The sequence below is a fragment of the Syntrophales bacterium genome, assembly GCA_035363115.1.
GTDB lineage: Bacteria > Desulfobacterota > Syntrophia > Syntrophales > PHBD01 > PHBD01.
In genome coordinates, this window is the sequence record DAOSEM010000001.1 from 746,220 (window position 1) to 861,562 (window position 115,343).

General features: G+C 61.4%; 96 protein-coding genes and 1 tRNA gene (2 of these 97 cut by a window edge). 54 read left to right on the top strand and 43 right to left on the bottom strand.

All coding sequences use genetic code 11. From position 1 onward, the window contains the following. Window positions 1-105, bottom strand: the 5' portion of a protein-coding gene (locus PLO63_03305) for an ATP-binding protein (protein HOI73154.1). Its footprint begins 1,419 nt before the window's first position; 105 of the gene's 1,524 nt are visible here — the first part of the coding sequence; its start codon is at window positions 103-105; the stop codon falls past the left edge of the window. 213 nt (window positions 106-318) lie between these two features. Then, on the bottom strand, window positions 319-681 hold the full coding sequence (locus PLO63_03310; protein ID HOI73155.1) for a hypothetical protein: 363 nt from the start codon (window positions 679-681) through the stop codon (window positions 319-321). Between the two features lie 480 nt (window positions 682-1,161). On the opposite strand from PLO63_03310, the gene PLO63_03315 reads away from it, so the two are divergent. From PLO63_03315 to PLO63_03410, 20 genes are all read left to right on the top strand, one after another. Next, complete coding sequence (locus PLO63_03315) at window positions 1,162-2,136, top strand: ACP S-malonyltransferase (GenBank protein ID HOI73156.1); 975 nt, start codon at window positions 1,162-1,164, stop codon at window positions 2,134-2,136. 39 nt (window positions 2,137-2,175) lie between these two features. Beyond that, window positions 2,176-3,372 (top strand): acyl-CoA dehydrogenase family protein, encoded by a 1,197-nt coding sequence (locus PLO63_03320; GenBank protein ID HOI73157.1) that lies wholly within the window; start codon window positions 2,176-2,178, stop codon window positions 3,370-3,372. Further along, entirely contained in the window at window positions 3,372-4,367 is a 996-nt protein-coding gene (locus PLO63_03325; GenBank protein HOI73158.1) for a ketoacyl-ACP synthase III, read from the top strand. Before PLO63_03320 ends, PLO63_03325 begins: the two co-directional genes overlap by 1 nt. Then, the gene (fabA, locus tag PLO63_03330) at window positions 4,364-4,963 is read left to right on the top strand and encodes a bifunctional 3-hydroxydecanoyl-ACP dehydratase/trans-2-decenoyl-ACP isomerase (protein HOI73159.1); all 600 of its coding nucleotides are present in this window, start codon (window positions 4,364-4,366) and stop codon (window positions 4,961-4,963) included. Before PLO63_03325 ends, fabA begins: the two co-directional genes overlap by 4 nt. Before the next feature lie 2 nt (window positions 4,964-4,965). Beyond that, complete coding sequence (locus PLO63_03335; GenBank protein HOI73160.1) at window positions 4,966-5,694, top strand: 3-oxoacyl-ACP reductase family protein; 729 nt, start codon at window positions 4,966-4,968, stop codon at window positions 5,692-5,694. Continuing rightward, window positions 5,684-6,154 carry a beta-hydroxyacyl-ACP dehydratase gene (locus PLO63_03340; protein HOI73161.1) on the top strand — a complete coding sequence of 157 codons (471 nt, stop codon included), beginning with the start codon at window positions 5,684-5,686 and terminating at the stop codon, window positions 6,152-6,154. The genes PLO63_03335 and PLO63_03340 overlap by 11 nt, the downstream gene beginning before the upstream one ends. Next, complete coding sequence (locus tag PLO63_03345) at window positions 6,144-7,436, top strand: beta-ketoacyl-[acyl-carrier-protein] synthase family protein (protein HOI73162.1); 1,293 nt, start codon at window positions 6,144-6,146, stop codon at window positions 7,434-7,436. Before PLO63_03340 ends, PLO63_03345 begins: the two co-directional genes overlap by 11 nt. Then, a complete protein-coding gene (locus PLO63_03350) occupies window positions 7,429-7,677 on the top strand; it encodes a phosphopantetheine-binding protein (protein ID HOI73163.1) in 249 nt (82 codons plus the stop codon). Before PLO63_03345 ends, PLO63_03350 begins: the two co-directional genes overlap by 8 nt. Continuing rightward, window positions 7,674-8,528, top strand: coding sequence for a lysophospholipid acyltransferase family protein (locus tag PLO63_03355; protein HOI73164.1), 855 nt, complete (start codon window positions 7,674-7,676; stop codon window positions 8,526-8,528). Before PLO63_03350 ends, PLO63_03355 begins: the two co-directional genes overlap by 4 nt. Next, a complete protein-coding gene (locus PLO63_03360; protein HOI73165.1) occupies window positions 8,410-9,177 on the top strand; it encodes a 4'-phosphopantetheinyl transferase superfamily protein in 768 nt (255 codons plus the stop codon). The genes PLO63_03355 and PLO63_03360 overlap by 119 nt, the downstream gene beginning before the upstream one ends. A 19-nt stretch (window positions 9,178-9,196) precedes the next feature. Beyond that, entirely contained in the window at window positions 9,197-9,763 is a 567-nt protein-coding gene (locus tag PLO63_03365; protein ID HOI73166.1) for a pilin, read from the top strand. A gap of 305 nt (window positions 9,764-10,068) precedes the next feature. Next, window positions 10,069-11,547 carry a 4-hydroxyphenylacetate 3-hydroxylase N-terminal domain-containing protein gene (locus PLO63_03370; GenBank protein HOI73167.1) on the top strand — a complete coding sequence of 493 codons (1,479 nt, stop codon included), beginning with the start codon at window positions 10,069-10,071 and terminating at the stop codon, window positions 11,545-11,547. A 117-nt stretch (window positions 11,548-11,664) separates the two neighbouring features. Continuing rightward, the gene (locus PLO63_03375; GenBank protein ID HOI73168.1) at window positions 11,665-12,804 is read left to right on the top strand and encodes an acyl-CoA dehydrogenase family protein; all 1,140 of its coding nucleotides are present in this window, start codon (window positions 11,665-11,667) and stop codon (window positions 12,802-12,804) included. A 244-nt stretch (window positions 12,805-13,048) separates the two neighbouring features. Next, complete coding sequence (locus tag PLO63_03380) at window positions 13,049-14,335, top strand: FAD-dependent oxidoreductase (protein ID HOI73169.1); 1,287 nt, start codon at window positions 13,049-13,051, stop codon at window positions 14,333-14,335. Continuing rightward, window positions 14,332-14,616, top strand: coding sequence for a ferredoxin family protein (locus PLO63_03385; protein ID HOI73170.1), 285 nt, complete (start codon window positions 14,332-14,334; stop codon window positions 14,614-14,616). The genes PLO63_03380 and PLO63_03385 overlap by 4 nt, the downstream gene beginning before the upstream one ends. A 102-nt stretch (window positions 14,617-14,718) precedes the next feature. Continuing rightward, entirely contained in the window at window positions 14,719-15,468 is a 750-nt protein-coding gene (locus PLO63_03390) for an electron transfer flavoprotein subunit beta/FixA family protein (protein HOI73171.1), read from the top strand. Then, window positions 15,465-16,406, top strand: a complete 942-nt coding sequence (locus tag PLO63_03395; protein HOI73172.1) for an electron transfer flavoprotein subunit alpha/FixB family protein — start codon at window positions 15,465-15,467, stop codon at window positions 16,404-16,406. The genes PLO63_03390 and PLO63_03395 overlap by 4 nt, the downstream gene beginning before the upstream one ends. Window positions 16,407-16,524: 118 nt before the next feature. Beyond that, the gene (locus PLO63_03400; protein ID HOI73173.1) at window positions 16,525-17,448 is read left to right on the top strand and encodes a 3-keto-5-aminohexanoate cleavage protein; all 924 of its coding nucleotides are present in this window, start codon (window positions 16,525-16,527) and stop codon (window positions 17,446-17,448) included. 550 nt (window positions 17,449-17,998) lie between these two features. Then, window positions 17,999-20,305, top strand: a complete 2,307-nt coding sequence (locus PLO63_03405; protein ID HOI73174.1) for a PAS domain S-box protein — start codon at window positions 17,999-18,001, stop codon at window positions 20,303-20,305. Between the two features lie 184 nt (window positions 20,306-20,489). Beyond that, window positions 20,490-22,199 (top strand): glutamine--tRNA ligase/YqeY domain fusion protein, encoded by a 1,710-nt coding sequence (locus PLO63_03410; protein HOI73175.1) that lies wholly within the window; start codon window positions 20,490-20,492, stop codon window positions 22,197-22,199. A 704-nt stretch (window positions 22,200-22,903) separates the two neighbouring features. Here the strand turns inward: PLO63_03410 and PLO63_03415 are convergent. Continuing rightward, complete coding sequence (locus tag PLO63_03415) at window positions 22,904-23,764, bottom strand: alpha/beta hydrolase (protein HOI73176.1); 861 nt, start codon at window positions 23,762-23,764, stop codon at window positions 22,904-22,906. 32 nt (window positions 23,765-23,796) lie between these two features. Next, a complete protein-coding gene (locus tag PLO63_03420) occupies window positions 23,797-24,732 on the bottom strand; it encodes a DMT family transporter (GenBank protein HOI73177.1) in 936 nt (311 codons plus the stop codon). A gap of 191 nt (window positions 24,733-24,923) precedes the next feature. Between PLO63_03420 and PLO63_03425 the strand changes: the two genes are divergently transcribed. Beyond that, window positions 24,924-25,463: a DUF2284 domain-containing protein gene (locus tag PLO63_03425; protein ID HOI73178.1), complete on the top strand. Its 540-nt coding sequence runs from the start codon at window positions 24,924-24,926 to the stop codon at window positions 25,461-25,463. Between the two features lie 162 nt (window positions 25,464-25,625). Here the strand turns inward: PLO63_03425 and PLO63_03430 are convergent, their stop codons facing one another. After that, window positions 25,626-27,245, bottom strand: a complete 1,620-nt coding sequence (locus tag PLO63_03430; GenBank protein ID HOI73179.1) for an NAD(P)-binding protein — start codon at window positions 27,243-27,245, stop codon at window positions 25,626-25,628. A 673-nt stretch (window positions 27,246-27,918) separates the two neighbouring features. On the opposite strand from PLO63_03430, the gene PLO63_03435 reads away from it, so the two are divergent. Next, window positions 27,919-30,558, top strand: a complete 2,640-nt coding sequence (locus PLO63_03435; GenBank protein ID HOI73180.1) for a CHAT domain-containing protein — start codon at window positions 27,919-27,921, stop codon at window positions 30,556-30,558. Between the two features lie 146 nt (window positions 30,559-30,704). Here PLO63_03435 and PLO63_03440 read toward each other — a convergent pair whose 3' ends face one another. From PLO63_03440 to PLO63_03485, 10 genes are all read right to left on the bottom strand, one after another. Continuing rightward, window positions 30,705-31,496 (bottom strand): lysophospholipid acyltransferase family protein, encoded by a 792-nt coding sequence (locus PLO63_03440; GenBank protein ID HOI73181.1) that lies wholly within the window; start codon window positions 31,494-31,496, stop codon window positions 30,705-30,707. Between the two features lie 59 nt (window positions 31,497-31,555). After that, on the bottom strand, window positions 31,556-32,044 hold the full coding sequence (locus PLO63_03445; protein HOI73182.1) for a hypothetical protein: 489 nt from the start codon (window positions 32,042-32,044) through the stop codon (window positions 31,556-31,558). Between the two features lie 302 nt (window positions 32,045-32,346). Then, window positions 32,347-32,979 (bottom strand): hypothetical protein, encoded by a 633-nt coding sequence (locus PLO63_03450; protein ID HOI73183.1) that lies wholly within the window; start codon window positions 32,977-32,979, stop codon window positions 32,347-32,349. Window positions 32,980-32,987: 8 nt separating this feature from the next. Continuing rightward, window positions 32,988-34,904: an adenylate/guanylate cyclase domain-containing protein gene (locus tag PLO63_03455; protein HOI73184.1), complete on the bottom strand. Its 1,917-nt coding sequence runs from the start codon at window positions 34,902-34,904 to the stop codon at window positions 32,988-32,990. Window positions 34,905-34,929: 25 nt separating this feature from the next. Further along, a complete protein-coding gene (locus PLO63_03460) occupies window positions 34,930-37,845 on the bottom strand; it encodes a caspase family protein (GenBank protein HOI73185.1) in 2,916 nt (971 codons plus the stop codon). A 64-nt stretch (window positions 37,846-37,909) separates the two neighbouring features. After that, entirely contained in the window at window positions 37,910-42,109 is a 4,200-nt protein-coding gene (locus PLO63_03465; protein ID HOI73186.1) for a filamentous hemagglutinin N-terminal domain-containing protein, read from the bottom strand. 40 nt (window positions 42,110-42,149) lie between these two features. Beyond that, window positions 42,150-44,036, bottom strand: coding sequence for a ShlB/FhaC/HecB family hemolysin secretion/activation protein (locus PLO63_03470; GenBank protein ID HOI73187.1), 1,887 nt, complete (start codon window positions 44,034-44,036; stop codon window positions 42,150-42,152). Window positions 44,037-44,445: 409 nt separating this feature from the next. Further along, window positions 44,446-44,519 (bottom strand) — tRNA-Gln (locus tag PLO63_03475). 121 nt (window positions 44,520-44,640) lie between these two features. Then, window positions 44,641-45,135: a PaaI family thioesterase gene (locus PLO63_03480; protein HOI73188.1), complete on the bottom strand. Its 495-nt coding sequence runs from the start codon at window positions 45,133-45,135 to the stop codon at window positions 44,641-44,643. A gap of 20 nt (window positions 45,136-45,155) precedes the next feature. Then, window positions 45,156-48,302, bottom strand: coding sequence for a sigma 54-interacting transcriptional regulator (locus PLO63_03485; GenBank protein ID HOI73189.1), 3,147 nt, complete (start codon window positions 48,300-48,302; stop codon window positions 45,156-45,158). A 297-nt stretch (window positions 48,303-48,599) separates the two neighbouring features. Between PLO63_03485 and PLO63_03490 the strand changes: the two genes are divergently transcribed. The 11 genes from PLO63_03490 to PLO63_03540 all read left to right on the top strand — a co-directional run bounded on the left by PLO63_03490 (window position 48,600) and on the right by PLO63_03540 (window position 61,764). Continuing rightward, window positions 48,600-49,760 carry an acyl-CoA dehydrogenase family protein gene (locus tag PLO63_03490; GenBank protein HOI73190.1) on the top strand — a complete coding sequence of 387 codons (1,161 nt, stop codon included), beginning with the start codon at window positions 48,600-48,602 and terminating at the stop codon, window positions 49,758-49,760. 36 nt (window positions 49,761-49,796) lie between these two features. Continuing rightward, the gene (locus PLO63_03495) at window positions 49,797-50,939 is read left to right on the top strand and encodes a thiolase family protein (protein ID HOI73191.1); all 1,143 of its coding nucleotides are present in this window, start codon (window positions 49,797-49,799) and stop codon (window positions 50,937-50,939) included. A 10-nt stretch (window positions 50,940-50,949) separates the two neighbouring features. Continuing rightward, the gene (locus tag PLO63_03500) at window positions 50,950-52,116 is read left to right on the top strand and encodes a hypothetical protein (GenBank protein ID HOI73192.1); all 1,167 of its coding nucleotides are present in this window, start codon (window positions 50,950-50,952) and stop codon (window positions 52,114-52,116) included. Window positions 52,117-52,139: 23 nt separating this feature from the next. Next, the gene (locus PLO63_03505; GenBank protein HOI73193.1) at window positions 52,140-52,601 is read left to right on the top strand and encodes a Zn-ribbon domain-containing OB-fold protein; all 462 of its coding nucleotides are present in this window, start codon (window positions 52,140-52,142) and stop codon (window positions 52,599-52,601) included. A 254-nt stretch (window positions 52,602-52,855) separates the two neighbouring features. Then, window positions 52,856-54,187 carry an acetyl-CoA hydrolase/transferase C-terminal domain-containing protein gene (locus PLO63_03510; protein HOI73194.1) on the top strand — a complete coding sequence of 444 codons (1,332 nt, stop codon included), beginning with the start codon at window positions 52,856-52,858 and terminating at the stop codon, window positions 54,185-54,187. A gap of 175 nt (window positions 54,188-54,362) precedes the next feature. Beyond that, window positions 54,363-55,517: an acyl-CoA dehydrogenase family protein gene (locus PLO63_03515; GenBank protein ID HOI73195.1), complete on the top strand. Its 1,155-nt coding sequence runs from the start codon at window positions 54,363-54,365 to the stop codon at window positions 55,515-55,517. A gap of 212 nt (window positions 55,518-55,729) precedes the next feature. Further along, the gene (locus tag PLO63_03520; GenBank protein HOI73196.1) at window positions 55,730-57,097 is read left to right on the top strand and encodes an acetyl-CoA hydrolase/transferase C-terminal domain-containing protein; all 1,368 of its coding nucleotides are present in this window, start codon (window positions 55,730-55,732) and stop codon (window positions 57,095-57,097) included. 436 nt (window positions 57,098-57,533) lie between these two features. After that, window positions 57,534-58,676 carry an acyl-CoA dehydrogenase family protein gene (locus tag PLO63_03525; protein HOI73197.1) on the top strand — a complete coding sequence of 381 codons (1,143 nt, stop codon included), beginning with the start codon at window positions 57,534-57,536 and terminating at the stop codon, window positions 58,674-58,676. Between the two features lie 173 nt (window positions 58,677-58,849). Further along, a complete protein-coding gene (locus tag PLO63_03530) occupies window positions 58,850-60,100 on the top strand; it encodes an acetyl-CoA C-acyltransferase (GenBank protein HOI73198.1) in 1,251 nt (416 codons plus the stop codon). Window positions 60,101-60,458: 358 nt separating this feature from the next. Next, a complete protein-coding gene (locus PLO63_03535) occupies window positions 60,459-60,956 on the top strand; it encodes a GNAT family N-acetyltransferase (protein ID HOI73199.1) in 498 nt (165 codons plus the stop codon). Between the two features lie 43 nt (window positions 60,957-60,999). Continuing rightward, on the top strand, window positions 61,000-61,764 hold the full coding sequence (locus tag PLO63_03540; GenBank protein HOI73200.1) for a glucose 1-dehydrogenase: 765 nt from the start codon (window positions 61,000-61,002) through the stop codon (window positions 61,762-61,764). A 54-nt stretch (window positions 61,765-61,818) separates the two neighbouring features. Here PLO63_03540 and PLO63_03545 read toward each other — a convergent pair whose 3' ends face one another. The 4 genes from PLO63_03545 to PLO63_03560 form a co-directional block, all read right to left on the bottom strand. Next, window positions 61,819-63,249, bottom strand: coding sequence for a sigma 54-interacting transcriptional regulator (locus tag PLO63_03545; GenBank protein ID HOI73201.1), 1,431 nt, complete (start codon window positions 63,247-63,249; stop codon window positions 61,819-61,821). A gap of 159 nt (window positions 63,250-63,408) precedes the next feature. Then, on the bottom strand, window positions 63,409-63,750 hold the full coding sequence (locus tag PLO63_03550) for a hypothetical protein (GenBank protein ID HOI73202.1): 342 nt from the start codon (window positions 63,748-63,750) through the stop codon (window positions 63,409-63,411). Beyond that, entirely contained in the window at window positions 63,747-64,631 is an 885-nt protein-coding gene (locus PLO63_03555) for a patatin family protein (protein ID HOI73203.1), read from the bottom strand. Before PLO63_03555 ends, PLO63_03550 begins: the two co-directional genes overlap by 4 nt. A gap of 51 nt (window positions 64,632-64,682) precedes the next feature. Continuing rightward, window positions 64,683-66,131: a 4-hydroxyphenylacetate 3-hydroxylase family protein gene (locus PLO63_03560; GenBank protein ID HOI73204.1), complete on the bottom strand. Its 1,449-nt coding sequence runs from the start codon at window positions 66,129-66,131 to the stop codon at window positions 64,683-64,685. Window positions 66,132-66,776: 645 nt separating this feature from the next. On the opposite strand from PLO63_03560, the gene PLO63_03565 reads away from it, so the two are divergent. From PLO63_03565 to PLO63_03605, 9 genes are all read left to right on the top strand, one after another. Beyond that, window positions 66,777-67,136 carry a hypothetical protein gene (locus PLO63_03565; GenBank protein HOI73205.1) on the top strand — a complete coding sequence of 120 codons (360 nt, stop codon included), beginning with the start codon at window positions 66,777-66,779 and terminating at the stop codon, window positions 67,134-67,136. A 571-nt stretch (window positions 67,137-67,707) separates the two neighbouring features. Continuing rightward, window positions 67,708-68,022, top strand: coding sequence for a hypothetical protein (locus tag PLO63_03570; GenBank protein HOI73206.1), 315 nt, complete (start codon window positions 67,708-67,710; stop codon window positions 68,020-68,022). Window positions 68,023-68,173: 151 nt separating this feature from the next. Next, window positions 68,174-68,527, top strand: a complete 354-nt coding sequence (locus PLO63_03575; GenBank protein HOI73207.1) for a hypothetical protein — start codon at window positions 68,174-68,176, stop codon at window positions 68,525-68,527. 878 nt (window positions 68,528-69,405) lie between these two features. After that, the gene (locus PLO63_03580) at window positions 69,406-69,819 is read left to right on the top strand and encodes a hypothetical protein (GenBank protein ID HOI73208.1); all 414 of its coding nucleotides are present in this window, start codon (window positions 69,406-69,408) and stop codon (window positions 69,817-69,819) included. 417 nt (window positions 69,820-70,236) lie between these two features. Further along, a complete protein-coding gene (locus PLO63_03585) occupies window positions 70,237-70,629 on the top strand; it encodes a hypothetical protein (protein HOI73209.1) in 393 nt (130 codons plus the stop codon). A gap of 1,462 nt (window positions 70,630-72,091) precedes the next feature. Continuing rightward, the gene (locus PLO63_03590; GenBank protein ID HOI73210.1) at window positions 72,092-73,573 is read left to right on the top strand and encodes a TolC family protein; all 1,482 of its coding nucleotides are present in this window, start codon (window positions 72,092-72,094) and stop codon (window positions 73,571-73,573) included. A 13-nt stretch (window positions 73,574-73,586) separates the two neighbouring features. Further along, window positions 73,587-75,371, top strand: a complete 1,785-nt coding sequence (locus PLO63_03595) for a PAS domain-containing protein (protein HOI73211.1) — start codon at window positions 73,587-73,589, stop codon at window positions 75,369-75,371. After that, window positions 75,340-76,035 (top strand): ABC transporter ATP-binding protein, encoded by a 696-nt coding sequence (locus PLO63_03600; GenBank protein HOI73212.1) that lies wholly within the window; start codon window positions 75,340-75,342, stop codon window positions 76,033-76,035. The genes PLO63_03595 and PLO63_03600 overlap by 32 nt, the downstream gene beginning before the upstream one ends. 39 nt (window positions 76,036-76,074) lie before the next feature. Beyond that, window positions 76,075-77,247 carry an ABC transporter permease gene (locus PLO63_03605; protein ID HOI73213.1) on the top strand — a complete coding sequence of 391 codons (1,173 nt, stop codon included), beginning with the start codon at window positions 76,075-76,077 and terminating at the stop codon, window positions 77,245-77,247. Between the two features lie 111 nt (window positions 77,248-77,358). On the opposite strand, the gene PLO63_03610 is transcribed toward PLO63_03605, so the two are convergent. The 11 genes from PLO63_03610 to PLO63_03660 form a co-directional block, all read right to left on the bottom strand. After that, window positions 77,359-78,516: an iron-sulfur cluster-binding domain-containing protein gene (locus tag PLO63_03610; protein HOI73214.1), complete on the bottom strand. Its 1,158-nt coding sequence runs from the start codon at window positions 78,514-78,516 to the stop codon at window positions 77,359-77,361. Next, window positions 78,513-80,021 (bottom strand): NAD(P)/FAD-dependent oxidoreductase, encoded by a 1,509-nt coding sequence (locus tag PLO63_03615; GenBank protein HOI73215.1) that lies wholly within the window; start codon window positions 80,019-80,021, stop codon window positions 78,513-78,515. The genes PLO63_03610 and PLO63_03615 overlap by 4 nt, the downstream gene beginning before the upstream one ends. A gap of 28 nt (window positions 80,022-80,049) precedes the next feature. Next, entirely contained in the window at window positions 80,050-83,016 is a 2,967-nt protein-coding gene (locus PLO63_03620; protein HOI73216.1) for a DUF748 domain-containing protein, read from the bottom strand. 76 nt (window positions 83,017-83,092) lie between these two features. After that, window positions 83,093-83,863: an acyl-CoA dehydratase activase gene (locus PLO63_03625; protein HOI73217.1), complete on the bottom strand. Its 771-nt coding sequence runs from the start codon at window positions 83,861-83,863 to the stop codon at window positions 83,093-83,095. A 2-nt stretch (window positions 83,864-83,865) separates the two neighbouring features. Then, window positions 83,866-84,630, bottom strand: coding sequence for an SDR family oxidoreductase (locus PLO63_03630; protein ID HOI73218.1), 765 nt, complete (start codon window positions 84,628-84,630; stop codon window positions 83,866-83,868). Window positions 84,631-84,649: 19 nt separating this feature from the next. Further along, window positions 84,650-85,879 (bottom strand): 2-hydroxyacyl-CoA dehydratase, encoded by a 1,230-nt coding sequence (locus tag PLO63_03635; protein ID HOI73219.1) that lies wholly within the window; start codon window positions 85,877-85,879, stop codon window positions 84,650-84,652. Window positions 85,880-86,048: 169 nt separating this feature from the next. Beyond that, entirely contained in the window at window positions 86,049-88,436 is a 2,388-nt protein-coding gene (locus PLO63_03640) for a Tex family protein (GenBank protein HOI73220.1), read from the bottom strand. Window positions 88,437-88,543: 107 nt separating this feature from the next. Beyond that, a complete protein-coding gene (locus tag PLO63_03645) occupies window positions 88,544-89,665 on the bottom strand; it encodes a 2-hydroxyacyl-CoA dehydratase family protein (GenBank protein HOI73221.1) in 1,122 nt (373 codons plus the stop codon). Between the two features lie 71 nt (window positions 89,666-89,736). Beyond that, complete coding sequence (locus tag PLO63_03650) at window positions 89,737-91,455, bottom strand: AMP-binding protein (GenBank protein ID HOI73222.1); 1,719 nt, start codon at window positions 91,453-91,455, stop codon at window positions 89,737-89,739. Window positions 91,456-91,471: 16 nt separating this feature from the next. Further along, entirely contained in the window at window positions 91,472-93,265 is a 1,794-nt protein-coding gene (gene ftsH, locus PLO63_03655) for an ATP-dependent zinc metalloprotease FtsH (protein ID HOI73223.1), read from the bottom strand. 85 nt (window positions 93,266-93,350) lie between these two features. After that, a complete protein-coding gene (locus PLO63_03660; protein ID HOI73224.1) occupies window positions 93,351-94,340 on the bottom strand; it encodes a KpsF/GutQ family sugar-phosphate isomerase in 990 nt (329 codons plus the stop codon). 215 nt (window positions 94,341-94,555) lie between these two features. Between PLO63_03660 and PLO63_03665 the strand changes: the two genes are divergently transcribed. From PLO63_03665 to PLO63_03690, 6 genes are all read left to right on the top strand, one after another. Continuing rightward, window positions 94,556-95,014, top strand: a complete 459-nt coding sequence (locus PLO63_03665) for a septal ring lytic transglycosylase RlpA family protein (GenBank protein HOI73225.1) — start codon at window positions 94,556-94,558, stop codon at window positions 95,012-95,014. A gap of 316 nt (window positions 95,015-95,330) precedes the next feature. Further along, window positions 95,331-96,248 (top strand): phosphate acyltransferase, encoded by a 918-nt coding sequence (locus tag PLO63_03670; GenBank protein ID HOI73226.1) that lies wholly within the window; start codon window positions 95,331-95,333, stop codon window positions 96,246-96,248. Between the two features lies 1 nt (window position 96,249). Continuing rightward, a complete protein-coding gene (locus tag PLO63_03675; GenBank protein ID HOI73227.1) occupies window positions 96,250-97,164 on the top strand; it encodes a phosphate acyltransferase in 915 nt (304 codons plus the stop codon). Then, complete coding sequence (gene buk, locus PLO63_03680) at window positions 97,157-98,230, top strand: butyrate kinase (GenBank protein ID HOI73228.1); 1,074 nt, start codon at window positions 97,157-97,159, stop codon at window positions 98,228-98,230. The genes PLO63_03675 and buk overlap by 8 nt, the downstream gene beginning before the upstream one ends. Window positions 98,231-98,266: 36 nt before the next feature. After that, window positions 98,267-98,461, top strand: a complete 195-nt coding sequence (locus tag PLO63_03685; GenBank protein HOI73229.1) for an acyl-CoA dehydrogenase family protein — start codon at window positions 98,267-98,269, stop codon at window positions 98,459-98,461. A gap of 159 nt (window positions 98,462-98,620) precedes the next feature. Continuing rightward, entirely contained in the window at window positions 98,621-99,535 is a 915-nt protein-coding gene (locus PLO63_03690) for a 2-dehydropantoate 2-reductase (GenBank protein ID HOI73230.1), read from the top strand. Between the two features lie 92 nt (window positions 99,536-99,627). Here the strand turns inward: PLO63_03690 and PLO63_03695 are convergent, their stop codons facing one another. Both PLO63_03695 and PLO63_03700 read right to left on the bottom strand, forming a co-directional pair. Continuing rightward, window positions 99,628-100,344: a response regulator transcription factor gene (locus PLO63_03695; GenBank protein ID HOI73231.1), complete on the bottom strand. Its 717-nt coding sequence runs from the start codon at window positions 100,342-100,344 to the stop codon at window positions 99,628-99,630. A gap of 2 nt (window positions 100,345-100,346) precedes the next feature. Beyond that, complete coding sequence (locus tag PLO63_03700; protein HOI73232.1) at window positions 100,347-101,315, bottom strand: HAMP domain-containing sensor histidine kinase; 969 nt, start codon at window positions 101,313-101,315, stop codon at window positions 100,347-100,349. Between the two features lie 291 nt (window positions 101,316-101,606). Here PLO63_03700 and PLO63_03705 point away from each other — a divergent pair, with 291 nt between their 5' ends. Further along, window positions 101,607-103,343 (top strand): cobalamin-dependent protein, encoded by a 1,737-nt coding sequence (locus tag PLO63_03705; protein HOI73233.1) that lies wholly within the window; start codon window positions 101,607-101,609, stop codon window positions 103,341-103,343. A 138-nt stretch (window positions 103,344-103,481) separates the two neighbouring features. On the opposite strand, the gene PLO63_03710 is transcribed toward PLO63_03705, so the two are convergent. From PLO63_03710 to PLO63_03755, 10 genes are all read right to left on the bottom strand, one after another. Further along, complete coding sequence (locus PLO63_03710; protein ID HOI73234.1) at window positions 103,482-105,017, bottom strand: hypothetical protein; 1,536 nt, start codon at window positions 105,015-105,017, stop codon at window positions 103,482-103,484. A gap of 1,031 nt (window positions 105,018-106,048) precedes the next feature. Further along, window positions 106,049-106,450, bottom strand: coding sequence for a hypothetical protein (locus PLO63_03715; protein HOI73235.1), 402 nt, complete (start codon window positions 106,448-106,450; stop codon window positions 106,049-106,051). Window positions 106,451-106,475: 25 nt separating this feature from the next. Next, window positions 106,476-106,901 carry a hypothetical protein gene (locus PLO63_03720; protein ID HOI73236.1) on the bottom strand — a complete coding sequence of 142 codons (426 nt, stop codon included), beginning with the start codon at window positions 106,899-106,901 and terminating at the stop codon, window positions 106,476-106,478. Next, window positions 106,898-107,170, bottom strand: coding sequence for a hypothetical protein (locus tag PLO63_03725; protein HOI73237.1), 273 nt, complete (start codon window positions 107,168-107,170; stop codon window positions 106,898-106,900). Before PLO63_03725 ends, PLO63_03720 begins: the two co-directional genes overlap by 4 nt. Window positions 107,171-107,216: 46 nt before the next feature. Further along, window positions 107,217-107,636, bottom strand: coding sequence for a hypothetical protein (locus tag PLO63_03730; protein ID HOI73238.1), 420 nt, complete (start codon window positions 107,634-107,636; stop codon window positions 107,217-107,219). Between the two features lie 126 nt (window positions 107,637-107,762). Beyond that, window positions 107,763-108,167: a hypothetical protein gene (locus PLO63_03735; GenBank protein ID HOI73239.1), complete on the bottom strand. Its 405-nt coding sequence runs from the start codon at window positions 108,165-108,167 to the stop codon at window positions 107,763-107,765. A gap of 134 nt (window positions 108,168-108,301) precedes the next feature. Continuing rightward, window positions 108,302-108,724: a hypothetical protein gene (locus PLO63_03740; GenBank protein ID HOI73240.1), complete on the bottom strand. Its 423-nt coding sequence runs from the start codon at window positions 108,722-108,724 to the stop codon at window positions 108,302-108,304. A 205-nt stretch (window positions 108,725-108,929) separates the two neighbouring features. After that, window positions 108,930-109,340 carry a hypothetical protein gene (locus tag PLO63_03745; protein ID HOI73241.1) on the bottom strand — a complete coding sequence of 137 codons (411 nt, stop codon included), beginning with the start codon at window positions 109,338-109,340 and terminating at the stop codon, window positions 108,930-108,932. A gap of 598 nt (window positions 109,341-109,938) precedes the next feature. Beyond that, the gene (locus PLO63_03750) at window positions 109,939-110,343 is read right to left on the bottom strand and encodes a hypothetical protein (protein ID HOI73242.1); all 405 of its coding nucleotides are present in this window, start codon (window positions 110,341-110,343) and stop codon (window positions 109,939-109,941) included. 249 nt (window positions 110,344-110,592) lie between these two features. Then, window positions 110,593-111,585 carry an EFR1 family ferrodoxin gene (locus PLO63_03755; GenBank protein HOI73243.1) on the bottom strand — a complete coding sequence of 331 codons (993 nt, stop codon included), beginning with the start codon at window positions 111,583-111,585 and terminating at the stop codon, window positions 110,593-110,595. A gap of 126 nt (window positions 111,586-111,711) precedes the next feature. Here PLO63_03755 and PLO63_03760 point away from each other — a divergent pair, with 126 nt between their 5' ends. The 5 genes from PLO63_03760 to PLO63_03780 all read left to right on the top strand — a co-directional run bounded on the left by PLO63_03760 (window position 111,712) and on the right by PLO63_03780 (window position 115,123). Further along, window positions 111,712-112,212 carry a cyclic nucleotide-binding domain-containing protein gene (locus PLO63_03760; protein HOI73244.1) on the top strand — a complete coding sequence of 167 codons (501 nt, stop codon included), beginning with the start codon at window positions 111,712-111,714 and terminating at the stop codon, window positions 112,210-112,212. Window positions 112,213-112,344: 132 nt separating this feature from the next. Further along, window positions 112,345-113,169, top strand: a complete 825-nt coding sequence (locus PLO63_03765; GenBank protein ID HOI73245.1) for a DUF2608 domain-containing protein — start codon at window positions 112,345-112,347, stop codon at window positions 113,167-113,169. Window positions 113,170-113,233: 64 nt separating this feature from the next. Beyond that, the gene (locus PLO63_03770) at window positions 113,234-113,842 is read left to right on the top strand and encodes a LysE family transporter (GenBank protein HOI73246.1); all 609 of its coding nucleotides are present in this window, start codon (window positions 113,234-113,236) and stop codon (window positions 113,840-113,842) included. Window positions 113,843-113,940: 98 nt separating this feature from the next. Further along, entirely contained in the window at window positions 113,941-114,552 is a 612-nt protein-coding gene (locus PLO63_03775) for a GrpB family protein (protein HOI73247.1), read from the top strand. 73 nt (window positions 114,553-114,625) lie between these two features. Continuing rightward, window positions 114,626-115,123, top strand: a complete 498-nt coding sequence (locus tag PLO63_03780; GenBank protein ID HOI73248.1) for an HXXEE domain-containing protein — start codon at window positions 114,626-114,628, stop codon at window positions 115,121-115,123. Here the strand turns inward: PLO63_03780 and PLO63_03785 are convergent. Next, window positions 115,120-115,343, bottom strand: the end of a protein-coding gene (locus tag PLO63_03785) for an AMP-binding protein (GenBank protein HOI73249.1). It continues 1,474 nt past the right edge of the window; the window shows 224 of its 1,698 coding nt (coding positions 1,475-1,698); its start codon lies off the right edge, out of view; it ends in the stop codon at window positions 115,120-115,122. The genes PLO63_03780 and PLO63_03785 overlap by 4 nt on opposite strands.

Below are 115,343 nucleotides of genomic sequence, written 5' to 3' on the forward strand. Positions count from 1 at the left end.
GAAGCAGAGGGCCGCGAAGGACAGGAGGATCGGCCCCCTGTCTCTCCGCAGGAGAATGGAGATGCTGATGATCAGCGAAACGGCTGCCAGAGTGAATATTTCCATGGTCGCAAGGATATCCGCCGGGGAACCCGGCATCCGGGAGCATGATAGGTGCAAATGGGGGATGACGTCAAGGCGGAGGACGGAACCGCCCGCGTTCGCGGGCTGCCGGGACGCCCCGACCGTGCGGATGGGAAACGATACCCCGCCGCTGCCGTGGGAAGGAGACGCCCGGGAGAGGCGTACAGTTCGGCGGCGGCGGGGTCGTGATTACCTTCAGGCCCTCTCGGCTCCCTCGCCCGGAATGGCGTACCGGAAGCAGCTGTCGGACTGGTAGAACAGGCTGAACCGCTCAATCTTCCTGGGTTCCGTGATTTTCTTAGCCCGGACCTTCACCTGGATCGGCATCATGCTGAGCTCCATGTCGCCGAAATAGAGGTTGTCCAGGCTGAACCAGCCGTACATGACCGGAGCCTCTCCTTCTTCCATCGCCTGGCTGTCGGTCCGCCACAGCTGCTCGATGCCGGTGTCGGGTTCCGCGTAGTAGAAGACGCCGTCATTCTCCACCCGGGTGGAGATCCGCTCCCGTCTCTCGACCGGTCTGGACACTGCGCTCCCGGCCACTCTTTTCTTTCTCATGACACCCTCCTTGGTTCGAAGCATGGTTTGGAGATGCAAAATTCCCTTTGCCTTTTCCCGTACAGGATCCATGCCAAGGCCGCCGATGCCGGTGCCATTTTGTAACTGTCCGGATTGCCGCCGCTATTCATGGGGCCGACGTTTGGAGCCGGACGATTTCCCGGCCCCCGGTGCGTAAATCATTACGCGGTGCGTACGGGAGTGCGCAGGATTGGCGCGGCCGGAGCCGCCTTTGCGGCGGCCCCGGAATCGTTCACTTCCCGCGGTGAAACCGGCCGGATATTCCGGATTCGTAGCGCCGCCGTCCGGGGGGAGAGGGACGGGCCGGCCAGGTCCGTGGTTCCCGTTTCTGCTGATGGGCCGCCCGATTATTCCCCTGTGAGAACGGTTTGTTCGCCGGCGCCGCCGCCCGTGTTGACCCGCGCTGGCATGGATGGTGCTTTGGGGGCGGTCAAATCCATCCCGATGGAGGTTGCCGAGATGCGGGATTCATGCATCGCCGTTGTATTTCCCGGACAGGGGTGCCAGCGGCCCGGAATGGGCCGGGACTTTCACGAGGCCTTTGCCGTCAGCCGTCAGGCTTTCGAAGAGGCGTCGGATGCCCTGGGGTGGGATGTGGCGGCCTTGTGCTTTGCCGATGATGAACGGATTCACCGCACGGAGTACACGCAGCCCTGCATCCTCGTGACGGAGACGGCCATGTGCCGGGCCTTCCGCGAAATGACCGGCCTGGACCCAGCCCTCTTCGCCGGCCACAGCCTCGGGGAATTCACCGCCCTGGTGGCGGCGGGCGTGCTCTCGTTGTCCGACGCCGTCCGGATCGTCCGGGAGCGGGGACGGCTGATGCAGAAGGCCGTTCCGGAGGGCGGAGCCATGGTGGCCGTCATCGCGGGCGCCCTGGATCCCGGGGCCGTCCGGCAGGTGCTGGAAGGGCTCCCGGTGGACGTGGCGAACGTGAACTCCCCGCGTCAGATCGTGCTCAGCGGGCTGAAGGAAGGAGTCGAGGAGGCCGTCGCCCGGCTTCGGGACACCCTGGACGGCGAGGGGTGCCGGTTCGTGCCCCTGACGGTGAGCGCCCCGTTTCACAGCCGCTTCATGAAATCCGCGGAGGCCCCCCTCGAATGCGCCCTGCAGGAGGTCCGGTCCCGGATGGTTCCGGAAGCGGCGCCGCGCGTGGCCTCGAATGCCGGAGGCGGCTTTCACGAGGCCTGCGGCGACACCGTGATCCGGAACCTGGTGCGGCAGGTGAGCGGCACGGTCCGGTGGGTGGACAACATGCAGGCCGTGGCGTCCCGGGCGGACTCGATTTTCGAGATCGGGCCGGGGAGGCCGCTCCGTGATTTTTTCCGGGCCCTGGACGTCGGATGCACGTCCGTTTCCACGCTGTCGGCTGTCCGCAGGCTGTGCGAAGCGGAAAACAGCGCCTCCCGCCTGCGGAACGCAACCATGTCATGAATAAGCCGGGCGACCGGAAGAATGGAAGCAAGGAGCGATATGGACTTCAACCTTGACGACAACCAGCAGATGCTCGTGGAATCGGTCCGCCGCTTCGTCCGGAGCGAGATCCTTCCGGGGATCCTCGAAAGGGAGCGGAAGGACGCCTTTCCCTGGGACATCATCCGCAAAATCTGGAACATGGGCATCATGAACCTGACCGTTCCCCCGTCCGTCGGAGGAAGCGGCGTGGACGTCCTCACGGGCGCCCTCATCATCCGAGAGCTCGCCTGCGGTGACGCGGGCATCGCCACGTCGGCCATGTGCAACGACCTGGCCAACGCCGTCATCGCCTTTCACGGGAGCCCACAGCAGCAGGAGCGTTTCCTCGGACCCTTTGTCGGAGCGCCCCTGCTCGCGTCCTTCTGCCTGACGGAGCCCGGTGCCGGGTCGGACAACTCGGCCATGTCGACATTCATCCGCAAGGAGGAAAACGGCGGCTATCGCCTCAACGGCACCAAGTGCTTCATCACCAACGCGTCCCATGCCTCCCAGTTCACGGTCTTCTGCAAACTGGAAAAGCCCGCCGGACGCTTCCTGTCCTGCGTGATCGTACCGCTCCCGGAGGCGCCGGGGGAGGGGGACGGCGGGACGCCTGAGCGGAGGGAGATCGACCTTCCGGGAGGGGGCCGCGTCACCGTCGGGAAGCCCGAGGACAAGCTGGGCATCCGGCTGTCGAACACGGCGTCCGTGACGTTCGAGGACGTGGTCGTCCGGGCGGACCAGGTGATCGGGGACCGGAGGCTCGGCTTTTCTTATATTGTCGATGTACTCGACTACGCCCGGCCGATGGTGGCGGCCATCGCCCTCGGCACGGCGCGCCGCGCCCTCGACCTGACCCTGGCCTACACGCGGGAGCGCAAGCAGTTCGGCAGCCGCATCTGCGACCTCCCGGTGGCCCGGGAGACCCTGGTGGCAATGTGGAAGAAGACGGAGCTGGCGGAGCTGGCCCTCCTGAAGGCCGCTGTAAAAGTCCAGGAGCGGGCGTCCGACCGTGGTCTCTACGCTTCCCTGGCGAAAAACGCCGCGGCGGAGGCGGCCCTGTACTGCTCCGCGGAGGGCCTGCATCTGCACGGCGGTTACGGGTTCACGAACGAGTACGAGATCGCCAAGCTCGCCCGGGACGCCCATATCCTCGACATCTACGAGGGCGTCCGGGAGGTTCAGCACATGATCATGGGCCGGGAGATCGTCTGATGCCTCTGTATCTGCACGGCCTGGGACACTTTCACCCGGAGAACGAAATCACCAACCGGTTCCTGGAGGAGCTGGACATCGGCACCACGGAGGATTGGATCCTGGAGCGGGTGGGAATCCTCTCCAGGCGGACGATCCTGCCGCTGGACTATATCCGTGAGACGAAGAACCGGGACATCCGGGAGGCCTACGACGCAGCGCCCTTCGGGAATGCCAGGACGGGAGCCCTGGCGGCCCGGATGGCCATCGAGCGGGCCGGGATCACGCCCGGGGACATAGGCCTGGTGATCTCCGGCGGCTCCGCCCCGGACTCCCTGACCCCGGCGGAGGCGGCGAGCATCGCCGGCATGCTGGGAATCGACGCCCCCTGCTTCGATCTCAACTCCGCCTGCACGAGCTTCGGCATGCAGGTGGCCTTCATCTCCCGCATGGATCCCGGGCAATTGCCGGATTACGTCCTCCTGGTCAACCCGGAGAACCTGACGCGCTCCGTCGACTACTCGGACCGGGCCACGGCCGTCCTGTTCGGGGACGGAAGCGCGGCGGCCGTTCTTTCCGCGACGGTTCCCTCGCGGACGGCCGTCGAGGGCTGCGAGTCCTGTTCAAAGCCCTCGGCCTGGGAAAAGGTGAGCATACCCCGGACGGGCCATTTCACCCAGGACGGGAACGCCGTCCAGGGGTTTGCCATTCGCCGGACCACGGAGTCCCTCCAGGGCATGCGCCGCGAGGGAGCGGAGAACGGCGGCCGCCTGCTCTTCGTCGGCCACCAGGCCAACCTGGGGATGCTGCAGACCGTCTGTACCCGGGCGGGAATCCGGGAAGACGACCACTGGCACAACGTGGAGCATTTCGGAAACACGGGTGCGGCGGGGGCACCTTCGGTCCTCAGCCAGCGCTGGGAAGACCTCCGGCCGGGGGACCGGGTTGCCGTGGCGCTGGTGGGCGCCGGCCTGACCTGGACCTCCATGGAGCTGCATGTGAGGGGGACCGCATGACCTATCGGGAATTCATGGAACGGAGCCGCTTCGACCTGGAGCACCTGCTGGCTTTCGCCCACGGCAACCTGGTGGAGGACCCGCCGGCGGGATTCGACGCCCGCCTGCCCGCCCCGCCGTTTCTCATGATGGACCGCATCCTCTCCATCACGGCCGGCGGTCGCGGGGGGCGCATCGTGGCGGAGCAGGACATCCGCCCGGATACCTGGTACTTCCAGTGCCACTTCCGGAATGACCCGGTGCAGCCGGGCTGCCTTGGCGTGGACGCGATCTGGCAGCTCCTGGGATTCTTCTGCGCCTGGCGCGGCGGCCTGGGATCGGGCCGGGCCCTGGGGTGCGGGGAGATCGACTTTGGCGGCCAGATCCGTCCCTACAGCCGCCTGGTCCGCTACGAGATTGACGTGAAACGCTTTTCCCGGCTCAAGGAGTCGGAGGCGAGCATCGTAATCGGGGACGGAACCGTCTTCGTGGACGGGGAGCCGGTGTACCGGGTCGCCGGTGCACGGACGGGACTGTTCCGGGACATCGCCTACCGGGACTATCCACACCGCTCTACCCGGTCGGCAGGGGGAACGGCAAAAGGAGGAACGGTATGAACATGAACGGAAAACCGGTGGCCATCGTGACCGGGGGCGGGACGGGCATCGGCGCGGCCTGCTGCCGCGCCCTGGCCGCCGACGGCTTCTGCGTGGGGGTCCACTACCGCAGCAGCATCACCCCGGCGATGCAGCTCATCGAGGAGATGGGCGATGGCTTTCTTCTCCACGCCGACCTGGCCGACCCGGAGCAGGTGGAGGCCATGGTCCGGAAAATCAAGGAGATCGCCGGGAAGGTGGACGTCCTGGTGAACAACGCCGGCGTTTCCATCAACGCGCCGATCCACGGGATGAACCTCGACCAGTTTGACGCCCAGCGGTCCCTGATGCGGGGGATCTGGTACTTCACCAAGCGGGTGATCCGCCTGTTCATGCTGCGAAACGGCGGCGGGCGCATCATCAACATCTCCAGCGTCGTCGGGTCCACGGGGAACGCCGGCCAGATCGCCTACTGCATGGAAAAGGCCGCCATGGACGCGTTCACGCGCTCCCTGGCGAAGGAGTGCTCCGGGAGAAACATCCTGGTCAACTCCGTGGCCCCCGGGTTCATCGAGACGGACATGACCGCGGGCCTCCCGGAGGAGGTCCGGACGAAGATCCTGGCGGACATTCCCCTGGAGCGGATGGGCCGTCCCGAGGAGGTCGCCGAGGTCATCTCGTTTTTGTCCCGCAGGGGCTCCTACGTGACCGGCTCGGTGATTCACGTCAACGGGGGGCTCTATGGCGGCTGATGCGCTTCTTCGGGCCCGGGTGCTGGAGGCCGTGCCGCAGCGCCCGCCGTTCCGCTTCATCGACAACATCCACGAGCTGGACGAGAACCGGATCGTGGGCTCGTACCGCTTCCGGGCGGACGAGTTCTTCTATGCCGGGCATTTCCCGGGCCGTCCGGTCACGCCCGGCGTGATCCTCGTGGAGGCCATGGCCCAGGTGGGAGTGGTCGCCCTGGGGCTGTCCCTGGCGATGACGGACGGCCGGGAGGGCACCGGGTCCCTGACGACCCTCTTCACCCTGGTGGAGGGGGTGGAATTCAAGGGAGTGGTGCATCCCGGGGAGCGGGTCGTGACGGTGGGGGAAAAGATCTACTTCCGCAGGGGGACCCTGAAGTCCAGGGTCGCCATGACGCGGGAGAACGGGGAGGAAGTCTGCTCCGGCATCCTGGCCGGAATGGGGGTGGTGCTACATGAAGCGTAGGGTGGTTGTCACGGGGATCGGGGTGGCCGCGCCCAACGGCCACGGGCTCCCCGCCTTTGAGAAGGCGCTCCGGGAGGGCGTCTCCGGCATCCGGTTCATCCCGGAGCTGAAAGACCTGAATTTCGCCTGCCAGGTCGGCGGGGTCCCGCAGGATTTCGACCAGATCCGGAAGCGTTATTTCGATTTCGAGAAGCTGATGTCCATGAACGACAACATCGGCTACGCCTCGGTGACGGCCGTGGACGCCTGGCGGGATGCCGGCTTCGATCTGCCCGAGTCGGGTGACGACCGGGTGGACTGGGACACCGGGGCGATCGTGGGCTGCGGGATCGGCGGCATGGACACCATCGCCCGGAGCGTGGTTCCCACGGTCAACGAGGGAAAGGTGCGGCGGCTGGGAAGCCGGATCGTGGAGCAGGTGATGAACAGCGGGACCAGCGCGCGAATCGCGGGCCTGCTGGCCCTGGGGAACCAGGTGACATCCAACTCGTCTGCCTGCAGCACGGGAAACGAGGCGATCATCGAGGCCGTCCAGCGCATCCGGGCCGGGCTCGCGAAGCGGATGCTGGCGGGCGGATCCGAAGGGGCATCGCCCTACATCTGGGCGGGTTTCGACGCCATGCGGGTCATCTGCCGGAAGTTCAACGAGACACCCGAGGCGGCGTCACGGCCCATGAGCGAGTCCGCGGCGGGCTTCGTTCCCGGCTCCGGGGGCGCGATCCTGGTCCTCGAGGACCTGGAGACCGCCCGGGAGCGGGGGGCGCGGATCTATGCGGAGATCCTGGGCGGCGCCGTCAACTGCGGGGGGCAGCGCATGGGGGGCAGCATGACCGCGCCCAATCCAGAGGGCGTCCGGAACTGTATCCGGATGGCCGTCCGGGACGCGGGCATCCGCCCGGAGGAGATCGACGCCGTCAACGGCCACCTGACGGCCACCTACGCGGACCCCGTGGAGGTGGCCAACTGGTCCGAGGCGCTCGGCCGGGGGCCGGGGGATTTCCCCTGGATCCAGTCCACCAAGTCCATGATCGGCCACTGCCTCGGGGCGGCGGGGGCCATCGAGTGCGCCGCTGTGGCGCTTCAGCTCAAAAGGGGGTTTCTGCACCCGTCCCTGAACTGCGAGGACGTCCATCCCGGCATCGAGGCCTACGGGCACCGGATTCCCCGGGAGTGCGTCGAGGACATGGATCTCAGGACCTTCGCCAAGGCCGGGTTTGGCTTCGGCGACGTCAACAGCTGTCTGATATTCAGAAAATGGGAGGAAAACGGAAGTCATGAGTGAACAGGAAATTTTCGCAAAAATGATTGAGATTTTAAGACCTTATGTGAAAGACGCGTCGCTCCTCGGCGGGGCGACCGCGGCCACGCATATTCTCGACGACCTGAAGGTCAACTCGGCCCGGCTCGTGGACGTCATCATCGGCTGCGAGGACGCCTTCGGGATCACCATCGAGGACGACGAGGCGGACGGCATCCGGACCATCGGCGACGCGGTAACGCTCATCCTGCGGAAAAAGGAATGAACGGCGGCGACGCCTGCGGGGCGTGCCTGAGAAGGCAGGAGGCCCGGGGGCGCCTGGCGTCCCTCGTCATTGGCCCCCTGTTCTTCCTCGCCATGCGCCTCCTCGGCTACCGGGTCCAGGGGCTCCCGGAGATCCGCCGCCGGTGGGCCGCGCTTCGGCAGGAGCACCCGGGGCCGTGGCTCGTCTGCGCCAACCACCTGACCCTGATCGACTCGCTGGTCGTGTCGTACGCCCTCTTCTCCCTGACGGATCACGTCCGCCGGTTCCGGGCGGTTCCCTGGAACCTGCCGGAGGAGAAAAACTTCGGCGGGTCGCGCCTCCTGGCCGCGATCTGCTACCTTGCCAAGTGCATCCCCGTGCAGCGCGGCGGGGACCGGGACAGCGTGCGGGCCGTGATGGAGAAGTGCCTTCGGCTCCTCAAGGGGGGACGGACGATCCTGATCTTCCCGGAAGGCGGGAGATCCCGGAGCGGGCGGGTGGATCCGGCGCAGGTCTCCTACGGTGTCGGCAGGCTTCTCGGCGAGTCGCCGGACGCCTGTGTCCTCTGCCTCTATGTGCGGGGCGACGGACAGGATTCCTGGAGCGATTATCCCCGCTTCGGGGAGCGCTTCACGGTGCGCATGGAAGTCCTGATTCCCCGGGCAGAGGGGGAAGGGCTCCGCCGCCAGCGGGCCTATGCCCGGCAGATCATAGAAACCCTTGCCGGGATGGAGGAGGAGACCCTTGGCCTTTGTGGGGAACGATGTCGTCGACCGGGGGGACCCGGCGAACCGGGGAAAGAGCCGGGACGCCAGGTTTCTGGACAAGGTCTTCCATCGGGAGGAGCAGGAATTCATTCGTTCGTCCGCTGACCCTGACGGCGCCCTGTGGGTGCTCTGGGCGGTCAAGGAGGCCGCCTGGAAGGCCGCCGTGAAGACGGCCCCGGAGAGTGAGCGGGGCTGGAAAGGGATCCGGATCCGCCTGGGTCGGGAATGCCCGGAGCCTCCCAGCGGGATGCCGGATTGCCGGATGCTTCCGGAAAAGGAAGGATCGCACGGCCCTCCCTGGGAGGCCGCACGGACCGGCGTTGCAGAGACATTCGCGGGACCGGTGTCTTTTGACGTCCGGCAGCGGGGCGACTGTATTCACGCCGTCGGCCTCTTCGGCCCGTCTGAACGGATCCTCTGGCAGGCCGGCCTGATGTCCGCCCGGGGCGGTCTCATTTACTGTTTGAACATTCTTCTGGACCTGGCAGACGGTGAGGCGGTCATCCATCGAGCACTGGGTCCGCAGGGGCTCCTGCCGCCCCGGCTGTTCATCCGGGGTGAGCCATCGGGCATCGATATCAGCCTGAGCCATGACGGGCGGTTTGCGGCCTGGGCGCTCCGGACGCCGCCGGTCATCCTTTGTTGCGGACGTGCCGGTGACCGAACGGGCTCTCGTGATCCGGTGGACAACCGAAACGTCCGGACGTTCCGCCCCATGATGGCCTCTTCCCCGCTGCCGCCGGTCGTGCTATAGAGGCGCCGGAGGTTCATCCATGATCATTTGGAGTATGTTTTCCCGCATCGCTCTCGCTTTGGCGTTGCTGATGCTTGTTGCGTCCCTGATTGTATCGTCTTTGTCCGTACGGTTCGTCCTGGCAGCGGTGATGGCGGCGGCGGCTGTCCTGCCCGTGGTCTGCGGGCCCATGCGCTACCGGCTTGTCGGGATCGTGGCCCTCGTGGCCGGAATCGGCCTGGCCTGGTCGCTGTACCCGGCGTTCAAGGGAGATCCCTCCTACGTGAAGGGCAAGGTCGTCCAGGCGGCGGCGTTCGGCATGGAGGTGGCGCGGGCGGCGGACAAGGTGGCCGTGGACTACAACCGCACCCCCTTGAGCCTGCGCGAGCTGGGGCTGGATCTGCCCAAGGGCGCCGTGGCGGATGTGAGCTTCCCGAAAGACGGAACCATCCTGCTTGTCCTCGAGGTTCCCACGCTGTCCGGCTCCGTCCTGCAGTACACTCCCACGGGAATGCCCGGCTCCAGGAAGTGGCGGTGCTCCGGTCCGTCCGTTCCTCCGGAGTTCCTCCCGCCTCAGTGCCGGGAGAGCGTGAGTCAAAAACCCTGAGCGGCCGCTCCGGGCGTCCCTGCCGCCATCCCCTTTTCCCTCAAAAAGGGGCGCAACGATTCCCCCGTCCTGCCTCTGAAGCTCTATCCCGCGAAAGACCGGCATGTCTGTCCTTATGGAAGCAAAAGTCCATATGCTGACACGATAAGCCGGTCCGGAATGACCCGAATCGGAAACAACCAAGCATAATCAATTCGTTATCAATTGGCGGGAGGGTGGCGGCCATTGGCACCAATCCTGCACCGTTTCCATCCGTATTGCCGTTGACAGTCAGATTTCCCGCATCAATTCGATTTCGGAAGGGGATGAGCGCCATGATGAGCGGGGCCGATTACGTAAAGTCACTCGAGGCCATGAACTCGACGGTGTTCATCTATGGCAAGCGCGTCGAGCGCTTCTGGGAGCATCCGGTCCTCAAGCCCGCCTTCCATTGCCTCCGCGAGACCTTCGATCTGGCCTCCGACCCGTCCAGGGATCCAGAACTCCATTCCCTGCTGGTGACGGAGAGCCCCCTCACGGGAGGGACGATCAGCCGGTTCCTCCACGTCGTCCAGTCCCGGGATGATCTGCTGGCCCGGATGAAGATGCAGCGCGCTCTGATGCGCCACACGGGGGGCTGCTTCGGCGGGCGCTGCGTCTCGGGCGCGGTGATCAACGCCCTCTGGTCCGTCACCTGGGACGTGGACCGCGAATCCGGAGGAAAGACGCAATACCACGACCGTTTCCGGGCCTTCATGAAGGAGGCCCAGGAGAAGGACCTGGTGGTCATGGGGAACATCACCGACGCCAAGGGCGACCGTTCCCTGCCTCCCCACCGCCAGGCCGATCCGGATCTGTATGTGCGGATCGTCGAACGCTACGCCGACGGGATCGTCGTCAACGGCGCCAAGCTTCAGCAGTCCGGCGCCCCACTGGCCCACGAGCGCCTCGTGGTGCCGACCACGGCCCTGGGACCCAACGACGAGGCCTACGCCGTGGCCTTCGCCGTCCCCGGCGACGCCAAGGGGGTCATTCACGTCAACGACTCGGCCTGCGCCAATGCCAAGTTCATGGCCATGCGGCCCGAGGACATCGGCAACGCCACCTTCGGCATGCACCAGAGCGCCCATGTCCTGTTCGACCATGTCTTCGTCCCGAACGACCGGGTCTTCCTGTGCGGCGAGGTCAAGGCCACCCGCGACCTGGTCCATCGCTTTTCCGACTTCCAGAGGTTCGCCTCGGCGACTTGCCGGTCGGGCTACATCGACCTCTGCATCGGAGCCGGGATGGCCCTGGCGGACTACAACGGCGCGGCCGGTTTCGGCCACATCCGGGACAAGCTGGTCGACATGAGCGTGGACAGCGAGACCCTCTACGGGCTCGTGGCCGGATCGGCTGCCCTGGCGACGGAACTGCCCTCGGGGGTTTTCCTGCCGGAGACCTTTTCCGTCAATGCCGCCAAGCTTTATATGAACGAGGCGATCCTGAAGGCCGGCCAGCGGCTGGCCGAGATCGGAGGTGGGATCCTGGTGACCCGGCCCTCCTCGGTGGACCTGGAGATCCCCGGAGTCGGGGAACTTCTGGCAAAGTATCACCAGGGGCGTGCGGGTGTCGCCGTGGAGGACCGCCTGAAAATGGCCCGTCTCTGCGAGTCCCTTTCGGGACTGGCCGCCCTGACGCCGATCCTGTCTGTCATTGCGGCGGGTCCGCCGGCGACGCAGAAGCTCAATTTCCGGCTCCTGACGGACTTCGCCCGGGACAGGAGGGCCGCGGAGCGCCTGGCCGGGATCGGCGGGGGATCATAATCAGCATGAACGTGCGACGGGGACCGCTTCCCGGCGCCGCAACCAACGGCCATCGCGTCCCCGGAGTTGGATCCGGGCCGGAAGACCCGGGGGGCCGGTGAGAAAGGAATCCCATCCATGCAGTTCAAGCTCACGAAGGAACAGGAACTGATCCAGCGGGCCGCCCGGGAATACGCCGAGAAGACGGTGGCACCCCAGGTGGAGACCGTCCTGGAGACCGGCAAGGTGCCCGATTCGATCTTGCGGGATCTCAAGGAACTCGACTTTTTCGCCATCCCCGTTCCCGAGGAATACGGTGGAGCCGGCGCGGGCTATTCCAGCTACACCCTGGTCCTGGAGCAGCTGGCACGGGTGCTGCCGGCCCTGTCGGTCATCATCTCGGTGAACAACGTCGGCCTGGCGGCCATCCAGAACTTCGGAACGGAGGAGCAGAAGAAACGATACCTTCCCCAGGGTGGACGGGGAGACGGTATCCTGTCCTTTGCATTCACGGAGCCGGGGACCGGCTCCGATCCCAAGCAGCTCACGACCACGGCGGAGCGGAAGGGCGACACCTTCGTGCTCAATGGAACGAAGCGCTTCATCACCAACGCCGGCTTCCCCGGACCCATCGTCGTCGTCGCGAAGGAGAGCGACACCGGGGCCGTCAGCGGCTTCCTCTTCGACAAGTTCATCGAGGGGTACACCGTCTCGGAGCCCTGGAAGAAAATGGGCGCTCCCGGGGGGCCCCTCTACGATGTGTACCTGAAGGACGTCGTCGTTCCCGCGGAGAGCATGCTCGGCGGGCCAAACATGGGGTTCTGGGTCCTGAAAGTGGCCCTGGCGCTGGGCAAGATCGGCATCAGCTCCATCTTCCTGGGCTGTATGCTGGCGGCCTACGAGGAGGCCCTCAAGTACGCCACCCAGAAGACCCACCGGGGCCAGCCCATCGTAAAGTTCCAGTCCATCCAGACGGCCATCTCCGACATGGCCATGAAGTACGAGGCGTCTCGCTGGATGACCTACCGGATCGGCTGGCTGGCGGATCAGGCGAAAGACAAGGGGGACATCCTGAAGGATTCGGCCATGACGAAGATTTTCGTCACCGAGGAGGCGGTGGACGTGGCCCGGATCGCCATGAACGTCCACGGCTCCTACGGATTGATGCAGGATTATAAGATGTCACAGATCTGGAAAGATGTTATCTTCGGACCCCAGGTGGAAGGCGTGTCCCCCCTCCTGAAAGTTCTCGTGGCGGGGGAGATCCTCCGGGGCTGAGCCGGGGTCCGGTCCCCTCCGGTTCCCCGGAGAGAACCGGAAGCGGTCAGATACGAAAAGCAGGCTTCGCCGGAATCCGGGAACAGGGCGCGCCGGCCGTGAACCCCGAGGGGGCGGCCATCCGCCGGACGCGGACGGATTTTGGATGAAGCCGTGAACGATTGCGGTTTCCTGCGACGCGGGTCCCCCTCCCTCCCCCGGGAGATGGGGGACCCATCCCAAACCAATCACTCGACGGAAAGGCATGGACAAATTCGACGTCATCATCGTCGGCGCGGGGCTGTCGGGCCTCGCGGCCGCCTATACCCTGGTCCGGGAGGGAGCCGAGGTGCTCGTCCTGGAGCGGGGGGACTACGCCGGGGCGAAAAACCTGACCGGCGGGCGCCTCTATCTCAATCCGGTGCGGTCCCTGCTTCCGGAACTGCTGGAAAAGGCGCCCCTGGAGCGGGGGATCGTCCGGGAGGACATCTGCCTGCTTGGAAAGACCGGCTCCTTCACCGGGAGCTATGACGCCCGGTCCGGCCCGGCCGGGCCGCCGCAGAGCGCGACCGTTCTCCGGGCCCGCTTCGACCGCTGGCTGGCGAAGGAAGTGGAGCAGCAAGGGGTTCCGGTGGTCACGAAGAGCGCCGTGGAGGACCTGATCCTCGAGAACGGCCGGGTCAAGGGCATCGTCGTGACGGGCGAGGAGATCGGTGCCGACGTGGTCCTCGCCTGCGACGGCGTCCTGTCCCTGACGGCGGAGAAGGCGGGCCTCCGAAGCCCCGGGCATCCGGAGCATTATGCCGTCGGCATCAAGGAGATCATCGAACTCGACGAAGGCGTCATCGACGACCGCTTCAACGTCTCCCCCGGCGAGGGGGCGGCGCGGCTTTTCCTCGGGGAGGCCACGCAGGGCCGGTTCGGGGGAGGGTTCCTCTATACGAACCGGACGAGCCTCAGCATCGGGATCGTCCTGGGTATCGACGTTCTGGGGGGCGCCCCCGGCGAGCCCACGGCGCCGGAGATCTTCGACGCCTTCAAGAACCGGCCGGAAATCCAGTCCCTCATCCGCGGCGGCCAGACCGTGGAGTACGGCGCCCACGTGATTCCGGAAGGCGGGATGGCGGGCGTCGGCAGGCTTTGCGGCGACGGCATCCTGGTGGCGGGGGACGCCGCGGGATTCGCCCTCAACACGGGGCTCATCGTCCGGGGCATGGATTACGCCCTGGCATCGGGCTACTGGGCCGCCCGGGCCGTCCTGGAGGCGAAGGGGCGGAACGATTTCAGCGCCGCCTCCCTGGCCTGCTACGAGGCGCTCCTTCGGGACAGTTTTGTACTCAAGGATTTTGAGACGGCCCGCCACGCCCCGGAGGCCCTCCGGAACCCGCGCTTCTACGGCCGCTACCCGGATCTCGCCATCGGCATCTTCGAAGACCTGTTTGCCGTTCCCGAAGGCCCCAAGGACAAGCTCTTCTCCACCGTCCGGCGGCATCTGCCCCTGCGGGAGATCCTGGCCGTCCTCCGGGACATGAAAGGCATGGTGAAGATATGAGCGACGCCCAGGGCCTCAAGGAAAAGCTGGGGAAAGACGTCTTCAAGCCCGGGGCGGACAGGCACATCGCCATCCGGCCGGGCCGGGAAAAGGATCCGAGGCTGCTGCGGGCCGTGGCGCTCTGTCCCTCGGGGCTCTATTCCCGGGGGGACGACGGGGCGGTGACCCTCACCCTGGAGGGATGCCTCGAGTGCGGAACCTGCCGGATCGCCTGCGGTCCGGAGGTCCTGGAGTGGTCCTATCCGCCCGGGGGGGCGGGTATCCAGTTCCGGTTCGGGTAGGACGGGACGAAGTCATTCCCCTCCGGCGGGGCTGTCAGGGGGATCCTTTTTCAACCATCGCCGCGTTTCCTCGCGGTCGATCCTTTCACAAAGCGAGTTGCCATGAATATTCTCATTGCCATGAAGCAGGTGCCGGACCTGCAGCAGGTCCGTATCCGGGACCGCAGGCCCGTTCTCGACGATGTACCCCTCCTGATGGGAGACATCGACCGCAGTGCCCTGGCGGCGGCGGTCGCCCTGCAGGAAGCCGCGGCGGGGAAGAAGATCGTTCTTTCCGCCGGGGACGGAAACCTGGAAGACACGGTCAAGGAAGCCCTGGCGGCTGGAGCCGACGAGGCGGTCCTGGTGATCGACGATCGTCTCCGGGATGCCGAGAGCGCGTTTTCGGCCTGTGCCCTGGCCGAGGCGATCCGGCGCACCGAAGACGTCGGCCTGGTCCTCTTCGGCGAGGGGAGTGCCGACAACTATTCCGGCCAGGTCATGTCCCGCGTCGCCGGGCTTCTGGGCTGGCCCCAGGCGGGGTATGTGCGGGAGATCCGCCTGGAGGACGGGAAGGCCGTCCTGACACGCTCCCTGGAAGACCGCGAGGAGATCCTGGAGGTGGACCTGCCGGCGGTGGTGAGCGTCGTGTCCGAGATCGCCCAGCCCCAGACGCCCTCCGTGACGGCGATCCTAAAGGCCGGCCGGAAGCCGAAGACGGTCTGGAGCCTTGCCGACCTGGGCCTGGACGGACCGCAGCGGGCGGCCGTGGAGACCCTGGACCAGCTGGCTCCCCAGAGCGAGCGGAAAAAAGTGATCCTGAAGTCCGTGGAGGAGCTGATGGACGTCCTCCGTTCAAAGGAGAAATCGTGAAAAACATTCTCGTATACAGCGACCGGCCGGCGACGGCGGCGGAACTGGTCTCGGCGGGACTGCTCATATGCGCCGCAACGGGGGGAACGCTCCGGGCCGTGTCCGTGAACGATGCGGACCTTTCCGCCTTCCTGGCGGCACGGGGGATCGACGTCCTGGAGATCCGTACGGAGGGAGATCCGGTGGCCGATGCGGCGCAAATGGCCGCGGCCTTGAAGGAGGCGGCGGATCAGAGCGGCGCGGGGATCATCCTCCTGTCATCGGGCCGCCGGGGGAAGGAGATCGCCGGCCGCCTTGCCCAGGAGATCGGGGCGGGCTGCCTGACCGACGTGGGCCGGTTGGACGTCGCCGCCGGCCGGATTACCGGCGTGCGGTACGCCCTGGGAGGGGCCACGGAGGTCTTTCAGGCGGTGGCGACGGAACGGCAGGTCCTGGCCCTCCGGCCGGGCGTCTTTCCCATGGCGCCGGAAGGAGCGCCCGGGGCCGTTCAATCCCTGGAGGTGCGGCTGCCGGCACCCCGGGTCCGCCTGCGCGGCGTGAACGCAAAAGCGGGTGACGGCGCCGACATTGAGAAGGCCGAGGTGCTCGTCATTGTCGGGCAGGGCCTGGCGGACCGGGAGGAACTGGTCCTGGCGGAGCGGATCGCCCGGGGACTCGGCGGAGAGGTGGCCTGCACGAAGCCCGTCGCCACGGACCGCCGCTGGCTTCCGGAGGACCGGATCGTAGGCCTCTCGGGCAAGGCATGCCGACCTTCCCTGGCTCTTCTCCTGGGCGTGTCCGGACAGGTCCAGTTCACCGTCGGGATCCGCGACGCCGGGACGATCGCCTCGATCAACCGCGACGACCAGGCACCCGTGACATCCCTGTCCGATTATTTCCTGCCGGCGGACCTGAAGACGGTCCTGCCGGAACTGGCCGGGAAGTTTTCGCCTCCCTGAGGCGGCGGGAAGACAAGAAAGGGGGGTAACGGATCCAGGCTCGAATGTCGCTTTCCATGCCGGCGGCTCAGGGGGGCCCCGGTTGAAACCACCGCATCGCGGAAAAGGAGGGGAAACCATGAGAGAGAAAGCGGTCATTACAGCGGCCATCACCGGGAGCATCCACACTCCCACCATGTCGGAATACCTGCCCGTCACGCCGAAGCAGATCGCCGACGACGCCGTCCGGGCCTACGAGGCAGGGGCGGCGGTCGTGCACGTCCACGCCCGGAACCCGGAAACCGGCATGCCGGTGCCGGACGTGAACCTCATGAAGGAGATCATCACCAGCATCAAGAGCCGCTGCCCCGTCGTGATCTGCATTACCACCGGCGGCGGGCTTGGGATGACGGTGGAGCAGCGGGTGGCGCCCGTCAGCCTCTACAAGCCCGAACTGGCCTCGTTCAATGCCGGCTCCGTCAACTTCGCCCTCTTCCCCGCGGTCGGGCGATTCAAGGACTGGAAGTATGACTGGGAGACGAAGTACCTCGCCATGTCGGAGGACTTCATTTTCCCCAACACCTTCAAGACCATGCGGGAATACTGCGGCCACTTCGCCGAGAACGGGACCAAGCCGGAGTTCGAGATCTACGACTCCGGGATGGTCGACAACGTGGCCTGGCTGATCCAGGCGGGGTATGTAAAGAAACCCGTCTACGTCCAGTTCGTCCTGGGCATCCTGGGCGGCCTGTCGCCGAGCCCGGAGAATCTGATGTTTCTCGTCGAGCACGCGAAGCGCCGCCTCCAGGAGTTCGAGTTCTCCGTCTGCGTCGCCGGCCGGGCCCAGTTCCCGATCTGCACCCAGTCGCTCCTCTTGGGCGGCAACTGCCGGGTGGGCCTGGAGGACAACCTCTGGCTGGAGAAGGGACGCATGGCGAAAAGCAGCGGCGAGCAGGTGGAAAAGATCGTCCGCATGGCCCGGGAACTCGGCATCGATGCCGCCTCCCCCGACGAGGCCAGAAAGATCCTGGGGCTGAAAGGGATCGACAAGGTTAATTACTGACGACCGCTGCCGAAGACGGTGCCGCTTTCGACATTTCCGTCTTTTTGCAGAGAATCAGGAGCGAGTGGGAGGCCAGGCATGTGGGAGCAGGGCTTCCCTCGCGCTCAGGAGCGTTTTTTCGACCCTGCATCGTCTCGCTCCGCTGCAAAGTCATAACTCGCGCCTGGGGGCGCTCAGACAGATGACTTTGCGGGCGCTGCGCTGCGACGGCAGGGTGCCCCGAAAAAGCCGCTATTCGCGCTCCGGGAAGCCCCCCCTCCCCGACCAAGGTTCGCGGGGGCGCGACCGGGGGTTTCCAGAGGAGGAATTGGAACATCCCTGCCGGAGGCATGGGACGGGCTGTTCAAAAATGCTCGGATGCAAGGCCCCCGAAATCCTGAGCCGTGAGTCGTACCCTGGTCGAGGGGAATCAGGCATCGGACTCCCCCCCCCCCCCCCCCCCCCCATTTGATTCCATCGGATTGTTGGACGACACCATCAGACGGTATGGCATCGACGGCTGTCTTGTGATATGAGCGGCAGAATTCCGGCCTGGGGGAGGGCGGATGCGATGCTCGAAAGATGGAAACGGTTCCTGCTGAACCTGGTAACCAGCGGCAGGCACGGAACGCATGAAGTCGAAGCCGCCCGGAAAACGACGCTCCTGTTCACAGGAACGACAGTCGGGATCGTTTTCCTCCTGGTCCAGGGAACCATCTCATATTTCAATTCCATCATCTCCCTCTGTCTCATCGATTACACCCTGGCCTTCCTTCTGCTGCTGATCCTGATTTATGTCCACCGGTCCCGGAACTATTCATTCGGTCTTCATGCAACGATCGGTTTCTACACCATCCTGTGCTGGTACCTGCTGTTCTACGGGGGCGCTTATGAAACGGGGTATGTCTGGTATTATACGTATCCCCTGATCGCCTGTTTCGGGCTGGGAGCCAGGAACGGGGCGATTGCCACGGCGGTTCTAACGCTTCCTGCCCTCATCTTCTTTTCCCTGGATGATCCCCCGGGCATCATCGGCGGCTATACCCTGAATTTCAAGATCCGGTTCCTGAGCTCTTTTCTTCTGGTATCGGCACTGGCTTATTTCGCAGAGAACGTGAGGGAGAAGACCCAGTTCCGCCTGGAGGACATGAACGACGAGCTTAAGCAGGTGGTCTCCGACCTGAAAGCGGCCAAGGAAAAGCTGCGGCAGGCCGGGGAGAATCTCGAAAGACGCGTCGAGGAGAGGACATGGCAGTTGTCCGATGCCAACCAAAAACTGATGCAGGAAATGCAGGAGCGAGCCGAGGTCGAGGAGGCGCTCCGGGTAAGCGAGGAGAAGTACCGTGTCATCGCTGAGAACACGGCGGACATTATATCGTTCCACGACATGAATCTACGCTATACCTACATCAGCCCCTCCGTCCTTCGGCTCCGCGGGTACACCCCCGAGGAGGCCCTGGAGCAGACCCTGGATCGGGTCATGACCCCCGAATCCTTCCGGGTCTGCATGGACGTCTTCGAAGAGGAGGTGGCCCGGGAAGCGGACCGGACTTCCGATCCGGGCAGAATCCGCATCCTGGAGCTCGAGCAGTACCGGAAGGACGGCTCGACGGTCTGGTTCGAGGTGAGTCTCTGCTTCGTTCGGGACGGGCATGGCCGGCCGGTCGGAGTTCTCGCGGTGACACGGGACATCAGCGAGCGAAGGCGGGCGGAATCCGAGAGGAGCCGCCTGGAAGAGCAGTTGCGGCAGGCCCAGAGGCTGGAGTCCATCGGGACATTGGCAGGTGGGATCGCCCATGAATTCAACAACCTGCTGATGGGCATCCAGGGGCAGGCATCGCTGATGCTGTTGGGCATGGAAGATGTTCATCCCCATCACCGGCGGCTGAAGAAGATCGAACAGCAGGTCGCCAGCGGTGCCGACTTGACGAAACAGCTTCTGGGTTTCGCCCGGGAGGGACGATACGAGGTCAAGCCCACCGACCTGAACGAAATCATCGAACAGGCATCCTCCATGTTCGGCCGGACAAGAAGGGACATCACCATTCTGAAAAGGCTCGAAAAGAGGCTATGGACGGTGCATGTGGACCGGGGTCAGATGGACCATATGCTGATGAATCTTTTCGTGAATGCCGGCCAGGCGATGAGCGGGGGAGGAACGCTCACCCTGGAGACGGAGAATCTGTATGCCGGCGGCGGCCATACCGCGCCCGTGGTGGCCGATGCCGGGAGATATGTGAAGATATCGATCGGCGACACGGGGACGGGGATGGATGAAAAGACGCGCAAGCGGGTCTTCGAGCCGTTCTTTACGACGAAAACCATGGGGCGGGGGGCCGGCCTGGGGCTGGCGATGGTTTATGGAATCGTCCGGGGGCACAAGGGGATGATCGATGTGAGCAGTGCACCCGCACAGGGAACGACCTTCGATATCTATCTGCCGGTCATGGAAACGGACGCTGTCGACGTGCGAACCGCCGCGTCAGGAAAGCGGGAGGCGAAAGGGAGAATTCTCCTGGTCGATGACGAGCCGACGGTCCTGGAGGTCAATCGCCGGCAGATTGAGGCGCTGGGATACGAGGTTTATACGGCGGTGGACGGCCGGCAAGCCCTGGACGTTTATGCGAAGAGACAGCAAGAGATCGCCCTGGTGATCCTGGACATGGTCATGCCGGGCCTGTCGGGCGGCGAGACCTTCGACCTGCTCCGGGAGATCAATCCGGAGGTCCGCGTCCTTCTCTCCAGTGGGTACGGCATCGAGGGGCAGGCGCAGCAGATCCTGAACCGCGGCTGCGATGGTTTTCTCCAGAAACCCATTGATTTCGAATGCCTGTCGAGAGAGATGGAGAGAATGCTCGGACGCCGGGAGAAGCATTGAGCACGCTGTTCCCGCGGGGCAGGGCGTTTTCTTCCTCGATGCATACCTCCGTTTTCTTCCCTCCCCGACGACGGATGCCCGCCCGCTCATTCTCTTGACGCAGGAGATCAAATTCCCTATAGTTCATCGGCCTTTCCGGAAGTCCGCGACGTCTCCCCGGGCGTCCGGCCAACCCGGAAGGGGAATGGAACATTCCGAAGGAGCCTTCACCATGAACGAGACAAGCACCCCTCCGCCCACCGACTTCATCCGCGACATCATCGACGAGGACAACCGGACCGATAAGCACGACGGCCGCGTCGCCACGAGATTTCCCCCGGAGCCGAACGGCTACATCCACATCGGCCATGCCAAGAGCGTGTGCCTCAACTTCGGCATTGCCGCCCAGTACGGCGGCACCTGCAACCTGCGGATGGACGACACGGACCCGGAGGGGGAGTCCCTCGAGTTCGTCGAGTCGATCAAGGACGACATCCGGTGGCTTGGGTTCGACTGGGAGGATCGCCTCTTCTTCGCTTCCGACTACTTCGAGGCCCTCTACGACTTCGCCTGGCGGCTGATCGAGGACGGCAAGGCCTATGTGTGCGACCTGACGCCGGATGAGATGCGGGAATACCGGGGCTCCTTCACCGAGCCCGGGCGCGAGAGCCCGGGCAGGAACCGCTCCGTCGAGGAAAACCTGGACCTGTTCTCGAGAATGCGGGCCGGCGAGTTCCCCGACGGGGCCTACACGCTCCGGGCGAAAATCGACATGGCCTCGCCGAACATCGTCATGCGGGACCCCATCATGTACCGGATCAAGCGGGCGCCCCACTACCGGACAGGGGACGAATGGGTGATCTATCCCATGTACGATTTCGCCCACGGCCTATCCGACGCCCTCGAGGGGATCACCCACTCCATCTGCACGCTGGAGTTCGAGAACAACCGTCCCCTTTACGACTGGTTCGTGGAGCAACTCATTCCCGGCGACCGGCCGCGGCAGATCGAGTTCGCCCGCCTGAACGTAAGCTATACCGTCTTGTCCAAGCGCCGCCTCATCGAGCTGGTCACACGGGGTTTCGTGAACGGTTGGGACGACCCCCGCATGCCCACCGTGGCGGGAATGCGGAGGAGGGGCTATACGCCGGCGGCGATCCGGAACTTCGCCGCCGCCATCGGTGTGGCCAAGAACGACAACCTCGTCGACATCGGGCTCCTGGAATCCTGTGTCCGCGACGACCTGAACGAGACGGCTCCCCGGGCAATGGCCGTTCTCCGGCCCCTGAAGGTCGTTCTCGACAACTACCCGGAGGGGGAGACGGAAGAGTTTGACTGTGCCAATCACCCCCAGAAGCCCGAGATGGGCTCCCGGAAAATCCCTTTCACCAGGGTCCTTTACATCGAGCGGGAGGACTTCGAGGAAATCCCCCCGAAGAAGTACAAGCGCCTGGCGCCCGGGAAGGAGGTTCGCCTCCGGAACGCCTACGTGATCCGCTTCGAGAGCATGGTGAAGGACGAGAAGACCGGCGAGATCCTGGAGCTTCACTGCACGTACGACCCGGATACCCGGAGCGGCCCGCCCGCCGACGGCCGCAAGATCGACGGCGTCATCCACTGGGTGTCGGCGGAGCACGCCGTGCCCGCGGAGGTGAGGCTGTACGACCGTCTGTTCACGATTGCCGATCCGGCGGGGGAGGATTACCTGGACCACCTCAATCCGGAGTCCCTCCAGGTCCTGACGGGTTGTTTCGTGGAGCGGTCCCTCGAGGAGGCGCCGGCGGGCGGCAGCCAGCAGTTCGAGCGGATCGGCTACTTCTGTGCGGACATGAAGGATTCCCGCCCCGGGAAACCCGTCTTCAACCGGATCGTGTCCCTCCGCGACACCTGGAGCAAGATCGCCGCCCGGAAATAGGAAGCGGCAAACAGATGGGAGACGGGCGGAAGCCCGGCCCCCGGCCTCTACAGAGGAGCGGATTTCAAATCCGCTCCTCCTACCTTTATTTTTCCCTTTTTACATATCATCAGGCGCGTATGGGAGGCCGGCATGTGGGAGGGGGGGCTTCCCTCGCGCTCAGAAGCGTTTTTTCGACTCTGCATCGTCTCGCTCCGCTGCAAAGTCATAACACGCGCCCAGGGGCGCTCAGACAGATGACTTTGCGGGCGCTTCGTTGCGACGGCAGGGTACCCCGAAAAAGCCGCTATTCGCCTTCCGGGAAGCCCCCCTCACGACCGACGTTCGCGGGGGCGCCACTAGGGTTTCCAGAAGAGCAATCTGAGTAATATCCCATTCTTTTTCTTCCTTGAAAGAGATGGTGTTCTTCGATGGAAGGCCGGCCCAGAGGAGAGAGGCATCCCTCGCCTTCCGGGAAGCCCCCCTCCCCGACCGACGTTCGCGGGGGCGCGACCGGGGGTTTCCAGAGGAGCGATCAGGACATTTTTCCCATCTCTCTTGCCTGACGGACCGTCGACGACGGATCGCGGGAAAAATGGCCGCGACAGCGGAAGCCCCCGTGGCAGCCCCCGCGCCCCGATGCTTGAAAGAGAAGAAATAGCGATCCGGCTTGGAGAGGGAGTGAAGAAAAAGGAAGAGGAACGGATTTGAAATCCGTCCCTCCTTTATCTGGCGCCTGACACGAATCGCTCGAAATCTCCCGCCAGGGCGGCGGAGTGCATGTACAGGTTCGATTCGCAGGGGATGATCGTCGCCTTTGGAAGCGCGGAGGTCAGGCGCCGGATCTTCTCTTCGGCGTGCAGCTTGTCCGTCGATGCCAGGGTGATCGCCACGGGGATGGCGACCGTTTCCAGGTCCTGCCAGATCGTGTAGCCGATGGCGGACTGGGCGGTCCGCTTCAGGCGGTGGGGATCGGCGGTCAGCAGGGTGTCACGGTAGCGCTGGAGCTGCTCCGGCTCCCGTGCCGCGTCGATCCGGAAGTTCTTCAGGTACCAGAGCACGACATGCTTGACGAGGTGGTAGGTACCGGCGGGAAGGAGCAGGAGCGCCTTGATGAGAAGGGGGGCCTTGAAGTCCGCGTTGGGGCCGATCATGAAGCCGGCCTTCGCCCGGAGCCGTCCTTGCTTGAGGGCCTCGATCAGGGCGGTCGCCCCGAGGGAGCTGCCGGCGACGATCTTCCCCGGGCCGTCGAGTCCGAGCCCCCTGCAGGCCTCCACAAGGTCCATCGCCATCCGCTCGACGCGGAAGTCCGCGGGAGAAAGGCTTTTCCGGCCGATCCGCGCCGACGTCTTTTCCCGCGACTCGATGTAGTACACCGGCCGGAGCGGGACCATCTCCCGGAGGAAGTCGATCCAGCCGTAGATCGCCGAGGCGAACCCCGGCACGAAAACCAACGGGTCCGCGGTGCGGTCACCCAGCGGCCGGAACTGCAGCACCCGCAGCGAAACGTCCGTTTCCACGGAAACCATCCGGACGGAGAACTCCGCCCCGGGGTGGCGGATCGGGTCGGTCATATCAGCGCTCATCGTCGACTCCTGCAAGACCGTCACGGTCATCGTCATTCCGGGACAACGGCGATTGGAAGCCGCCGGCTGTCCCTTCCCTTCATCCAGGTCAGGATGGAAAGGGCGGCCAGGATCAGGAAGATCCCCGCCGTTTCGCTGGTGTCCATGCGCTCCCCGATCTCCAGAATCGACGCGGTCATGCCGATCACCGGGACGGACATCGTTCCCATTCCCGCCACGCCGGCGGGGAGCTTGTTCATGATGTACGTCCAGAGCAGAAAAGCCAGAGCGCAGACAAGGACTGCATTGTAGGCGATTGCCATAACGAGATAGGGTGTCCATTTCACGGGCGGGGAGGGGACGACGACGGCGGCGATTACCAGGGGAACCGAGCCGTAGAGGAACTGCCAGGCCGTGGCGGAAACGAGATCGAAGTCCGGCATCCGCTGCATCCACTTGATGGTGATGGCGCCCAGCGCCCAGAAGATGCCCGCCAGGACGGCCAGAATCTCGCTCTCGAACGTGGCCTTCAGGGACCAGGGCTCCAGGAGCAGAACCAACCCGGCGAAGGCCAGCATGACGGGAATCCAGTCGCGGCCGCGGATCGTTTCGCCCAGGATCGGCCGGGCGAAGAGAAGGATCCAGAAGGGCATGGTGTAGACCAGGATGGACGTCTTTCCCGCCCCGCCGCTGGTAAGCGCCCAGATGATCAGTCCCGTTCCGGCGGCTGTCTGGAGCAGCCCCAGCAGGATCGTGAGGGGAATCTGTTTCGGCCGGAGGGACATGCCCCTGCCGGCCATGAGGGCGAGGAGTATCAGCCCACCCAGGAGCATCCGGATGGCGTTGAAGTCGAAGGGTCCCATGAACTGCAGGGACTTCTTCATGACGACCCAGTTGTAGCCCCAGATGAGCGCCAGCAGGACCAGCGCTGCAATGGAGCGCCCGTTGCCTGAAAGCCGGTTGATCACGATGCCGAAGGACCCTTCCACACGGTTTCGCTCCTGCCCCGTCCCGGTCCGTCCGGGACATGGGGAAATGCGCCGGGACAATATACGGAAGCGGGCCGGCTTTTCCCATTCATTTTTTGCCCCGGCGGGGTTTCCGGTGGTCGGTGAATTCCGTTGACAGCGGCGATTCGCCAACATTATGCTGCCTTCCATCATCCAGGGGAGGGAATGGAATGGACACATCCGATCTTCAGAAATACTGCGACAGGGCAATCCAGGCCGGCGGCACGCACGCTGTCGTCACGACGCCGCAGACGGTCGTGACGGCGCCATGGGTGCGGTTCAAGTGCCTGTACGGCTGCCCCTACCGGCACCGGTACAGCTGCCCGCCCCATACCCCCACGCCGGAGGAGACGCGGGCGGTCCTCGACTCGTACAGCCGGGTCATCCTGTTTCACCTCGATGCCCCATATGTGAAGGAGCGAGGGAGGAAAACCATGGCCTACTTCGACGAACTGGTGAAGCTGGAGGGGGAGCTGTTCAAGGACGGCTACTACAAGGCCTTCGTCATGCTGGCCGGTCCGTGTGTGCTGTGCAAGGAATGCGGCGAGCCGGAAGGGGTTCCGTGCCGCCTGCCCGCAAAGACCAGGCCTTCCATGGAGTCCTGCGGGATCGACGTCTTCCAGACCGCCCGCAACAACGGTTTCCCCATCACCACGCTGAAGGAAAAGTCGGAGACACAGAATCTCTACTGCCTGATGCTGGTGGATTGAAAAAAGGCTGGCCGGATCCGGTAACAAAAGGGGGACAGACGCGTGTCTGTCCCCCTTTTGTTGAAACTGCGGGCCGCCCGGTTCCTTCCGATCCTGTCGCAGGGAGTCGCCGGGAGAGGGCGGCCCGCATGCTGCTTCCGTCAAAGCCGCCCGGGAGGCCTCTTACCAGGTCTCTTTCGGGGCGGGTAAGGCCCGGTGGTAGAAGGGGAACACCTTCTCCTCGGTGTTGGAGTCCATCATCCGGTCGACGCACAGTGTCACGCTCAGCGCCGCCGCGTCGACGCCACAGCCCCACAGGCGCCTGCCGTACTGGTCGCCCGCGAAGAACAGGCCCTCGATCTCCGGGGACTTCACGTCGATCCGGTCCTGCCCGATGGGCTGGATCCAGGCGAAGGCGTGGTCGGTGCACATCCAGATCAGGTGGTCCATTTCTGACTCCCACTTGGCCCGGCCGAAGGTCTGTTTCCACCAGTTCTCGTTCCACTCGATCACCCGGGACACTTTCTTCGGTGTCCTCATCTCCTCGTGGGTCATTGCGGTGGAGAAGATCCACCCGTGCTTGCCCTCCGGCGCCGAGCCGGTTTCCTTGGTGAGCGAGGGGTTGGCGTTGCTTCCCTGGGCGCAGGAAGCCAGGTTCCAAAGGACCATGTCGATGCAGCCGCTGTATCCCTCTTCCGCGCCGATCACGTCGGGCATGTAGATGAAGCTTCGCTCTTCGATTCCGCGCTCCGCCCAGATGTCGGACTTCATGTTGCCGTACCCGGTGATCATGCCGGCACCCCAGTATTTCGTCTGGACCGTCTCTACGAGGTCCTGCGGGAAATACCGGGGGTGGATGACGTTCAGCATCTGCTTGGAGGGGACGGTGCAGATGACCCGGTCCGCCCAGGCCGTTTCGAAGCCGCCCGCGGTCTGGTAGGTGACGCCCTTCACGGCGCCCTTCTCGATGATGACCTCCGCAACGGGGGTGTTCCGGAGCACCTCTCCGCCGTTTTCCTTCAGGGCCTCTTCCATCAGGAGCGGGAAGGCCATGGTGCCGGGGTTGGCCACGGTCGCGCAGGAGCCGTCCACCAGGTTCATCCGGATGGGGCCGGCGGTGGCCATGTGGCCGAGGACGTCCGGCGCCGGCGTCAGGTTCAGGTCCGCCTGGCCCGTCTGGGAGGCCGCCAGGACCTTGATGTAGTCGTATGCCTCCTGGGGGACGTTCCGGGCGCGGATCCACTGCTCGAAGGACATGTGGGCCGTCTGGGCGATGTCGGCGAAGGTCATCATCGCCATGTCCCGGAGGGCGATCATGGTTGCCCGGAAGCCTTCCTTGCTCATCCACCCGTAGGGCTCGCCCTTCGCCACCTGGTAGGCCTTGTTGCCCTTCTTGTAGTCCACGAAGGCGAATCCGACGTTGCAGGGCATGTCAACGGGCTTTTGGATATAGTCCATGAGCATGCGGATCTTGCCCTTGTTTCCCCAGAACAGCCCGTGCCCGGTGTCGATGGTGTAGCCGTCGAACTTCTTTTCCCTGAAGCAGGTTTCCAGGTCCGGGGTGCACTTCGGGATCCAGCATCCGACCATGCCCAGGGCGCGCTTGAAGCCGTTGGCATCCAGTTCCATGCCGTCGATGTACACCTTGTCTCCCTTGCCGACGAAGGAAGCCACGCGGCCGCCGATGAAGGGATTCTTCTCCAGGACCAAGACCTTCTGCTTGAAATCCCGGGAAAGAATGGCCGCCGAACCCAGGCCGGCGATTCCGGCTCCGATTACGATGACATCATACTTTTTTGACATGCCGTATCCTCCTTGTTTGATTTTCAGAGTCGAGCTTCCTGCATTGCCGGGTACAACCGTCCGATTTCAGGGTATCAAAGCCTCGTTTTCTCGGGGCGGCGTCCCGTGGTGCTCTTTCCGCATCTTCCAAAAGACCGCCATGGGCGGACGGGCACTGGCCGCCGTTCGTGAAAAGAGACGCAAAGAAAGTGCCACCCCGTTTATTGAATAATGTGTCGTTAATACAATAAGTTGCCGGTGCCGCCCCCCTGGCGGGACCGAACAGGGGGCGGCATGTTGTTTCTGTGAGTCCATATGTTGTGCAGTTGGGAATCCCCGTCGGGGAATGAATTTGCCGGCCGTCGTTCCGTTTTCCCCTTCCCCGCGAGGCCCGGGACGGGAGCAGGCGACTTCGGGGTGGATGCCGCCGCTTACGAGCGCGCAAAGTATCCTTTGACAGGAATGCGCTTTCGGTTTTATACTCGAACCATCGGGAATAACAGCCGAAATCGGAAACCTGAAAACGGCGGGCGGATCCGCACCGGAACCCACAGGACGATTCCCATGAAGAAGCCTGACCCGTTCCTGTGCTTCTGGATCAATTCCGCCCGGACCGTGAAAGAGATCATCGGGCGCGATCAGGAGCCCGCCTTCTTACCACAAGACTCATGCATTTGCAGGGAGCCCTCAGGAAATGATCCGGATGATTTTCCTGTGCATGACCGTGCTGGTGTTAGGGGGGTGTGCGCTGCCCCTCCTTCCGATCCCCCTGGTCCCGTATGCACCGACTACCAAGGTCCTCCCCGAGCAGGAAGTACCATCCCTCGTACAGGCAACCATCTCATCCGGTACGCCCCGCAGCAGGCAAGTCCTTCTGGGAATGCGCAGCGGCAGCGCGAGAGGTCTTGCCCTGAGAAAAACCGAGGCGGAATTCCTCTCCAGTCTTCCTTCTGCAAAACTGAAGATGGAGCTTTCCAGCATGTACATCCCGCCATACAGGTATGCCCCCCCCAAGGCGGGTACGAGGCACTATTTCAACTTTATGGTAACCCCGGAGTTCGAGCAGGGACTGCTCGCGTTCCTTTCCGGAAAGGGAGAAGCGGCCCTGGGATCCCTGGACAAGGTCCTGGCCGATGAAAGGGGGGACCCCGCCCTTCTGTGGCAGGCGTCTTACCTTCGCGTCCTGACCCTTCTTATGACGGGACGCCCGGATCTGGCCGAGAAAGAGACGGCACGCACCCAGCACCATGAGATTGCGGCCATGGGAAAGAACCACGGGTCGCGTGCCCTGCGTGCCGAAGTGCGCTATTGGGCAGGCGATCTGGACGGGGCATCGGAAGATGCGGTGCAGGTCATCCGGGCGCTCGGCGATTGGCGCTTTCCTTCGACGTACGCGATCCCCCCGATCGACCAGGTGGAGCTGGCACGTGTCACGGCGGCGCAGGTGCGGTCCGATATTGTGCTCGGCCTCGCACTGATGGCCAAGGGTCGATACAGGGAGGCAATCCCCTGGCTGGAACTCGCCGACCAGACCATGAACAACGTGATGTTCGTCGGCCGGCATCCTTTATATGGGCTCTACTTCCAGCCCTGGGAGGAGGTGTTCTGGGCCCGCGGAATGAGCCTGGCCGCATTGGGCACGGCGTTGCTCGCAACCGACGTGACGTCTGAGCGGGCACAGACCATGTTTGCCCGGGCCGGGGAGTTCTTCGATGCCCTTGGTTCCCGCTCCGGCGGAGTTCTGATCGAAACATTCAAGACACATGCCTTGATTGCCGCCCGGAGACCCGACCTTGCGGAAACCCAGGCGGCCAAGGCCCTCCTGTTTGCAGAGAAAGGGGGGTTCTTGGACTATCAGTGGCGGCTGAGTGCGCTGCGGGGAGAGTCCCTTCTTGTCCTGGGCCGATGGGATGAAGCCGAGCAGGAGTTCCGGCGTTCACAGAATGTGATCGACCTTCTGGCCGGTACGCTGGTGTTTGACGGCGCCAAGGTCCAGTTCGGCGTCGGCAAGGAAGTGGTGACCACCGGCCTGGCGCGCATCAACCTGCGCAAGGGAGACATGCCCCGTCTGTTCGAAGACATGGAGCGCGGACGCGCCAGGGCGTTTGTCACATTGCTGGCGAGCCGAATGGTCGCTGCGGGCCGTCAGGAAGCGATCACCGGCAGCATTCGGGACCTCGACCGGGAAATTCTTGAGGAGCGAAGACGCAAGAACGCGATCTTTAGCCGCGATCCTGTCGATGCCCCGCGGGAGCGACGCCTGCTTGAAAAGCGTGCAGCCCTGGTTCTCGACCTTCGACGTCGCGACCCGGACCTGGCGGATGTCCTGTCCGTATCGGCGGTAAGTCTGGACTCGGCCCAATCGATGCTGCCGCCGGATACCGCTCTTGTGTATGCATTGCCCTGCCGGGGTGATGACCCGTTGAGGCTGCTTGTCGTCACCCGCAGAGGAGTCACGCTCAAAGAGCTGCCCGTGACGGCGGGGGAGCTCAAGAAACGGCTTGCGGGTTTCAACGCCGCCATCCCGGGCCGCAGCGCGGACGTGCAGCGGTCAAAGCTCAAGGATCTCTCGGATGCACTCGATCCGAACTCCTGGGGCTCCTTCCGCTCCGTCTACTTTGTGCCGAGCGGGGATTTCCATTTCATTCCCTGGGGAGCACTGGATCTTTCCTTTCCGGTGGCTGTGCTTCCCACCGGCGGATGGGTAGCCCGCGCATCGATCCCGCTGGCTGCGACACCCCGCGCCGTCGTGGTGGGAGATCCTGCTTTTGGCGGCATCCTGCCCCAGTTGCCGGGGGCGCGCGAAGAGGCGATCGAGGTGTCCCGCTGCTACGATGCCTCCCCACTGCTCGGCAGCGGGGCCACGGAGAAAGAGCTGCGCCACCGGGTCGGGAGGGGGGTGGACGTTCTGCACGTGGCATCCCATGCGCTCTACGACCCCTTTTATCCCCTTCAGTCCGCGCTTTTCCTCACCGACGGCAAGCGCGCTTCGCCGCTCACCGCCGAGAGATTGTTCGAACAGCCGCTGTCTGCCCGGATGGTGGTCCTTTCTGCCTGTGAGACCGGAATGGGGCAGGTCATCGAAGGAGACGAGATGCTGGGTCTGGCGCGCAGTTTCTATCTCGGTGGTGCATCCGCAATGCTGAGCACCCTCTGGCCCGTGGAAGACGAGGCCACCCGGAGTTTCATGGAGGTCTTCCACAGGAAGGCTCGAAGCGGAGACTTCGGTGCAGCGTGGATTGCCGCTCGCGACGCATTGAAGGCCAAGGGCTTCCCGCCATCGTCCTATGGTGCTTTCGTGCTTGCCGGCTCCCTCGGCAGCGGCAGCCCATGAATCCAACGCCGACCGCGAAAATCTGGATCAAGTGACCCGCCCCACGGAAACGGATCCCGTTTTGGGGAGAGAAGGTCCATCCCGCTGCGCGCGGATTCGCTTTTTGATGGGCATTGCCGGGGAGTTCCGTTGGAGAATCCGGTCGATTATGGCTGATTCATAACGCTCGTGATCGTGTTTCTGGCCCGCTCCATGAGAAGGGTGAGGTTTGCCTCCGAGTAGGGGGTGATGGAAATGGGGGGATGGATGATCATCTGTGCCAGTCCCGGACGGACATCGAGGCTTTTCGTGGGCAGAATCGCCCTGGTTCCCTTGATCGTGATGGGCAGAATGGGCAGGCCCAGGTCGAGCGCCATCTTGAAGGCGCCTTTCTTGAAGGTGCCCATCTCGCCGGTTCTGCTGCGGGTCCCTTCCGGGAAGAACAGGACGGACGTTCCATCGACGACCTTCTCCTTGGCCCGGTTGATCGCCTCGATGGCGGTCGCAGGGTCGGAACGGTCGATGTAGATATGGCCGATGGCCTCGCAGGCGGCACCAAGGAATGGGACCTTCCGGAGCTCCTTTTTCATGACCCATTTGAAATCGATGCCGAGCCAGCCGTAGAGGAGAAAGATGTCGTAGAGGCTCTGATGGTTGCAGACGATGACATAGGACTGCTTCGCGTCGATGTTCCGCCTGCCGGAGACCTCCACGAACATGGGGGTCGCCCAGGCATTGAGCTTCGCCCACAGGACGGCGGGAAACCGGCTCGCGAGTTTCGGGTCTGCGAACAGGGCGACGAGATAAGCGGAAGTGCCCAGCACAACCGTGGTGATGGCAATAAACGGTACCAGAAAAAGCCATTTGTAGAACCGGTACACAAACAGGCCGCCCTTCCTGAGGAATTCCGGTATCTGAATGAACTCGAAATGTTTGGGAATCTCGAATATCCCGGGCATAACTACCTCACTTTCTCTTCCGTTGATCCTGCCGGTCCTCCAGCGCCAGGCGGCTTGGATCAAATCTTGTCTTTGATGAGATTCCAGAAATCGGCAACGCCCATCTTCCATCCGGAAATGAAGGAATCGATGTTGTTTCTCACCGCTTTTTCCGAGGATTCGAAGAAGTCGGACAGATTTTCCTTCTTGAAATATTCCGCAAAGTAGGAACCGAGCATCTTGTTCTGAAGGGGATCCCGGTCTTCTTCAGGGTTCCAGGCGAGGGCGTAGCAGAGTTCTTCGTAATGGGCGATCCTGGCCCATCGGAGCCCCTCGCTCATTCCCCTGTCCATGATCCTTGCGACGGCCTCCTGCTTCTCTTTTCTCAGGCGCTTGACGATCTCGACAAGATTCGCGTCTTCTGCGATCCTCCGCTGCAGCTCCTCCTTTCGCTGGATCGCATCGGTCACCACGTCCTGAAACATCTGCGAGAGGTTGAAGGAGGCGCGCCAGTTCTCGATCTTCTGGTAAAGTGATTCGGGCACGCTCAAGGTGATCTTTTTGGCCATGACAGGAGTCCCTCCCTGGTGATGGGGAGCACGTATTTGCGAGAACAATACGTGCTATTTCCAGATGCACGTATCAGATTTCGGTGTACGTATCAATGAAAAATGTGCTTTTGGCTCCTGCGGCTTGCCCCAAGGTGAATGCTGGAAGATCTGGCATGCCGCCATGGCCGGAAAGAGTTACCGGTGATCGTGGGGAAGGCTGTTTCTCGGAAACTGCAGGGGAATAAAAAAGAAAAGGGTCACAGACCATAATCTGCAACCCATTATTTTCATTCTAACATCCAACTTTGGCAGGCTCGGGCTTACTGACCGGCGAGTGCCTCCTTGACCAAAGGCTCGAAGTGAAGAACCACCTTTTCCAGTTCCGGGATCGACGACGACTTTGCCTTCAGATCTTTCAGTACGGTCTGCGCCTGCTCATATTCTTTCATTTCCATAAGACCGGTCAGCAGGAATATCTCCGGTGTCGTGTCGCCTGCCGCCGCTGTACTGCGAAACTCTTTATATTGCTTTTCCAGGCTTTCAACGGTGTCCGAGGACAGGGATCGCACGGTTACCATACCGGTCTTCCCATGCTGGCCACTGGCCGGCGTCTTGACCAGTTGCCGCGCCACCAGGGGAGGGAGTTTTCTGGCCTCCGCCTTCAGACTGGAACTGCGCCCTTCTCCATTGCCGATCTCAATTTCGCCTGCCCCCGTCCATTTCTCCTGGCGACTGGTCTCGAAATAAACGATTTGTATGCTGGCACCCTTGCCCAATACCAGCCTGTCACCAAGTGCGACCTTCTGGTAAGCGGTTGCAGTACGCTTTTGCCCTTTCGCTGCTGCAACGGTCACCTTTCCGTCCACCTGCGTGAGCATCCCGACATCAACAGCCAGGCAAAATGCGGGATGCACCCATGCCATCAGAAGCATGACAACAATCCATCGATACATATGACCTCCTATTCTTCCAGTCCGGTCACCTCGAATATCTCGACCGGAGTCTCACGGCCCTTGACGTAAATCACATCGTGCACGCCTGTCTTGACTCCCATACCCGCTGCCTTCAAGGTTTCGCTGCTCGCCACGATCATGCACCCCAGGGTTTTGCTTGCATTCTCCAGCCGTGACGCGAGGTTGACCGTATCTCCGATCACCGTGTACTCCATTCGCCAGGATGAGCCCACGTTGCCCACGATCGCTTCTCCTGTGTGAATGCCCATGCCGATGTTGAACGGCGGCAGATTCCGGCCTGCAAACCGTTCCGACATCCAGGACACGAACTCCACGGCGACATCGCGCATGGCCAGGGCGGTACGAAGCGCCCGGGCTGCATGATCAGGGTAGACCACCGGTGCGCCGAACTGCACCATCACTGCATCCCCTATGAACTTGTCAATGGTGCCCCCCTGCGCCAGAATGATCCTGCATACGCTTTCAAAATATTTATTAAGGAACTCAACTACTTCGTGGGCGTCCAGCTTTTCACTGATGGTGGTGAAATTGCGGATATCGGAGAAGAGTACCGTGATCGTCTTCTTTTCCCCGCCCAGGTCCGGCATCTTCCCGGCAGCCAGCAGCGCATCGACAACATTCTCCGCGATGTAGCGCCTGAAGACGGACCGGATGAATTTCTTCTCGCGTTGCTCTCGGCTCAGCCTGCCACCAAAAGATACCATGAATGCCGCCAACAACCCAAGTTGAAGGTGCGCTACCGGAAAAATCTGGAACCACTGGAAAAACCCCCAAGCTACCAGCATCGTAACCATGCCTGCCGCAACAAGGACCGCCAGGCCCCACCAGGTCGACAGGTTTCGGTACAGGATGAGGGTCAGGACGATCAGTAACAAGCCTGTTCCCCATCGTATCCAGTCAGAAACCGGCGTTGTCACCCTGCCGGAAAGTACGGTTTCTGCAATGTTGGCCTGGATTTCGGGTCCGGTCATCAGGACGCCGCTCCCGCTGCTCATCGCACCGCCGTAAGGCGTGCTGTGAATGTCGTTCATGCCCAGGAAATCAGCGCCGATAATAACGACTTTGCCCCGCAGGGCCTGCACGGCGGGATCCTCTTCGGCATTTTCGGCCAGCAGCCTGGCAAAGGAGATTTTCTGGAAGGTGCCCGGCGGGCCCGCATAGCTGATGTTGGCCGCCTGCCTTGGAGAAACGGTCCGGCCGGAAATTCGCCACGCGTCTTCTTCCGCCCTCAATCCCAGCGCCCGGACCGCCAGGAGCGCACCCAGCGAAAGCCGCGGTGCTCCCTGGGCCAGATCGGGGTCCAAATTCGAGGCGGGGGCAATCTCATAGCGCCTTACGTGACCGTCCGCATCCAGCTTCAGATTTGCATAGCCGATATGGGACACCAGGTCCAGGTCCGGGAGGGAAAGCAGGTAGTCCTGGTGCGGAAGCAGCAGGGTGTCGGCGGCTCCCGCATGTCCCTTGATGAGCGACCCGACCAGGACGACCTTTCCCGTGCCCAGCAATTGTCGGAAGGCCTGGTCGTAGTTCTTCAGCATCCCGACTTCATCCAGCTTCAGCTTGGCAATCCATTTCTCCGGCGTGATGGTGAACAGGAAATCAATGCCGATGACGGTCACACCGACCTTCTGCATGGTTTCGCATGCCTGGGCGAACAGCGGTGTCCAGAAAACCAGCGGGTCTTCACTGAATTGAGCGAGGGACAGATCATCGACCGCCACCAGCATGACATGCTGCGGAGTATAACGCACGCCGCTCAGACGATGCCACAGGTCCGAATAGATATGCTCCGCCTTTTCCAGCGGTGCCAGGCGATATACGCCCTCGACCAACAGCATGGAGAGAACCAGCGCCAGCAAAAGCCACTTCGACGGTGAAACGATCTGACGCCATGTGGGCTTCATGCGATAGGAATTCCTCTATTTGTGCTCAGGGTTCGTTGCGAATCACCGGCATGTCCGCCAGGGTCGGCGGGGACACCATTTGCGGCGTTTGCGGCCCTGTCTGCTTGTGACGCAACTCCTCCACGATGGGCAGCGCGAACTCGAAAGCCTCCTTGAGGGAAACCTGGCCGTCCCTGTTCGCATCGGCATCCGGTTTCAGTGAGCTCAACAGGGAGTGCGTGAACAGTCCGTGCTTGGCGGGTGCGTATTCCTGAGACTCCTCGTTGCCTTTGGCGGCCACGATGATGGCGAACCGGGAGGAAGCGGAGCGCTTCATGAGCGAATGAACATCGAGCTTCCCCTCGATGTTGCGCGCCTGGCAGGTATCGACGATCAGCACGCGGCGGCCAGCCGCATCCCTCATGGCGTTGAAGAAGGTGGTCCAGGGGATGAGCGACGTAACGGGTTCCCCTTTCTGAACATTGGCTATGTCCTGGGGCACAACGTCGCGCGGCACGAAGTAGTAATTGCCTGCCTGGTCGCTCAAGCCGTGTGAGGCAAGGAAAATGAACACCGTGTCGTTCGGGCCGGCCCGCTCCACGAACTTCAGCGCGGACAGGATGGTTTTCTGGTCGGGCTTTTCACTGGTGTTGTCGGTGATGGTGTGAACGAACATCTGCTCGAAGTTCTTCGAACAGCATGCCTTTAGCGCCTGTCCCATTTCTTCCGCATCCCGCGCGGCATAGGCCAGGTGGTTCCGTCTGGGCAAGGCAGGAAATTTGTTGACGCCGACGGTCACCATGTAGAGGTTGCCTTTGACTCGTGCCGGGAGAACCTCTTTGGGGAGTCCGACATACGTTTCGGCAACCCCCATGGAAACGCCGTTGAAGGTTTCAACCCTGATTTCATTGGCCTGCGCGGGCAGGTCGATCTCCAGGGTGCGTTGGAAACGCTCGGTCTCTTTCCCGGAAAGCATGCGTTCGCGTGCCGACGTCTGGGGAATATGGTTTACGAAAACACTGTAATCCTTCATGGCAAGCGTGGTCTTTTCGCCCTGCAGTTTGAGGATCAGCCGGGAGTGTCCGCCCGGACCCGCCTGAAGTCTTGCGTCCTTTAACCTGATACTGGGAGGGGCGATGTTACGCATCTGGGCGATGTGAAAGCCGGCATCTTTCGGGGTCGACTCGATTGCTTGCTCAACGGGATCGAGAATGGTGTTAAACCATGAAGATACGATGTCCGGGCGATACAGGATGCGGTCGAACTGGACGGCGCGATAAAAATCCGGGGTGAGGTCTTTCCCGCGGTTGAGGTGCCAGCCGATATAGTTGTCCCCGTAAACGGAGGACATGTAATAACCTTGCGGAACCCAGGCGATCCAGTCTCGGCCGTTGTTGTGCGGGAAATATGCCAGTACCTCCTGTCCATCCTGCATGAGATACCAGCGGATGGTCCCGTCGGAGAGCGCAGCCACCGCGATCCTGCCGTTGGGGCTTACATTCACGCTCCAGGCCACGGCGGGCAGCTTGATGTTCCAGATTTCGGAGGCGTCCGGTCTCAGCAGGCGCAGGGCCCATTCGGTACCCAGGAGTACGCTCCCGCCGTCGGGAGCAATGGCATAAGAACGTGAGAATTCGTATTCCTCCAGAGCGGGTGTCCTGCCGTTGATCCTGGGCTTGAAGCTGTCTTTCCAGTCCTTCACGGTGATGCCTTCGGCCTGCAGGATCGGTGCGGACAGGGGTGTGTCCGGGGCCTTCGCGGTGTCCTGATCACCGCCGCCGGACACCACGAAAGTGCGCTGCACGCGGTTGTCCCTCTGTAGAGGGTAACGGACCGTCGAGGCATCCGTCGACAGGGCGATCTGCGTTCGGACTCCGCTATAGTTCGCAATATCCGGTCCCCGGAAGGACTTCAACTTCCCATCGGGTCCCATGACGCCCACGCCGGGATCCTCCGCCGCGAACGCGATATGGTTGTCCGGCATCTGCTGGATTTCCGTAATGCGGTTCTGCGTCAGGGGGATGGTTTCGGGAGCGTCCCGCCCCCGGCTCTTCCATCGGTATACCGGGTTCAGTCCGTCGCCGGCGTACTGGCCGCTGGCGTACAGCATCGTCCCATCGGATGACCAGACAATGCTGGTGAATCCGACCTGGTGCGCGATCTTGCCGGTTTCTGCATGGTACAGGAGCGACAGGTCCCTGGACGAGATGATCGAGATCACCGGCACGTCGATAAACCCGACCCCGATCAGGTCTGCATCCGGTGAGAAGCGAACCGAGACGGGCCGCTTTCCTCCCGGCACGCTCCGTCGGCCGATCAGTTTGAAGCTGCGGTCGTAGAGACGGACAAATCCATCCAGGGCCGTTGTCACAATGCGGCCCTTTCGACTGATGTCCATGTCCATCACGTCGTCCCGGTACTGGGCATCCACTGCAACCGTTTTGCCATCGGCAAGGCGCAGCACCCGGAAACCGGAATATCCCTGCAGCCCGACTGCCAGATGCCGGCCGTCGGGCATCCAGGCAAGCGCGTTGACGACGTTCTCAAACCCCCCGATCCGGCGAGTCATCTCACCGCTCAACACATCAAAGAAATAGATGGATGCTTTCCCATCCCAGTCCCAGCCTGTCCAGCCCCCCGTCGCAATGGTTTTGCCGTCCGGCGATACGGCGACGGCGTACAACTGGCCTTCATGGCCTGCGTCGATGGGAACCCGCAGCACGGATAGCAAATGCATCTCCGGCATTTGCCAGACACGGACCGTTTTGTCGTCCGAGCACGTGATGAGGCGGTTGCGCGGGAGATCGGCCACCACGCGCCTGATCAACGTCGTATGCATGCCCGTCTCGACCCGAAGCTGCGGCAGGGAGGCGGGTTCGGCCGCGCGAGCCACTCCTGGAGAAATCGCAGACATGATCAAAGACAGCGCCAGGATAACAATTCGAGGCAACACGGTTTCCATCCCATTGGTCTGTTTTCCGGCACGCTTACCCGGAAATTCTGTCTTGCCGGTTTCCGGAAGGACACTACCTCCACCCGAAGTCCGTCGACTGGCCGGCTCCGCGGCCGCCGGAAAGCTTGATTTGCGTCTTCCTTTTTTCCTCTTCCTGTTCTTCGTCCTCGGCAGCCCCCTCTTCTTCCCCGGGGATGATCTCGCTCAAGACGCCGCTGCCGGTCGCCTGCAAGGGATCGATCTTCTGCTCCGTCCCCTCCGCCGAACCGGACGAGCCGGGGGTGCCGCTCCCCGATACGTTGACCATGCCTGGCGGCTGCGCCGGAAGTGCCGTAAGGGCGCCGGGCAGGCCGGGCGGAGACACGGCAGGTCCCGGAGTGATGGCTGGCAGCACAGAGCCCGGCGGATTGAGCGGTTGTTGAACGTCCAGCACGATGTCACCGAACGAAGTGCCGTTGAAAGAGAAGGGAGCGGGCCACAGCACGTCTCCGGCAGTCCGTTTTTCCAGGGCGGTGCCTCCGGTGGAGATGGTGACCCCGTTCGCCGTGCCGGAGAAGATGCCTTTCGCGGGCGTCAATGACCCTCCCGCGGTGATGGTCACCGTGCCGGCGGCTTTGGCACCCTGCATGATGATGTTGCTGCCGGCGTCAAGCAGCAGCGATGCAACTCCGATCCCACCCGGATCGATGACCGGGATTGGCGGGCCGATGTCGTTCCGCAGCGTAATGTTGCCCGTCTGCGCGGTGATGCTGACGGGGCCGAACGTTTGCAGGATGCCCAGTTCGACGTCACCGTACGCGTCGAGGAGAAAGTTTTTCCCGTTTCCGATGTAGACAGACGAGTACAACGCGGCACTGCCGAAGTTGATGCTGCCCCCCGTCGACACGGCCTTGAGGTCTCCGCCATCGATCCACACCGTCGCACAGTTCGTACAGAAGGGGACGGTGACAGCACCAACGAAATGAATGTTGCCGACGGCGGCCACGTCCAGGCTGAACACTTCAAAGGTGTTCAGATTTGCATCGCGGCCCGCCGTCAATTTCAGGACGCCGGACGGAGATACATTGCTGAGGTTGATGTCCCGGCCGGCGTTGATAGTCACGTTCGCGCCGAGCCATCCGCCGGTGAACACGTCGCCCGCAGTCGGCGAAGGTGCGTTGATGATCAACTGACCCGGCTGATCCACGCCGAGATAAATGGCGCCGGAGGAGGAGGTGGCCGTGATCTTGGGCGAAAATCCTGCATAGAACGAGTTGATGCCCAGGTCGGCGATCAGTTCGATCTCGTTGGGCCGGTAATGCCAGTTCTGGAATACGGAGCCTCCCAGGAGCCTGCTGCGCGTGTCGATCGTGAGCTTTCCCATCGACACGATCCCTTTGCCTCCGGCGGAGATGTCGCCCTCCGCCCTCAGTGTCAGGGTTCCGCTGGTGGCGATTGCGGGGGTGTCTTCAACACCGAGCCCGTAGGAATCGTTTGTATTATAGACCGTGATGCCTCCCGGCCCGGCCGTCAGGGTGATCGGCTGTCCATTGTTGAACACCTTGTGCTTGACGAGGATTGCATTTCCGGCCGTGAGGGCAACCTCGCCGGTTGTGTCCGGAATCGGCGCGTCAACCGTTACGTTACCGCCTGTCGACGTCAGGCTGAGTTTCCCGGTTGTGCCAAACGCCACGTAGCGCTTGAGCTCGCCGACGACATTGTCCCACGCCGTCGGATACAGGACCGCATTCCGCGGGAACGTGGCGGGAGGCGCCGGCCCCGTGGACAGGTCTCCTCCCGTTGTCACCGTGATCGGGGCGTTACCGGCCTGTACACGGTTTGTCCGGTCATTCACAGCGTCCCAGCCGATGTTCAGGGTACCCGTCGTTGCCGTCATGTTGACCGGCCCGTTGTAGGTAACAAGATCCTTGCTCAGGTTGATGCTGTTCCCCGCTGTGAACGTGACGGCGCCGCCGGGAACGGGCACGATGGAGCGGGGATTGGTGTCGTCCAGCGCGTCGATCTGCCGGTTCAGGTTGACGTCGGCCCCGGCTGTAATCGCCAGATTGCTTCCCGACCGGATATTGGCGATCTCCTCCCCGACATTGACCGAGCCTACATCCGATCGGATCGTCACGTTCCCCAGGATTTCCGCAAGCTTGGTGTCTATGTTGACGTGGCCCCCGGTGGACCTGATGGACACGGGGCCGGTGGTCACGTAAATCCCGCTGGACAGATCGCTTCCTGCCGTCACCGAGATTGCCCCGTTTCCAGCGAAGAGGCCGTTCCCGATCGGAATCCCGTCGGCATCGAGTGTCACGTCGGTTTTCATCGTGGGGGCATAAATGGTGCCCAGGCCGGCGGTGAGGTTGATCGTCTGGGCCAGAATGCTTCGATACAGGTAAATGTCCTGCCCCGCGACCATCGTGACGGCTCCGTTGGGATTGCTGCCGAGGGCAGGGCGTCCGTCGATCTGGGCGTTCACCCGGATGACGCTGCCTGCGCTGATGTCGACGCTGTTCCCGTCGTTCATACTCACGATGGGCTGATTGACAACGACATCCCGTGCTGCCCGGATGAACAGGTTGCCGATGGAGGAATCGATGCCCTGGTTGATGTACACCGAACCCTGTGTGGAAATCAGCGTCAGCGGGCCGGCAGTGAGATAGGGTGCGTTGTAGAGATCGGCGCCGCTCTGCACGGTGATGGGCGCCCAGCCGGCGTACACGACCTTGCCGGGTGCCAGGTTGATTGACCCCGTCCCGGCATACAGGTTGATGGCACCGCTGTTGGTGACGATGTATTCGTTGATGTTGATGCTGTTGCCGGCGGACAGGGTCAGGCCGCCGCCCTGGTATCTACCCCGCCCGTCGATGGCGTAATTGACGTTGATGTTGTTGGACGCACTCACGAAGGTGCTGGTTCCCGTTCGCAGCACCCTGTCGATCAGGGTTGCCTCGGTTATGCCGATCGTGAAGTCGTAAGGATCCAGGAGAAGAGATCCGGCGTTGCCATAGGCGGCTCCCGCGTCAACCAGGCCGTTGAATGACAATCCCTGTCTGCCCGAAACCTCGACAAGGCCGCCATCGCCGGCCTGTGCCCCCCCGCGCGCCAGGATGCTGCCCGCATAGGAGGTGTCGCCGTCGGACCACACGATCACTTCGCCGCCGCTTCCCCGGCTCAGGGCGCTGGCATTGAGGGTTGCCCCGGCATCGATGAGTGTGGTCCGGGAACGATACGTATCCCCGTTCCCCCGATAGGCGCCGCCGATCTGAAGTGTACCGCCACCGTAGAGGCCGCTCGCATCGAGTTCAGCCGTGGGAAAAAGATGAACCTGGCTGCCCAGGACCTCGATCTGTCCGCCCGTGGTTCCCCTGGCGCTCATGCCTCCGCTTACATCCGCACTGCCGCCCCGGGCCAGCAGAAGAATACGGCCACCCTCCTGCACGGCACTGTCGGCAAGAATCGTTCCGCTCATGTTGATGAGGCTGTCCAGAACACCTTTGGCCGCATCGGCGGTCACCAGCACGGCCTGGCCGCTTCCGACATCGATGACGCCGGCTTGCGTGATCAGGCTCTTGATCGGCAGCCCCTGCATATCCTTCAGCTGGGTCAGGCTGGAATCCGTCAGTGCCAGGTTGATCAGTCCATCACCATAGAGGTCGATGGTAAAGGTGTCCGCCGCCCCCAGGATAACCTTGCCCAGCCGGGCCTGAATCACGCCGTCATTGCGCACGTGGGGGGCCACCAGCGCGACCAGTCCGCCCGCCGCGGCGGTGATGCTGCCGGAATTGACGATTCCCGCACCGGGACTGCCCGGCTGGTCGAACACGAGCCTGCCCTGCATAAAGTTGTCGTTGCTTATGTTCGCTGTGCTCGCGATGAGACTGCCGACGTTGATCTGGGCGCCCTGGCCGAAGATGATGCCGTTCGGGTTGATCAGGAGCACCTGGCCGTTGGCGTCCATGCGGCCGAAAATGAGTGAGACCTGGCCTCCCGTGACGCGATTGAGGATCGAGGAACTTGTGGAGGGCTGGGCGAACCGGACCTGTTCGTTCGGTTGGATTCCGAAACTGCGCCAGTCGATGATGGCCCGCGGACTGCTCTGCTGGATCAGGGTGGTGCTGCCCTGCCCGATGATCTGGGCACTTCCGGCACGAACGATACCGCCTTCCGGGGCGGCCTGGGAGACAGGGACGATCCCGGCAGTGGATAAGCATGCCAGCAGGGTAAAATACAGAAATGGAAAACGTCCCCGACCAATGGGTCCCCTCGAAGATCGATGCTTTTTCATCACAAATCCCTCTTGCCCGATCGGATGTCACCGACCCGCTTTAAAAACGTATGGATCCTCCCGCATAGACTCTCGCGTTCCGGTTCCCTTCTGCGGTAACATCACGCGTCAGCGGCTTGGCCAACTCGGCGAAGCAGGTTACATGCTTCCCCAGGTACATCCTCAGGCCCATCCCCGCGGAGGCGGCGGATTCCGAGCGATCAAGTTCCCCCGGCGATCGCTGAAAGACAATGCCGGCGTCGTAGAAGGCATATCCGCTATAGGTAAATGCAAAACCGACGGGCAGTGCGTTCGTGTAACGCAGCTCCACCTTTCCCGCGATGCCGTGATCTCCCACGAGTTCCGATGGATCATAACCGCGTCCGAAGTGTTCGCCGCCGAAACTGTAGAGCTCGGAAGACAGGAGATCGGTCCACGCATACTGGGCATTCACGGCGGCGAGAATGGACCAGTGCGATGACAGGGACTGCAGGCGTGCCGCATAGAGTGTTGTCTTGGTAAAATCGACGCGACCGTTGTAGCGGGAGAGCATCGGATCGCCATTGCCGGAAGAACCGAGCGCGTTGATTCCCTGGCTCAGTTCCACATCAAGGAGGCTGATTCCGTTCCAGGAGTCGGACCGGTCGTACGTTGCCCCGAGCCGGGCGGCCCGGATGCGGTCGCGCGTGTCTTCGACGTCGAAGATTTTGGTTTCCCCGTCATGGGCCGTCAGGCCGGCCCGCAGGAACAGGTTCTGGGACCGGCTTCGAATCAGCGGGTAGCTGTATGACAGCGCGGCGGTTCGTGAGGACGTCTCGAGATTCAGCGGGATGAACAACATCTCCTTCGGCTCGGCTTCGACGGCGGAAAACATCAGACTCAGCCGGCCTCCATCCAAACCGATCCTTTCTTCATGGGCAAGGGACGCAAATGTCAGCTTCTTGTCGCCGCTGCTGACCACCCTGAGAGTCGTGTTTTCCTGCAAGCCCAGCAGGGAGTTTATCACCGCGTCACCAGAGATTCTGATTGGTCCCAGTGATTCACCGCCCCGGTTGTCCACCGACAGTCCCCCCTGAATCTTCTGCTGTGTAAACTGAATCGTTAGTTCAGAGGCACCCGGTTCGTTTTGAGAAGGCTGAATGGTCGCGCTTGCGAAGGCTCCCGGGAGATCGTTCATCAGGAGCAGATAGCGTTCCAGCACTCTATTTCGCAGGGGCCGACAATTCCTGATCTCTTCGGCGTAACGATCCACAAGCTTCCGCCGGTCACCCTCCACCCCTTCGACGGTCACACGGGCGATGTAACCCTCGATGGCCCTCAAATGTACGACCCCTTGCTCGATCGACTGTGCCGGAACGACAACCTGAGACAGGATGTAGCCGTCATTGCGGTATTTTGCCGTCAGTTCCGCGGCGATTTGATAGATATCCGAGAGGGAGACCTCCTTACCCAGGTGCTGCCGGTGGGGGGACAAAAGCTTATGCTCAGGATAGACCGTCGAACCCTCGATCATCAGCTTTGTCAGTTCGAACCGAATGCCTTTGGCATTTACCGGCACCGGCTGGCCTGGTTCGGGGACAACGAGGGGGGCTGGCTGCTTCGCACGAAACTCTGGCTCCGGTTTGAACTGCTGCTCGATTTGCCCCGGCTGGACAGGCCCCGGCACCTCGGCTGCCTGCGCGGTTCTGCCGCAGAGGAGCACCAGTCCCCAAGCAGTGAGTATGCAGGCGATTACAGGAAGAACAGAATGGAGGCGATTGCCGTTCTTGTGCTTGCTCGCTGATACGGGTTTGACAGGACGCTGCGGATCCGTTCCGCTCTTCACGGGAAATACAGCAGGCAAAAGGGAGGCGAGGATGCGCGCGGTAATCAGGACAGGGCTGAAAACCCGAGTAGAGAAGGAAATGGAATGATGCACGATGAGAATTGAAGAAAATCCGGCAGACATGTGGAGATCCTTTTTCGTTCCATTGCGGCTTGCCCATCCGTCACAAGAATCCACGTAACGCCAGTTCTTGGCAACGCCTTGTGAAGATCTCTACACGCCTTTTCTAGGCTTCTATAGAGAGGCTTGGTATTTAAATATGAAATAGCGATTCGTCCTGTCAATCTGTCATGATTGGCATAGCCGCCGCTGCGCTTACACGGAGCACTCAGGCAGCTCCTGTGAGAGAGGCCCGGGTGCCGATTGAGCGATGATATATAGGGATGCAACACTACCGATGTTGCACCGGGCGTATCCGGAGAGAGCATCTGCCCATGTCATGAACGATTCAAAGGGATTTGGCGGGTGGCAATGCAATGCCGAAAAAGAAAAGGGTCGCAGACCGTAATCTGCAACCCCTTTTGATATTCTATGGCTGGGGGACGTGGATTCGAACCACGATTCACGGAGTCAGAGTCCGTTGTCCTGCCGTTGAACGATCCCCCATCTCTTGAAAGCGTCTGGTGATATAAAGCGGTCGTTTCCTCCTGTCAACAGATTTCTCCGCCGGCCGGGAGGCCCTGCGGATGCCGTCATTCATCATGCCGCCGTCGCGGGAGGCGGGGGCTCAGCCGCGGGGTCGCTTTCCATCTGCCTTCCCATCCAGGAACTTCGGCGGCAGTGGCGGCGCACCGGCCAGGCCGAATCCGGGAAGGACGATCAGGCCCGAGGTTCCGTGGGCGACGATCCGGCCCGCGGCGTCCTTCATGGCCGCCTCCGCGAGCCCAAGGGTCTTGCCCATCCGGATGCACCGTCCCTCGGCGGTGAGCTTTCCCGTCTGGACCGGGGCCAGGTAGTTGACCTTCAGGTCCACCGTCGTGATGCCCACCCCCTCCTCCAGTTCGCAGAAGGCGGACCAGTAGGTCGCCGTGTCGATGACGGAGGCGAAGACGCCGCCGTGGACGTACCCGAAGGCCTGGATGTGCTCCGGCTTGATCTCGATGTCCAGGACGGCGTACCCGATGCCGAGCTTCCGGATCGCCATGGAGAGATGCCGGAAATAGGGGCACCCGTTGGCGTGCCTGCGGACGGCCCGGACATAGGCCGGATTCAGCTTCTTCATGGGATTCCTCCCCGGGTTCATCACTCGCTCCTGGAGGGACTGCGCTCCAGGGTGATTCCCAGCTTCTTCATCCGGTTGATAAGGGTCGTCCTCTTCAGTCCCAGGAGGGCCGCGGCGCCGTCTGTTCCGCCGATCTTCCCCCGGGTCGCCTTCAGGGACTGGAGGATGTGGAGGCGCTCCATTTCCTGGAGGGGAAGGGGCTCATCGCCCGCCGTTGCCGGGATTGCACCCGCCGCCAGCTCGGGGAAGCGGATCCTCGATCCTCCGAGGATCACGGCCCGCTCCACCATGTTTGCCAGCTCCCGGATATTTCCGGGCCAGGGGTAGTCCTTCAGCGCCTGCATCTCCGCCTCGGGGATCCCGACATAGGGCCGGTTGTACTGGGTGGAAAAGAGTTTGAGGAAATGGCCCGCCAACAGGGGGATGTCCTCCTTGCGCTGCCTAAGCGGCGGTACCGGGATGGGGAAGACGTTCAGCCGGTAGAAGAGGTCGTCCCGGAAGCGTCCTTTCTCGACCTCCTTCTGCAGGTTCTTGTTGGTGGCGGTGATGAGCCGGAAGTCCGAGAAGAGAAGCCGGGTTCCTCCCACGCGCTGGAACTCCTTCTCCTGGAGGATCCGAAGCAGCCGGCTCTGGGTCGACGGGGGCAGCTCCGACACCTCGTCGAGAAAAATGGTGCCGTTGTGGGCGAGTTCGAAGCGGCCGGCCTTCATCTTGATGGCGCCGGTGAAGGCCCCTTTCTCGTGACCGAAGAGCTCGCTGTCGATGAGGCTCTCCGGCAGGGCGGCGCAGTTGACGCGGATAAATGGCCCATTCTGGCGGGGGCTTTCCCGGTGAATGGCCCGGGCGATCAGCTCCTTTCCCACACCGGTTTCACCGTGGATGAGAACGGTGGATACCGTGGGAGCGACCTTGGCAATGAGGCGATGGATCCGGACGATGACCTCGCTCGTGCCGATGATGTCGCCGAAGGGACGGAATTCCTCCGTCTCTTCACGATAGTACACGTTCTCCTGGAGCAGGCGGTCGTTGAGGCGGGCGATCTCGTCATAGGCCTGGGCCCGGTCGATGGAAACGGCGATCTGCGAGGCCAGGGCGGAGAGGAGCTTCAGGCGGCCGGCGCTGATGTCGAAGGAGAAGAAGCGGCTGTCCTGATAGAGGGCGCCGATGACGTTCTTGCCGAGGGTCAGCGGCGTGATGATGACCCGGCGGAAGTCGATGGCGTCGGGTCCGCTCACGTCGTACTGCATGATGTGTCCCCCGGAGTCCTCCGTGGCGATGCGGATCCGCTGGATCGTGTCGCCGAACCGCTCGTCCCGGAGGGTCTCCTGCGACAGGTTCCGGGAGGCCACCATGTTGAGATCCCGGGGATCCTTTCCCCGGATGAAGATGGCCGCCCGCTCCGCCCCGGTGAGCCGGGTGAGGGAGGTGATGACATTGGTAAGGAGCTGCTCGAGGCTCTTCTGGCTGGTCAGGGCCTCTCCCATCTCGACCACCAGGTCGAACAGGCGGTCCTTTTCACTGATGTCTTCCTGGGTGAGGAGAGGGAAGAGGTCCCGGGGAAAGACGTCCCGGGCGACTGCTTTCGCAACCTCCCAGGCCTTGGCGGCATACGTTTCGGCCATTCTCCAGTTGTTCGTCTGCAGGAAGAGCCGGGTCAGGGTGATGCGCAGCTTTGCCAGCTCCAGGACGGCCCCCAGCTCCCCGAGGGATTTTTCGATTTCCAGGAGCTCGCTGATTTTCTCCACCGGGGCCGTGCCCCGCTCGATCAGGAGGATCTGGCGATGCCGGATGATGCTGTACAGGAAGGGATTTACATGGTCCTTGCCGAGGGAATAGAGGAAATTGAACACCGGCTCCAGCGACACGGGCGACCGTCCCTTGCGGTGGAGCACGTAACCGGCCTCGAAGACGTGGGGGCTGTTGAGGGTATGGTACCAGCTCGATTTGCGGAGTTTCCAGAGGCTTGTGAAATGCTCCGCCGCCGCATCGAGGTCGCCTTCCAGGCAGGCGATGTTCGACAGGCCGATACCGGCCATCACCTCCGCCATGGGGATGCCCTCGCGGCCGGCGACCTCCAGGGCCATGTCGAAATAGGTCCGGCTGTTCTTGAGCTGGCGGATCTCCAGGAAGATCACTCCCGTCGTGGCAAGCGCCACGGACAGGAGAGGCCCGTTCTCCGATTTTTTGGACAGCTGCTGAATGGCCTCGGTGATCCCCAGCCCCCGCTGGGGCATGCCCACCTGGGTATAGCAGAGGGCCAGGTGGAGGGCGATCAGTTGGGAGAAGTCGTCCGCCGCCACCGTGTCCAGTTCTCCCAGGGAATCCTCGTAAGCCTGCACGGCCCCGTTCAGGTCGCCCCGGATCCAGGACGACAGGGCCTGGAGCTGTAGTCCCCGGCGGTACAGGGCGTTCTTTTCCCCCTTGTCGATCATGCTCCAGCCGGTATCGAAGTGTTCCACCGCCCGCTCATGCTGGAAGGCCATCCAGAAGTTTTGGCCGATGAGCAGATGCAGGGAGGCCAGGGCCTGAAGATCCCCCTGTTTCGTGGCTGCATCCATGGCCGTGGACAAGAACATGTTGATTTTCTTCAGATTGGGGTGAAACAGGGACAGCGAGGCCCGCCGCTCGATGGCCTGAACCAGGATCCGGCTCAGCTCCGGGGGGAGATCTCCTCCCGCTTCCCTGGCGCTGGACTCGACATATTCAAGAATGCAGTCGTAGAGTTCGACGGCGGAGGAGATCTTGTGGTTCTCCTCCTCGTGAAGCGCCGCCAGGAAGATGCCCTCCAGGTCGTCATTCCGGATGCCGGCCTGAATACAGAGCCTGGCCGTCCCGAGGAGGCTTTCGGTGGTTCCGGGCAGGTTCCGCCGGAGCATGTCGGCCGCGGAGCGGCAATACTGATGCCAGAGGGAAGGGGTCACCCGGGATGCCAGCTCTTCCCTGGGAAGCTTCCGGGTCCAGCCGTAAATCCCCGGCTGACCGTCCTGCTCGGCGATCCATTGCTGGCTTTCGAGAAACCGGATGGTGGACAGGAGTTTCGAGGGCGGTATGTCCTCCAGGCCCGAGAACCAGTCAATCGAAAAGCTGTCGGTGAATGGCAGGAAGCGGAAGAGCAGATCCTGCTGCTCTGTGGAGATCTTCTGAAAAAGTGGATCATTGCGAGACATGGCCGGTTCTCCTGATTTTGAGGGGAAGCATGAATACCCGGAAAGGGGGTCATGCGGCCGACGCCCGAAGCCGGCGGCATCGTAGCGGAAGACCGCCGGGCTGTCAACCTTTGTGTCCACATGCGAGCAACTGACCGAATAGCGACTGTCAAGGCTGTGCCGATATTTGTTGCGACAAACACAACATTTCAATATCACTGGAATATCTGTCGAAATGTGCGTGGCATCCTTTGTGCAAATCAAAAATAGGATGAACGGATACCCTCATAACAAGGAGGGCCGTGAAAGGAGGGGTCGATGGATTTCGAGTTGAAAGACGAGCATCGTATGCTCAGGGAGAGTGTGGCCCAGTTTGCTGCCAGGGAGCTGAAGCCCATCGCGGAAGAGACGGATCTCGAGGACAAGTGGCCGGAGGGCATGTGGAAAAAGCTTGGAGATCTGGGGGTTCTGGGGATCACGATTCCGCCGGAGTACGGCGGCGCCGGATCGGATGTCCTCGCGGGTGCACTGGTCGTGGAAGAACTGGCAAAGGTGATCCCGGCCGTATCCCTGTCCTACGGAGCCCATGCCAACCTCTGCATGCACAACCTGTATCACAACGGAAACGAGGCCCAGCGGAAAAAGTACCTGCCCCCGCTCTGTACCGGGGAGCATGTTGGTGCCCTCGGTCTCACGGAGCCCAATGCCGGTTCCGACGCCGTCAGCATCCAGACGGCGGCCCGGCGCGACGGCGACGCCTACGTTGTCAACGGACGCAAAACCTTCATCACCAACGGGCCAGACGCCCGGACCATCATCCTGTACACCAAGACGGACAAGGCAGCCGGTCCGAAAGGGATCACCGCCTTCATCCTGGACACGACCCTGCCCGGATTCTCCGTGTCCCGGGCCCTGCACAAGGTCGGCAACCGCGGCTCCCGGACCGGTGAGCTGCTGCTGGAAGACTGCCGCATCCCCGTGGAAAACGTCCTGGGGGTCGAGAACGGGGGGATCGCCGTCATGATGCGCGGCCTCGACGTGGAACGGGCGTTCCTCTCCACCTTCGCCCTGGGCATCGCGGAAGGGGCGTTCGCCGAGGCTTTCAAGTATGCCAAGGAGCGTGTCCAGTTCGGCAAGCCCATTGCCTCGTTCCAGTTGATCCAGGCGAAACTGGCGGACATGTATACGCTCATCGAGGCGTCGAGGCTCATGTGCTACAAGGCCTGCATCCTCGCCGGCCAGGCGGATAAGGGCGGCAAGGGCACCGAGGTCCACAAGCTGGCGGCGGCGGCGATCCTCTTCACCGCCGAGGCCGCCGACAAGGTGTGTACCGAGGCGGTCCAGGTCCACGGCGGTTACGGGTACTGCCTCGAATACCCCGTCCAGCGTTTCTGGCGGGATTCGAAACTCGGCACCCTGGGGGCGGGCACGTCGGAAATGAGAAGGATGATCATTGCCCGGGAACTGCTGATGGGTTGATCGGATTCATCCACTGGATGGAAAGGAAGGAAGCCTATGTCGAAAAAGGTAGCGATTGTGTCCGTGGCACAAAGTGCCGGGCCTGCGTCAAAGGATAATTTCTATGACCAGGCCTATCGGGTGACGCGGGAGTGCCTGGACAAGGCCGGAATGACCCGGGACGACCTGGGGACGGTCGTATCGGCGTCGTCGGACATCTTCCACGGCGGCATCTCCTGCGCGAACGCGTATTACTGGGAAACGACGGGGGCCTTTCTGAAGAATGCCTCCCGGCAGGACGGCGAATCCCTGTTCGCCTTCATGTACGGAGCCATGCGGATCATGTCCGGCCAGTACGACAACTGCCTGATCCTGGCCCTGTGCAAGGGATCGGAGAATCCGGAGAACGACACCTGCACGCTGATGTTCGGCGACCCCTTCTATCACCGGAACCTGGGGCTGACGGAAACCACGTCCGCGGCTTTCCAGATGCAGGCGTACATGGAGAAATACGGGATTACGAAAGAACAGTGCGCGAAGGTGGCCGTGAAGAATCTCGGCAATGCCCTCCGCAATCCCTACGCGGACCGTCGTGGCAAGTACACCGTAGCGGATATTCTGAATTCCGCCCCCGCCGCGGCCCCGTTGACGGACCTCCAGATCGCGCCCAAGTCGGAAGGCTTCGTGGCGATGCTCCTGGCCTCGGAGAAGAAGGCGAAGAAGCTGACGGACAAGCCCGTCTGGTTCAAGGGCTACGGGTCCTCCCTGGACACGTACTTCCTCGGCGACCGGGACCTCCTGGACACGCAGCTGAAAACCGCCGCCGCCCGGGCCTACAAGATGGCGGGCATCAAGGACCCGAAGAAGGAAATCGATGTGGCGGAAATCACCGAACCCTACGCATTCCAGGAACTGCTCTGGTGCGAGGAGCTGGGGCTCTGCAAGCCCGGCGGTGCCGGCAAGATGATCGACAAGGGAGCCATGGAAATCGACGGTGCCCTGCCGGTCAATCCCTCCGGAGGAGTCCTGGCGAACAACCCGTACGTGTCCCGGGGGCTGCAGAGGCTTGCGGAGGGATTCCTGCAGGTCCGCGGCGAGGCGGGGGAGCACCAGGTGGACAAGAAGGTGAAGACGGCCCTGGCCCATGGGACCCATGGATTCGCCGGGCAGTGCCACGCCGTCGCCATCATTGGCGTATAGGAGGAGGGTTATGGGAAGACCGGTAGGAATCATCGGAGTCGGGCAGACGAAGCACGGCCGGCGCATGGATGTGGCATATCCGGAACTTGTCCGCGAGGCGGTGCTGCGCGTATTTGAGGACAGCGGGCTGGAACCTTCCGATATTGACGGGGTGGTCTCGGGTACGATGCCGTCCATGATGGAAGGAGTGGCCCTGACGCATTTCTATTTTGCCGACGCCATGCAGGCCGTCGGAAAGCCGATCCTGAAGACGGAGACCTGCGGATCCACGGGGGTCTCCATCGCCCACACCGCCTATTACTGGGTCTCCTCGGGGATGGCCGACGTCGTGCTGGCGGTGGGTCACGAAAAGATGAACGAAGGGGACGCCCAGGCCACCATGACGACGGTTGCCGAACCCTTCTACCAGAGGTATTTCATTGCCGGCGCGCCGGGGGTGTTTTCCATGCAGTCCCAGATGTGGGCGGATCGCTACGGGATTCCCGAAGCAAAGATCCGCGACGCGGCGGCGCACATCTCCGTCGAGCACCACAACGCGGCCTTCGAAAATCCCTATGCCCACGTAAAGATCCGGGTGACCATGGACGACGTGAAGAACGCCCGGGTCATCACCTATCCCGTGCGGCTTCTCGACGTCTGTCCCACCTCGGACGGGGCCTGCGCCATGATCTTCGTATCCAAAAACATGGCGAAGAAGCTCGGTCGCAAGACCGCCTGGGTCAAGGGAGTGGGGTACCGGGGTGAGGAGTACTACTTCGGCGACAGCGACAAGGGGCTCTGGCAGGGAGCCGTCCAGGCGGCGAAGCAGGCCTACGATCAGGCCGGGATCAAGAATCCACGCAAGGACCTGGACGTGGCGGAAGTCTACAACCCCTTCACCTTCCAGGAGATGCTCTTCTACGAGTGCTTCGGTTTCTGCGAGCCTGGCGGGGCTCCCGATATGGTCCTGAAGGGGACCTTCGACAAGAAAGGCGAACTGCCCTGCGATCCCTCAGGGGGTGTGCTCTGCACGAATCCCATCGGCGCTACCGGCCTGATCCGGGTTGCCGAGACGGTGCTCCAGGTGACGGGCAAGGCGGGGGAACACCAGATCCCCAAGGCGAAGACGGCCCTGAGCCATGCCATGGGCGGCGTGGACCAGTTCAACGGGATCATGATTGTCGGATCCGAACTTTAAGAATACGGACGGAGGAGAATACCATGTCGAAGGAATATAAGACGTTGATGACGGAAATCCGGCTTCCCTACGAACTGGCATACGGCCCTGTCTGGACCCGGTTTTTCGAGGGAATGGCGGAGAAGAAGATCCTGGGGACCAAGTGCACCAAGTGCAACCGGATCCTGGTACCGGCACGGAGCTTCTGTCCCCGCTGCTTCGTCGACACCGACGAGTGGGTTGAAGTGGCCCAGACAGGAACGCTGACGGCATGGAGCTACGTGAACTACCGTTATTTCGGCATGCCGACGGAGCCGCCGTTCATCAGCGCACTGCTCCGGCTGGACGGAACGGACGTCGATTTCCTGCATATTCTTGGTGGCTTCGATGTCTCGGATTTTGAAAAAACACGAAAAATAGTCAAAAACGGCATGCGCCTCAAAGCGGTCTGGAGCAACGACCGGAAAGCGCATATCATGGACCTGAAGTATTTCAAGCCGCTGTAATTTGGATCTACGCCGCATCCCTTCTTGATTCCGACCCGGGGCAGGGGAGTGTCGCCTCTCCCCGGGCGGTTCAAGCGGGAGGGAACCCTGCATGGGATGCGGATGATATTCTCTCCAGGGGGAACCGGAGGCCGGAGTCGGCCACGGAAGGTCTTTACTTTTCTTTGCGAGCCAAACGGAAGCGTCTTCGGCGGGTGAGTTGTACCCGCTGCAGGGCGGGGCCGTGCGCAATAAAATCAACAGGAGGGATATTCATGAGTTGGAAGGAAGTCTACACAAGCAGGCTGATGTCAGCGCAGGAAGCGGCGAAGATCGTCAAATCGGGTGATCGTTTCTGGACCCCCCTTCTCCTGGGGCAGCCCGCCATGCCGATCATGGACGCCATCGCGGACCGGAAGGACGAGCTGAAGGACGTGGAGTACTGTTTTGCCCTTGTCCTCCGGCCCTACAAGATCTTCAAGCCGGAGTACCGCGACACCTTCAAGCTGGTCTGCGGCTTCTACAGCACGCCGCACCTGCAGGAGCTGGCCAAGAGCGAATGGTCCAATTTCTGGCCGGCCCAGAGCTCCGACATCGCCATCAAGAACGCCCATCGGAACAGGGTCTTCCCGCGCCGCACCGGCATCGTCCTGCAGGTTACACCGCCGGACGAACACGGCTTCGTGAGCCTCGGTCTCGACACGTTCTACACCGAGCACATCATGGACCAGTGCGAATGGATCATCGCGGAAGTGAACAGCAACATGCCGCGCACGTATGGCCAGACGAACTTCCATGTGAGCCGCTTCACGGCCTTCGTGGAGAATCCCAACCCGGTCATTGCCGTTCCCACCCCGGATGCCAACGAGCAGGAGCGAAAGATGGCCGAAAACGTCGTCGGCCTGCTTCGCGACCGCGATTGTATCCAGGTAGGCATCGGCGCCGTGCCGGCGGCCATCAGCAAGCTGCTGGAGCATTCGGGCCTGAAGGACCTGGGGATCCACACGGAGATGGCCCCCGCGGGGACTCATCGGCTGGTTGAGAAGGGAGTCGTCAGCTGCAAGTACAAGAAGATCAACCCCGGCAAGATCGTCCTGGCCTTCACGATGGGCGACAAGGAACTCTATGAATTCCTGGGGAACAACCCCATGGTGGAGTTCCGTCCCACCATCTATGCCAACCATATCGGCATCATTTCCCAGGAAGAAAACGTGGTGGCCATCAACGGATCCATCGAGGTGGACCTGACGGGCCAGATCTGCTCCGAATCCGTAGGAAACCTGATGCGGACGGGCTCAGGCGGCCAGTTGGACTTCGTGGTCGGCTCCTTCTGGTCCAAGGGCGGCCGGGCCATCAACCTGGTTCCATCGACGACCCTGAACGATACGGTATCCAGGATCGTTCCATACACCACCTGGGGCTCGCGGGTCACGGTGCCCCGCCACTATGCCGGATTCATCGTGACGGAATGGGGCGTTGCGGACCTCTACGGCCGTTCCGAGCCGGAGCGGGCGGAAGCGCTGATCGCCATCGCCCACCCGAAATTCCGCGAGGAGCTGGAAAAGGCAGGCCGCGAACGGGGCCTGATTAAAAAGAAGACGTTCTGACAAAGACTGGATTCCGTGCCCGTCCCGGGTTTCCCCCGTCCGGGGCGGGCTCGGGCGAAACGTCCGGTCCGGCGCGGAGGCTGCCGGGACGTGATCCTGAAGTTCCTGTAACTGGACAGAGGAAGGGCCATGCCCCGGAGCATGTCCCTTCCTTTTTTCTGCGGGAGGTTACGGAATGATTCCTTTTACCGACGAGCAGAAGATGTTGCGGGAGACGATCCGCAGCTTTGCCGAGAGGGAAGTGGCTCCTCTGGCGTATGAAATCGATGAACGGGAGCGTTTTCCCGAAGAGAGCTTCCGAAAACTCGCCGCCATGGGACTGGCGGGTCTGACGGCGCCGGTCGAGTATGGCGGCGCCGGAGCAGGGTACACGGAACTGTGCATCATTACGGAGGAGCTGTCTGCCGTCTGCCTCTCCACCGCCGCTTCCTGGGGAACCCATGTCTGCCTGTGCATGGACAACATCCGCCGGAACGGGACACCGGCACAGTTGGAAAAATACCTTCCACCCCTCTGCCGGGGCGAGAAGATCGGCGGCTTGGCCATGACGGAGCCCTCCGCCGGTTCCGATGTCATGTCCATGAAGCTCCGGGCCGAGGACAGGGGCGATCATTATCTCTTCAACGGGTCCAAGATTTTCATCTCCAACGGTCCTGTTGGAGACGTCTTTGTGGTTTATGCCAAGACGGCTCCTGAAAAGAAGGCCCACGGCGTATCGGCCTTCATCATCGAGAAGGATTTCCCGGGCTTTTCCCGGGGGAAGAAATTCGAGAAGATGGGGTGGCGGGGCTCGCCGACGGGAGAGCTGATCTTCGAAGACTGCCGGGTTCCCAAGGAGAACCTCCTGGGAAAAGAAAATAAGGGATTCCTGGTCCTGATGGGCGGCCTCAACACGGAGCGGGTCTGCCTGGGGGCCATGTCCCTGGGGCTCGCCCGGGGGGCCTACGAGGTGGCCCTGAAGTACGCGAAGGAAAGGGTCCAGTTCGGGAAGCCCATTGCCGCCTTCCAGCTCATCCAGGCCAAGCTGGCCGACATGGCCATGGAGATCGAGCTGGGACGCCTCATCACCTACAAGGGAGCCCTCCTGGCCGACCAGGGAAAACACCGGGAGATGAACCTGACAGCTGCCTATGCAAAGCTCTACACCTCCGAGGCGGCCATGCGGATCACCACGGAGGCCGTCCAGATCCTCGGCGGTTACGGGTACATGAAGGAGTTCCCCGTGGAGCGGATGATGCGCGATGCCAAGCTCCAGACCATCGGAGGCGGTACATCGGAGGTCCAGCGCATGATCATCGCCCGGGAGATCCTGGGCGGCATTGCGGAATGACGGGGAGATCGCGGATATGCAGAAATGCCCGATTGTGCACTTGTGCACAGGGCGGAAATGCCCCTGCCGGTTATCTGGCCTACGAAACAGATGAATATGAATAACAATTTTTCTCCTTCCGCAGATGGTTTGCCTTTTGCAAATGTGCAAAGCGCTGCCCCCGCATGGCCGGGTCGGCGCAGGGGGTAAGTAAACAGGAGGGAGGTTTCGCAATGTCGAAGTACGGCAACAAACTGGCAACTCCGGAACAAGCGGCGGCTCTGGTGAAAGACGGCATGTGGGTAGACTACGGGACGGTCCAGATGCCCCGTGCCTTTGACAGAGCTCTGGCTGCGCGGGCGGGCGACGTGAAGGGTGTCAAGGTGCGCATGCTGGGCCACCTGACTCCCCTGGAGATCATGGAGAAGGATCCGGAAGGAAAGAGTTTCTGGACAGCCAACTGGCATATCCTGGGGCACACCCGACGCTACATCGCCGAGAACCGGGGTACCCACATCCCCTACAATTTCGGGGAGAGTGGCCGGATCTACCGGGAGGACATCGAAGTGGACATGGCGGTCCAGACGGTGACCCCCATGGACAAGCACGGGTATTTCAACTTCGGACCCCTGAACAACTTCAAGAAAGCCGTCTTCGAGAAGGCGAAGATCCGGGTCGTGGAAGTGATCGAGGACATGCCCTGGTGCTACGGGGGGTACGACGAGTGCATCCACATTTCCCAGGTTGACCGGGTCATCGAGAACAAGACGGACAAGATCATCACCATTCCCTCCGCGCCGGCCTCGGACACGGACCGGGCCATCGCCGGGCACATCGCCGAACTGATCCCCAAGGACGGACCCTGCCTCCAGATCGGCATCGGCGGCCTTCCCGACACGGTGCTCCGCCTCCTGGCGGACAGCGGCGCCCGGGACATCGGGATCCACACGGAGATGGTGACGGAAGCCATCATGGAGCTTCACGAGGCAGGCCTCATCACGGGCCGCAAGAAGACCTTCCTGCCGGAGAAGATCGTCTGGGCCTTCTCCATCGGCAGCCGCAAGCTCTATGACTGGATCGACCACAACCCGGCCCTGGCCATGTATCCCGTCGATTTCACGAATGATCCCAACGTGATCGCCCTGAACAGGGACCTGATCTCCATCAATGCCATTCTCGGCGTGGATCTTCAGGGACAAGTCAGTTCCGAGTCCATCGGCTTCCATGAGTATTCGGGGACGGGCGGCCAGCTGGCCTTCGTCCGGGGCGCCTACTATCGATCGACGAAAGGCCTGCCGCCGATCGGATACTCCGGGAACAAGTCCATCCTGGCTTTCCACTCCACCTACAAGGACAAGGACGGAAACCTGAAATCCAAGATCAATCCCACGCTTCCCCCCGGCGAGATCGTGACGGTGCCGCGGACGGACGTCTCCTTCCTGGTGACGGAGCAAGGTGTGGCCTACCTGAAAGGCCTCTCGATTCCGGAGCGTGTTCTGGCGATCGTGAAACTGGCCCACCCGGACTTCCGGGACGGTCTCCTGGAGGAGGCGAAGAAGATGCACTGGCTGAATAAACAATGGTCCCTGGGCGGATTCTGATGGGCGGGCCGTTGAAAAACGCCCGCTTGCGGCGTTGCCCTCGCCCCGAGCCATTCGACGTACGAAAAAGTACGCCTCACGACTCGGGGCTTCGGGCGCCTTGCATTCGGGCATTTTTGAACGGCCCTTGAGGGAGGTCATGAACGGGCCGCTGAAAAACGCCCGCCTGCGGCGTTGCCCTCATTCCGTGCCGCTCAACGTACAAAGAAGTACGCCTCGCGGCACGGAATTTCGGGCGCCTTGCATCCAGCCCCTTTTGAACAGCCTTAAATGGGCTGATGAAAAACGCCCGCCTGCGGTGTTAGCCCTCGCCCCGATCGATTCAACGTACGGAAAGGCTGACGGAGAGCCGCCGCGGGCAGGAAAGTGAGTCAACATTCCACCATCGGTGGATGAGGGCCCTGACGGGCCTTCCAATTGAAGAAGGAGGATGGCAATGGATTACGAGCTGTCGGAAGAACTGAAGATGTTGAAGGAGATGGCGTACAAGTTCGCGGTGGCGGAGTTCACGCCGATTTCGAAAGAGTGTGACGAGCACGAGAAGTACACCCCGGAGATCCGGAAGAAGGCGGCGGAGAACGGCCTGGTGGGGGCCTGGATCCCGGAGGAGTATGGCGGGGCGAACGCGGGAAGCCTGGGGAACGCGATCATCACGGAGGAGCTGTCGAAGGTGGACATGGGGATCGGCCTGAATGTGGTGGCGGCGTGCTTCGGCTGTGAGTCGATCTTCCAGTACGGCAGCGAGGAGCTGAAGAAGAAGTATCTGCCGCCGGTATGTGCGGGCGACTGGGTGAGCTCGGGCGGATACACGGAGCCGAACGCGGGGACGGACGCGTCGGGGTACAAGACGCGGGCCGTGAAGGACGGGTCGGACTACGTGATCAACGGGAACAAGATGTTCATCACGAACGGAACGGTTGCGGACTTCATGGTGACGGCGTGCATCACGAACCCCGATGAAAAGAAACACAACAGCTTCAGCCTGATCATCGTCCCGATGGATACCCCGGGGATCACGCGGAACAAGATCAAGGGGAAGCTGGGGATCCGGGCGAGCGACACGGCGGAGATCGCGCTGGAGGACGTCCGTGTTCCGCAGGCGAACCTGATCGGGAAGGAAGGGAAGGGGTTCATCCAGCTGATGCACTTCTTCGACACGACCCGAGTCATGGTCTCGGCGCAGGGGCTCGGGCTTTCGGAGGCGTGCCTGGAGACGTCGGTGAAATACGTGAAGGAGCGGACGGCCTTCGGCCAGCCGATCGGGAACTACCAGCTTTCGCAGAAGAAGCTGACGGAGATGGTGATTCAGATTGAGGCGTTGCGCGGATTGGTGTACAAGTCGGCGTGGCTGATCGACCAGGGCAAGCCGGACTACACGCTGGCGGCGATGGCGAAGTTCTACAGCGGCCAGACGGCGGTGTTCTGTGCGAATGCAGGCGTCGAACTTCACGGAGGATATGGGTACATCGATGAGTACTCGGTCCAGAAGTGGTACCGGGACGCGAAGATCCTGGAGCTGTACGAGGGGACGAAGGAAGCGGAGATCATGACCATCGGTCGGTATCTCCAGGCGAGATAAGGACGGGCCGGTTCCCGCAACGGGGACACATCATTCCATTTCACTCCAATCCCTGTATGGGGTGGAGAGAACCGGCCGTCGAAAGGGGACGCACCGTTTCTCTCCGCCCCTTGATCAGGGAGGAGGGTTCGGGAAGAGATGCGGGCAATCGCGGAAAGGGAGGAATGCGAGAAATGAAGGATGTTGTCATTGTATCGGCATGCCGGACGGCCATCGGCGAGTTCGGAGGATCGCTCCGGGACATGCAGCTTCCGGCGATCGGAAGCGTGGTCATCAAGGAAGCCGTCAAGCGGGCGGGAATCGACCCGGCCACGATCGGAGACGTGCGGTTTGGCTGCTGCATGGAGCCGGCGGAGGCGATGAACGTGGCGCGAGTGGCGGCCCTGATGGCAGGCATCCCGGATACGGTCACGGCCTGCACGGTGAACCGGGTGTGCATCTCCGGCATGGAGGCGGTCGTTTCCGGTATGGCCATGATCCAGGCGGGGATGGTGGACATTGTCCTGGCCGGAGGCATGGAGCACATGTCCGGGGTTCCCTACATCGTTCCGGCGGCTCGCTGGGGCTGCCGTTTCCAGGACCAGATCTTCATGGACGCCCTCGTCCACGGCCTCCACGCCGGATCTCACGTCCTGCCCGGCCCGGAGCTGGGGCCCATCAAGGACGGACCGATCATCGAAAAGTTCCGGGGTAAGCCCTACATCATGGGCATCACGGCGGAGCTGATCGCCCAGAAGCACAACCTGACCCGTCAGGAGATCGACGAGGTGGCCCTGCGGAGCCACAACAACACCGAGCGGGCCACCAACGAGGGCGACTTCAAGGAGGAGATTGTCCCCATCGAAGTTCCGACCAAGAAGGGCAAACCACCGAAAATCTTCGACAAGGACGAGCACTTCCGTCCGGGCCTCACCATGGAGGACCTGGCGAAGCTGCCGGCAGCCTTCGTTCCGAAGATCGGTCTGGTCACGGCTGGGAACGCCTCGGGCATCAACGACGGAGCAGCCGCCATGGTCATCATGTCGGCCGAGAAGGCGAAGGAACTGGGCCTGAAGCCCCTCGCGAAGATCAAGGCCGTCGGCCGCGGCGGCTGCCATCCGTCCGTCATGGGACTCAGTCCCGTTCCGGCGGTGAACGACCTGATGGCCAGGTCGGGCATCAAGCTGTCCGATTTCGATCTCATCGAGCTGAACGAGGCCTTCGCTGCCCAGTACCTGGGCTGCGAGCGGGAGCTGGGGCTGAACCGGGAGATCACGAACGTCAACGGGTCCGGCTGCGGCCTCGGCCACCCGGTCGGCGCCACGGGCTGCCGGCTCATGGTGTCGCTGATCCACGCCATGAAGAAACGGGGCAAGACCCTCGGCATGGCAACGCTCTGCGGCGGCGGCGGTGTTTCCCTCGCCACGGCGATCGAGATGTTCTAAAAGCCCGAAACACGTGCCCGGAGAAGGCCTTCGGGCCGTTCCGGGAGTGAATCCAAAGGGGAAGAGCCACCCGGTTCTTCCCCTTTGCCTTGTCCGGGGCGCGGGGGCTGCCACGGTGGTTTCCGCCAGTGATGTATTCGGATCGATACGCCGGCAGGATGGAAAAGCTTCCCAATGCTTCCTCTGGCCCCCCCCGTCGGGCCTCCGCGAACATTGGGCGATGCTGAGGTGCCGGACTGTCGTGGGTTGCGGAACCGGTCTGTTTCCGTTACAAGGGGTGTGGCCGCGAATTGCCTTTTTCGCAGGATGAACCGGAAAGGGAAAAGATTTCCAGACGATCAGGTATCGGAGATCAACCGTGAGCGATTGGACGATCATAAAGGTCTCCGCGTATTCCCCGGGCCTCCTCGGCCGGGTGACGGAGTTGCACGGCCGATATTACCACCACCATTGGGGGTTCGACCTCTTCTTTGAGGCCAAGGTGGCGATGGAGATGGTCCCTTTCCTGGAGCGCTTCGATCCGGTCAGGGACGGCCTCTGGGTGTCGATGAAGCATGACCGGGTCATCGGGAGCGTTGCCATATGCGGGCAGGACGCAGGGACCGTTGGGGCTCGGCTGCGCTGGCTGATCGTCGAACCGGAGCACCAGGGGATGGGAATCGGAAAAGCCCTGGTGGAGAAGGCCGTTGATTTCTGCCGGAGATCCGGTTTCCGGCGCGTCTGGCTGACGACGTTTGCCGGGCTCGATGCGGCTCGTCACATCTATGAAAAGGAAGGGTTTCAACTGCAGGAGGAGCAGGAAGACGCCCACTGGGGCAGGACCGTGCGGGAGCAGCTGTTCGAACTGCTGATGTAGACAGGGCCGGCACACGTCGGCATTGCGCGAGAGGAAAACGGATATGGGTGTACTGAATCAGTTCGGACTGTGCGGCCGGGTCGCCATTGTGACCGGCGGCAGCAAGGGACTGGGTCGGGCCATGGCGCTCGGCCTGGCGGAAGCGGGGGCCAAGTTGGTCGTCGTCAGCCGGACGCAGAGTCTCATTGAAGAAACCGCCGACGAGATCATCAAAAAAGGCGGTGAGGCACTTGCAGTTCCGACGGACGTGAGGAGTGAGGAGGACGTCGAGCGGATGGTCGCCCTGGTGGCGGAAAAATACGGCCGCATCGACATCCTGATCAACAACGCGGGGATCGGGGGCTCCAGGAAGGTCGTCACCATGACGGCGGACGAGTGGAGCAACATGATGGATACCAACGTGAAATCCATTTTCCTTGCGGTCCGGGCCGTGGGGAAGGTGATGATCCGGCAGCGGTCCGGCAAGGTGATCAACGTCAGCTCCGTCCTGGGGAAGGGAGCCCTTCCCCGCTCCATGCACTACGGGGCCTCCAAGGCGGCGATCATCCACATGACGAAGACCCTGGCCCTGGAATGGGCTCCCTTCAATATTCATGTGAACGGCATTGCTCCGGGATGGTTTCTGACGGAGATGACGAAAGACCAGCAGGAGGGAGAGAACCGGGAATTCCTCGTCCGGAGAATCCCCTTCGGACGCTTCGGCAATCCGGAGGAGATGGTCGGATTGGCTGTCTTTCTGGCCTCGGACGCCTCCAACTACATCACCGGGGACACGGTCTTCATTGACGGCGGATATTCCCTCTGGTAGAACCGCTTCCGCAGTCGAAGGGCCTTCGTGAACCCGCGCCTGCGCTGTTCCCGCTCATCCTGCATCCTTGACTATTCCCGTCAAACCGTATTTCCGGTTCTTACGGGTCAGGGTAGACAGGTCGATCTGCAGTTCTTTAGCCGCTTCGTTCAGATTTCTGAACTTCCGAAGGGTTCGCCGGATCAGGGCTCTCTCGAACTCCTCCACCTGCTTGCGGAGAGGGCCCGTCTGCAGGGCCTGCCGCATACCGTCCATTCTCGGGTGCGGGTTATGTCCATAGGCCGCCCGGATGTCCCGGGGCAGGTCTTCCATGGTGATCACCTCCCCCTCACTGGTCACGACGATCCGCTCGACGGTGTTCCGGACCTCCCGTACGTTTCCGGGCCACTCGTGCTGGATCAGGGCGTTGAGGGCGTCAATGGACAGTGCCTTATCCGTCTGGTAGCGCTGGTTGTAAATCTTCAAAAAGTGCTTGATCAGGGGCAGAACATCCTCCCGCCGTTCCCGGAGCGGGCTGACGTGCATGGGGATCACGTTCAGCCGGTAGTAGAGATCCTTCCGGAATTTCCGTTCCTTGACCATTCGTTCCAGGTCCATGTTCGTGGCGGCGATGATGCGCACGTCGATGGGCAGGGTGGCCAGTCCTCCGAGGCGCTTGATGGCCCGGTCCTGCAGCACGTTGAGAAGCTTGGGTTGCAGCTCCAGGGGAAACTCGCCGATTTCGTCGAGGAACAGGGTTCCATTGTGGGCCAGCTCGAAGAGCCCCTGCTTGCCCTGGCTCCGGGCGTCCGTGAAGGCACCCTTTTCATAGCCGAAAAGCTCCGATTCAAGAAGCGTCGGAGGCAGAGCGGCGCAGTCCACCTTCACGAAGGATCCCAGGCGGTGACGCGTGCTGTGGTAATGGATGAACTGGGCCAGGACGTCCTTCCCGACTCCCGAGTCGCCGGTAATGAGGACTGTCGCGTCCGACGAGGCCACTTTCTTGGCCACTGCGAGGATGTGCCGGAACTCAGTGCTTCGGGCGACGAAGAACTTGTTCGTATTCCCAAGCTGCTCTTCCAGGTAGTCGATCCGCTTCTTGAACTGCTCGATCAGGACCTGGGATTGCTCGAGTTCTCGGCTGATGGTGTTCAGCTCCGTCACGTCCCGGAGGGAGCTGATGACCGCCAGGGGATGACTGTCCCTGTCCCAGACGATGGCCGCCGTTACCAGGAGGTCTCGCCCGCTGGGATAGCGGACCAGGCGGCTGCGGCTCTTATGATCTCTCAGGACTTCGAGATTTACGGCTCGTGGGACCCAGTTCTTCTCGATGGCGAAATTCGTATGCCTGCCGATCAGCTCCTTGCGGTTGATGCCGCTGATGCGCTCGAAGGCCGCGTTGGCCATCAGGTAATAGCCGTTGAGATCGGCGATGTAGATCCCGTCGGAGACGGACTCGATGACGGACCTCATAACGCTCAGGACATGATCGGAAAATCCGGACACGGTAAAGACTCCTTCCCGGTGGTCGCGGTCCGGCATGCCAGCAGGCCGCCGGCGCTGAACGGACACTAATCCAGCACGGCACGGATGTCAATGGATGGAGGGAGCGGGGCGGAAAGGCTGTGCAACCCCCTGCCGCCGGGAGTGAATTGTCGTCAGAAATCAAGTGGATGGTTGGCTATCCGGATGGGAATTATCCTCCATGCCGGCCCGATCGATGATTTCTATCACCCGGGCCGCCAGCTCCACCGGCGGCAGGGACTCGCAGTCGATCGTATTGCCGGCCACCCGGATCCATCGGCGAGCCATGCCCCGGATGTCCGGGCGGTCCGCGCATGCAGTCGGGCAACCGCAGATCATAACGGCGACCCCGTAGGCATGGGACGGCTTCACCGTTTCCAGCCGGCAGTCGGGAGGCAAGAGCGATCCAATCTCCACCACCAGGGCCGTCCGGTCGATCTGCGGATTGCAGCCGCCGCAGTATTTCAGGCCGATGCGCTTCATCCTGTTCTCCAGCGCCGGATCGCCCCCCTGGCCTCCCGGCGCCCCTGTTCGTATCCCTCGTCGAGGACCCGGCGGTCCCGGCTGAGCCGGGAGACGCGGAAATCGCCGGGCGGGCAGACTTCCACGATTTCAATGCCGGCCGGCGGCTTCCGGATCAGGGCCACCGATTCGTTGTAGCGCCGGGCGCGCCGTTTCATTGCCTCTCCAAGCAGAGGACAACTCCTTGCGTGGCGGACAAGCAGCCTGTCGGAGATCCCGGAGCGCTTGACGTAGCTCATGGGGCGCGAGCGGACGACCATGACCCGGCGGGCTCCCCGCCGGATCGCTTCGCCGACCGGAATGGCATCGGCGATGCCGCCGTCCGTGGAGGCACGTCCGTCCACTTCCGGGTAACTCCTGTAAAGCAACGGGATGGCGCTGGAGGCCTTGAGGGTGTGCTCCAGGTCCTCGGCCGCCGTCTGCCGGTAAACGGCCTGTCCCGTCCGGACGTCCGTCAGGACCACGACAAAAGGCTTTTGCCGGGCGTAGATGGCCGCCAGGTCGAGCCGGATTTCCCGGATGGTGATCTCCCAGAGCCAGTCCAGATCCAGCAGGTGGCCGCCGCGGAGGAACCGGACGAAGTCGATGAACTCCGGCCGGAGAGAGTAGTCCCGGTAGATGCGCCCGTTGCGGCCCTTCATACCGGCCAGGTAGGCCGCTAGGTTGGAGGCGCCTGCGGAGACACCGATATAGAGGTCGAAAGGATTGAAATCCGCCTCCAGAAACCCGTCCAGGAGGCCCGTGGAGAAGACACCGCGCAAGGCACCCCCCTCAACGACGAGCGCCGACATCCCGTTCCCGGAGGCCATATCTCTTATGACCGTTATGCTGTCCGTGGTCATGGATCTATTCGGTCCCGCATTCGTCGCCGTTTGATCGGACACCGATCGAATCTATTTTATCCTGGCGATTTCCCGGGCCAGCTTCTTCTTGTAGTCCAGGTTGCCCTGCCGGGAGATCATGATCCGCTGCGCCTGGGGCGATCCGGCGCCGTGCATGGACTCCGTGCGGTAGCCCACGGCCGCCGTTCCGAGGGTGATGTTCTCGATGAGGCGCAGGACCCGGCAGCGCGACTCCGTCCGCACCGAGGCGATCCCCTTGAAGTACTTCTCCACGACCGGGCCGATCTCGGGGTGCTTCAGGTCCCGCTCCGAGGCCATGGTGACCATCAGCCCTCCGGCAATGTCCTCGGCGAGCCGGGCGATCTCATAGGGGAAGCGCGTCACGTTCTGCTTGCAGACGTTCGCCAGGAGAAGGTCGATCAGGTAGTTCCCCGATGCCGTCGGATGCCCCTCCGCCGAGCAGGCGATCCCGCAGGCGTACAGCGTCTCGTTGAGATGCATCATCTCGATGAGCTTGTCCTTCACGTGGGAGGCCTTCGCCGCGCCGTTAAAGTCCGCCGCCAGGGCCGCCGCGCCGATCAGGACGTCGCCGACGCCGACCTTGCAGCCGCCGTAACTCTGGCGGTGGTAGCCGGCGAACCGCTCTACCAGGGCGCCGCTGAATTCGTACTCGCCGCACATGAAGACATTCTCCCAGGGGACGAACAGGTCGTCGAACACCATCAGGGCCTCGTGGCCGCCGTACAGGAGGTTGCCCACGTCGATCTCGCCGCCTTCGAGTTTTCGCGTGTCGCAGGACTGGCGCCCATAGATGTAGAAGATCCCCTCGGCGTCGGCCGGAGCGACGAAAGACAGGGCGTAGTCGGCGTCCTCCTTTGTCATGGTCATGGTCGGCATCACCAGGATCCAGTGGGAATTGATCGCCCCCGTCTGGTGGGCCTTGGCACCCCGGACGACGATGCCGTCCTTCCGCCGCTCCACCACGCGCGTGAAGAGGTCCGGATCGGCCTGCTTCGACGGCGGAAGCCCCCGGTCGCCCTTGGGGTCCGTCATGGCTCCGTCGACCGTCCAGTCCTCCTCCTGCATCCTCCGCAGGAATTTCAGGAAGCGCGGGTGGTAGGACGTGCCGAGCTTCCGGTCCATCTCAAAGGTGACGCTGTCCACGGCGTTGATGGCGTCCATGCCGACGCAGCGCTGGAAGCATGCCCCGGTCTTCTGGCCCAACAGGCGCTGCATTTTCACTTTCTTGACGAGGTCGTCAGTGCTCCGGTGGAGGTGGCAGAACCGGTTGATCCGCTCCCCCGTCAGGTGGGAGACGGCAGTCATCAGGTCCTCGTGGGCCGGGTCCTGTGCCAGGGTGTAGGTCATCTTCACAGAGTTCATGGAGGGCCGGATGATCGGGTGATCCACGGGGGTTTCCACCTTCTCGCCCATCAGCCAGACCTTCAGGTTCATCCGGCGCAGGCTTTCTTCATACTGCTCGGGGGTCATGAGGGCCATGTCGTTTCCTCCTTTTGGCGGGCCGGGGCCAGAACGGCCTGTGGCTTTGTACTGTCCTGCCGGCCGCGGAATGTGCCGGCGATCGATCATTGCCACAGGCTGGGCAGTTCAATCCGCCGGGTCAGGGAGCCATGTGCCGGCAGGATCTTCATCTGTCTTCCCGGAGCATCGGTTATCCTTGGGGATGCACAACGATCCCTGGTAACGGTTACCCGACGCCCCATGAAATCTACCGTTGAAGACGGTTTGATATTCACTCCAGGCTATGTCGATGTACGTTAAATATACCGTTCGCTATATTGACGGCAAGGAGTGTTTTACTTTAGAAAAACGCGTCATCCTGTCGATGCAAGGCGTCGCTTGTCATTCCGAGTGCTCAATCTTCCTGCTACTGAGTGAGACTGCGAATTGAACTACGGAACCGTCATGACGCGACACTCTGTCCATGTCACTATGAAATTCTTCCAATCCCCTATACCGCTTACAAGATTAACAAGCATTGTAATTCAACGGGATTCATCTACCCTGCAATTGCAAGCGGAAAATCTGGTTTGCGGATCTTCGAATCGTCGATCTCCGGAAAGATCGGCCCCCGTTGTACCTGAAGGATGTCATGCCGGTGAAACCGGGAAAGGAGGAAAGGTCATGAAACGAACAACCCTGGTAATCGGATTGGCGGTCATGTTTCTCCTGATTGCAGGCATTGCGGCAAACTCATCCTTTGCCGTCAGTTGTTCCGATCAGGAGGTGTCCTGCTGGGTCAACGCGGATAAATCACAGAGCGTGGCCAAGACGAAATTCAGCAGGTGCTGGAGCTGGAAACATTTAGGATGCATGCCGTGCGGCGGAGAGAAGGAGTGGAGTTACGCCGCCAGGTGGTGCGACAAGAACTATAAAGATCAATGCAAAGACAGATGCTGGGCGTGTTTTCGAAATCCAATCGACTCCTGTGTGAATGGAACGGCCTGCTGGAACACGGTCAATGATAAGCTGTGCATTCACTAGAGCCTGAAAAATGAAGACACCGATCCGAATCGTCAGCCTGGCGGTCATGTTGCTCCTGAGTGCGGGCGCATCCGTGAACTTGGCCTGTGCTTGCGGCTGTCCGGATTGGGAAGTCTCCTGCTGCATTGATGGAGACAAGTCGCAGACCCTGGCGAAGACTTCCTTCACGATGTGCTGGAGCTGGAAAAGAGTCGGATGCGTACCGTGTCACGGAGGGGGGAAGTGGAGCTGGTTTGCCGGCTGGTGCAATGACAACAATAGCGAGTGTCAAGGGAAATGCCAGGGGTGTATTGAGAACGAGACTCCATACTGGACACCCCTGGCTTCCAGCATCAAAGGCAAATTCAGCTGCGTGGACAGCAACGGCCATTGGCATTCTCCCTGAGTTCAACTCCATCACGGGAGTGTGTTTTGTCGGCGCGGATGCTGCTGCCTCTGGAGGAGCGCAATCAGGATCAACATTCATCTCAAGGAGGAGCGATTCATGAGAGAGCTGTCACGGGTATGCATTGCATTGGTCATCGTATGTTTCTTTCTTGCCGGTCAGGCCTTTGCTGGTGAGGCAAATGATGTGGCATCCGGAAAACAGAGGACCGTTGTCCACAGTTTTCTGGGTACGGTTGCGAAGACGGATGCAGGGAAGAAGACGATCACCATCCATGCCGTTGCAGACAAGGAAGAATATCTCAGGGAAGGCGACATGCCGTTCCGGGAGTTCAGTGCCGATGGGAAAGAGATCACCTTTGATGTCTCGAGAGCGGTGTTCCTGGGGGCAAACGACATCAGCAACATCAAGAGACTCCAGCTTATCCGGGTTGGTTATGACAAAGAGGGAGGAGCGTATGTCGCTCACACGGTATTGGTTCTGTCGAAGAGGCAGCCGTGAAGAGGGGTTCGGTCTTTGTCCGGTCGGACGACGCTGCCAAATCAAACTGTCCGTGAACAAAGGTGACGTTGCGGGGGCCTGGCGGTGTAGCGCTCTTTTTCGCCGGGAGACTGTTTATTCGTGAAATAGGAGAAAATGAGGAGGAAGTAACATGAAAAAAGCGGGCTGCATCGTGGCAATGGCGGTTTTCTTTCTCCTGCTTGCCGGCATATCCGCAAACACGGCCTGGGCAATCGGCTGTTCGGATCGGGAAGTCTCCTGCTGCATCGACGGCAAGCAATCGGAGACGGTGGCCAAAACGAAATTCACCAGGTGCTGGAGCTGGAAAGACTTTGGATGCGTGCCGTGTCATGGAGGGGGAAAATGGAGTTACGCAGCCGAGTGGTGCAACGACAACTATGGTCAGTGCCAGGGGAAGTGCAAGGCGTGTTTTCATGATCCCGGTGATCGGTGTGTGCTGAAACTGACCTGCTGGGACAAGGACGGCCGGCAAACATGTGAATGATCCGAGGAAAGGAGGATGAGCCATGAGGAAAACGGGTTGCATTGTGGCGATGGCTGTTTTTTTCATCATGGTTGCGGGCATATCCGTGAACTCAGCGTATGCCGTCGGCTGTAAGGACAGGGAAGTAAGCTGTTGCCTTTACGCCGATGAATCGCTGACCGTGGCAAAGACGAAATTCAGTATGTGCTGGAGCTGGAGAAAGGCTGAATGTGTGCCATGTCACGGAGGGGGGAAATGGAGTTATATGGCTCAATGGTGCAACGACAACGTGGAAAAATGCGGACATGGGAATTGTTGGGCATGTTATATTGATAAATGGGACCCATTTTGCGCGAATACACATTGCTATAGCAAGGATGGCGAGAAAATCTGTTACTGATAACAGGGAAAGAGGGTGAGCCATGAAAAATACAATCTGTATCGTCGCAATGGCGGTTTTCTTTTTCTTGTTTGCCGACGCATCCGTAAACTCAACGTATGCTGTCGGATGTCAGGATAAGACAGTCTCCTGCTGCATCGACGGCAAGGAATCGAAGACAGTGGCCAAGACCAAATTCACCATGTGCTGGAGCTGGAGAAAGGCTGACTGTGTGCCATGTAATAATGACGGGCAATGGTCTTATTTAGCTCTATGGTGCAATGTCAACTATATCAACGAATGCCAGGGAACATGCCAGGGGTGCTTCAAAGTTCGCAATCCTTTTTTTATGACACCGAAGGCTTCAGAGGGAGGTGACGGCGTCTGCTGCTTTGATAATGATGGCCATAAGCATTGTCGATGATTCGGGCGTCAACCACGGGAGGCAATGGAGTCGGGAGGGAAACCGTCACCGAAAAGGGTGATGAGGATCAACATTCATTTCGAGGAGGAGCGATTCATGAGAGAGCTATCACGGGTATGCATTGCATTGATCATCGTATGTGCCTTTCTGGCCGGCCAGGCCTTTGCGGGGGAGGCGAAAGATGCGGCATCCGGAAACAAGCGGACCGTTATTTACAGTTTTCTGGGCACGGTGGTGAAGGCGGATGCAGTGAAGAAGACGATCACGATCAAGGCCGTAGCGGACAAGGAGAATTACCTGTTGGGAGACGACATGCCGTTCCGGGAGTTCAATGCCGAGGGGAAAGAGATCACCTTTGATGTTTCGAAGGCGAAGTTTCTGGGGGCAAAGGACGTCGGCGGCATAACGGGACATCCGCTTGTCAGGGTTGGTTATGACAAAGAGGGCGGAGCGTATGTCGCCCACACGGTGCTGGTTCTGTCGAAGCGGGAGCTTTCCATGGCCCGATAAGATGGGGGAAGACAGGGAGGGCGAGCCATGAAAAAAGCGGGCTGCATGGTGGCCATGGTGGTTCTGCTTTTCCTGTCTGTCTTTATGCTGAACGATTCAGTCTATGCGGTGGGCTGTAATGACTTGAATGTTTCCTGCTGCATTGATGGAAATAATTCGCAGACCGTGGCGAAGACTTCCTTCAGCATGTGCTGGAGCTGGAAAGACTTTTGTTGCATGCCGTGTAATGGGGGGCACAAACTAGCCTATCTCGCTAAATGGTGTAATGAGAACCATGGCCAATGCGAAGGAAAATGCAAAGCGTGTTACGGTAGCCGTTCAACTTTTTGTGCTACCCAGCGATTCTGTGTTGACCGGGAAGGCGACGAAACTTGTCAATAGGATGAAGGACAGAGCAAAAAAAAGGAGGGGCGATTCATGAAAATGTCACGTGTATGCATTGGATTGGTCATCATATGTGCCTTTCTCGCCGGACAGGCATTTGCGGGGGAGGCGAAAGATGCTGCGCCCGGGGGCAAGAGAACCGTTGTCTACAGTTTTCTGGGCGCAGTGACGGGGATGGATGCGGGGGAAAAGACGATCACCATCCATGCCGTTGCGGACAGGGAAGATTACCTGACGGAGGGGGACATGCCGTTCCGGGAGTTCAGTGCCGACGGGAAAGAGATCACGTTTAATGTCTCGAAGGCGATGTTTCTGGGGGCGGAAGATATCAAAGGAATCAAGGCTCTCCAGCTTGTAAGGGTTGGTTATGACAAAGAGGGTGGGGCATATGTTGCTCACACGGTGTTGGTTCTGTCGAAGCGGTAGCCGTGAAGCCGGGCTCGGGCATTCCGGGGTCTGTACACGCTGTGAATCAAGCCGTTCATGATCCGAAGTTATGCCTCAGCTATGCCTCCAGCGAGGTGGTGCACCTTTCTGTGGGTGGAATTCCTGTTGGTGAAATCGCTGATGACAAGGAGGATGAGATATGAAGAAAACCGGCTGCATTGTAGCGATAGCTGTTTTCTTTGTCCTGTTGGCCGGCATATCGGCAAGCCCTGCCTACGCAGTCGGCTGCAAGGACCACTATATCGCCTGCTGCATTGACGGCAAGTCAAAGAAGATGGTGGCGGATACTCACTTCACCATGTGCTGGAGTTGGAAGTCGGCTAAGTGCAAACCCTGTCACGGGGGAGGAAACTGGAGTTGGTTTGCCAAGTGGTGCAACGAAAACTATGCCCAATGCGAGGGAAAGTGCAAGGGGTGCTGGTGGGATCAAGACGTTGATTGTTTGCGAGGGTTTCGATGCTATGACAAAAAAGGGGATTATACGTGTGATTGGCCTTGATGGATGAAAAGCGGCATCCCCTGGAGCAATACACAAGGGCGGCTTGATTCATCAGCGGTGGTTGTGACAGGAAGGCACCTGTTCGGCCAGGAAGGTCCTTGTTCTCTTGAAGAGACGATCATGAAGCGGGGTTCGGGATTTTTTTAGTGGGACGACACGAAAAAGGCAGGCTGTTCATGATCCAAGATGATGTTACGGTACCCTTGACGGAGAAACGCTCCTTTTCACCGGGAGACTTTTGGGTGGTGAAATTCGAAAAACAAGGAGAAAGCAGCATGAAAAAAACGGGCTGCATCGTGGTCTTGGCGGCTTTCTTTCTCCTGATTGCGGGTATATCCGCAAACCCAGCCTGTGCCCTCGACTGTGGGGAGTTGAAAGTCTTATGCTGCATCGATGGAAAATTATCGCAAACTGTGGCCAAGACTACATTCAGCATGTGCTGGAGCTGGAGTAAGTTTGAATGTGTGCCGTGTCACGGGGGGCATAAGTTTTCGTATCTTGCGAAGTGGTGTAACGAGAACAACGACCAATGCGAAGGGAAATGCAGAGGGTGTTATTCGCATTTTCGTTATTGCTATGGACGAATCTGTGTGGACAAAGACGGAAAAGAATATTGTCAATGAGAGGAATGAAGGAGCATGGATGCGACGCAAACCAATTGCCCGTTACCCATGAAACTCTATTCATCTTTCTATGGTTTGGTTGATATTACGAACGAATTTATTTATATGAACACGGGGTTTTCCAGTCATATCCCGAAAAAAAGGAAAAGGTCAGTCTTCTCGTGGGCTCAGGCTTTTTTTATAAACATGAGACATGGGTAGGAAACATGGCCTTCAAGCGAGGATAATGGAATCAGGCCTGTCGTTATCGACATCTTCGCGAATCAGTATCCTGTGCCTTGTCATTTTTCTCTTCGTATTTTTTGCCTCTTCGGTTCCGGTGCGGAGTGAAGAGAAACAGGAGATTCCGGGCGTTCAACGGGAAGCGAAGAAACTGACCCTGTCCGATTGCATTCTTCTTGCCCTGCAGAACAACGTTTCCATTCAAACGGCTTACCTGGACAGAATCTCCCAGCGGATGGAGCTCCGTGTCGCTGAGGACAAGTTTGTTCCCCAACCGAGCCTGAGCTTTTCGACCCGCGCCTCATCCACCTACAATACGGATGGCACCCGGACCCGGGGATCCACTCAGGACGGTCTGTTCGCCACGACCCTGAACCTTCCCACGGGCGGATCCGTAACCTTCAGCTGGGACAACCCGGCGACGAAAGCGGACATCGGCCAGGATTACAGCTACAGTTCCGGCTGGAGCGTCCAGTTTATTCAACCGCTTCTGAAAAGTGCCGGCCTGGATGTTGCCATGCAGTCCATCCGGCAGGCCAGGGTGGCCGAGGAGCAGTACATCCTCGACCTGAAGGACACGCTGGCCACCACGATCGCAACGACCATCACAGACTACCGGGCCTATGTGTCGGCCCTGCGCAGCTACGACATTCAAGCCAAGGGGCTGGAGACGGCCCGCCGAACCCTGGAGACGAACCAGGCGCTCATCGATGCCGGGCGCATGGCCCAGACGGAAATCCTCCAGGCGGAGAACGACGTGGCCAATCGTGAGTTGAGCGTCATAACCGCCAGGAATGACGTCGACTCGGCGCGGCTTACCCTTCTCCAGGTCCTCAACCTGGACAAGAACACGGACTTCCTGCCCGTTGAAGAAGGGGAGAAGTTTGTTCCTCCTCCCTCCCTGGAAGAAGCCATCGCCGTGGCCCTGAAAAACCGTTCCGATTACATCAAGGCCCTGCAAAACCTGGAGCTGGCCAAACTGGACCTGGCCGTCAACAAGCGAAACCTCCTCTGGGATCTCTCGCTCGTGACAAATGTCGGACGGACCGGGGCGGGCGATACCTACCGGACGGCCCTGGCGGACCAGCAGATTCGGAAAAGCGACTGGGACGTCTGGCTTCAGCTCAACATTCCCCTGAGGGACCTGCAATCGGAAAGCAGTTATGTCACAGCGAAAGTAGCCCTCGAAAAGGCGGGCATCAACCTGAAGAAGCTGGTGAGCGACATTGAAATCGACGTCCAGAATAGAATCAGGAATATCGACGTCAATTACAGGAGTTATTTGCTCGCAAAAAAGGGACGGGAGCTTTCGGAGCGGAAACTGGAAATCGAACGGGAAAAACTGCGACTGGGACGATCGACCAACTTCCAACTGGTGTCCTTCCAGAACGACGTCCTCGATCAGCAGACGATGGAACTGCAAGCCCTGATCACGTACCTCAACTCCCTGACGGATCTGGATCAGTCGCTGGGAGTTACGCTCGATCGATGGAGCATCAGCGTCAAGCGCGAGGATGAAGGTGTCAAACTGCCGGAGGACCGGAAGAAGGAAGTCAACGAGAAGCTGACGGTGAAATAATCAAGGGACAGCCATGAACCAGGATCCGATCATCTACAGAAGCATTCTGGAAAACATGACCGACGGGGTCATGACCGTTTCGCTCGACGGCCGCATCATGACGTTCAATGAGGCGGCGGAACGGATTCTGGGCCTCCGTGCCGAGGATGTTCTCGGCCGGTCGCTGAGTGAAGTGTTTCTCGGAAGGGAAGGGAGCGATGCCTTCAACCAGGCCATCCTGGACGCCGTTTACAACGAGGCGGTGACTCAGAACGGCATCGTCCTGTATTCAGCCGGGGAAAAGCGCATCGTTCTTTCTGTTACGACTTCTTTTCTTCGGTCCGACAAGACGGGACAGAAAAAGAAGGCCGCCGTCATTGCGGTCTTCAGCGACCGGACGGAAGTGGAGGCTCTTCGGGAGACAGAGCAAGACCTCACGGAGGAGATCAAGGCGAAGCACAGGGAGCTGCAGACGTCCTACTCTGAACTGGAGGAGTCCAACACAAGCCTCAAGGCCGCCCTGAAAAAAGTTCAGATGATCCGCATTGCCGCAACGGCACTGGTGCTTCTACTCTTTCTGTCCATCGGGATCCTGACGTGGATAAAAGGCACGCCGGGAAGGTCCGGGCCGTCTCCGACCGCAGATTCGCAGGCGGGTGCAGTGAAGACGTACAAGGTGGCACTGCAGCCCCTTGTCGACAAAATCTCTCTCCGGGGTACTCTCAAGCCGATCCAGGTTGTGAACGTGACGAGTCCCTTCGCGGGCACAGTCACGGAAAAGCTTTTCGAATACGGCCAGTCCGTCACCAAGGGACAGCTTCTCATGCGCCTCGATACCAGGGAAATCGAATCGAAATGCCGCGAAGCGGAATCGGCTTTCATCAAGGCAAATGAAAAAAGAAAGGAAATGAAGGATTGGAAGAACACGGATGAAATGGTCAAGGCGATGCGATCCCTGGACAAGGCGAAGAGATCCTATGAAGAAACGGAAACCCTTTTCAAGAAAGGCATTGTGTCGGCCGACGAATACAACAATGAAAAGAACAATTACGAGAACGAGCTCCTGACATACAAGACCACAAAGGCCAAAGGCGAGGGCGATAACGTGACCCTGGCAAAGCTCGACTATTACAATGCAAGGGCGAAACTTGCCGATCTCGAGAAACAGCTCAAGAAGGCCAATGTCCTTGCCCCGGTATCCGGAACGGTCATCCTCATGGACGCCGCGGGGGATAAGGACAGGAAAGGAAAAGCCGTCGAAAAGGGTACTTCTTTCGGCGAGGGGGAGATCATGCTGGCCGTCGGTGACACGACCGGCCTTTCGGTTTCCACCGAAGTGGACGAGATCGAGGTGACGAAGATCAAGAAGGGTCAGCAGGCGATCATCACGGGAGACGCATTCCCGGATGTGATCCTCAAGGGAAGGGTCGATCACATTTCGTCCCAGGCGAGCGTCAAGGGAGGGGAAGGGGGGGCGAAGAAAGCGGCTTCCTTCGAGATCCTGATCCAGGTGGAAAGGCTTACCCAGGAAACGGCCGACAAGATCCGTCTCGGCATGTCGGCCAATCTATCCATCGAGATCCTGAACAAGCCTGACGGCATCCTGGTGCCCATCGGGGCCGTGCAGACGGATGGGGCGGATCGCTATGTCATGCTGAAGGAGGCGGGAAAGCGGGAGGCGAAGAGGGTGAACGTGAAGACGGGCATTACGACTCTCGATTCCGTGGAGATCCTGCAGGGATTGAAAATCGGCGATGAAGTCCTGGTAAAGGAGGAAGCGGTCCGGAATGTCCATGCTGAGGACAGTGAACATCCATAAGACGTATCCGGTTGGCCCCACAGAAGTAAATGTTCTCAAGGGCATTTCCCTGGAAGTCGAGAAGGGGGAGTTCCTGTCTATCGTTGGAGCGTCAGGCAGCGGAAAATCTACGCTGATGCATATTCTCGGTCTTCTCGAACAGCCGACATTGGGAGAGTATTATTTCGAGGAAACCCGGATCCGGTACGAGGACGACCGCGAGATCTCCAATCTCCGCAACCGGAAGATCGGATTCGTATTCCAGCAGTATTGCCTTCTGCAGCGGCTGACGGCCCTGGATAACGTGGGGATTCCCCTCATCTACCGGGGGATGGGCAAACCGGAGATCCGAGAGCGCTCCATGGCATACCTGCAGAAGGTCGAAGTGACGGATCGGGCGTATCACCGGCCGAACGAGATGTCCGGTGGACAGCAGCAGCGGGTGGCCATCGCCCGGGCCCTGGTGGGCAATCCGGCACTGATCCTCGCCGACGAGCCCACGGGTGCCCTGGACAGCAGGACCGGCCAGGAGATCATGGACCTCTTCCGAAAGCTCAACGAAGAGGAAGGAATCACCATCATCGTCATTACTCACGATCCCAAGATCGCCGCTCAATGCCGCCGCCGCATAGAGATCACCGACGGGCTCGTCACCCCTCTGGCGGTCGACGGGAATCCTCATTGAATATCCGGGCGCCGCGGGGTGTCCGGAATCAAGGACAACATGATCCTGAAAGCAAACATTTCCGAAGCGTTTACAAGCCTTGCAAACGCCCGACAGCGGACGATCCTTGCCATTATCGGCATCGTCATCGGCATCGGATCCGTCATCGGCATGGTCTCCATCGGCTCCATAGCGGAAAATGAGGCCCTCAAGCAGTTCAAGGACATGGGAGTGGACGTCGTCATGGTGAGGCTGACGGAGGGCAGTCCATCGGCAAACGTGACCCTGCGGGACATCACGGCCCTGAAAGAAAAGGAGAGCTCGATCCTCGATGTCGCGCCTTACCTGCGGTCCAGCGGCACATTCAGCATCGGCAAGAAGAGCATCTACCTGGAGGAGATGGGTGTGACCGCCAGCTTCTTCGACATGAACAAGATCCGGCTGGCGGAGGGGCGATTCATCTCGGATCTCGACGAGAACCGCTATTTCTGTGTCATCGGGAAGGAAACGGCGGCTTTCCTCCGGGGGATCGGATTGAATCCTCTCCTCGGCAGTCAGTTTCCTCTCGGAAACAGGATTTTCACGATTGTCGGCGTTCTCGACAGCGTCTCGGATGGAGGGATGAGGCCTTACGGAATCAACAGCTCCGTGATCATGCCCATTAGCACGGCCGGGCGGTTCTTCGAGAAAAGCGACATCGACAGCTTTCTTGCCCTGGTCGGGAACACCGTCTCCCCGGCCCAGGCCAAGGCGGATATCCAGAATTACTTCCGGACAAAATCTCGGGACCTCAAAGTCCGGGTCACCACGGCGGAAGAGCTGATCGCCAACATGAAGAAGCAGATGCAGATCTTCTCGCTGCTTCTCGGCGCCATCGGGAGCATCTCCCTGATCGTGGGAGGCATCGGCGTCATGAACGTCATGCTCATCTCGGTTACGGAGCGCCGGATGGAGATCGGTCTCCGGCGGGCGCTGGGGGCTCAGCAGGGCGACATCCAGAGCCAGTTCATCATGGAGGCATTGGTCCTGTGCCTCGTCGGTGGCGTGATCGGGATCGTTCTCGGAGTCATCGTCTCCTTCGTTTTTGCGAAGGTCTCCCACTGGGAATTCCTGATCTCGTACGGATCCATTATTCTCGGTTTCGGCGTGGCCGCTGCCGTGGGCGTTTTTTTCGGCTATTATCCGGCGCGCTCCGCCGCGAGGCTGGACCCCATCAAGGCCCTGCGTTCCTGATCGCCGGAGGCGCGTTTGTTGTCCCGACGACCCGACGGGCCCGACCGGGGATGTCCCGAATCGTTTCGGGCGCCCCGGCCGGGCCGTTCTTGCGTCAGGGAGAAAGGAAACCTACAGGAGAATCTCCAGGTCCTCCAGGGGATAAGCGGCACAGGAGTGGATGTAGCCGTACTGCCGGTCGGACCGCCGGACCAGGGTTCCCTCTGGCTGGTAGACCCGTCCGGACAGCAGCTTCACCCGGCATTGGCTGCACTCCCCCGAGCGGCACAGGGAGGGAATCACGATGCCGCTTCGCTCCAGGGCGACCAGCAGCGGCTCTCCGGCCATTGCCGGAAAGCTTTTCCCGCCTTTGAGCGAGACGTTGAAGCGGTCATCTTCCCGCACCTCCGCCGGCCAGCCGGGGGAACGGGAAATCGATTTCGGCGGTCCGAAGACCTCCCGGCGGATCTTTCCGGAAGGCACGTCCAGGGAGAGAATCTCGGGGATGCAGAACCGGTACATCTCGCCGGGTCCGCAGAGGAAGAAGGTCTTTCCCGCGGCATCTCCTGCCTCCCGGCGGATCAGGTCCGCCGTGATGTAGCCGCAGGCCCCGCCATATCCGGGCGAGGGATTCTCGATCACCGGGATGTATCGCAGATTCGTGAAGCGGGCCGCCAGGCGCTCCAGCTCCTCCCGGAAAATCGCCTCTCCGGACTCCCGGTCTCCGTGAAAAAGCCAGAACGTGCGGTCGAGCCCGCTTTCGAGGGCTTCCCGGATCATGCTCATGAAGGGTGTAATCCCGCTCCCTCCGGCCAGGAGCACCAGCTCGCGGTCGTGGAGGATCGGGTTGAAATGGAAATGCCCCTCCGGTCCGGAGGTCTCGAGGATGTCGCCCCGCCGGACGCCGCTCAGCAGAAAGGACGAGACGAATCCGTCTTCCACGGCCTTGACGGTGATGTCGTAATAACCCCGGTGCCCGGGCGGAGAGGAGATGCTGTAGGGGCGGCCGGTGCGGACGTTTCCGATATCGCAGTAGATGCAGACGTACTGGCCCGCCTGGAAGGGGGGCAGGGGACCGTCGGTTGAGACGAGGCGAAGTGTTTTCGCCGAAGGCGTCTCGTCGAAGATCTCCGACACCTTCAGGCGCATCCGGTCGGGGTGGAGACGCCGGACGTATTCCTCTACGGCGCCGCGTTCGACGCTGAAGTCGGTCCCGTATTTCCGGCAGATCTCCCGTTCCCGGACGACCCGGTCGTATCCTTCGATTTTCGTCAGAATGTCAGGCCTCATTGCGCGTTCTCCTTTCTGCTCATCTCCCGCAGGATCGCCCGCGCCGCCGCGGCCCCCGAGGTGAGGGTCGGCTGGTAGCCCGGCATCCCGTACCACGCCCCGGTGCCGTAAAGCCCCTTGACGGGCGGCTTGGGGTTCCGGAACAGGGTCGAGTCCTTGACGTGCTGCTCGAAGCCGTAGGGGCTCCCGCCGGGATGGCCCAGGTAGCGCATGTGCGTGATCGGCGTGGCGACCTCCATCTCTTCGATGTTCGCCGTGAAGCCCGGGAAGTGCGGCTCGATCCGCCGGAGGATCGTCTCGGCGGCCCGGTACTTCTCGGCGGCGTATTCCTCCGGAGGAACCCGGAGCCACGGCTCTGCGTACTTCATGGTTACAATGGCGGCCTGGCAGGCTCCCTCCGGCGAGAACGTTGGATCCGAGACGTCGTAACAGCTCATGATGAGCGGTGGACCGCTCACGTCGAGGGTCCGGCAGAGGGCGAAGTCCCGGTCCATGTCGGTGGAGGTGCAGACGAAGTTGGTCGTCTCCGAGATGGACACCGCCTCGGGGGGGCAGCGGAGGCCCGCGTAAACGGTGAGGAACGAGGTGCCCACCACGGCCCCCCGGACTTCCCGGAGGGCGTCTTTCCGTTCTTCCCCGCCGTCGAGGAGACCGGCGAAGGTGGCCACCGCGGAGGCGTTGGAAACGACGTATCGCGCCGTGATCTCCTCCCCCCGGTCGGTCACGACGGCCTGCACGGTACTATCGCGCGTGACGATGCGCGCCGCCCCGCAGGAGAACCGGATTTCACCACCGGCTTCCAGGACGACCGCGGCCAGCGCGTTGGAAAGGGCCTGGGAACCGCCCCGGATGTGCCAGGGCTTGAACTCGATGTAGGCGAAGAGGAGGGCGGCCAGGTCGCTGAAGGCGAGCAGCCGAGGCGGCAGCCCCATGTAGCCCCAGTAGCCGGCGATGACGAGCTTCAGGTAGGGGTCCCGGAAATACTCGTCCAGGACGCTCTGGGAGTCCCGAAAGGCATACTGGAAATAGAGGGGGTACTTCTCCGGCGTCACCTCGGGGTCCCGAAGGTAGAAGGCGCTGATGACCTCCTGGAAGAAGCGGTACACCAGGTCGAAGAAGCGGTCGATTCCTTCCTTTTCTTCGGGGAACCGCTCCTGGAGAACCCGGACGATGCCGGCCCGGTTCGCCGGCAGGACCACGTCGACCCGGTCCGGGACGATGAAACGGAACAGATTTTCCATCTCCACGAACTCAAGTTTGCCGAGAACCCCGAGGTTCTGCAGGAGTCCCCGGAGGGGACCCGGGAAGTCGGGGCGTCCGAGGCCGGAGAGCTGGTGAAGCGATACTTCGAACTCGAACCGGCCCCGGCAGAAACTCGTGGCGCATCCGCCGGGGATGTTGTGGCGTTCCAGGACCAGCACCCGGGCGCCTCCCCGGGCCAGCGCGGCCGCGGCGGCGAGCCCGCCGTTTCCGGCACCGATCACAATGGCATCATAGTCGGTCATCCGTTGCTCCTTTCTTTCCCATGCTTCCTTATTTCAGGCGGAAATCCACCCGGCTGTCCTTCAGCTTTTCCTTCTTCTGCGGGGTCAGGGACTTCGGCTCCACGATGAAGACTCGGTCCGGCGTCACGTCCCCGGACTTCAGGAGGACGTCCCGGACCGCATTCGCCCTCCTGGATGCCAGCAGGCGGAGGTCTTCGTCCCGGACCTCGATGTTGGTCAGCATCAGCTTCTCCATCTCCGCCGGCGGCAGGCTCTTGGCCATGCCGATGATGTTCCTCGGCTTCGGAAACGTTTCGGCGTCGTAGGCCATTTTCAGGTAGCGGTCGCGCTCTGCCGGGTCGATCTTCACGTCATCCACGGGGATCGGGGCGCCGCCCTTCTTCAGGCTCTCGTTCAGCTTCTGCACCTTCAGTTTTCTCAGGAACAGGGTTGTCCGGAGGCCTTCCCGGTCCTGTTCGCGGTCCACGAACCCCTCGATGTCCATTTTCAGGGAAGGCCGTTCTTTCAGGGCCTTCCCGAGGGTCGCGAGCTTCTTTACGTTTGCTTCGCCCACGGCGGCGCTGCCGGCGCTGAACTCCACGTAGCTCATCTCCTCCCCGCCGCCCATCAGGGAACCCAGGAGGGCGAAGGGCGCCGTGGCGGCCTTCGTCAGGATGTTCACCAGGACCTGGATGACGATCCGCCAGACGCTGAATTTCGGGTCGTCCAGGGTTCCCGCCACAGGAATGTCGAGCTTGATCTGGCCGTGGCGGTCCTTCAGGAGGGAGATCGCCAGGGAGACCGGGAGCTTCGTGGCCTGGGGGCTCTCGACTTTTTCTCCCAGGGTGAGCTGGTCGATGAAGACGACGTTCTGCGATTCCAGCTTTTTCTTCTCGATCAGGTACTTCAGGTCGAAGGACAGCTTGCCCTTCTCGATGGCGTAGCCGGCGTATCTGCCCGAGTAGGGCGTTACCGGACTCAGGTCCATGTCCTTGAAGGAGGCCTTCAGGTCCACGAAGAGGTCCCTGCTCAGGGGGTTGATCCTGCCGGTGATCTCCAGCGGGGCGTACCCGTCGAGTTTGCCCCTCAGGTCCACGTCTCCCTGGATTTCCTCCCGGGAGGATATCCTGCCGATGCGTCCCCCGATCTCGACGAGCCGGCCGGAGAAGGTGGGCTTGATGTGGTTGTCCAGGAAGTCGATCTCGCCGCCCTGGAGGGTGATGGCGCCGATGGTGATGTCCGGCCCCGCCGGAGGTTTCCCCTTCTCGTCTTTCGCCAGCCCTTTCTGCGGCGGCCCGGCCGCTTCACTCTTTGCCGGAGGCTTTCCCGCTTCTTCCTTCTTCTTCTCCGCGGCGATTTTCTGGACGTTCAGGGTGGCGTCCGGATAGACCATGACCCGGCTGTAGAAATCCGTCAGCGCCACCTGGCGGATCTGCACCTTCAGGGGAAACACCACGGCGTCGAGGTCGTTCAGGTACAGGGATTTCCACTTCAGGAAATCCGCCGCCTGGACCTTGTCGATGGAGGCGAAGCGGGTGACCATGAGCCGGCCGGCATAGCGGATCCGGGGCGGCTTTTCCGCCGGGGCGAGATCGAGCTTTCCCCTGGCGCCGATCTTGCCGCCCGTCACATGGAGATTCACCGCTTCCGCCCAGTAGGGCTGGAAGCCCGGCAGGTCGATGTCCTTCACGTCGACGGCCAGGCTGGTTGAGACCGGCGTAATGGTAAACGGCCCCTTCAGGGAGAGGACGCCCCGTTTCGGGAAGCCGACGGAGAGATCGACGGTCCCCTCCTTGCCGGAGGCCGTGGAGAGGTTGCGCACCTCCAGGCGGATGTCCCGGAGCGGGAGCGAAAATGGCACCGGCGTCGTCTCATCCCGGAAGGAGACGGCGCCCTTTTCGAGGAGCAGCTCGTCGATCTCCACGATCGTGCCCGCCTTGGCCGGAGGTGGGGCGGCTTTCGCGGCGGGTGTTTCCTTTTTCCCCTCCGTCTTCGGCTCTTCCTTTGTTTTTCCCGGAACCAGGGCCAGCAGGTTGATTTCTCCTGCCGCGTTCCGGCGGACGTTCACCTCCGGGGCCTCCAGGGCCACCTTCGCCAGGTGGATCCTGCCGGCCAGCGGCTCCAGATCGGCCGTGTCCACGGTGAGGGACGGGAACCTCAGGAGGGGGGCCTTCCGGAGGTCCTGGAGGACAACCTCACGGAGCACCGTCTTTCCCTTCAGGATCAGAACCGGCGAATTCCCCTTCTCCTGCCGGTAGGTGAGGGTTGAGTCCACGTCCAGTTTCGCCGAGGAGAGGATGAAATTCCGCTTCATCGGAATGTAGGCGAGGTAATACGGGATATCCAGGTCCTTGATCGAGATCTTGAACTCCGTCTCCCGGGAGTCCTTGAAGGGTTTCGTGACTCCCGAAAGGGTGTAGGGATCGCCGTTGATCACGGCGGAAAAGGAGGGTTCCACCTTCGTCTCCAGGGCGTATTCCATGTTGGAGATGAAGGGGATTCCCGCCTGGACGTTCTCGGCGGTGTGCTTCGTGTCCTTCGGGCCGTCGATGAACTCAAGGCGGCCGTCGATGAGCCGGATGTTGTTCAGGGAGAAGAGGAACGGTTTCCCGGGCTCCTTCTTTTCTCCCTCCGGCGCCTTCACCAGGAGATCGGAGAAGTTGTAGCTCCCGTCGGGATTGCGGACGATTCGGATGGAGGGCTTTACCAGCTTTACCTCGCTGAGGATGAGAGCCCGCCTGGCCACCGACAGCATCTGCAGGTCCACGAGCAGTTCCTGGAAGGAAACGAAGGACTCGGCGCCGCCCCGCTCCCGGATGCCGAATCCATGGACCGAAAGGGCGAGGGTGAGGGGGTTGAACTGGATCCGCTCCAGGGTCACCTCGCGATGCAGGGTCTCGGAGAGCTTCTTCGTCAGGACCGACTTGAGGATCGGCGGGACCAGAAGGTAGGAGGAAACGATCAGGACAGCCAGAAACAAAACCAGCCCGATGGCGATTTTCTTGAAGCGGCTCATCGTGTCACCTCCCGTTGTGGCTTGCGCGTATCGGCCCGCGATCCGGCGGCGACAATCCTTCGTCACGCCGTGCGGTCTATTCCTTCCGGGCGGCCAGGACTGCAGCGCCGATGGCTCCGGTGAGCTGGGCCTGTGGGGAGACCCTGAGGGTCAGGTCGAGGGCCTTCCCCAGGGCCTGCACGACGCCGGTGTTCCGGGCCACGCCGCCGGTCATCATCACCGGAGGGACCATCCCGAGCCGCCTGGCCATGGCGGAGACGCGGGACCCGATGGATTCGTGGATCCCGGCGACGATGTTTTCCCGCTGTTCCCCCCGGGCGATGAGGGAGATCACCTCCGACTCGGCAAAGACGGTGCAGAGGCTGCTGATCCTGGCGGGCGACTCCGCCTGGAGGGAGAGGGCGCCGAAACGCTCCAGGTCCACCTCCAGGGCCCGGGCCATGACCTCCAGGAAGCGCCCCGTTCCGGCGGCGCACTTGTCGTTCATGGCGAAGGTCTTGACCCGCCCGTCCGCCTCCAGGACGATAGCCTTGCTGTCCTGGCCGCCGATGTCCACGACGGAGCGGGTTTCCGGATCCAGGAAACGGGCCCCCGCGGCATGGCAGAGGATCTCCGTGACGGCGCGCCCGGCGAAGGAAACGCTCTTCCGGCCGTAGCCGGTGGCGACGATCCCGCCGACGGCGTCTTCCGCCAGTCCCGACTCCCGGAGGATCTCCTCGTAGATCCGCCGTCCCGCCGCCTCGGCATTGTAGCCGGTGAAGGCGATCCTCCCCCGGATGAACCGGCCGTCCTCGAGGAGGGCCGCCTTGGTGCTGATGGAACCGACGTCGATGCCGACCGTGAGCATGGTCAGACGATCGAGGCCCCGCCGTCGACGGCGATGGTCTGGCCGGTGATGAAATCGGAGCAGCCCGAGCAGAGGAACAGGACCGCGTGGACCAGGTCCGACGGCTCGGAGATCCGTCCGGCGGGGGTTTTCTGGGTGATCAGCGCGGCCAGTTCCGGCGAGGACCAGAAAAGTTTGCTGAAGTTGGTTTTCACGAGGCCCGGGGCGATGGCGTTGGCCTGGATGTTGAACGGGGCCAGCTCCGAGGCCAGGACCTTCGTCATCATCTCCAGGGCGGCCTTGGCGATGCCGTAGACGCTCATGCCCGGTGTCGCCCGCGTGCCCGCCAGGGAGGAGATGCTGACGATCTTGCCCCGCTTCTTCTCCCGCATGATCGCTCCGGCCCGGCGGGCGCAGAGGAAGGCCCCCGTGAGGTTCCCGTCCATGATCCGCTGCCAGACGGCGAGCTCCGTGTCGATCAGGGAGGCGCTCATCAGGTTCATCCCCACGTTGTTGACGAGGATGTCGACGGTTCCGAACCGGGCCACAACGTCGTTGAAGAGCCTCTCCACGTCCGCTTCCTGGGCTACGTGGGCCTGAACGGCCAGCAGGCTGTCGCCGCCGTTGAGGATGGCCTTTGCCGAGTCCAGGCCGTCCGACTTCCGTCCGCAGATGGCCACCTTCGCCCCCTGCTGGAGCAGGCTGTCCGCGATCTCCAGCCCGATTCCCCGGCTGCCGCCGGTTACCACCGCCACCTTGCCGCTCAAGTCATAGGTGATGCCGTTCATTCGCATCCTCCTTGCGGGATCAATTCTTCCGGTTCCGGATCACTTCCATGAAGGCGTCGATCCGTGTGTCGATCTGGCTCTCCGAGAAGGCCCGCTCGTCCACCATGTCCGCCTCGATCATGAGGGACGGGACGCCTTTCCTCTTCTCGATGATCCGCTGGATATCGTACTGGCCCAGGGAATAGGGCTTGCAGCTCCGGTTGGAGTGCAGGACCACGCCGTCGACGCCGTACTTGTCCACCATGGCGGCGACCGTGTCGGCCATCTCGTCGACCCCGATGTTGAGGTAGATGCGGCTGTACCCTTCGGCCATGCTGCCCAGGAAGTCGCTCTCGTCCATGTACTTCAGGGATCCGCACCAGGCGGACGTGTAGGTGTCCGCCACGAGGCAGGCCCCGTGGGAAGCGAATTTCTCCGACAGCCACTTCGTGCGGTACCAGACCGGGAGGTTGTCCCACAGGAGGCGGTACCGCTCGTTTTCGATGGAGCCGATTCCCTCGGCGGCCCGCTCCCGCATCTCCGCCAGGAGATCCCGGTAGTAGTCCACGGCGATCTGCGTTCCCCGGAGGGTCACGATCAGGGCCAGGTGAAAGAAGGCGTCGAAGGCGCTGATGGGGGCGGGCCTGTTCATGGCCGTGTCGAGGACCTCCTGCCAGAGCCGTTGCCCCTCGACGGAGAGGCGGCCCACCTCCTTCATGCGGTCGAAGTCAAAGGGCCGGCCGCAGGCCTCCGCCAGGAAGGCCGTGTATTCGTCCACCTGCCGGCGGACGTACCGCCGCATGTCTTCCGTGAATTCGGTGTGGCAGAAGGGGGTGTCGAAGATGAAGAGGGGGCAGCCGAAATACCGGGCCTGGACCTCGTACCACTTGAGGACGGTTCCGCAGATGTTGTTCCCGCAGATGAGCATGTCCGGCCTCGGCAGCCCGCCGATGGGGCCGCCGTTGACGGTGGCGCAGGCGATGTCCGACCGGGCGTAGGAGCACAGGTCGCTGGCGTAGCCCATGGCCTCCGCCTTCTCGCACAGGTCGACCCCCATCTTGCTGGCCCCGATCATGGCCCCGTGGTTTTCCGGATACACGGGGATGACGTCCATGGCCAGAAGCGGCTCCACGGGTCCGCCGCTGGTGATCCAGGCGACCTTCTTCCCCGTCTGGGCCGCCGTCTTGGCCTCGATGTAGTACGTCGTCATAATGTCCTTCATCTTCTTGACGGCCTTCACCTTCCGCTTGTCTTCACCGGTCGCTGCCATGATTCCTTCCTTGCCCCGTTTTGACGAAATCTCCGGAGTTGCAGGTTGTCCAGCCCACGGTTGAATATCAGCCATCTGATGGTTGAATTTCAACCCCAAAAAGCTTCCCGTATGCCGCCGGCGCTCTTTTCTCCGCCTGAGCCCTTCGATGCGGTTCGGCAGGCGCGGATCATTTCTTCCCGAAGACCGCGGCGAAGGGGTTGTTGAAGGGGACGTTTTCCGCCGGCCCTTTCCCCTGCTTCTTCCCGTCTCCCCGCCGGTCCCGCCTCGGTCCGCCCGGACCCGGCCGGCCGCGTCCATCCGTTCCGGCGCCGGGCTTCCCGGGGCCGGGGCCTTCTCCGCCCGCACCCCGCTCCGGCCGGCTCGCGGAAGCGCCGACCGCAAGGTCCGGGTTCTTCTTCAGCGACAGGGAGATCCGCCTTCTCTCCAGATCCACCGCCAGGACCGTCACCTCGACAGCCTGGCGGACCTTCAGGACCTCCCCGGGGTCCTTCACGAAACGGTCCGCCAGCTGGCTCAGGTGGACGAGGCCGTCCTGGTGGACGCCTACATCCACGAACGCCCCGAAGGCGGTCAGGTTCGTCACGATCCCCGGAAGCTTCATGCCCGGGTGCAGATCCTCGATCTTTTCGACCCCTTCGGCGAATTGAAAGATCTCGAAGCGCTCGCGCGGATCACGTCCGGGCTTGGCCAGTTCGGCCAGAATGTCGTTCAGGGTGGGGAGGCCCACATCCTGGGTGATGTAGCTGGAGAGGTCGATTCGCTTCCGCAGCCCTGCATCCGCCAGCAGGTCCGCCACGGTGCACCCCAGGTCCGAGGCCATCCGGTCCACGATGCCGTAGCGCTCGGGGTGGACGGCGGATGCGTCGAGGGGATTCGCCCCGTCCCGGATCCGAAGGAAACCCGCGGCCTGTTCGAAAGCCTTGGCCCCGAGCCGAGGCACCTGCTTCAGCTCCTCCCGGGAGGAAAAGGGCCCGTGCTCGTCACGCCGGGCGACGATCCGGCCCGCCAGGGCGGGCCCGAGGCCGGAGACATAGGTCAAAAGTGCCGCGCTGGCCGTGTTGACCTCCACACCGACGGCGTTCACGCAGCTCATGACGGTGTCGTCCAGGCCCTGCTTGAGGGCGGTCTGATCGACGTCGTGCTGGTACTGGCCGACGCCGATCGCCTTGGGATCGATCTTGACCAGCTCCGCCAGGGGGTCCTGGAGGCGGCGGCCGATGGACACGGCGCCGCGGACGGTGACGTCGTGGTCGGGGAATTCCTCCCGGGCGGTCTTCGAGGCCGAGTAGACCGAGGCGCCGCTCTCGTTGACCATGACGACGGAAACCGCCTCCGGCAGGCCGATCTCCCGTAGGAAGGCCTCGGTCTCCCGCCCCGCCGTACCGTTCCCGACGGCGACGGCCTCGACCTGATGTTTCGCGCAGAGTTCCCGCACCAGCTCCGCCGCCTCGCCCCGGGCCCGCTCGGAGAGGTGGGGAAAGATCGTGTCGTGGTGGAGGAGCTTTCCCTGGGCGTCGAGACAGACAAGCTTACACCCCGTCCGGAAGCCCGGATCCAGGGCGAGGAGCCGCTTCTGCCCGAGGGGCGGGGCCAGGAGGAGTTGCCGGAGATTCTCGGCAAAGACCCGGATCGCCTCTGTGTCGGCACGCTTCTTCGTGGCCAGGCGGATCTCCGTCTCCATGGCCGGGCACAACAGGCGCCGGTAGCCGTCCTCGACGGCCAGCCGGACCTGCTCCGACGACGAACCGCCGCTCTTCACAAACATCTCCACGAGGAGCGCCAGCGCCTCCGCTTCCGGCGGAACGACCCGGAGGAACAGGAACTCCTCCTTTTCGCCCCGCCGCATGGCCAGGATCCGGTGGGACGGCGCCCGGACGGCGGGTTCTTCCCAGTCGAACCAGTCGCGGAAGCGGTTGCCCTCCGTCTCCTTGCCCGGAACGACCCGGGACTGGAAGACGGCCTTCTCCGCGAAGAAGGCCCGCATACGGGACCGGGCCTCCTCGCTCTCGTTGATCCGCTCGGCGAGGATGTCCCGCGCCCCGGCGAGGGCCTCCGCCACGGAGGCCACGCCCTTTTCGGCATCGACGAAGGCGGCCGCCGCGGTCTCGGGATCGAGGTCCGCCTCCTGGGCGAAGATCCTGTCCGCCAGGGGCTCCAGACCCTTTTCCCGGGCGATCATGGCCCGGGTCCGCCGCTTGGGCCGGAAGGGGAGATAGACGTCCTCCAGAACGGAGAGTGTCTCGGCGGCGGCGATCTTTGCCGCCAGCTCGTCCGTCAGGAGCTCCCGCTCCGCCAGGGACTTCAGGATCGCCTCGCGACGCCTGTCCAGCTCGGCAAGCTGTGCAAGGCGGTCCCGGATCTCCGCGATCTGGACCTCGTCGAGGGTTCCCGTCGCCTCTTTCCGGTAGCGGGCGATGAAGGGCACCGTCGCCCCTTCGCCGAGGAGGCGCGCCGTCGCCTCGACCTGCCCCGGCGCGATGCCGAGCTCCCCGGCGATCCGCTGAATATGTGCTTCCGTGGCCTCCGCCGCGGCGTTTGCCGTCAGTTCCGTCATGTCCGATTCCTTTGAGGATTGGATTCCGGGGATCCCCCGGTCTTCGGGGTCCGCCGGCCTTCGGGTCCGCTGTGCTGTCACGGCGGGACGGGGCCGGCAGTCCGGGTTTACAGCATCTCCAGGAACGCCTCGATGCGGGTCCGGAGCTGTCCTTCCGGCGGCAGCGGGTCCTCCACTTCCATCAGGAGGCTGGGGATGCCCTCCCGGTCGAGGGCCGCCTTCAGGTACGGATAATCGAAGGCGTGGGGATCACAGAACTTCAGGAGCAGGAAGATGACGCCCCGGGCGTTCTTCTCCTTTACGAGGCCCACCAGGTGGTCCGCCCGGTTCGTGAGACCCCCGTGCTTCGCCGGGCAGACGACCCGCTTCACGAGGCGGTCCGCCATCCCCTCGATCGGGTCTCCGTCCAGGGGAATCGGCTCCTCGAAGGCCCTGCCGCCGGTGCAGAGATCATCCCAGACGACGGCCCCGCCGGCGTCGGCGATCATGCCGTAGACGTCCGGGGCGTTGCAGACGCCGCCGGAGAGGATCAGCCGGTGGGGCCGCTTCGCCGCGGCCGGCGTGTCCTTTCCGGCCGCATCCGCCAGAAATACCTCCAGGAGGGCCAGGAAGCGCCGGCGATCCGTGATCATGGAGGCCCGGATGACCCGGTGGACGTCGCTGCCGGAGACCAGGGCGGGATTCGCCGTCCTGAGCTCGTATAGTCGCCTCAGGGCCGCCCGGACGCCGTTGGTAAGGCCGATGGCCTCCTTGAGGGCCTCGTCTGTGATTGAAACCGAGAGGGATTTTTCAAGGTCCCCACGGAACTTCCGGAGAACGTCCGCCATGTAGTCCCGGGCGCTCGTCGTCGTCAGCTTCACCGGCAGGACCACGTCGGCGTGGAAGCCGAAGGGGATGTTGAGGCGCCAGATGTCCGAGAGGCGCTGGATCGAGTCGCAGGTATGGGGGAAGACCATCCCGTCCAGGAAGTCCAGGTTTCCCGACAGGGCCTCCTCGAGGATGCCCCGCACCAGGGAGCAGCAGTAGGTCTGGAGATGGGCGTCGGCCCGGTGGATGGCCTGGGCCGTTCCGAGGAGGCGGAGCGGGTGAGCCCCCGCCGCCAGGATCAGCTCCTCCGGCGTGTAGGAGCAGACGTAGCCCACCGTCCTTCCGTTTGTCCGTTTCTTGAGGTCTCTTGCGTATCCGCCGGCGTCCGCCAGGGCCGCCGTGATTTCAGCCATCGGATTCATCGATGTCGATCTCCTGTTGTGGTTTCCGGTCCGTATGTCGCAGCAGGCGATCTTTCAAGCCCGCGCGGCGGCTATTCTCCGGAGAACTTGCCGCAGGCCTTCAGCTTCTCGATCTCCTCCTGCTCCAGGGCGTTGTAGGCGATCTTGCCCACCAGGGTGCAGGGGAGGGTGCTCCGGAATTCGATCTCCCGGGGGCAGCTCCACTTGATCAGGTGGTCCTGGCAGTGGCGGATCAGCTTCTGCTCCATTTCCGGGGTCTCGTTCGCCCGGTCCTTCAGGACCACGAAGGCCTTTACCCGCTGGACCTGGGCCTCGTCGGGGACGCCGATGACGCAGGCGTCCTTCACGTCCGGGTGGGCGTAGAGGATGTCCTCCACCTGGGCTGGATAGACGTTCATCCCCGAGGACTTGATCATCCTCTTGAGGCGGAGCTTGAAGTAGAAGAAGCCGTCGGCGTCCATGGAGGCGATGTCACCGGTGTGGAGCCAAACCCTGCCGTCGGCATGAGTCTTCAGCGTCCGGGCCGTCTCCTCCGGGGAGTCCAGGTATCCCATCATGACCGCCGGCCCGGAGACGCAGAGCTCGCCCTCCTCTCCCAGGGGCGCCTCCTCCGTCGTATCGACGATCACGACCTTGGCCAGCATGTCCGGAAAGGGCACGCCGACGCTCCCCTCGCGGTATTCCTGGATCGGCGTGGCCATGATGGCCGTCACCGCCTCGGTGAGGCCGTAGCCCTCCAGGAGTTTCACATTGCCCCCCCGCTCCTTCACGAGCGCTTCGAAGCGCTCCTTCACCGGCCGGGGCAGGGTGTCGGCGCCGCTGAAGGTGGCCATCAGGCAGGACAGGTCGGCGCTCTGGAAGACGGGATTCCGGCAGAGGGCCTCGAAGAGCGTGGGGACCCCCACCACGAAGGAGGGGCGCTTCTTCTTGATCAGGCCGGCCACGATCTCCGGGGTGAACTGGGGGACCAGGATGCTCTTGGCCCCGCCCATGAAGGCGGCGTTGATGCAGACCCCCAGGCCGAAGCCGTGGAAGATGGGCAGGATGGCCAGGATGCCGTCGTTCTTCCCCAGGTTGCCCCAGGCGGAGACCATCATGCCTTCGCTGATGAAGTTGTAGTTGGAGAGCATGATCCCCTTGGGGGTGCCCGTCGTGCCGCCGCTGTAGAGGATCACCGCCAGGTCGTCCGTGTCCATGCCGGCCTTCGGCGTTTTCGGCCAGGAGGCGGCCATCATGTCCTTCCACCAGGTCACCATCGGATCCGCCGGCACCGGCGGGATCTTCCGGCCCTTTGTCAGGTTGAAGCCGATCTTCTTGACGAGACCCAGGTAGTCGGGGATTCGCGCCAGGATCAGCCGCTCCAGCGGGGTCTCGTTTTTCACTTCCTTGAATTTCCCGTAGAAGGCGTCCAGGGTCAGTGCAAAGCGGCTCTGGCTGACGTTCAGGTAGAAGGCGATCTCCTTGGCGGTGGAGAGGGGATGGATCATGCTGGCCACGGCTCCCAGCCGGTTGGCGGCATAGAAGGCGATGACCCCCTGGGGGCTCGTGGGCATGGAGATGGTGATCCGGTCGCCTTTTTTCAGGCCGAGGCCCGCCAGGGCGTCGGCGCACCGGTCGATCTCCCGGGCGAACTCGCGGTAGGTGGCGGTGGTGTCCAGGAAGTCCCAGGCCACGGTATCGGGGGACTTCTCCGCCGTCTGCATGAGGGCCTCGTACATGGTCACCCGCGGATAGTCGAGGGACTCCGGGACGTGGCCGTAGAATTTCACCCATGGTTTGCTGCCGCCCATAAGACAGGACCTCCTTTCACAGCAGTGCCTTGATCTCCTCGCCGTCGAGCTTCTCCTTCTCCAGGAGCAGCGTTGCCCCCCGGACGAGGGATTCCTTCTTCTTCTGCAGGATGTCCTTCGCCACGGCGTACTGGGCGTCGATGATCCCCATGACCTCCCGGTCGATGGTCCGGGCGGTCTCGTCGCTGTAGTCGCCGCCCTCCCTGGCCCCCGGATCCAGGAACAGGGAGCGCCGCTCCCGGGAGAGGTAGACCTGGCCCAGTACGCTGCTCATACCGTACTCCTTGATCATGCTCTTGGCGATCTCTGTCGCCCGAGACAGGTCGTTGTGGGCACCCGTGGAGATGTCGCCGAAGACGATCTCCTCCGCCGCCCGGCCACCCAGAAACGTGGCGATCTTATTGAGAAGCTCGGTCCTCGTCATGAGGAACCGGTCCTCCGTGGGGACCTGCATGGTATAGCCCAGTGCGGCGATGCCGCGGGGGATGATGGAGATCTTCTGCACCGGGTCCGTCCCGGGCAGGGACAGGGCCACCAGGGCGTGGCCCATTTCATGGTAGGCCACCGTCTCCCGCTCCTTGGGGTTGATGAGGCGGTTCTTTTTCTCCAGGCCGCCGACGATGCGCTCCACCGCCTCCGAGAACTCGGCCATGCTCACGTCCTTCCGGTCTCTCCGGACCGCCAGCAGGGCCGCCTCGTTCACAAGGTTGGCGAGATCCGCTCCCACCATTCCCGGCGTCATCGCGGCCAGGCGCTCCACGTCCACATCCGGGGCCGTCTTGATTTTCTTCAGGTGGACCTTCAGGATGTCCTCCCGCCCCTTCCTGTCCGGCCGGTCCACCAGGACGTGGCGGTCGAACCGCCCGGCCCGGAGGAGCGCCGGGTCGAGGATCTCCGGCCGGTTCGTGGCGGCCATGAGGATGACGCCGACCTTCGGGTCGAAGCCGTCCATCTCCACGAGGAGCTGGTTGAGGGTCTGCTCCCGCTCGTCGTGGCCGCCCATGGCGCCGAATCCCCGGGCCTTCCCCAGGGCGTCCAGCTCGTCGATGAAAATGATGCAGGGGGCCTTCTCCTTGGCCTGGACGAAGAGGTCCCGGACGCGGGCGGCGCCCATGCCGACGAACATCTCGACGAACTCGGAGCCGCTGATGCTGAAGAAGGGGACGCCGCTCTCCCCCGCAACGGCCTTGGCCAGGAGGGTCTTTCCCGTCCCCGGGGGGCCCACAAGCAGGATTCCCTTGGGGATCTTGCCTCCCAGGATCCCGAATTTCCCGGGGTTCTTGAGGAAGTCGATAACCTCCACCAGCTCCTGCTTCGCCTCGTCCACGCCCGCCACGTCATCGAAGGTGACGTTCAGCTCGTTCTCCACGTAGATCTTCGCCTTGTTTTTCCCCAGCGTCATGAAGCCCGCCTGCTGGCTCCCCATGCGCTTCATGAGCCAGTACCAGATGCCCACGAAGATCAGGACCGGCAGGACCCAGGACAGGAGGTCCCTGACAAAGGTGGATTCAATCTCCCCCTTGAAGACCACCGGATACTGGGCGAGCATGTTGGACAGCTCCGAGTCGACGCGGATCGTCTTGAAGGCCTTGGTGTCTTCCGGCTTGCCGCCCTCGACCTTCATCTTGCCCTGGATCTGGTTGGCCGTGACGGCGATCTCGGTGATCTTTCCGCTTTTCAGGAGGGTGAGGAACTGGCTGTAGGGGATCACCTGGACGGCGAAGAGCGAGGAGATGTAGCTCTGGATGAGCAGAACCGCCCAGATCGCCAGGAAGACGTACCAGATGGAGAAACGGTGCTTCTTGTCCATGTTCGATCTCCTCGCGGGAACGCCCGCTTTTCGGTATTGAATGAACGGAACTCGCGTGGGGACGCCCGGGGGAGGGTCGGGAATCCTACGGAATGACGGTCATCTTCAGGGTGCCGCCCCGTCCGAGGATGTCGTGGAGGTGGACGTATCCCATTAGCCGGTTTTTCCCGTTGACGACCACCAGGGTGGTGATCTCCCGCTGCTGCATCGCCTCGATGGTCTCCCCGAGGGTGGTGTCCTCCCCGATGGTGCGGGGATTCGGGGTCATGAATGCGTCGATGGGCCCCTGGAGCGTTCGTCCCTTCCGGATGTGGCGGCGGACGTCGCCGTCCGTCAGGATTCCCAGGAGCCGGTCCTTCTTGTCCGTAACGAGAACGAAGCCCATGTTCTTCTCGTCCATGACTTCGATGGCCCGGAGGGCAGGGGTGCCGGCGAAGACGCGGGGGATCCGCTCCCCGCTGATCATGATGTCGCGCACCTTTTCCCGGAGCCGGAGCCCCAGGGTTCCGCCGGGGTGCAGCTTGTAGAAGTCCTTCTCCCGGAACTTGCGCTTCCCGATGAGGGCCACTGCCAGGGCGTCGCCCATGGCGAGGGCGGCGGTGGTGCTGGAGGTCGGGGCCAGCCCGAAGGGACAGGCCTCCCGCTCGACCCCCACGTCGATGACGACCTCACCGGCCCGGGCGAGACTGGAGGCGGGATTGCCCGTCATGGTGATGAGCGGCGTCCCGATGGCCTGGATGCTGCCGACCAGCATGAGAAGCTCCTGGGTCTCACCGCTGTTGGAGATGGCCAGGAGGATGTCGTCCTTCGTGACGATGCCCAGGTCCCCGTGGAGCCCCTCGACGGGATGGAGGAAGAGGGCCTGGGTGCCCGTGCTGGTCAGGGTGGCGACGATCTTCTTGCCGATGAGGCCGGATTTCCCGATGCCGCTGACGATGACCCGGCCCTTGGACTTCCAGATGAGATCCACGGCCTTTGAGAAATTCCGGTCCAGCCGGTCCATCAGGCCGAGAATGCTTTCCGCTTCGATTTTGAGGACTTCCTTTGCCTTGGCGATGGTCTGATCGGTTGCCATGAAACGTCGGTTCCTTTGCGCACCGCCGGAGGAGTGGCCCGGCAGGTAGTGAATATCGCTTGGAAAATCATCAGAAACTGTCGGAACGCTACCAGAAATCCGGCGTGCTGGCAAGAGGCGGTTTCGGGGCGATCCGGATCGGCGATTTGATTCCGCCGGTGAGTATGGTATGGAATGGTCCGCCTGCATGGAAATTCATCGCCGGGGAGTCGTTCATGCATCCAGTGAATCGGATCGGCAAGATTGCATGGTTTGCCGCCGCCTGCCTGCTTGTTTTCTTCGCCGCCGTCCTGCCCCTCCGGGCGGAAGAGCCGTCCGGAAGTGAAACCGCCGTGGCGGAGAAGGCGGATGCCTCCGCCGGGAACGAGCAGGATGGGACGCTCGGTAAGGCCTATTATTACCACAAGCGCTACAACTTCCGGAAAACCAGCTCGGGGGCGGTCTACGACCCCCGGAAAATGACGGCGGCCCACCCGACACTGCCCCTGGGTACGAGGGTGAAGGTGATCAACCTTGCCAACGACCGGTCGGTCGTCGTGACCGTCAACGACCGTTGCCGCCATCACAGCTTCGAATTCATCGACCTGTCACGGGCGGCAGCGCGGGAACTCGGCTTCTTCGGCCGGGGGATGGCGCAGGTGCGGATCATCCCGCTTCAGGAAGAGCCGGAGTGATGCAGGTCACGGTTTGATCCTGCCAAGGGCCGTTTTAACCGCCGCCGGTTGGATGAGAAGAACATCGCCCGCTTACGGGCACAGTGATACAGAGTAGCTTTCCCGATCCACCCGAACGCTTGCTGGAAAGAAAGCAATGCCGGATCTCAAGCGTTTCAAATCCATTTCTGACAACGTTTCCCCGGGGCCGATCCAAGGAGGCATGAGGTCTCGCATTCACGCGCCTTGACCACCCGTTCGGAGCGTACCGTTATCGAAGCCGGGCGTCGATGTCGGCCTGTGAAGGTTATTTCATCCGGGCAGAAAGGGGTATGTCATGATCCGATCGTTGGCGGACTTTACGAGGATTGCGAAAGAAAAGGGACCGAAGAAGCTCGCCGTGCTTGCGCCGGAGGACGAGGACTTCATGCGGGCGGTCAAGACGAGCTGGGAGATGGGCTACATCGAGCCCGTTCTCATCGGCAACAGCGAGAAAATGGAGCGGGTGGCGGGCCGGGTCGGCTTCGACATCGGGAGCTTCGACAAGATTCCGGGCGTCGAGCAGCAGGCCATCTCCGACCTGGGGATCCGCATGCTCTTCTCGGGAGAGCTGCCCATCGCGAGCAAGGGCCAGATCCCGACCTCCTACATTTACCGCTCCATCATCCGCGAGGAGGCGAAGGCGGCCTCCGGCATGACTGTAAGCGTCGTCACCTTCTGGGAGATTCCCGGCATCGACCACCTGGTGGTCTTCACGGACACGGGCGTCAACATCAAACCCGACGCCAGGGCCAAGGCGGAGATCATCAAGAACGCCGTTTTTGTCTATCACCTCATGGGCGTTCCGAGGCCGCGGATCTCCGTTCTTTCGGGAAAGCGGGAGGTGGGCGGCGATCTGGCCTCCTACCGGGACTACCGGTTTCTCAGGAAAGCGGCGGCCGTCGGAGAACTGGGGGAGTGCGAAATCGTCGATGCCACCTCCTTCACGGAGATCTTCCGGGGCTCCAGGCGGCCCGGGGCTCCGGCCCGGGATGTCAGGCGGGAGATGCCCCACATCCTGGTGGTGCCCTGCCTCGACACGGGCAACGTCATCTGCAAGCTCGACTTCTTCCTCGATGTAACCCGCAGCTCGCTGGTCGCCGCGTCCCGGGGACCCGTTTGCATCCCCGCCCGCTCGGATTTCAGCGACAACATCGTGCAGCAGCTGGCCATGTGTGTCGTCCTGGCCGACCGCATGGGAAAGGAGGTGCACTGAGATGATCCGGTCCTTCAAAGACATCCTGGAAGCGGCCATGCAGGCGGGACCGAAGCGGATCGCCGTTCCTTTTCCCACGGTCGAAGACGTCCGGATCCTCTCCCGGGCGGCGGCGTCGGGACTTGCCGTCCCCTGCCTGATCGGCAGGGCGGAATCGCTGAAGGCAGCCGTGGGACGGACTCCCCTGGCATCCCGGGAGCACGAGATCGTGGACGGGAGCGACCGGAAGGAGGCCCTGCGGCACGCGGTGGCCCGGGTCCGGGATGGCCGGGCGGACATCCTGATGCAGGGCGGCCTGTCGCACCGGACCCTGATGAAGGCCGTGCTGGACCCCGCCGGCGGCCTGAAGAAAAAGGGCGGCACGGCGAGCTACATCTCCGTCTTTCCGCTCCTGAAACGGGAGAAGCTGATCCTCATTACGGACACGTTCCTCAACGACTTCCCGGGCCTGGTCGAGAAGCAGGGGATCCTGAACAACGCCCTCCGGCTTGCGCGCCGGCTCGGCATCGAGACGCCGAACGTGGCCGTCCTGGCGGCAATCGAGCAGGTCAATCCGGGCATCCCTTCGACGCTGGACGCGGCGATCCTCTCCAAAATGGGGGAGAGGAGGCAGTTCGGCAAGGCCGTCGTCGAGGGGCCCATAGACATCGACTGCGCCCTGAGCAAGGTCGCGGCGGACCGGAAGGGACTGCAGAGCGCCGTCACCGGCAATGTCGACATCTACCTGGTTCCCGAGATCGATACGGGCCACCTGCTGGCGGAATCCCTTGTCTTCTTCGGGGGCATGCAGACCGTGGGCATTGTTGCGGGAACGGCCGGGCCGGTGCTCCTGAAGCTTCCCTTCGTGGCTGCGGAAAACCGGGTCGTGGAGATCGCCCTGGCCGGTCTGCTCTCGGGAGGAGCGAACCATGGATAAGGATTACCGCCTCCTCGCCATCAATGTCGGCTCGACCTCGACGAAGGTCGCCTTCTTCCGGGGAGAGCAGGCCGTCGCCCAGGACAACATCGTCTACCGGGGAGAGGACCTGTCCCGTTTTTCCTCCCTGGCGGAGCAGCTTCCCCTGCGCGAGGAAGGCGTCCTGAAGTTCCTGGAGAAAAACGGGATCGGCCTGGAGGAGATCGACATCGTGGTCAGCCGCGGCGGCCTGGGACGGCCGGCACCCGCCGGGGCCTACCGGATCGACGACGCCATGCGCCGCGACCTCCTGGAGGGGGTCTACGGGACGCATCCCTCCGCCCTGGGGCCGTCCATGGCCCTCGACTTTTCAAAAAAATGCGGCATGCCCGCCATCGTCATCGATCCGCCCAGCACCGACGAGTTCGAGCCCCTGGCTCGGATCTCCGGGATTCCCGAGATCGAGCGCAAGAGCGGGCTCCACGCCCTGAACCAGAAGATGGCGGCGCGCCGGTGCGCCGCCGGGCTGGGGAAGAAGTACGAGGAGATCGACGTCGTCGTGGCCCACCTGGGAGGAGGCATCACCATCGGCGCCCACCGGAAGGGCCGGGTGGTCGACTGCACCCACGGGCTCGCGGAAGGCCCCTTCACGCCGGAGCGGGCCGGGGCGCTGCCGACAATGGACCTCCTGGACCTCGCCCTTTCCGGGACGATGGACAGGAAGCAGCTCCAGGGGCGCCTGGTGGGAAAGGGCGGACTGGCGGCGTATCTCGGCACGACGGATGCCCGGGTCGTAGAGGAGCGGATCCGGGGAGGGGACGAACAGGCCGGGCTCGTCTTCGAGGCCATGGCCTACCAGGCCGCCAAGGACATCGGCGCCATGAGCACGGTCCTGGCGGGGCGGATCGACGGGATCGTCCTGACGGGCGGTCTGGCCCACTCGGAGATGCTCACCGGCCGGATTGGGGAGCGGGTCCGCTTCATCGCCCCCGTCTTCGTGTATCCCGGCGAGGACGAGATGACGGCCCTGGCGGAGGGAGGGCTCCGGGTCCTCCGGAACGAAGAGGACGTGAAGCCGTACTCGTAGCCGAGCCGGCAGGAAGCGGAATCACCGGGGGACGCCATGTTTTTCCCATGGACGGAGGCGGCGATGCGGCACACCGTCAAGGCAGTCCAGATCCACGGCGGATACGGGTATGTCAAGGGAGCGAAGGTGGAGCGCCTGATGCGGGACGCCAAGATTGCCGAGATTTACGAAGGCACGTCGGAGGCGCAGCGGATGGTGATCTCCGGAAATACAATGCGTCGGGGTGGCTGAAGGGCGGGCATCCGCCCCGATCCGGTCATCCCTTCGGGACACCGGGATCGGGGTTTTTGGCTCCTCCGGGGCGGATCCCGTCACGGCCATCCGGTTCCTTTTGCAGACCGGTCCTCATGCAAAACGGACCATTCGACCATGTCCAGGGAGGCGAGTGTCATGACGGCCATCCACAAGGTTTCCATCATCGGGGCGGGCGCGCTGGGGGCGGCGTACGGGGCGCTCTTGTACGACATGGATCCGGGATGCGTGTCCTTCGTCGCCGCCGGCGAGCGCTTCGAGCGGCTCGGGAGGGAAGGCGTGACCGTCAACGGCAGGCGCTACGCCATCCCCGTTCTTTCGCCGGAAGACGCATCGGCGCCGGCGGATCTCGTGATCGTCGCCGTCAAGAACCACCACCTGGACGCGGCGATCGGAGAGATGAAAAACCGGGTCGGCGGGGACACGATCATCCTGTCCCTCATGAACGGGATCGACAGCGAGGAGCGCATCGGCGCCGTCTACGGCATGGACAAGGTCCTGTACGCCCTGACCATGGGGATCGACGCCCTCCGGGAGAGCAACCGGGTTATCTACACGACGCAGGGAAGGATCTTTTTCGGGGAGGCGAAGAATCCCGCCGTGACGGAGCGGGTGGCCCGGGTGCAGGCGCTGTTCGACCGGGCCGGGATCGCCTGGGAGACGCCGCCCGACATGATCCGCACCCTATGGTGGAAGTTCATGGCCAATGTGGGCATCAACCAGGCTTCGGCGGTCCTGCGGGCGCCCTATTCCGCCTTCCAGGTTCCGTCGGAGGCGAGGGACCTGATGCTGTCGTCCATGCGGGAGGTGATCGCCGTCGCCGAGAAGGCCGGGGTCAGCCTGACGCAAGAGGACATCGAGGCCTTCGACCCGATCCTGGCCCGCCTGAGCCCCGAGGGCAAGACGTCCATGCTGCAGGACGTGGAGGCCCGCCGGAAGACCGAGGTGGAGATGTTCGCCGGGACGATGATCGCCCTGGGGGAGAAATACGGCGTGGACGTGCCGGTGAACCGGAGGCTCTTCGAGGCCATCCGGAACATTGAAAAAGCCTGATTAGGGGCAGGAGACATGGCCGTCGGCCGCCGGTCCATGCTCAGGGACGGCAGAACCCAGCCGGGATGTTCCAAGGGACCGCATGCTCCCGGTCAAGGGTGATCGAACAGGTATCCCACCGAGCGGAGGCTCTTGAAGTAGACAGGGTGCTCCGGATCCCGCTCGAAGTATTTCCGCAGGCGGACCATGAAACTGTCCACCGTCCGCGTCGCCGTCACTCCCGAGTACCCCCAGCCCACCTCCAGGAGCACCTTGCGGGAGAGGGGCTTCCCCCGGTTCGTGATGAACACCCGGAGCAGCTTGATTTCCTGGTCCGTCAGCTGAACGGTTCCCTGCCGGCACTGCGCCGTCTTGGTCTCGAAGTCGATGGTGTTCTCGCCGAAGGAATAGGTCTTCGTCGCCCCGGCCCCGGATGCGGCACCTCGGCTCCAGGAAGATCTCGTGAGGAGCCGTTCGACCCGGAGCAGGAATTCGTCCAGGTTGAAAGGCTTGGCGAGGTAGTCGTCGACACCGCAGGAAAACCCGCGAATCCGGTCGTCGGGCTCCCCTTTGGCGGATAGAATCAAAACGGGGAGCCTCTCGTCCTCCAGCCGGATGTGACGAAGGACCGACAGGCCGTCGAGCCCGGGCAGCATGATGTCGAGGACGATCAGGTGGGGATTCCACTCTTTCCAAAGGTCCAGCCCCCGTGTTCCGCTGCCGGCGATCGCCGTTTCGTACCCTTGAAGTGTCAGGTTCAGTTTCAGGCCCTCGGCGATGTGCTCGTCGTCCTCGATGATGAGGACGCGCCTGGTCGGAGTCTCTTTCATGGTCATCCTTTTTTCTTTGCGGGGCGCCGAAGGGACAGGGTGAAGACGGATCCCTGCCCGATTCCCTCGCTTTCGGCCGTCATGTTCCCCTGGTGAAGCCTGGCGATGTGCTGGGCGAGGTACAGTCCGATGCCGCTCCCCCCGGCGGGCGCCTGTTCGCTGCGGTGGCGTCCCTGGTAGAATTTCCTGAATATTTTCTTGAGATCCTTCCCGTCGATGCCGATACCGTTGTCCCGAAAGCGAATCAGGATCCGGTCCCTGTCCTCTTCAAAGGCAATGTCCACCCGGGGTTGTCCCGAGTCATTGTACTTCACGGCATTGCTCAGGGTGTTCATGAGCAGCATCTCAAACAGGGGGACGACGACGGGATACAGGAATGCCTTGCCCGGGGGGTTTCCCACGCTGATTTCACAGCCCCGGAAGAGATGGCGGTTGCCGGCCAGGAACTCCCGCACCAGCTCCACCAGGTCCACCGTCGTGAAGTCTCCTCTGTAAACCCTGCTTTCGATCCGGGCCAGATTCAGGATGCTGTTGATGTTGCCGGCCAGCCGCTCCACGTCCCGGAGCATGAAGCCGATGTACCGGAGCTGGTCTTCCCTCGGGATCTCGTGCCTCGCGAAGGTTTCCAGGTAGAGCTTCAGCGACGTCACCGGCGTTTTGAGCTCGTGGGTGAAGTTGTTGATGAACGTGTTCTGGAGTCGGTAGAGGTGCATCGTCTTGACGTTGTAGATGAAGATCATGAGGACGCCGACCAGGATGACGCCGACCAGGAGCGACAGGATGACGATGACGACCCAGGTCCTCGCTTCGAAAAACTGGTTCGGATCGAGGTTGTAGCGAAGGCTGAGCGCCTTGAGCCCTTCGCTGACGCCGACATACCAGTAGATGTAGAGAAAGAGCGAGATGGCCAGCGCGATCACGGAAAGGACGAAGGTGAATACGGGGCGGAAAAACCATTTTGCCTGTTCCATGATCCCTTCCTGCCGCTGCGGACTTTTCTCCACCGTCCTCATCCTGGCGACGATCACGTCGACGGGAGCCCCTGCTGCGGGAAATTTGCCGGCCGAGTCTGTGGGGCGGGACGGCATGTGAGGGAACCTATATGACACGGTGTTTCCTGTCAATCTTTCGAGGGGAGCGCTCCTCCCGGCTGCGCATTGTAAAAGTATTGTAAAACAGCAACCTGGGCCTTTTCGTGGACCTGTTTTCGTACTAAAGACGGCCTGACCCCGCACGAAAATTCCTCAAAACAGGAGAAAAGGATGAACGCCCAGCCCCGACACCCGCTTGGTACCCGCGCCCGTGTTCTTCTGACCAGCGTCTTCGGACCCTATGCTCAGGACGATGAATACGGCAGCCGCCGGATCAACCCGATGGAGCTTTACCACAACCAGGTGACGCGCGTTCAGGGGGGATTCTCCCTGAGGATGTTTCACCGCTCCTTCGGGCTCATGATGATCCAGGCCAACCTGGAGGCACCCTGCACCCTCCTCGATTTTCCAGACCGGGAGCGCTTCATCGAGGAAATCCGGGATCACTCCTATGACGTCATCGGCATCAGCGGGATCCTTCCCAACGTGGGCAAGGTCCGTGAGATGTGCCGGCTGATCAGGCAGTATCGGCCCGCGGCCACGATTGTCGTCGGAGGTCACGTCACCGGAAAAGAGGGGCTGGAGGAGATGATCGATGCGGACATCATCGTCCGAGGGGAGGGAATCCGGTGGTTTCAGCGCTACCTGGGCCAGGACGACAAGGCACCGATCCGTCACCCCATGGCGATATCCGGCTTCGGCAGCAGAATGCTGGGCATCAATATCGGCAGCAGGCCCGGAGGCACGGCGGCGATCCTGATCCCCTCCGTCGGCTGCCCCGTCGGATGCAACTTCTGCTCGACCTCCGCCCTGTTCGGCGGCAAGGGCAACAGCGTCCATTTCTTTGAAACGGGGGATGAGCTCTTTTCCGTCATGTGCGAGATCGAGAAGAACCTCGGGGTGAAATCTTTTTTTACGCTGGACGAGAATTTTCTCCTCCACAAGAAAAGAGCACTTCGACTCCTCGAGCTGATGGAGGCCAGCAACAAGAGCTGGGCCATCTATGTCTTCAGCTCCGCCCGGGTCCTGAAATCCTACAGCATCGACCAGCTGCTGCGGCTGGGCATCAGCTGGGTCTGGATGGGGCTGGAAGGGGAAGAGAGCGCCTATGACAAGCTGAAGGGCGTGGACACCCGTGAGCTGGTCAAAACCCTGCAGTCCCGCGGCATCCGGGTCCTGGGCTCCTCCATCATCGGGCTCGAAGAGCACCGGCCCGAGACCATGGATGCCGTGATCGACTACGCGATCAGCCATGAAACGGTTTTTCACCAGTTCATGCTCTATTCCCCGGTTCCGGGGACGCCGCTCTATGAAAAGCACAAACAGGACGGAACGCTGCTCTCCGACTCGGAGTTCCCCGTTGCCGACGCCCACGGGCAGTATCGCTTCAACTACCGTCATCGACATATCCGGAACGGCGAGGAAGAGGAATTCCTCCTGGAGGCCTTCCGGCGTGACTTCGACGTGAACGGACCCAGCCTGTTGCGCATGATCCGGGTGATGCTGGACGGGTGGAAGGCGAACCGGGACCAGTTGCCGCGGGTGCGGGAGCGTCTCGCCCGGGAGGTGTTTCCCCTGAGATCGAGCTATGCGGGTGCCGTGTGGGCAATCCGGAAGTGGTACCGCCGCAGCAATCCGCGGATCGCCGGGAAAGCAGACCAACTCCTGGGGGATCTCTATGAGATGTTCGGCTGGGCGACGAGGCTGATTGCGCCGGTGGTGGGCCGGTATGCCCACTTCATGCTGAAAAAGGAGGAAGCGCGGCTGGCGGTGGGATGGACCTGCGAGCCCCGCTGCTTCTGCGAGAAAAATCCTGCGGCGCTGCTGCTGGACAAGGAAGGAACGGCCACGGCAAAGGCGGTCACGGGAAAGATTCACCCGGTCGTCCGCGAGCCCAGGCCTGCCTGATCTTTATTCACCGGTCGCCTGGAGGGATCTCGCTATGCCTCCAGGCGCCGTTGATCCTGCTCTTCCCCGTTTGCCTGCATCCCATATCCTCTCGAAACGGACACCTCCATGTCCGTCGTGCGTCCTTGTGCCCGACGGTCAGATCTTATCCTCCGCCTTCAGGCTAAGGAAGATCGCGGACAGGATGGCGTAGGCCAGGGCGATCATGAATGGCTCATTCGAGCCGGTATCCCAGGGAAGGTAAATCTCGCCGGTGGGCAGGATCGAGTGGATGAAGCCGAAGAGACTGAAAACGGCGCATAGAAAGGCGCACAGGGCGGCCAGGCGCGGTTTCCGATCGATGAGAAACGCCACGACGCTTCCCCAGAGCAGGCCGGTCAGGATGAAGCCGTTGCTGAGGACGGTCAGCGTCTGGAACATCGTCTGAAGGCGCGCTGGGAGCGCGTTCGGGTTGACCTCCAGGGCGCTCAGGAACTGGCCCAGGATGATGATCACAAGGTTGGCGACGACGGGCAGGAAGCTCATGCTGACGGCTGGCGAATGGGCGGCAGGGGCCTCCCGGTAGGCCTGGCGGATGATCTCCAGGCCGATGAAGATGAAGATCGGGGCCAGGACGGCCCGCGGGATGAGGCCCACGATCAGGGACAGGAGGCCGACGACGGAGCCGATGCCGATGAGGAGACCTGTCAGGAGCGTGTACCAGTGGGTTGCGCCCATCTTTTTATAGGCCGGGTGGCCGATGTATGGCGTCGTCTGGGCCACGCCGCCGAAAAACGAGGCGATGAGGGAGGTGAAGGCCTCCGTCAGCAGGATGTCCCGGGTTCGGTAATCGTCCCCCGCCAGGCGGGCGCTTTCCGTGTTGTTTATACCGCCGATGATGGTCAGGATCGCGAAGGGAACGGCGATGGGCAGATACTGGATGCTCTGAGGCAGGCTCTTTAGAAAGGAAAGCGAGAAGACAGGGATACAAAGAGACATCTCGAAGCTCGGGGCCTTGAACTCCGGGATGTATCCGCCGTAGCCGAGGGCGAAATGGAGGGCCGATCCCAGAACAACGGCGAGCAGGATGCCGGGGATCCGCCCGGGCAGCTCCATCCGGCCCAGGAGGGTGGCGAAGATCAGCCCCAGGGCCACCATGCCCACCACGACCTCGTTGAATATCTCCAGAAGCGGCAGAAAGCCCAGGAGGAGAAGCCCGATGCCGGCAAGGGAACCCAGGATGCCGGCGGTGGGGACGATGCGCTGCACCCAGGCGCCGAAGAACGACAGGACGACCTTGGCCAGCCCGATCATGAAGAGGGTGGCCATGCCGATCTGCCAGGTCAGCTCCGCGTTTTTCGTGGCGATAAAGGCGGGCCCCAGGACGGCGTAGACGAGGCCGATGCTGGAGGGGGTGTCGAGGCCCAGGGGCATGGCCGTGACGTCGGTCCGGCCCGTTTTTCTCCTCAGGCGGACGGCCAGCCATGTGTAGACGAGATCTCCGAAAAAGACGCCGATGGCCGTACCGGGGATCATCCGCTTCAGGATGATCTCCGCGGGGTAATTGAAGGTGAACATCAGGATGGCGCTCATGAAGACGAGAACGCCGACGTTGTCGAGGAACAGGGCCAGGAAGGCCGTGGTCTCGCCCCAGAAACGGCTCCTGTGGTTTGCTCCGTTTTCGTGATGGGTCATGCATCAACCTCGCATTCGCGGCCGGGCCAGATCTCAGGAGAATTTTTCCGGAACTGCTTTTAACCTGTCCCGGAACGATTTGTCATCCCCAAAGTAGGCGCCCGGTCCTCCCTCGGACCTGTCCCGCAAGGCCGTTCCGGAGCCCTGATCTCTCTGCCGGAGTCATCCATCTTTTTCCACAGTCGTTCACGTTACCAGTAAAAAATGTCTGGCCTTTGCATGAAGTCACCAAGCGGCAGACGTGCGGCTGCAGAGCAAAGAGCACCGTAACTGGTTGGTGGAGTTTCTTCGAAGAAAAATGAAATGAGGGTTGTTTTCTGAAAAGAATTTTACAGATTCGGGACGCGACATCCATCCCGGTGGAGAAGAAAAAACGACGGTCACGACCCCCCTTCTATTCGTGACCGTCTTAACAGAACCTGCTTTGTAATAATATCAGATTGTTGTTAATTCATTTCCACTCAAACATGCAGGCCTGGGTAGTGTTCCCATTTTCGTCTTTGCTTTCCACAACACCCTTATTCATGCCCTGATTCTGAGATGAAACATGATGAATCTCAACCCAGCCGTGTCTTGCCACTTTGATGTCAAATCATACCTCCTTGCCCTTGCGGTTATGTCTATTGATCTGTTCCGCGTACCCTGCTTTTCCCGGCCGGCAGGCATGATCTCCGGGTTTGAGATCCCAGACGCTATCGTTGCAGAACGACTCGGTGCAGACAAATCTGACAAGGATGTTGTCGTCTGTCTTGTTGTAAAAAACAACATGCCTCGGAGTCCTTGGGAAAAATCATGGTTCCCGTCATCAGGGAGAAGGTGATGACAGCCGCCCACATCGATCCTTTCATTCGCAACCATCGACAGACAGATTTTAACAATCATTTGTCATGGCTCAAATCTCCTCTTTGCTGCCTTTGTTCCGAGTCGGACAGATTCAGTCTGTGCAACCGAACACTGACATTTTGAAAACCAGCATCAATAAGAGGGAACATCTTTTGCCCGCATGGATGTGATTTTACAGGTATTCAAGACTACCAGTCCAATACGCATGTCTGAGTCGTGTTTCCGTTTTCGTCTTTGCTTTCAATAACGGCTTTACTCGAAGCATCATGGACCTCGACCCAGCCGTGTTTCGCAACATCGACTTGACAATACCCCTTACTGCTGGGGGTGAAGACGTGCACGTACCCTCCCTTTCCCGGTCGGCATTCGTGTCCCCCTGCATGGATCTTCCAGTCATTATGGCAGAACCAGCCGCAGTAAAAGTTAAACGTTACATCCTTGTTGTCTGTTTTGTTGTAAAAGCAGGATGCCTCGGTGTCCTTGGGGATCATCATGATTCCTGTTATCAGGGTGATGACGAAGACCGCCGTCCACATGGTTCCTGTCCTTGGCAATCCGTCGCAGACTGTTTTCGGCAAGATGTTTTTCATGGCTCGATCCTCCTGATGCTGAATCTCAAGGTGTCGGGGTCGGCTTATCTTTATGCCAGTCAAATGTGCACGTTCGGGTTATGTTTCCATTTTCGTCTTTGCTTTCTACAATGCCCTTGTCGGCAACATGAGTGACTTCGACCCAGCCGTGTTTTGCAACCTCGATGTCGCAACTGTGCATTTTTTCAGCAGGCCTGATGGTTGCTACTCCTCCCTTTCCCGGCCTGCACTTGTGCTGATTGGGGTTGATCGTCCATTTGTTCCCGCAGAACCAGCCACAGTTAAATGATACTGCGATATCGCCGTCCGCTTTGTTGTAGAAGCAGCATGCCTCAGCGTCTTTGGGGATCATCATAATGCCTGTTATCAGGGAGATGGTGATGACAGCCGCCCACATCGTTCCTTTCGTTCGAAACCCTCGACAGACTGCTTTCAATAAAATGTTCTTCATGGCTCAATCCTCTTCTTTCGCTCTGCGTCAGCCAAATCCACTTCAACCGGTCTTTCAGTGATACTCTCCTGAACCGGCATCAACGTTGATGGGTATTGATTGCCCGCTTTGTCGAGATGACCGGCAATTGTTAACCGTTCTTCGAAAAGAGGTTCTGGCTTTGAATCGATCTTGAATGAAAAGGTCAAATATCTTGCCCGCCGGACGCTCAATGGCGGTTTTGATTGCAGGGAAATTGGAGACGGCCGCGGCCCCGCCTTATGCCTCATGGCCGTCTCCACATAATCAGTGTACTCGGGACGTCGGGCAGTTGTTCTACCGAGAAAAAACCCATTCGAAGTAACATTTTTTGACAACGACACCATCGGCATTTTTGCTTTCCGCAAGACCAAAACCCCCTGGAGGATTGTCATGGGTGATATCAACCCAGCCGTGCTTTTCAACAGGGACATCGCAGGTAGCAACACCTCCGATTCGCCTGATGCTCGCAATCCCTCCTTTTCCCGGCCGGCACTTGTGTTCCCCGGGGTCGAGAGTCCAGCTGTTTCCGCAGAACCAGCCGCAGTTGAAGGAAACATGTATCTTGCCGTCACTCTTGTTGTAGAAGCAGCATGCCTCGGAGTCCTTGGAAATCAAAACGGTTGCCGCGATCAGTACAATCGCAAAGGTAACCATCCACATCGCTCCTCTGTTTCCCAACCGTTCGCAGATTGGTTTCGACAATTCATGCTTCATGGTTCGCTCCTCCTTTCCAGTGATTTCACTCCGTGTCAGGCAGCCCGTTCTACTCGACAAGACGGAGGTGTTTTTGTGATCCAGCATAGGCTAATGGCCTGTTTTATTGAGTGGCGGCACTGTTCCTTAATTGCCCCAATCGAACTCGCATACATTGGTCGTGTTTCCATTTTCATCTTTGCTTTCTGCAACGCCTTTATCCTGGACATGATAGACGTTGACCCAGCCGTGTTTAGCGACCGGAAGAAGCTCACAAGGATCCTTTTGATTATGGTAGAGGGTGACGTATCCATTCTTTCCCGGCCGGCATTTATGTTGTCCAGGGCTTAGATCCCAGACGTTCCAGCAGAACACGCCGCAGTCAAACTTGACCGTGATCTTGTCATCCGCTGAGTTGTAAAAGCAGCACGCCTCCGATTTCACAGGGATCGTCAGGTATCCCGCGATCAGCGCAACGGCGACGATAACCGTCCACATCGCTCTCTTCTCTCGCATCCACCAACAAACCGGTTTCGACAATCTGTTCATCATGGTCCGATCCTCCTTCCCGCTGCTTCATTTGCCGGTGGACAATCATCCTTTCTGCAGCGCAAGGATGTTGCCCTCGGAATCCGGCATCGGCAAAGAGTCGGCTCTACTGAAAAATGCCGTCTCGTTGCCAATCTTCACCAGTCAAAGGTGCAGGTTTGAATCGTTTTACCGTTTTCATCTTTGTTTTCCACAACGCCCTTGTTCATGCCCTGTGCCTTAACATGATGGACCTCGACCCAGCCGTGCTTTTTAACCCAGATGTAATTGCATGCTTCGAAGCTTTTACTTTTGACTCGCGAGATCGACGTGGCGTTTCCTCCCTTTCCCGGCCGGCAGGCGTGATCTCCGGGTTCAATATCCCAGTCGTTCCCGCAGAATACACCGCAGACAAAAGAAACGTGAATCTTCTCGTCGGTATGGTTATAGAAACAGCATGCTTCCGTGTTCTTGGGAAGCATTACGGTTCCTGCGATCAAAGCCGTGGCGATGATAACCGTCCACATCGCTCCCCTGTTTCGGAGCCCTCCGCAGATCCGTTTCGACATTATGTTCTTCATGGCTCAATCTCCCTTTCCGCCGCTTTGTTCCGTATCAAGCAGGTTCACTATGCTCATCCGAACTGCGGCGCTTTGGAAAGCCAGCATCACTGCCTGCGAATTTTCTTTGCCCATCTTGCGGAGATGACGGTACGATCAAGACTGCAGCTCGTTGCCATCTTTTCCCACTTTCCGGTTACGATCCGAAAACACCGACGGTCGCTGCTCACTGAACCCAGTCGAACTCACAGAAATCAATAACTTGGCCGTACTCATTTTTGCTGACGGCACGGCACTTGCTCCCTGGATGGGTTACTTCAATCCAACCATGTTTCTGGACATCTAAACCTCTATCGCAGAACAGTCCGTTCCGCTTGATGTTCGCGACTCCCCCTTTCCCCGGGCGACACTTGTGCTCTCCCTGCCCTAAAACCCATGTATTACTACAGAAAATCCCGCAATCGAACTCGACGGTGATGTCTCCCTTGTCGTCTGCCATGTTATAGAAGCAGCTTGCTTCGCTGACCCGCGGCATAAGACCGATTCCGGCAACAAGGGTCATGACAACGATCATCGCATACACCCATTGCTTTCTTTCCAAACGGCTGTCGCTCTTTGTCATCAACACACTCTTCATGGCTCAATCCTCCTTTGTTGTTCTCGTAACTCCTGTCAGACAAACTCAATCTCCGTGCTGCGATTTTAGAATAGATCATTTCATGCCGGTGGCAATGCTTGTTCATCTGATAGGTAGAATAGGTGCCCATCCGATTTGTGGCGCAAAGTTGGAGAGATACAATTTGGGGGTGGATAGAGAAATCGAAGAAAGAAAGGATCGTTATACTGTTGAATCCGGTGATCCTGTGGCCAGGCTGCTCGATTTCGTTTCATCTTGGAAGTCCTTTGTCTCGATCCTGTTGTTCCGATGGCTAATAGATAGAGAGATCCATGATTCATTCGGATGCAGGTAAAATCGGCGCACCTCATATGGCCTGGTGCGCCGATTTCAATCCCCTCAACAGATCATGACAATTCGGGTGCTCCGGTGACGGCACAAGCAATCTTCTTCGTTGTACCTCAACCTTTCCGGATCATTTGTCATTGGATGGCCTGGAAGTTCCTGCAGTGAACATCGTCATTCCATTGCACGATCTGACTGTATCAGTCTGGACTGCATCTCTTCGCCGTCTTTTCACACTCTCCGGTTACGATCCGAAAGCACCCGGGGCAACCGCTCATTTCACCCAGTCGAAGGTACAGGAATCGATGATTTCAGCGTTCTCATTTTTGCTGACGACAAGGCCTTTGTTTCCTGTACGGGTTACTTCAACCCAACCGTGTTTCTTGACTGTTTCGATATCGCAGGACTGTCCTCCCCGCCTGATCGTCCCGCTTCCCCCCTTCCCCGGGCGGCACTTATGCTCCCCAGGCCCTAAATCCCATGCATTCCCACAGAAAACCCCACAACTGAACTCAGCGACGATGCCTCCCTTGTCCACCAGGTTATAGAAGCAGCATGCATCACTGACTTGCGGCGCGAGTCCGATTCCGACAACAATGGCCATGACAACGATCATCGCACACACCCATTGCTTTCTTTCCAACCGGCTGTCGCTGTCTGTTGTCAACGCATTCTTCATGGCTCAATCCTCCTTTCCAATGATTTGTCTTCCCTTTTACAAACTCAACTTACCCGATGCGATTACAGAATAGAGCATTTCATGCCTGCGACAATGCTTGATCATCTCGTAAGCAGAATAGGTGCTGATTCGTATTCAGGTGTGAAAATGGTTGGGTACGATGCTATGGGGGGAAGGGGAGTGGAAAAGGGAATGGCTTGTAATGCTGTTGAATCCTCCGATTTTACAGCCTGGGAGGTTTCTCTGGTTTCATCCTTTCAGTTCCTTGGGTTCCTGAATGTGAATATCGTATTTCCGCAGAAAATCCTTGAAGCCGTAGACTTTTTTCCCCATGAAGACCATGTCGATTGCCTGGGCTGGGCAGTTGTTGACGCAGCCCATGCAGCCAATGCAGCGGTCCTGGTCCACCCTGTGCTGTGCAGGGTGTGTGGCTCCGACCGGGCATACCCGGACGCAGGTGCCGCAGCCGATGCATTTCGCCGCGTCGATGGTATGCCGGGAGATCAGCAGTTTCGTGAATTTCATCATCACGGATCCCTTGAAGACATCGCCGTAATGAAACTCCTTCCGCACGGGAGAAATCGTTCCTCCGCTCCGGACCATCTGAAGAAACTTTTTGGCGAACTCCCGGACCTGCGTGTAGGTTTCCTCGTTCGGCCGGTCCCTGTATTTGAGGATGCGCGCCTCTTTCCCGGACGACCAGGTCGGGGCGAAGGTGGACATGTTGCCGAAGGCGGCGATCCCCACCGGGACGCCTCCCTTCGCGCACAGCAGCTGGAGCGTGGAGAAGGCGGTGTTGTACTGATTGTCCCCGGGGCCGCCGAAGGTCGAATAGGCTGCCACCGGGATGCCCTGAATATCCGGAATGGACGCCAGCCATGATCGCACGTTGCCCGGCGTGTCCAGGTAATACACCGGCGTTCCCAGGACGATCAGATCGTAGCCCTTCATCGCGGACGGATCGAACCCGCGGATGTCCAGGGCCGTCACCGTCAGTCCGTTCTGCTCGAGAACCTTTCCGATCAGCCTGCCGTTCCGCTCCGTGTGGCCCGCCTGGCTGTACCAGAGGACAAGCGCCGTCCGGGGCTGTGTGGATTTTAGCGGTATTTTCGAATCGGGAATGGTTTCCCTCGTGCATCCGTTCAGACTTATGGCCGCCGCGGCTCCGGCTGAACCGGCGAGAAATGTCCTTCGTGTACAGGTTTTCCATTTGCCGGTCTGCTTTTCGTCATGCTTTCCCATTGCCTGTTTCCCTCTGCGGTGTTTTTCGCTTGACAGAATACGGGGTGGAGATGAATCAATCCGGATGGCCATTTATCACAGAGAAGGCATGAAAATCACGATCAATCATGAAGGGGAGGACGAGAGATGGATACACATTCTCTTCAGAACCATGACGAGCTGATTCAGAAGGTGAAAAAAATGGCCACATTCCGGTCTTTTGAAAAGAAAGATTTCTACCGGATCCTCAATTTCAGCAAGATCAGGGAATACGAACCGGGTGAGACGATCCTGGAGGAAGGGAGCTACGACAACTGGATTTTCTTTATCATCTCGGGGAAGGTGCGCGTCGTGCGGCATGACAGGGAGATCAGCGTTCTGAGCCGCACCGGCGATATCTTCGGGGAGATGGGGATCATCGATGGTTCGGCCCGGTCCGCCTCCGTCTCCGCCCTTGAAAAGACCATCTGCCTGGCGACGGACATCTCGTTCATGGATCGCCTGACCGGCGAAGACCGGCTGGCGTTCACGGCCATGCTTTATCAGCTCCTGGCGGAGATCCTGGCCGTCCGGTTGAGAACGACCAGTGAAGAGCTGGTCCTGGCCAGGGAGGAGATTGCCGCCCTGAAAGGCGAGGCGGGCCGGTGAGTGCCGGAAAGGTGAGAGTTGCTTCTTGGATGCGATCATGGCCTTGCTTGGACCGTGACGCCTTCAAGCAGGGAATTTCTAACATGTGCGGGCGGCAGATCAAGCCCATCCCGCGAAAATGGAGGTAACGACATGAAACGAGTTGATGGAAGACAGCATGCACGGACGTACGGGCGGATTCGATATGCCGTGGTGATCTTGTTGCTTCTGTTCGTCCTTGTCCTTCCTGTTTCCGCGGGAGCTGAGGTTCGGGAGACGGCGGACCTGAAAATCCTGGAGAAGGAAGTGACCGCAGGCACGCTGGTCTGTTTCGACCTCGACAACACCCTGATCCGGGCCGAGCAGATGCTGGGGAGCGACCAGTGGTGGGACGACGTTGTCTATGAACTGGCGGCGTCCGGTCTGTCCGGGCGGGAAGCAACCATCAAGGCGTACCGGATCTGGCTGCCGCTCCAGACCGCCGGCCGGTTCATCCCGGTGCAGCCGGACGGCCCGGCGGTCGTGCGCGGCCTCCAGGAGCGGGGCGTCAAGGTGCTGGGACTCACGGCCCGCCCCTCCATGATCGCATCCCTCACTTACAGGCAACTGGCGTCCATCGACATCGATCTCCGCCGGGGGGAACCCAGGAGCGAGCCCTTGAACGTGAACCTGAAAGATGCCGCCCGTTACGAGAACGGTATCCTGTTTGTCGGAGAGCAGAACAGCAAGGGCGAGGCGCTGAAGGGCTTCCTGGCTGCAACGGGGATGAAGCCCGCAAAGATTGTCTTCGCCGACGATAAAAAGAAGCATGTGGACGAACTGGAGAGGGTCTTCGGGAGCGGTCCCGTCCCCTACGTCGGTTTCCGGTACGGCGGCGCCGATGAATGGGTGAAGAGCTACGACCGGGCTATCGTGGAGATCCAGAAGAAGTACCTGGGCCGCATCCTTCCCGACGATGTGGCGGCAAGGCTGAAATAGGCGCGCAAGCGGCTTTCTTCGATTTGCGAGAATTGTCCTGCGGATTCCGGTAAACAAGGTTTGGATGGAAACATCTTTCCTGATCAAAGGAATCATCATCGGATTTTCAATCGCCGCGCCCGTCGGGCCGATCGGCGTTCTGTGCATCCGGCGGACGCTGGCCGACGGGCGGGTTTCGGGCCTTGTCTCAGGCCTCGGGGCCGCTGTGGCGGATGCGGTTTACGGCTGCATCGCCGGTTTCGGCCTGACGTTCGTCTCCGGTTTCCTGATCGGCGGGCAGGCGTGGCTTCGTATTGTCGGAGGAGTATTTCTCTGCTTCCTGGGCATCCGAACCTTCCTGTCCGGACCTGCCGAAAAGGCCGCCCCTGCCGCCGGGAGAAGCCTGGCCGGCGCATTCGTCTCGACGTTTCTCCTGACTCTCACCAACCCGATGACGATTCTCTCGTTTGTGGGGATATTCGCAGGGCTGGGGATCGCAGGAGCCGGCGGGGACTATGGGGCGGCGGGTGCTCTGGTCCTGGGCGTTTTCAGCGGCTCCGCTCTCTGGTGGCTACTCCTCAGCGGCGGCGTCGGTGCACTGCGGGAGAAGGTCACTCCCCGGGGGATGCAGTGGGTCAACCGGGGTGCCGGCGCGATCATTGCGGCGTTCGGCCTGCTTGCCCTCCTGGGATAGGCCGGACGGAGGATGAATCCCCGGCTTATCCCGGGAAGAATGCCTGTTCCGGAGGCCGTCCTGCCGGACCCGTGTGTCCGGGCGACAGAAGAGAAGAAATGGAAACACTCGCCGATAAAGTAGCACGGGTGGTGAGAGAGGTGGTGGCCGTTGTGCCGCACGATCCCTGCTGGGTGAAGGCGTTCGAGCGGGAGCGGCGCCATCTTCGGTCCTGCCTGCCGGCGGATCTGCTCGGGAGGATCGAGCATTTCGGAAGCACCGCCGTTCCCGGTCTTCCGGCCAAGCCCATTGTCGACATGCTGGTCGAGGTGACGAGCCTGGACGAAACAAAGCGGCGCATCGCGCCCGTTCTGGAGGCGCAGGGATATGATTACTTCTGGAGACCCTCCTGGGGAGATGACACGCCTCCCTTTTATGCCTGGTTCATCAAGCGGGATGCAGGCGGGAAAAGGACACATCACATCCATATGCTCGAGTCCGGCTTCGAGCAGTGGGACGGGCTTCTGTTCCGGGACTACCTCCGGGAGCATCCGGATGCAGCCCGGGAGTATGGCGATATCAAAATCAGGCTCTCCCGTGTTCATGTTCATGACCGTGTGGCCTATACGACGGCCAAGGGAGACTTTGTCAGGAGAGTTACCGAACGGGCCAGGAGGCTCTATGGAGAAGACCGGAGAGTGCACGAGGCAGATGAGCCCCCTCACCGCTGAAGCCGGAGGTCCGGGTACATCCCGGATATGAAGAATTTGTTCTAACCTGGGACCGACCAGGGGGAATCATAATATGACCTTTGTTCATTGGCAGTGGCTCTTCCCGCTGGCCGTCACCGTGCACAACCTCGAGGAGGCGGTCTGGCTGCCTGCCTGGTCGCAGCGGGCCGGCCGGTGGCATCGCCCGGTGGAGCCGTTCGCCTTTCGTTTTGCCGTGGCCGTCCTGACGGTCCTGGCGTACGCCGCAGCGGCCTGGAGTGTCGCCGGGGGGCCGGAGAGCATTGGCGCCTACCTTCTTTCCGGGTATGCCCTGGCTATGCTCCTCAACGTCTTCCTGCCGCACCTCTTGGCTACGGTGGCCCTGCGCCGCTATGTCCCCGGGCTGGCGACGGCGTTGCTCTTCAACCTTCCGGTGACGGCCGGATTGCTGCAGGCCGCCTTTGCCGAGGGATATGTGAAACTCCCGACGTTTGCGTACTATGCGGTGCCGGTATGCCTGGGTCTTGTCGCTTCCATTCCGGTTCTCTTTGCCATCGGGAGAAGGATAAAGGGCGGCTCGGAACCGCATTAATCTTCTCTCTTTTCGGTCATCATGGCCTTGATCTCCCGCTTGAGGACCTTGCCGACGCCGCTCGTGGGAAGCTCGTCCATGAATTCGATCTGCTTCGGGATCTTGTACGACGCCACCTGCTCCTTCAGATACTGGACAATGGCGGCCCTCTGCGTTTCGCTCTTTTCGACGCCCGCCTTCAGGACGATGGCGGAGGCGACGCGCTCTGATCCGGGGCGCT

Excerpts from the sequence above, each read along its gene's own strand:
- PLO63_03480 (HOI73188.1), bottom strand. The coding sequence starts at position 45,135 with ATGAAGAAGCTGAATCCGGCCTATGTCCGGGCCGTCCGCAGGCACGCC.
- PLO63_03780 (HOI73248.1), top strand. The coding sequence starts at position 114,626 with ATGACCTTTGTTCATTGGCAGTGGCTCTTCCCGCTGGCCGTCACCGTG.
- PLO63_03405 (HOI73174.1), top strand. The coding sequence starts at position 17,999 with ATGCTCGAAAGATGGAAACGGTTCCTGCTGAACCTGGTAACCAGCGGC.
- PLO63_03720 (HOI73236.1), bottom strand. The coding sequence starts at position 106,901 with ATGAAGAACATTTTATTGAAAGCAGTCTGTCGAGGGTTTCGAACGAAA.
- PLO63_03735 (HOI73239.1), bottom strand. The coding sequence starts at position 108,167 with ATGATGAACAGATTGTCGAAACCGGTTTGTTGGTGGATGCGAGAGAAG.
- PLO63_03315 (HOI73156.1), top strand. The coding sequence starts at position 1,162 with ATGCGGGATTCATGCATCGCCGTTGTATTTCCCGGACAGGGGTGCCAG.
- PLO63_03365 (HOI73166.1), top strand. The coding sequence starts at position 9,197 with ATGATCATTTGGAGTATGTTTTCCCGCATCGCTCTCGCTTTGGCGTTG.
- fabA (HOI73159.1), top strand. The coding sequence starts at position 4,364 with ATGACCTATCGGGAATTCATGGAACGGAGCCGCTTCGACCTGGAGCAC.
- PLO63_03460 (HOI73185.1), bottom strand. The coding sequence starts at position 37,845 with ATGGAAACCGTGTTGCCTCGAATTGTTATCCTGGCGCTGTCTTTGATC.
- PLO63_03745 (HOI73241.1), bottom strand. The coding sequence starts at position 109,340 with ATGAAGAGTGTGTTGATGACAAAGAGCGACAGCCGTTTGGAAAGAAAG.
- PLO63_03565 (HOI73205.1), top strand. The coding sequence starts at position 66,777 with ATGAAACGAACAACCCTGGTAATCGGATTGGCGGTCATGTTTCTCCTG.
- PLO63_03440 (HOI73181.1), bottom strand. The coding sequence starts at position 31,496 with ATGCCCGGGATATTCGAGATTCCCAAACATTTCGAGTTCATTCAGATA.
- PLO63_03610 (HOI73214.1), bottom strand. The coding sequence starts at position 78,516 with ATGAGGCCTGACATTCTGACGAAAATCGAAGGATACGACCGGGTCGTC.
- PLO63_03730 (HOI73238.1), bottom strand. The coding sequence starts at position 107,636 with ATGAAGCATGAATTGTCGAAACCAATCTGCGAACGGTTGGGAAACAGA.
- PLO63_03665 (HOI73225.1), top strand. The coding sequence starts at position 94,556 with ATGCATCCAGTGAATCGGATCGGCAAGATTGCATGGTTTGCCGCCGCC.
- PLO63_03550 (HOI73202.1), bottom strand. The coding sequence starts at position 63,750 with ATGAAGCGCATCGGCCTGAAATACTGCGGCGGCTGCAATCCGCAGATC.
- PLO63_03705 (HOI73233.1), top strand. The coding sequence starts at position 101,607 with ATGAACGCCCAGCCCCGACACCCGCTTGGTACCCGCGCCCGTGTTCTT.
- PLO63_03435 (HOI73180.1), top strand. The coding sequence starts at position 27,919 with ATGATCCGGATGATTTTCCTGTGCATGACCGTGCTGGTGTTAGGGGGG.
- PLO63_03380 (HOI73169.1), top strand. The coding sequence starts at position 13,049 with ATGGACAAATTCGACGTCATCATCGTCGGCGCGGGGCTGTCGGGCCTC.
- PLO63_03755 (HOI73243.1), bottom strand. The coding sequence starts at position 111,585 with ATGGGAAAGCATGACGAAAAGCAGACCGGCAAATGGAAAACCTGTACA.
- PLO63_03615 (HOI73215.1), bottom strand. The coding sequence starts at position 80,021 with ATGACCGACTATGATGCCATTGTGATCGGTGCCGGAAACGGCGGGCTC.
- PLO63_03310 (HOI73155.1), bottom strand. The coding sequence starts at position 681 with ATGAGAAAGAAAAGAGTGGCCGGGAGCGCAGTGTCCAGACCGGTCGAG.
- PLO63_03630 (HOI73218.1), bottom strand. The coding sequence starts at position 84,630 with ATGAACGGCATCACCTATGACTTGAGCGGCAAGGTGGCGGTGGTAACC.
- PLO63_03415 (HOI73176.1), bottom strand. The coding sequence starts at position 23,764 with ATGAGCGCTGATATGACCGACCCGATCCGCCACCCCGGGGCGGAGTTC.
- PLO63_03350 (HOI73163.1), top strand. The coding sequence starts at position 7,429 with ATGAGTGAACAGGAAATTTTCGCAAAAATGATTGAGATTTTAAGACCT.
- PLO63_03725 (HOI73237.1), bottom strand. The coding sequence starts at position 107,170 with ATGAGGCATAAGGCGGGGCCGCGGCCGTCTCCAATTTCCCTGCAATCA.
- PLO63_03575 (HOI73207.1), top strand. The coding sequence starts at position 68,174 with ATGAAAAAAGCGGGCTGCATCGTGGCAATGGCGGTTTTCTTTCTCCTG.
- PLO63_03525 (HOI73197.1), top strand. The coding sequence starts at position 57,534 with ATGGATTACGAGCTGTCGGAAGAACTGAAGATGTTGAAGGAGATGGCG.
- PLO63_03410 (HOI73175.1), top strand. The coding sequence starts at position 20,490 with ATGGAACATTCCGAAGGAGCCTTCACCATGAACGAGACAAGCACCCCT.
- PLO63_03645 (HOI73221.1), bottom strand. The coding sequence starts at position 89,665 with ATGAATCCGATGGCTGAAATCACGGCGGCCCTGGCGGACGCCGGCGGA.
- PLO63_03640 (HOI73220.1), bottom strand. The coding sequence starts at position 88,436 with ATGACGGAACTGACGGCAAACGCCGCGGCGGAGGCCACGGAAGCACAT.
- PLO63_03605 (HOI73213.1), top strand. The coding sequence starts at position 76,075 with ATGATCCTGAAAGCAAACATTTCCGAAGCGTTTACAAGCCTTGCAAAC.
- PLO63_03530 (HOI73198.1), top strand. The coding sequence starts at position 58,850 with ATGAAGGATGTTGTCATTGTATCGGCATGCCGGACGGCCATCGGCGAG.
- PLO63_03425 (HOI73178.1), top strand. The coding sequence starts at position 24,924 with ATGGACACATCCGATCTTCAGAAATACTGCGACAGGGCAATCCAGGCC.
- PLO63_03325 (HOI73158.1), top strand. The coding sequence starts at position 3,372 with ATGCCTCTGTATCTGCACGGCCTGGGACACTTTCACCCGGAGAACGAA.
- PLO63_03715 (HOI73235.1), bottom strand. The coding sequence starts at position 106,450 with ATGAAAAACATCTTGCCGAAAACAGTCTGCGACGGATTGCCAAGGACA.
- PLO63_03675 (HOI73227.1), top strand. The coding sequence starts at position 96,250 with ATGATCCGGTCCTTCAAAGACATCCTGGAAGCGGCCATGCAGGCGGGA.
- buk (HOI73228.1), top strand. The coding sequence starts at position 97,157 with ATGGATAAGGATTACCGCCTCCTCGCCATCAATGTCGGCTCGACCTCG.
- PLO63_03430 (HOI73179.1), bottom strand. The coding sequence starts at position 27,245 with ATGTCAAAAAAGTATGATGTCATCGTAATCGGAGCCGGAATCGCCGGC.
- PLO63_03660 (HOI73224.1), bottom strand. The coding sequence starts at position 94,340 with ATGGCAACCGATCAGACCATCGCCAAGGCAAAGGAAGTCCTCAAAATC.
- PLO63_03580 (HOI73208.1), top strand. The coding sequence starts at position 69,406 with ATGAGAGAGCTATCACGGGTATGCATTGCATTGATCATCGTATGTGCC.
- PLO63_03585 (HOI73209.1), top strand. The coding sequence starts at position 70,237 with ATGAAAATGTCACGTGTATGCATTGGATTGGTCATCATATGTGCCTTT.
- PLO63_03515 (HOI73195.1), top strand. The coding sequence starts at position 54,363 with ATGATTCCTTTTACCGACGAGCAGAAGATGTTGCGGGAGACGATCCGC.
- PLO63_03500 (HOI73192.1), top strand. The coding sequence starts at position 50,950 with ATGGGAAGACCGGTAGGAATCATCGGAGTCGGGCAGACGAAGCACGGC.
- PLO63_03455 (HOI73184.1), bottom strand. The coding sequence starts at position 34,904 with ATGAAGCCCACATGGCGTCAGATCGTTTCACCGTCGAAGTGGCTTTTG.
- PLO63_03450 (HOI73183.1), bottom strand. The coding sequence starts at position 32,979 with ATGTATCGATGGATTGTTGTCATGCTTCTGATGGCATGGGTGCATCCC.
- PLO63_03335 (HOI73160.1), top strand. The coding sequence starts at position 4,966 with ATGAACGGAAAACCGGTGGCCATCGTGACCGGGGGCGGGACGGGCATC.
- PLO63_03555 (HOI73203.1), bottom strand. The coding sequence starts at position 64,631 with ATGACCACGGACAGCATAACGGTCATAAGAGATATGGCCTCCGGGAAC.
- PLO63_03635 (HOI73219.1), bottom strand. The coding sequence starts at position 85,879 with ATGGCAGCGACCGGTGAAGACAAGCGGAAGGTGAAGGCCGTCAAGAAG.
- PLO63_03560 (HOI73204.1), bottom strand. The coding sequence starts at position 66,131 with ATGGCCCTCATGACCCCCGAGCAGTATGAAGAAAGCCTGCGCCGGATG.
- PLO63_03505 (HOI73193.1), top strand. The coding sequence starts at position 52,140 with ATGTCGAAGGAATATAAGACGTTGATGACGGAAATCCGGCTTCCCTAC.
- PLO63_03670 (HOI73226.1), top strand. The coding sequence starts at position 95,331 with ATGATCCGATCGTTGGCGGACTTTACGAGGATTGCGAAAGAAAAGGGA.
- PLO63_03445 (HOI73182.1), bottom strand. The coding sequence starts at position 32,044 with ATGGCCAAAAAGATCACCTTGAGCGTGCCCGAATCACTTTACCAGAAG.
- PLO63_03390 (HOI73171.1), top strand. The coding sequence starts at position 14,719 with ATGAATATTCTCATTGCCATGAAGCAGGTGCCGGACCTGCAGCAGGTC.
- PLO63_03685 (HOI73229.1), top strand. The coding sequence starts at position 98,267 with ATGTTTTTCCCATGGACGGAGGCGGCGATGCGGCACACCGTCAAGGCA.
- PLO63_03340 (HOI73161.1), top strand. The coding sequence starts at position 5,684 with ATGGCGGCTGATGCGCTTCTTCGGGCCCGGGTGCTGGAGGCCGTGCCG.
- PLO63_03320 (HOI73157.1), top strand. The coding sequence starts at position 2,176 with ATGGACTTCAACCTTGACGACAACCAGCAGATGCTCGTGGAATCGGTC.
- PLO63_03485 (HOI73189.1), bottom strand. The coding sequence starts at position 48,302 with ATGTCTCGCAATGATCCACTTTTTCAGAAGATCTCCACAGAGCAGCAG.
- PLO63_03385 (HOI73170.1), top strand. The coding sequence starts at position 14,332 with ATGAGCGACGCCCAGGGCCTCAAGGAAAAGCTGGGGAAAGACGTCTTC.
- PLO63_03600 (HOI73212.1), top strand. The coding sequence starts at position 75,340 with ATGTCCATGCTGAGGACAGTGAACATCCATAAGACGTATCCGGTTGGC.
- PLO63_03345 (HOI73162.1), top strand. The coding sequence starts at position 6,144 with ATGAAGCGTAGGGTGGTTGTCACGGGGATCGGGGTGGCCGCGCCCAAC.
- PLO63_03650 (HOI73222.1), bottom strand. The coding sequence starts at position 91,455 with ATGGGCGGCAGCAAACCATGGGTGAAATTCTACGGCCACGTCCCGGAG.
- PLO63_03740 (HOI73240.1), bottom strand. The coding sequence starts at position 108,724 with ATGAAGAACATAATGTCGAAACGGATCTGCGGAGGGCTCCGAAACAGG.
- PLO63_03495 (HOI73191.1), top strand. The coding sequence starts at position 49,797 with ATGTCGAAAAAGGTAGCGATTGTGTCCGTGGCACAAAGTGCCGGGCCT.
- PLO63_03490 (HOI73190.1), top strand. The coding sequence starts at position 48,600 with ATGGATTTCGAGTTGAAAGACGAGCATCGTATGCTCAGGGAGAGTGTG.
- PLO63_03595 (HOI73211.1), top strand. The coding sequence starts at position 73,587 with ATGAACCAGGATCCGATCATCTACAGAAGCATTCTGGAAAACATGACC.
- PLO63_03760 (HOI73244.1), top strand. The coding sequence starts at position 111,712 with ATGGATACACATTCTCTTCAGAACCATGACGAGCTGATTCAGAAGGTG.
- PLO63_03540 (HOI73200.1), top strand. The coding sequence starts at position 61,000 with ATGGGTGTACTGAATCAGTTCGGACTGTGCGGCCGGGTCGCCATTGTG.
- PLO63_03375 (HOI73168.1), top strand. The coding sequence starts at position 11,665 with ATGCAGTTCAAGCTCACGAAGGAACAGGAACTGATCCAGCGGGCCGCC.
- PLO63_03695 (HOI73231.1), bottom strand. The coding sequence starts at position 100,344 with ATGAAAGAGACTCCGACCAGGCGCGTCCTCATCATCGAGGACGACGAG.
- ftsH (HOI73223.1), bottom strand. The coding sequence starts at position 93,265 with ATGGACAAGAAGCACCGTTTCTCCATCTGGTACGTCTTCCTGGCGATC.
- PLO63_03770 (HOI73246.1), top strand. The coding sequence starts at position 113,234 with ATGGAAACATCTTTCCTGATCAAAGGAATCATCATCGGATTTTCAATC.
- PLO63_03465 (HOI73186.1), bottom strand. The coding sequence starts at position 42,109 with ATGAAAAAGCATCGATCTTCGAGGGGACCCATTGGTCGGGGACGTTTT.
- PLO63_03510 (HOI73194.1), top strand. The coding sequence starts at position 52,856 with ATGAGTTGGAAGGAAGTCTACACAAGCAGGCTGATGTCAGCGCAGGAA.
- PLO63_03750 (HOI73242.1), bottom strand. The coding sequence starts at position 110,343 with ATGAAGAATGCGTTGACAACAGACAGCGACAGCCGGTTGGAAAGAAAG.
- PLO63_03710 (HOI73234.1), bottom strand. The coding sequence starts at position 105,017 with ATGACCCATCACGAAAACGGAGCAAACCACAGGAGCCGTTTCTGGGGC.
- PLO63_03765 (HOI73245.1), top strand. The coding sequence starts at position 112,345 with ATGAAACGAGTTGATGGAAGACAGCATGCACGGACGTACGGGCGGATT.
- PLO63_03625 (HOI73217.1), bottom strand. The coding sequence starts at position 83,863 with ATGCTCACGGTCGGCATCGACGTCGGTTCCATCAGCACCAAGGCGGCC.
- PLO63_03700 (HOI73232.1), bottom strand. The coding sequence starts at position 101,315 with ATGGAACAGGCAAAATGGTTTTTCCGCCCCGTATTCACCTTCGTCCTT.
- PLO63_03620 (HOI73216.1), bottom strand. The coding sequence starts at position 83,016 with ATGAGCCGCTTCAAGAAAATCGCCATCGGGCTGGTTTTGTTTCTGGCT.
- PLO63_03775 (HOI73247.1), top strand. The coding sequence starts at position 113,941 with ATGGAAACACTCGCCGATAAAGTAGCACGGGTGGTGAGAGAGGTGGTG.
- PLO63_03370 (HOI73167.1), top strand. The coding sequence starts at position 10,069 with ATGAGCGCCATGATGAGCGGGGCCGATTACGTAAAGTCACTCGAGGCC.
- PLO63_03355 (HOI73164.1), top strand. The coding sequence starts at position 7,674 with ATGAACGGCGGCGACGCCTGCGGGGCGTGCCTGAGAAGGCAGGAGGCC.
- PLO63_03470 (HOI73187.1), bottom strand. The coding sequence starts at position 44,036 with ATGTCTGCCGGATTTTCTTCAATTCTCATCGTGCATCATTCCATTTCC.
- PLO63_03520 (HOI73196.1), top strand. The coding sequence starts at position 55,730 with ATGTCGAAGTACGGCAACAAACTGGCAACTCCGGAACAAGCGGCGGCT.
- PLO63_03690 (HOI73230.1), top strand. The coding sequence starts at position 98,621 with ATGACGGCCATCCACAAGGTTTCCATCATCGGGGCGGGCGCGCTGGGG.
- PLO63_03400 (HOI73173.1), top strand. The coding sequence starts at position 16,525 with ATGAGAGAGAAAGCGGTCATTACAGCGGCCATCACCGGGAGCATCCAC.